We start from the raw sequence: 115343 nt of genomic DNA, 5'->3' as shown, positions 1-115343 counted from the left end.
CGCGACCTGCTCCACCAGCTTCGGCAGCTGAAGTTTGCTGACCTCAGCGGCCCAGGCGTCGCGCTCGATGGACTCTTCCGCGAGCTTCGCGGACAGCTCCGGCGTTTTTTCATGCTCAAGCGCCTTTTTCAGCGCTTTTGGCGTGGCGACCACTTCCTTGACCGTTTCAACAACGGTAGTCGCCTTCCAGCGGTATGCCTCTTCTTTCGCCGGGGCTTTTTGCTCGAGCGCGGACGGTGCCGGACGCGACTGCACGCGCTCCGTTACCGAGGCCAGTCGTTCAAGCGCGGCGTTGTTCACCGGCCGCGCTCTTGCAGGCGCTGCCGGTTCACTCTTTTTTGGTTTGGTTGCTCCCTGCGCACGTTGCAACTGGCTTCGCGCGGCAAGCACCGAACTGGTGGCATCCGACAGCGGCACGTTCTGCGGCGGCGGCGATGCCGGTTGCGGTGGCACCTGCTGCGGTGACATTACCGCGGTCGGCGCAACCGGCGCAAAGGACTGCCGGGGGGTTTCCGGCTCCGGCAATGGCTTGCGCGGATGGAAGGCCAGCGCGCGCAGCAGCGTCATTTCAACGCCCATCCGGCGATCCGGTGCAAACGGCAGCTCTTTGCGGCCAATCAGCAGGGTTTGATAATAAAGCTGAACATCAGCCGGCGGCACGGTGCGCGCAAGTTCACGCATCCGCTGTTCAATGGTCGCCATGTCCGCGCCAATGGCCGACGGAGACAATTGCAGCATCGCCACGCGATGCAGCAGGCTGAGCATCTCGACCAGCAGCGCTTCCCATTCAATGCCACGGGCGGCGGCATCGTTGACGAGGGTCATTACCCGCTCACCGTTGGCGGCGATCATCGCTTCGATAAGCGACAGCGCCTGATCGTCATCCAGCGTGCCGAGCATGGTGCTGACCGCGTCAGTGGAAAGCTTACCGTCACCGCTGGCAATTGCCTGGTCAGTCAGGCTCAGCGCATCACGCAGGCTGCCGTCCGCCGCGCGGGCCAGCAGCTGCAGGGCGCGCGGCTCGTGAACGATCTTTTCTTCATCAAGAATGTGTTCAAGCTGAGCGCGGATCTGCTCAACGTCCAGCGCCTTCAGATGGAATTGCAGGCAGCGCGACAGGATCGTGACCGGCAGCTTTTGCGGATCGGTGGTCGCCAGCAGGAATTTTACATGCGCAGGCGGCTCTTCCAGCGTTTTCAGCAGGGCGTTGAAGCTGTGGCGCGACAGCATGTGCACTTCATCGATCAGATAGACCTTGAAGCGGCCGCGCGCCGGGGCGTACTGCACGTTGTCGAGCAGATCGCGGGTGTCTTCCACCTTGGTGCGCGAGGCGGCGTCGATCTCGATCAGATCGACAAAACGCCCCTGCTCGATCTCGCGGCAGTTGTCACATACGCCGCACGGGGTGGCGGTGATCCCGGTTTCGCAGTTCAGACCTTTTGCCAGCAGGCGGGCAATAGAGGTTTTACCGACGCCGCGGGTGCCGGAGAAAAGATAGGCGTGATGGATGCGACCTAGCGACAAGCCGTTCGCCAGGGCCGTCAGCACATGTTCCTGACCGACAACGTCAGCAAAGGTTTGTGGTCGCCATTTACGGGCTAACACCTGATAACTCATGGGCAGGCTCTGCAACGCTGGAAGGTGAATTAATGGAGGGGAATGCTATCACAACCTCACCCATTGAGCGAGGTTGTGAGATACGGGATTAATGTCCCGGGAAAGGCACCAGGCTGTAGCTGGTAATACCCTGTTTTTCCAGGCGCTGCTCGCCGCCGAGATCGAACAGGTTGATGATGAATGCCGCGTCGGTCACTTCCCCGCCCAGACGACGGATCAACTTCACGGTCGCTTCGATGGTGCCGCCGGTTGCCAGCAGATCGTCCACCACCAGCACTTTGTCGCCTGGCTTGATGGCATCAACGTGAATTTCCAGCTGATCGGTGCCGTATTCCAGCTCATAGCTCTCAGCAATGGTTTCACGCGGCAGTTTGCGCGGCTTACGCACCGGCACAAAACCCACGCCCATCGCCAGCGCAACCGGTGCGCCGAACAGGAAGCCACGGGCTTCGGTACCTACTACTTTGGTGATCCCGGCGTTTTTATAACGCTCAACCAGCAGTTCAATGCTGAGGGCGTACGCTTTCGGGTCTTCCAGCAAGCTGGTGACATCACGGAAAAGAATGCCAGGCTTTGGATAATCCTGGATACTTTTGATGCTATTTTTCAGATATTCAAGCTGCTGTGCAGTTGCGGTCATCGGTTTGTGCCTAAATGAAACAGTGTTACTCACGGCGCGCGACGAGTCGGTCAAAGTAACAGTTGTTTAACCTTTGACCAGGCGCACCTGTGCTCGAAAACGGTCGAATTTACTGGCTGTGCGCCATAATTGCAACCGCCATGATGAGGCTTCAGTGCTTTTGTTGCTTTTCATCAACCACGGGGATCCGCCACATGAAGATCAGCAGGCAGACCAGGATCGCCAGCAGCAGAATGCGCACCCACATCATTTTCACCAGCCATAACGAGACGGCGAAGGTGATCAGGATGAAGGCAATGGCGCGCGGCTTGGCCCCGGGCGGCATGGCCCGGTGTTTTTGCCAGTGCCGCAGGTAGCCGCCAAACCACGAACGGTACAGGAGCCAGTGGTGAAAACGCGGCGACGAGCGGGCGAAGCACCAGGCGGCCAACAGGATGAACGGGGTGGTCGGCAGCAAGGGCAATACGATGCCCAGCGTACCCAGCACTACCGCGAGCCAGCCAATGATGATTAAAATAGTACGCTGCATAATGCGAATCGTTATCAAACTGAACGGCTACTTTACCACTGGAGAGCGCATTGAAAACAGCACTGCTTCTTGAGAGGCTGCAAAATCAGCTGATCGCGCTGCGGGCGCAGGCCACACCGCTGATGGGACATGCTACGCTGAAACCGCGCTTTGATCGGCAGCTCTTCCGCACCCGCAGTACCGTCATTCAGGATTACCTTGCTGAAATGCAGACCAACCTCGACGAGCTTCGCCACGCGGTTGAGAGTGAACAGCAGGAACAGGTGGTGTGGCTTGCGGAGCATCTTACTGAGCAGATCACCGCCCTGCACCGCGAAATCGCCGCCTGGCCGCTACGGGCGTGGGACAGCGCCTCGCCTGGGCTCGGAAAATGGCAGCGCAAGCGGCTGGAGAACCAGGAGTTTGAGCGGCGTCTGTTTGAGATGAAGTGTGAGCGCGAAGCCCGCCTGACCACCAGCGAAACGCTGCAAGAGCAGCAGTTATTAATGCGTGAAATCAGCGCGCTGGAAGGCCGCATCGTCCGCTGCCGTCAGGCGCTGGATGAGATTGAACGCGTCATTGAACGCCTGACCCGTTAACAGGAGCCACTAATGTCACTGGAAAATGCCCCCGACGAGGTCAAGCTGGCCGTCGATTTAATTATGCTGCTGGAGAATCACGAGATCCCGGCGGAGACGGTGCTGAAAGCGCTGGAGATTGTGCGGCGGGATTTTGAGGGAAAGGTGAAGGCCGGTTGCCCTCACCCTAGCCCTCTCCCTGGAGGGAGAGGGGACCGTTAGGTGCGGTTTGAAAGATCTGCACTGATTCGCTTTTATCCTCTCCCCTCTGGGGAGAGAGCAGGGAGAGGGGCGGAGTTTTCGTCACCCTTAATCTCGCGCTTCACTTCCGTATGTTCGTCACCTTTCTCATTGCGCAGGTGAACCTCAAGCTGGTTGAAGGCGATATTAATGTTGTTTTCACGGCACAGACGGTCAATGGTGCGGTTCAGCTCATCGACGGTGTAGCTGCGATCGCGTAGTTCGCGTACGTACAGGCGCAGCTCATGATCCAGCGTGCTTGGCCCGAAGGTGGTGAAGAACACGTCAGGCGCAGGATCGTGCATCACTTTAGGATGTGATTTCGCGGCTTCCAGCAGGACCTCTTTCACTTTATCCAGATCTGAACCATAGGCCACCCCGAGTCGGACCACCACGCGCGTCGTAGTATCCGAAAGCGACCAGTTGATCAGTCGCTCGGTCACGAAGGCTTTGTTCGGGATGATCACCTCTTTACGATCGAAGTCAGTGATGGTGGTCGCACGAATACGGATTTTGCTGACGGTCCCGGAGAAGGTGCCGATGGTGACGGTATCGCCGATACGCACCGGACGTTCGAACAGGATTATCAGGCCAGAAACAAAGTTACCGAAGATCTCCTGCAAGCCGAAGCCCAGACCTACCGACAGCGCCGCCGCCAGCCACTGGAGTTTATCCCACGAGACGCCCAGCGAGCCGAATACCGTCATCGCCCCGACAATAATAATAACGTAGTTCAGGATGGTGGTAATGGCATACGACGCCCCCTGACGCAGGTTCAGCCTTGAGAGCACCAGCACTTCCAGCAGACCAGGCAGGTTGCGGATCAACGCCCAGGCCACCACCGACGACACCAGCGCAAAGAGCAGGCTGCCCATGGTGACGCTTTTCATTACCGCAGCGCCCGCTTCGGTACCGTTGTATTGCCAGAGGGTGATACTGTCGAGGTAGGCGAAGACGGTAATTAAATCAGACCAGATGGCCCAGAACATCACCGCAAACAGCGCAATCATCACCAGCATGGTAATACGCATCGTTTGCTGGTTGACCTGCTCCAGGGCAATGGTCGGCTCTTCCTGCGGCTCAGCCCCTTCAGCCCCCTCTTTAACCTGATGCTGTCGACGGGCAACAGCACGACGATACGCAATGCGGCGCGCCGCCACGCTCAAACCGCGCAGCACGGTCTGGAACAGCAGGTTCCACAGGATCACCAGATACACGGTTTCAATCCAGCGGCCTGACAGACGAAGCGTGGTATAGAAGTAACCCGTTGCCGTCAGCACCATCAGCGCCAGCGGAATGATCGCCAGCACCGTTACGGTAACCAGACGAAGATTGTGGGACTCTTTATCACGCCAGCTGTCGCGGCACATCGGCCACATCAGGACGGCTATCAGCAGCAGGTTCAGCATAATTACCAGCTGTCCCAGCACGTCATCCATCAGATGCAGCGGCGAAAGCTCGGCCACAACGGACCAGAAGTGCAGCGGCAACAGCGCGAGGCTGATACGTACAATCTGGCGACGCCAGTGGCTGGTGAGTTTCTCCGGCATGTTGAAGTGTCGGACCGCGACGCCATCTTTTTCCAGCACTTTCCAGCACAGACCAAACACCAGCCAGAACAGCGCCAGCTTTTTGCTGAACGCCCACAGCAGGTCGCTGATATTGAGCTGCATGGTCAACAGGATCAGGCCGACGGCGAGGATCAGCAGGCAGACCGGCAGAGCACGGATCAGATCGATCAGGATCGCTTTCGGGGTGTGCAGCTGGCTGTCGTTACGCAGTTGCCCCACTTCCGAGGCCAGCTTCGCCTGGTACTGCTTCAGCCATTTCAAACGCCAGCGTATTACTCCGGCGATGAGCAGCAAAGGCAGACCCGCAAGGAAGGCAATCATTACCGCAGGCCAGGCTTTCTCCCAGTTCACGGTAATTTTCATGCTTTTGATCTGGGATTTCAGCGTTTCAGGGAAAGATTTAAACCAGTCCCAGTCCATGGGTTTGTTGCTGTTCACCCAGAAAATCTGCTGGGTCAGGATCTCCTGGAGGCTTTTAGACACGCTCACCAGCTGCTGCTGGTTGATTTGCAGGTTAATCGCCATCATCAGCTGGTTGCCCAGCTGCTTATTAAGCTGATCGAGCAGTTCGCGGCGCATATCCACAACCTGCAACAGCGCGTCGTGAACTTCACCGTTTACTTCACTTGAATGGCCTTCTTCCACTTTGGCAACAAACGTATCGCTCTGGAACAGGGCATCGCGCTGCTGGTTAACGTCAAACTGTTCAAGACGCAAATCCGCAATGCGGTTGGTCATGTCTTCCAGCTCGTCGGCGGACGGCAGCGTCTGCTGCTGCTGGTAAAGAATGCGCGACAGCAGCAGGCTTCCCTTCAGGACGGCAATCTGCTCTTTGACATTGCGCTCAGCCTGCAAAGCGCGATCCAGCCAGTTTTTGACTTTAATATTCTGCTGCACCAGCGCGCTGCCGCTTTCAGTCGCCTGAATCAGGCGCTCGCTCAGCTGATGGTTAATCTCCAGCTCCTGCTTCACCAGCGGATTGGCCTGGATACGCGCCGTTTCGTCTGGCGAGACCGCTTCCTGCGCCGTTTTTTCGGTCAGCGTCAGGCGCTTGCTGTTCACCGCCTCCTGCAACAGCTGAAGCTGATGCTCGAGCCGGTTGATATTCGCGTTCACGTAGTCACGCTGTTTTTGCAGCGCATCCTGCAACACCGTGTTGCCTTCCAGACTCTTACGCTGCTGTTCAATCTCCGCGTTCAGCAGCGTCTGCTGGATGTTCAGCAGCGTTTGCTGGGTCGGACGAAGCGCCCCTTCCCCCACGGTAATGCCATTCAGACGGTTACGTATCTGCTGTAGCTGTTGCGATGCAGAATACATGGCGTTCTGCACGCGCTCAGGCTGGGTTTGCAGCGAAACCAGCTGGCTGTTATAGGTCGAGAGATCGGACTGCGCCGTTTGCAGATCGTCCAGCAGCTGCGCCACGCGCGACTCGAGCTGGCGCAACGAAAGCGTGGCAAGCGTTTTTCGGGTTTCATCGTCGTTATCAACGTCGCTAAGCGCGTTCAGGGCCTCCGTTGCTTTACGCATGTTCTCCGGCGCCTGAGCGACCTTCTGCCGCAGCTGGGCCGTTTCGGCTTTGATGCGATCGATCTTATCCAGCGTATCCAGGGTTTCCGTCAGGTCCTGCTGAACGAGCTTTTCCTGGGCGGAGAGATCTTTTTGTTTATTCAGGGTGTCGAGTTGCGACTGAACCTCGGCACGCGTCGGGACGTCACTGCCGTTGTCTGCACGGGCCCAGGAATGCGGTGCGGCTGCAAAGAAAAACAGCAGGATCAAAAAAACGGCCAGAACAGAATGTGTCGAGCGATAGGTGTGCAGCATAGTCGTGAATGTGATCTGAGAAATGACCGAAAATAGTCGGGCGTGAAGAATATCACGCCCGGCTAAAGCAGAATAGCGGGAAGGTAATCCTCTAAGACATTTCCTGGAAAGATTCAGGCAGTAAGCGGCGCTCCCTCGCTGCGGAGGGTCGGGCAAAGCTGGCACATCTCCAGGAAAATCGCGACGTAGCTGCGCGCCTCTGATTTCAGATCGAACGACTGCGGGGCGAAAAGCCAGTTTTCCATCAGGCCAGAAATATAGCTGCGCATCAGGATCGCCGCCCGGCGCGTTAACAGCGTAGCGGGAAGCATGTCGGCCTGCATACATTCCTTAAGAACTTGCTCGATGCGATCGTAGCTTTCCAGACACAGGTCGCGCTGCGCCTGCTGAACCACCGCCATTTCGCCAACAAACTCACATTTATGGAAGATGATTTCCATCATCAGACGTCGGCGTTCTTCCACAACAGTCGCTTCAAGGATATATACTAATATTTCTCTTAATACTGAGAGTGGATCGTGAGGGAATTTTGCCCGATACTCACTCTCAAGATCGCTGATGCTGGACTCTGAAAGCTCCCAGATTTCACCAAACAGATCTGACTTGTCTTTAAAATGCCAGTAAATCGCTCCCCGCGTGACGCCCGCGGCCTGAGCAATCTGCGCCAGCGAGGTTGCCGAAACACCCTGCTGTGAGAACAAACGCATTGCCACATCCAGAATGTGTTGTCGGGTTTCCAGCGCTTGTTGTTTGGTTTTTCGTGCCATACGTTGATGAATTTACAGGAGTCAGATTTACATACATTTATGAATGTATGTACCATAGCATGACGATAATATAAACGCAGCAATGGGTTTTTAGACTCAGGACCCTTGATCAATTTGAAATCGGACACTCGAGGTTTACATATGAACAAAAACAGAGGGTTAACGCCTCTGGCGGTCGTTCTGATGCTCTCAGGCAGCTTAGCGCTTACAGGATGTGACGACAAAGAGGCTCAACAAGGAGCTCAGCAGGTGCCAGAAGTTGGCGTCGTGACGCTCAAATCCGAACCTCTCCAGATGACAACAGAACTACCGGGCCGCACCAGCGCCTATCGCATTGCAGAAGTACGTCCGCAGGTGAGCGGTATCATCCTGAAACGTAACTTCACCGAAGGCGGTGATGTGAAAGCAGGTGAGTCTCTTTATCAGATTGATCCAGCAACCTATCAGGCGTCTTATGAGAGCGCTAAAGGCGATCTGGCGAAAGCAGAAGCGGCAGCCAAAATTTCGCAACTGACGTTGAATCGTTACAAGAAACTGCTCGGCACGCAGTACATCAGTCAACAGGATTACGATTCTGCCCTGGCCGATGCACAGCAAGCCAATGCAGCCGTTGTGGCGGCGAAAGCGGCGGTAGAAACCGCGCGTATTAACCTCGCCTACACCAAAGTGACCTCCCCTATCAGCGGTCGTATTGGTAAATCAGCCGTCACCGAAGGTGCGCTGGTGCAGAACGGTCAAACCAACGCGCTGGCCACCGTGCAGCAGCTTGACCCGATCTACGTTGACGTTACACAGTCCAGCAACGATTTCCTGCGTCTCAAACAGGAGCTTGCCAGCGGACAACTGAAACAGGAAAACGGTAAAGCCAAAGTTGAACTGGTTACCAACGACGGTATCAAGTTCTCACAGACAGGCACACTGGAATTTTCTGATGTGACCGTCGATCAGACCACCGGCTCTATCACCATCCGGGCTATTTTCCCGAATCCGGATAAAACCCTGCTGCCGGGTATGTTCGTACGCGCCCGTCTTGAAGAAGGGACTAACCCAAGCGCCATTCTGGTTCCGCAGCAAGGCGTGACCCGTACGCCACGCGGCGATGCGAGCGCGCTGGTTGTGGGTGCCGATAACAAAGTCGAAACACGCAATATCACTGCAACGCAGGCGATTGGCGACAAGTGGCTGGTAACGGAAGGTCTGAAAGATGGCGATCGCGTGATTATTACTGGTTTGCAAAAAGTTCGTCCTGGCGCGCAGGTCAAAGCTCAGGAAGTGAAATCTGACGACAAACAACAAGCGTCGGCCGCTGGCCAGTCAGAACAAACCAAGTCTTAACTTAAACAGGAGCCGTTAAGACATGCCTAATTTCTTTATCGATCGCCCCATATTTGCGTGGGTGATCGCCATTATCATCATGCTGGCCGGGGGACTTGCGATCCTGAAGCTGCCTGTTGCGCAATATCCAACGATTGCGCCGCCGGCAGTGACGATCTCCGCAACCTACCCGGGCGCTGATGCCAAAACGGTGCAGGACACCGTTACGCAGGTTATCGAACAGAACATGAACGGTATCGATAACCTGATGTACATGTCCTCAAACAGTGACTCAACCGGTACAGTTCAGATTACCCTGACCTTTGAATCAGGTACGGATGCGGACATTGCGCAGGTTCAGGTGCAGAACAAACTGCAGCTGGCGATGCCCCTGCTGCCGCAGGAAGTGCAACAACAGGGTGTGAGCGTCGAGAAATCGTCCAGTAGCTTCCTGATGGTTGTCGGCGTGATTAACACCGATGGCACCATGACGCAGGAAGATATTTCCGACTACGTGGGCGCCAACATGAAGGACGCCATCAGCCGTACGTCTGGTGTGGGTGACGTTCAGCTGTTCGGTTCACAGTACGCGATGCGTATCTGGATGGATCCGAATAAGCTGAACAACTTCCAGCTAACCCCGGTTGACGTGATCAGCGCAATTAAAGCGCAAAACGCCCAGGTTGCAGCCGGTCAGTTAGGCGGCACGCCGCCGGTGAAAGGCCAGCAGCTTAACGCGTCTATCATCGCGCAAACGCGTCTGACCTCGGCGGATGAGTTCAGTAAAATTCTGCTGAAGGTGAATCAGGACGGTTCGCAGGTTCGCCTGCGTGACGTGGCGAAAGTGGAGCTGGGTGGCGAGAACTACGACGTTATTGCGAAGTTCAACGGTAAACCGGCTTCCGGTTTAGGTATCAAACTGGCGACTGGTGCGAACGCCCTGGACACCGCGACGGCTATCCGTGCAGAACTGAAGAAGATGGAACCTTTCTTCCCGTCAGGTCTGAAAATTGTTTACCCGTATGACACCACGCCGTTCGTTAAAATTTCGATTCACGAAGTGGTTAAAACCCTGGTTGAGGCGATCATCCTCGTCTTCCTGGTAATGTACCTGTTCCTGCAAAATTTCCGCGCAACGCTGATCCCAACCATCGCCGTGCCGGTTGTACTGCTCGGCACCTTCGCGGTTCTGGCGATATTTGGCTATTCGATAAACACCCTGACGATGTTCGGGATGGTGCTCGCCATCGGCCTGCTGGTGGATGACGCCATCGTAGTGGTCGAAAACGTTGAGCGTGTGATGGCGGAAGAAGGCCTGCCGCCGAAGGAAGCAACCCGTAAATCAATGGGCCAGATCCAGGGCGCGCTGGTCGGTATCGCGATGGTTCTGTCTGCGGTATTTATCCCGATGGCCTTCTTCGGGGGTTCAACCGGTGCGATTTACCGTCAGTTCTCTATTACCATCGTTTCCGCGATGGCGCTGTCGGTGCTGGTAGCCCTGATCCTGACGCCAGCCCTGTGTGCGACCATGCTGAAGCCGATTAAGAAAGGTGGCCACGGCGAGCACAAAGGGTTCTTCGGCTGGTTTAACCGCATGTTTGATAAGAGTACGCATCACTACACCGACAGCGTGGGGAACATCCTGCGCAGCACCGGTCGTTATCTGCTGCTTTATATCATCATCGTGGTGGGCATGGCTTTCCTGTTTGTTCGTCTGCCAAGCTCGTTCCTGCCAGATGAAGACCAGGGCGTGTTCCTGAGCATGGCTCAGCTTCCGGCGGGTGCGACGCAAGAACGTACGCAAAAAGTGCTGGATGAGATGACCGACTACTTCCTGACCAAAGAGAAAGACAACGTCGAATCCGTGTTTGCGGTTAACGGCTTTGGCTTCGCGGGTCGTGGTCAGAACACCGGTATTGCCTTCGTTTCTCTGAAAGACTGGTCCGAACGCCCGGGTGATGAGAACAAAGTTGAAGCCATTACCAACCGGGCCATGGGTACCTTCTCACAGATTAAAGATGCGATGGTCTTCGCCTTTAACCTGCCAGCGATTGTTGAACTGGGTACGGCGACCGGCTTCGACTTCCAGCTGATTGACCAGGGCGGTCTGGGCCACGAAAAACTGACTCAGGCGCGTAACCAGCTATTTGGCGAGGTGGCTAAACACCCTGACCTGCTGGTGGGCGTGCGTCCTAACGGTCTGGAAGATACGCCGCAGTACAAGATCGATATCGACCAGGAAAAAGCACAGGCGCTGGGTGTGTCCATCAGTGACATCAATACCACGCTGGGTGCAGCCTGGGGTGGCAGCTACGTCAACGACTTCATCGACCGTGGTCGCGTGAAGAAAGTGTACGTCATGTCCGAAGCGCAATACCGTATGCTGCCGAACGATATCAACAACTGGTACGTTCGCGGCAGCGATGGCCAGATGGTGCCGTTCTCCGCCTTCTCAACTTCGCGCTGGGAATACGGTTCGCCGCGTCTGGAGCGTTATAACGGCTTGCCATCGATGGAGATCCTCGGTCAGGCGGCGCCGGGCCGAAGCACCGGTGAAGCCATGAACCTGATGGAAGAGTTGGCCAGCAAACTGCCTGCGGGTATTGGCTACGACTGGACCGGTATGTCCTATCAGGAACGTCTGTCCGGTAACCAGGCCCCTGCCCTGTACGCCATTTCACTGATTGTGGTGTTCCTGTGTCTGGCGGCATTGTATGAGAGCTGGTCGATTCCGTTCTCCGTTATGCTCGTGGTTCCGCTGGGGGTTATCGGTGCGCTGCTTGCCGCAACCTTCCGAGGGCTGACTAACGACGTTTACTTCCAGGTGGGCCTGCTGACAACCATTGGCTTGTCGGCGAAGAACGCGATACTTATCGTCGAATTTGCCAAAGATCTGATGGAGAAAGAAGGTAAAGGCCTGATTGAAGCAACGCTTGAAGCCGTTCGTATGCGTCTGCGTCCAATCCTGATGACGTCCCTGGCGTTTATCCTCGGCGTTATGCCGCTGGTTATCAGCTCAGGCGCAGGCTCCGGCGCACAGAACGCGGTAGGTACCGGTGTAATGGGTGGTATGGTCACTGCGACCGTTCTCGCCATCTTCTTTGTACCGGTGTTCTTCGTGGTGGTACGTCGCCGCTTTAGCCGCAAAAATGAAGATGTGGAGCACAATCATTCGGTAGAACATCACTGATACCGGTTTCACATGATAAAAAGGCCGCATTTGCGGCCTTTTTCATTTTCAGAAAAATTCATAAAATAGTCTTATTGTCGTTTTATTTATTTTCACCCGTCCTGATAAGACTTATCATAATAATCCGATAAGCTAATCGTAGAATTCAGCATTCTTTTAATATCAATTCATCGCCTAAAATATTCGGACAAATCCTAAATCATCGTAAATGCCGAAGACATCTGAATCCGGACTTCAAATGAAACATTGCGCTAACTCAATGAATCTTAAGGAACGGATTAAAAAAAGGGTTTCTCACGATAAAAGTGTTCGCGTCTGAGGTCACATTTGCGTAAGCGCTCGCAAGGAAACGTTTTAATTGTAATTTTTCGTAATAGCGCGGTGAAATCCTGATCAGAGTGGCTTATAGTTAGTGTTATCAGGAACACAGCTCCCGTGTGGCTAAGCAAGTTGTATCCATCCCGACATGATGTTCGGTGAGTAAAAAATCACTCAGAAGGGGATGCGCTATGGACGAGTACTCGCCAAAAAGGCATGATATCGCGCAGTTGAAATTTCTCTGCGAATCCTTGTACCATGACTGCCTTGCCAATCTTGAAGAAAGTAACCATGGCTGGGTGAACGATCCAACGTCTGCTATCAATTTACAGCTTAATGAGCTGATCGAGCATATCGCAACCTTCGCACTTAATTATAAAATTAAGTACAATGAAGATAATAAGTTGATAGAGCAAATTGATGAATACCTGGACGACACCTTTATGTTGTTCAGCAGCTACGGCATTAACGCACAGGATTTGCAGAAATGGCGTAAATCAGGAAACCGTCTATTTCGCTGCTTCACGAATGTCAGCAGAGCTAATCCGGTTAGTCTTTCCTGTTAAAATTATTACAAATACTAAGGTGAATTTTATGTCTGATAAACCATTAACTAAAGTCGATTATTTGATGCGCCTGCGACGCTGTCAGTCAATTGACACGCTCGAACGTGTTATTGAGAAAAATAAATACGAGCTGTCTGATAATGAACTGGCGGTATTTTATTCAGCTGCCGACCATCGTCTTGCTGAACTGACCATGAATAAACTCTATGACAAGATCCCCTCTTCGGTATGGAAATTTGTTCGTTAGTCGTTGAAGAGAGACTTTAAGGCACTACGCCCGTTGTTAAGCTGAATTTACCTTTCGTATTACGCTTCAAGTGCAAACGCCAGGTCCCCGTATAAAACGTATTTATACGCAAGAATGTTGTGACTCCCGTCACAGCCACTTTTAGGGAACGTTCCCTTTCTGGCTAATCCTCTTTACGCTACGTAAAACGATTCCAGAGAGGTTCCCATGAGTGAAGAAAAACAGAAGATGATTGCCGGTGAATATTATCGCCCCGGCGATGACACGCTGAGGGCTGACCGTTTACGCGCTCGTCATATTGTTCACCGCTATAACCATACCGCACCCGATGAGAAGGCCGAACGTCGCGCCTTATTAGCTGACCTGCTGGGTCAAAGCGAAGGCGCTTATATTGAGCCGAGCTTCCGCTGCGACTACGGCTATAACATCTATCTGGGCAACAATTTTTACGCCAACTTCGACTGCGTCATGCTGGACGTCTGCCCTATCCGCATTGGCGATAACTGTATGCTCGCACCGGGGGTGCACATTTATACGGCCACGCATCCTCTGGACGCGACCGAACGTAACAGCGGGCTGGAGTACGGTAAATCGGTCACCATAGGCCATAACGTCTGGATCGGCGGACGTGCGGTGATTAATCCGGGCGTGACCATTGGCGATAATGCGGTTATCGCTTCCGGCGCGGTAGTGACCAAAGACGTGCCGGCCAATGCGGTAGTGGGCGGGAATCCGGCGAAAATCATTAAAATGATCTAAGCGCATCCTGAGTAACTGTTATGCTTTTTCCTGGCATAACTGTTACTTTCATCGCATAAACCCCTCTCATAAAATAGGCAGATCACCTGTATTTTTAACAATCATAAAGGCAAAAAATGACAGAGATACAGCGCCTGCTTACCGCCACCATCGACGAGCTCAATACCCGCGAAAAGCGCGACAATCGTCCGCGCTTTAGCATCAGCTTTATTCGCAAACATCCCGGATTGTTCGTCGCCATGTACGCCGCCTGGCTGGCAACGCTTATCGTCATGCTGAAGTCTGAAACGCTGGTCGATTCCGTCTGGCTGCTGGTTGTGCTGTTCGTGGTGTTTAACGCGTTTTTCTTTTTCGACGTCAATCCGCGTTACCGGTATGAAGATATCGACGTACTCGATTTCCGCGTCTGCTACAACGGGGAGTGGTACAACACGCGTTACGTGCCGAAGGAGCTGATCGACAGCATCCTGCACTCGCCGGCTGTCGAAGCCGGGCAAAAAGAGAAGTTGCAGAAAATGGTCATCACCAAGGGCCAGCTCTCTTTTTATGATGTCTTTACCCTTTCCCGCCCCGCTGCTGTGTAATGAGCGCCTGAAGACGTCGAATACCCGGCGCAAACTGCGAAGCAGAGGTATTGCCGTAACCTAAAACCAGACCGGTTTGCCCCTGCGTCGTCTCAAGGTAGTACCCGCTCAGTGCAGCGGGTGCCAGCTGAAACGCTCTTGCCTGCTCCACCAGCCGCTGGTCGTCGATACCGTCAATTGCCAGCGCCAGGTGCATCCCTCCTTCTCCGGCAAGAACACGGTGCGGCGTATGAAGCTCTGCGCTTAGCACCTCCCGCAGCTGGCGGTATCGCTTACGATAAAGTCGGCGCATGGCGGCAAGATGTCGCGCATAGTGGCCTTCCTCAATAAATAGCGCCAGGGTGCGCTGTTCAGCGCGATGCCCGCCGCGCAGCAGCGAGCCGATGGCCGGACGCGCCGCCTTCGCCAGCGCTGGCGGTAATACCATGAACCCCATTCTGAGCGACGGAAACAGCGTTTTGCTGAACGTCCCCAGATACACAACGGGCGCATTGTTGACCATTCCCAGCATCGCCGGTACGGGCTCACCGGCATAACGGAATTCGCTGTCGTAATCGTCCTCAATGATCCACGCGCTGTGCTGCCGGGCCAGTTCCAGCAGCGCCAGACGCCGCCGCGCGCTGAGCACGCTTCCGTAAGGGAACTGATGCGATGGCGAGGTAAAAATCAGCGTGGGTGAAGGCGCACACAGCCCTTCCCAGCACATCCCCTCGTCATCAACCGGTATGCCGCTCATCGCCAGGCCGGTTTTGACGAAAGCGCTTTTAGCGCCGCTATAGCCGGGATTTTCAACCCAGGCGACATCCCCCGGCTCGCTTAACAGCATCGTGCACAGATTGACGCCCTCCAGTGCCCCTTCGGTTATCACAATCTGGCTGGCATCGCAGTCAATGCCGCGGGAGAGCGCAAGATGGCGGGCAATGGCGGCCCGTAGCGTCGGCTCGCCGGCCGGGTCGCCATACCCTAACAGGGCGCTCCCCTCCTCGCGCAGGACGCGATCGTATAACCGCCGCCACAGCGGCAAGGGGAAATAGTTGATGGCAGGCGTTCCTGGCGTAAATGCCATCACCGGAGTGTCGCGCGGCACAGGCGCGGGCAGCAGGGCAACACGTTTTGTCAGCCTGACGTCCGGGTCCGGTAATGTCCGGGCAATCGTACGATGAGCGAATTGCCCCACCCGCGTACCCTGGCGGCTACGCAGCAAATAACCTTCGAGCGTGAGCTGGTCCAGCGCCGCATTAACGGTGTTTCGGGACACCGAGATCTGCTGCGCCAGCGTTCGCGAGCCGGGCAAATGACAGCCGGACCGAAGCCTTCCGCACAGTATGGCCTCCCGCAAAGCAAGGTAGAGCGCGCGCTGGAGCGTTTCTTCCCCACGTTTTTTCAGCGCAGCATGGAGCAGGGTGTATAGCTCATCACCCGGTATATTCATCTTTACCTCCTCGTGGTACCAGCAAAACATAGCCTGGTGGTTCTTTTTAAGGAACCAGTAATTCACTAATCTGGAGATCTTTTCAACATCGTGGAAATAAAGATGAGTATATTCAATGAGTTTGGACAACCTGTAGGGGAAAGCCTTACCGACTGGCAGCCTCGCCCGCACCCGTCCCGGGTGGTACTTCAGGGTCGCTATTGTCGGCTTGAGCCGCTGCGCGTGGAGCATGCCCACGCGTTGTTCTCTGCGTATTCCCTGGCCGGAGATACCCGAAGCTGGACGTGGCTGCTGCGTGAACCCGATGCCACCGCAGAGGAGTTTGCCGAATGGGTGGCGAGCGTGAGCAAATTATCCGATCCCATCCACTTTAGCGTTATCGATAACCAGACCCAATCTCCTGTCGGGACGCTGTCCCTTATGCGGATCGATCCTAAAAACGGCGTTGTAGAAGTGGGACATGTTCACTTCTCGTCACTGTTAAGCCGCACGCCCATGTCGACAGAAGCGCAGTATCTGCTGATGCGGTACGTGTTCGATACCCTGGGCTACCGACGTTATGAATGGAAGTGCAACAGCCTGAACGAACCCTCCCGCAAAGCGGCCCTGCGTCTTGGGTTTCAGTTTGAAGGGCGTTTTCGCCAGGCGCTGGTCATTAAAGGCCGAAACCGGGACACCGACTGGTTTTCAGTTCTCGACAAAGAGTGGTCAGCGCTGGCGAGCGCGTTTGAAAGCTGGCTTGCCACCGACAATTTTACCGTCGATGGCAAACAGAAAAGATCCCTGGAAAGCTGGCGAGAAACGCGCCTCTAGCGTCTTTTTTTACGCCCCTGCACCGCCTTAAAGCGCGGGTTAGATTTGCAAATCACGTATAAGCGTCCCTTGCGTTTGACTATCTGGCAATCCGGGTGACGCTGTTTTGCACTGCGCAATGAGTTAAGCACCTGCATGATTAGCCTCGCTTCGCATCAAGAAAGCCACCAAAACGCTTGCGGAAGCGTGCCGCGCTGCCATCCGTCGAGAAGGTCTTCTGCTTCCCGGTATAAAACGGATGTGATTTAGAGGAGACATCAAGAGTAACGTAGGGATACGTTTTCCCCTCAAGCTCAATTTCACGGTCTGTCTTAATCGTTGAGCCAACTTTAAAATATTCATTAGCCGTGGTGTCGTGAAACACAACGGTGCGATAGGTTGGATGGATATTCGGTTTCATCTCTGGCCTTCATGTATTGTTATAACATAACAAAATACTATCTGAGCTTTGCTGCAAAAACAACCCCTGTGATGCACAGCCTGTTTTTGAAAGGTTTTCAAATACTGCCAGAGACTGTTACATGCTATAACTATATCATTTAGCGATAAAAAATTTTTCATCTGGCGCGCAAACTCCATGCCCTGGTCGGGCATATGGAAAGGATACAGCAGCATGCGAACCCGACATCTGGTCAGCCTGGTGACAGGCGTACTGATCTTCTCTGTGCTGGTCCCTGTGTGCCTCAGTATCTGGCTGGCGCATCGTCAGGCAGAGGCGAAATTTGTGGATGCACTGGACAGATATGCCTCGCGCGTCCTGATCCGTACCGACAGAGTCGTTGCGCAGGCAAAACAGGCGCTCACGCACCTACAGTTGTTCAACGCCCCGCCCTGCACTCCTCCGCACTTACGCGAAATGCGTCGTGTCGCGTTCTCATGGCGCTATATTCAGGAAGTGATGTATATCGATAACCTGAAGCCGCTCTGCTCCTCTCTGGAACAATCCAGTAATACGGCGATCTTACCGCCCCCGATGCGGATCACCGCAGACGGATATAGCGCGTGGCTCACCTCGCAAAACGACCTCGGCATTCACCGTTATATGGCCGTTCTGGGGAAAGGACATTATCTGGTAATGGTCGATCCGGCGTCGCTTGTGGATGTTGTCCCGTTCGGTGACATTTCGATGGATGCCGCCCTGGTGGGCAGCGAAACCCATCGGATATTTGCCAGAAGCAATATTCTCGACCCGTATATTCTTTCTGTCGTTAAGGAGCAGCAGGACGTTAAGCGCGTGCAATACAACGGCTCGATGTACGTGTTGAAACCGGTGCCAGAACTGGGGCTTACGGTTATTGCCTGGGCATCGTTAAAACCGCTCGCGGCATCCTGGCATCAGCAGCTGATCATCTGGCTACCGGCAGGCATACTGATAAGCCTGGTTGCAGCCCTTATTGTGCTTCGCATCCTCCGCCGTTTGCTGTCCCCGCGTAACCGGCTGATCGACGCGATCAACAACCGGGAGATCGAGGTTTACTATCAGCCCATTGTGGCGCTATGCAGTGGAAAACTGGTGGGTGCAGAAGCGCTGATGCGCTGGCCGCAGCCAGATGGCAGTGACCTGTCGCCTAATCTCTTTGTTCCCCTGGCGGAGCAGACGGGGCTTATTTCAACGCTGACGCAGCTGGTAGTGAATAAGGTGTTTGAGGATTTAGGTGCCTGGCTGCATCATCACCCGGAACTGCACATTTCTGTCAACCTTGCACCATCCGATTTAACGTCCCCCGAGCTGCCTCGCCTGCTGAGTCAATTGCTCAACAAATGGGGCGTCCACCCGCGCCAGATCGCCCTTGAATTGACCGAGCGCGGCTTTGCCGATCCTGCCGTCAGCGCCCCTGCCATCGCTGCGTTTCGGCGCTCCGGGCATGCCATCTACATTGATGATTTTGGTACGGGTTACTCCAGCCTGAGCTATTTGCAGGATCTTGATGTCGATACCCTGAAGATTGATAAATCCTTTGTGGACGCGCTGGAGTATAAGAACGTGACTCCCCACATCATCGAAATGGCCAAATCGCTTAAGCTGGCGATGGTCGCAGAAGGCATTGAAACTGAAGGGCAGCTCGAATGGTTGCATCGCCACGGCGTGCAGTACGGACAGGGCTGGTATTTCAGCAAGGCGCTGCCTAAAGAAGATTTCATTCGCTGGGCCGAGCACAACCTCAGGAAATAAACCCATTACGCGGTGTTACGTGCGGCCACGACAGTGGCCGCACGTTTCAGCTCAGCCGTTCTGCTGCCAGCTAAACGTGTAGCGCAGCCGACGGTTTTGCAGAATGAAGGCGGGGGCTACGCTCGGGCTCCATGAGTCGTCCCCCCCCACGCCCATGTGGAACGCATCAAGATTCAACCAGCAGCCATCCTCTTCCCGTAGCAAATGGTGATGCGTTGTCGTATGCAGTTGCTGCTGGCTGTAACGGCTCAGGGAGAAATGGAACTGTCCCTGGAAGTGATGTGAGCCAAACGTCAGCTCACGGGTGTCGCAGCGTAAACCGTTCTCCGTCGGGAAGATATACGGCGTCTGCATGGCGTCCAGCGGTAACGCCCAGCGCCCCTGCTGCGCCGCCAGTTTTCTGTCCGGATAGTTCTCCAGCGGGCCCAGCCCCAGCCAGCGCACCGTTTGCGGGATATCCGCCAGCATAACGCTCAGGCCCACGCGAGCGGGTTCAGGAATGTCAGACGCCACCGTCACCTGCACATCACCGTGCAGTAACCCGTGGTCATCAATCCGCCAGACCTTGTAGCTGATAAACAGCGCTTTACCCTGATGCTCCCAGACGTGCTGCGTGGTCACCACCACCTCACGGGCATGCTGTTCCGCTTCACACTGGATAAGGCGCGAGGATATCTCATACATCCCTGCCGCTTTCCAGCGTTCCACCCACGCGTTCGGATCGATGCGAGTCGCCTCGCTGATGCCAATGTCATTATCCAGCGGCGCGCGGGTAAAGTTATCCGTTAGCGGGGAACGGAGCGTTTCAGCGCCCGCGTTCCACCACTGGGTCAGGTTGCCGGTGAGACGGCTAAACTGCCAGCGCTGCTGCTGATGAGTGATGTCCAGCACCTCGTCCCGCACCGTTAACTGCGGAGGGGTTCCGCCTGCTTTCGGTGGCGTAAGGTACAGCGGAGCCGGGAGCGGCCACTGATCCCAGGCACAACGGTGGCCGGACGGCGACCACGGCGTGGCCTGCGGCTGAACGATCTCCACGTTGAGCCAGACCTCGCCCGGCTCAGAGACAAGTTCAGGCTGCGGGATCTCCACGCGCTGTGTCCCCTGGGGCGCAACAGAAAGGGTTATTTCGCCGGAAGCCAACACCACACCGTCACGCGCCACCGACCATCGCAGACTCTCGTTGTCAGTATGACGGAACAGATAATCGCTCTGGATATCGACGACCAGCGGAGCGGTGCTCACCAGCGTAAAGGTAAAGAACTGCTGGGCACGCTGTGCCTCGTAAAGGGCGGGATGCGGAGTGCGATCGGGAAACACCAGCCCGTTGAGGCAGAACTGACGATCGTTGGGCTTATCGCCAAAATCGCCGCCGTAGGCCCAGAATGCCGTGCCGTCTTCCGCTTTTTTCGTCAGTGCCTGATCGACCCAGTCCCAGACAAAGCCGCCCTGCAACCGGGGATGGCTGCGGAATGCCTGCCAGTAGCTGGCAAAGCCGCCAAAGCTGTTACCCATCGCGTGGGCATACTCGCACAGGATCAGCGGACGGGTTTCGTCCGGCATACCAATCCACTTTTTAATCGACCACTTTGGCACCGCCGGGAACGGCTGATCCTGATCGACGCGGGCATACATCGGGCAAATAATATCGGTTGCCGCCGTACTGGCCCCCCCGCCTTCGTACTGCACCGGCCGCGTGGGATCGGTGGTTTTCAGCCAGCGGTACAGCGCATCGTGATTCGCCCCATGCCCGGACTCATTCCCCAGGGACCAGATGATGATGGACGGATGATTCCGGTCCCGCTGCACCATACGCGTGACGCGTTCGCTCATGGCAGGCAGCCAGCGCGGATCGTCCGCCAGGCGGCTCATCGGCACCATGCCATGGGTTTCAATATTCGCCTCATCGACCACGTACAGGCCGTAGCGATCGCAAAGCGTGTACCACAGAGGGTGATTCGGATAATGCGAGCAGCGCACGGCATTGAAGTTATGCTGCTTCATCAGTTCGATGTCGCGGCGCATGGTCGCCTCATCCATCACCTGCCCCTTCTCAGGATGATGTTCATGACGGTTCACGCCGCGGATCAGCAGCGGTTTGCCGTTAAGCTTCAGCAGACCGTTGCTGATTTCGACGCGTCTGAAACCGACATCGCAGGCTTCAGTCTCCAGCATGTTGCCCTGCACATCCCGAAGCGACATGGTCAAACGATAGCGTTCCGGTGTTTCAGCGCTCCACAGCGCGGGATTGTTCACGGGTATCGCCACCGTGAGCCGCTCCGCCCAACTGCCGCGTTCGTCCACGATGGCCGATCCGGGCTGTTGCGTGATTTGCGCGCAGGCTTCGCCGTTACGCCACAGGGTAAACGCCACCTCGCATTCGGCATAGCGTAAGCCTTCCAGCGCAACGTCAACCCGGAGCAGCGCCCGATCGCATTCGGCATTCAGATCGGTCACGATCTGATAATCGGCAATCTGCGTTTCCGGCTTGTGCAGCAGCGAGACGTCACGGAAAATGCCGCTCATCCGCCACATGTCCTGATCTTCCAGGTAGCTTCCGTCGCACCAGCGTAACACCATCACCGCCAGGCGGTTCTGCCCCGGTCGCAGCACCGCGCTGAGGTCGAACTCCGCAGGCAGACGGCTGTCCTGGGAATAGCCTATCCACTGGCCGTTACACCACAGATGAAAAGCTGAATTCACCCCATCAAAGATAATGCGGGTTTGCCCGCTGAGCAGCCAGGCATCATCCATCTCAAATGTGAGCGAGTAACAACCGGTTGGGTTTTCAGCCGGTACATAGGGCGGGTTCACATTTATCGGATAGGTGACGTTGGTGTAGATGGGGGTATCGAATCCCTCCATCTGCCAGTTCGACGGCACGGGCATCTCAACGGCATCAGACAGATCGTCCGTTACCCATGCCTCGGGCACCTGCTCTGGTGCCGGGAAAAAGCTGAATCGCCAGATGCCGTTAAGCAGACGCTTGCTCAGCGAAGGCTTATCCTCCCGGGCGAGGGTTTCATCGCGCCAGCTATGAAAAGGCGCGTGTGCGGCCAGACGATTCCACTGCGTCACGCCCGGGTTTTCCCAGTCACGACGAGCCAGAATTGCGCTGAGGGTCAGCGGCAATGTGGAAGACATATCATCCTCTTTGCGAAGCGCTCACAATTTTAGTCAACATGCCATGGTAAACGGTGGCGGTAAAGACTTTGATCGTCACCAGGCGAGCACGATCACAAAAGCGCTAGCTGCGCGCCAGTTTCTCCGCCAGCAGCGCCAGCGTTCTTAGCTGTTGCGCCAGCTCTTCACGATCGGCCTGTTGTACGGCGCGCGGCGCGGTGGAATGACGAACGATCAACGTAACGGGAAGTTGTTGTTGCCAGGGTTCGGCGTGACGGGCAGTTGCCAGGAGCCACTCCACGCTGCGTTCACCGGCCTCGCGGAACGCCTGCCGAACGGTGGTCAGCGGAGGGGAAAACCACGCGCTGTCAGCCGTATCATCAAACCCGACAACCGAGATCTGCCCCGGTACCGCAACGCCTTTTTCCGCACAGGCGCGTAAAACGCCAAGCGCCATCTGATCGTTCGCCACAAGGATCGCTTCCGGCAGCTGTGCGCCCGCCAGAAGCTGATGCCCTTTCTCGTAGCCCGAGGCCGCGCTCCAGTCGCCCTGCGCTACCGCAAACGCCTCCACGCCAGCCTGAGCCAGCGTAGTTTTCCATCCCGCCAGGCGAGCCCGGGCAGAGACAGAACTTTCCGGCCCGGCGAGCAGCGCAATTCGCCGGTGCCCCAGCGAAAGCAGATGCTCCGCCCCCAGGCCAGCGCCCTGTTCAGCATTGAAAACGAGGCTGTTAACCCGAGCTGTGGGGGAAACATCAAGAAAAAGAACCGGGGTCGGCGAGGCCATTTCCTGAAGCATTTCTGCCTGAGCATCTTCCAGCGGAACGTTCACCAGCAGCGCCTCCACGCGCTGCGCCAGTAACTCCTGCAAAGCAGCCTGACACTGCGCGGGCTGCTCCACCATAGAGATGAGCACGCCAGCCCCCTGCTCCACTGCCCGGGATTTTACAGCTGAGGCGATTTGCGACGGCGCATGCAGCGCCAGATCGCTGGTCATCAGCCCCAGCGTGCGAGTGCGTTTCCCGGCCAGCTGCTGCGCGCCACGGTTAGGTACATAATGTAGCGCCGCCATGGCCTGTCGGACCTTTTCCCGCGTACGGGCAGAAACGTGTTCCGCGTCGTTAATCACCCGGGAAACGGTCTGATAAGAAACGCCCGCTACGCGGGCAACGTCATAAAGAGTGATCGCTTTCATAGATTCTGGCGTCGTAAAAGGTAGTCACTATTCTGACACAGTTACGCCATTATAGCCTGTGAGCGCTTCGCAAAATTAAGCAATCCGCTCCGGCTGCGCGGCTTTCTGCATGCGCGGTCTCTGGCGAAACCACGGCAAACAAAGCTGGATCAGCGGGCCGATGGTTAACGCATACAGCACGGTTCCGACGCCAAACGCTCCCCCGAGGAGATAGCCGACGATCAACACGGTCACCTCGATTGCGGTACGCACGCTGCGGATCGACCAGCCCAGCCGGGCGTGTATGCCGGTCATCAGACCGTCGCGCGGGCCTGCGCCAAAACCCGCGCCGATATACATTCCGGTGGCAAGGGCGTTAACCACAATGCCGGAAACCAGCAGGGTGATGCGCACGGGCAGCGAGGTGAGTTCCGGGATCAATGCCATTGACGCATCTGCCGCCAGGCCAATACAAATCACGTTACTGACCGTACCCAGCCCCGGAAGCTGACGCAGCGGGATCCATAGCAGCAGCACCGCAGCCCCGGTTAAAATCATCACCGTGCCGATGCTCATTCCGGCCTGGATGGCGACGCCAAGGTGAAAAACATTCCAGGGATCAACACCCAGATCCGAACGAATAAACATCGCGGTTGAAAGTCCGTAAAGGGCTAAACCGACATAAAGTTGTACCAGACGACGCACCATTTTCTCTTCTCCGAAGAACCAGCTTCCATCTTCGCTGAAAATGGCACTATGATTAATGTCCAGTTTTCAAATAGTGGACTGCACATGTCATCACGTCGTTTTGGAAGCCAGTCTCTGGTTCGCCTGTTAGGGCACTGGCAACAAACCTCTTCCCGCACCCCGCGGTGGCGCCAGCTGGCTGACGCGTTACGCCTGTTAATTCTGGATGGCAGGCTGGCGCTAAACACGCGCCTGCCCGGAGAGCGGGAACTGGCCGCCGCACTGGACGTCAGCCGCACCACCATCAGCAGCGCGCTGGCGCATCTGCGTGAAGAGGGTTTTCTGGAGAGCCGTCACGGCAGCGGTTCCCGGGCGATCCTGCCAGACAGCCGGGCCGTGCCCACGCTTTCCACTGCCAGCGCGGCGCTGGATCTCTCAACCGCCGCGCTCAACGCAGGGCCAGAGATCCATCAGGCCTACACCCACGCGCTGACGACCATTACGCCGAATCTGGCGCTGACCGGGTACGATCAGCTTGGGCTTCCAGCGCTGCGTGAAGCTATCGCCGCCCGCTACACCGCACGCGGTCTGCCCACCCGGGCAGACGAAGTGATGGTGGTGAACGGTGCCGTCAGCGGCTTCGCCCTGATCTTAAGAATGATGACCGGGCCCGGGGATCGCGTGGTGGTGGATCATCCCACCTACCCGCTGGCGATAGCCGCGATTCAGGGGGCGCAATGCCGGCCCGTGGGCGTCTCGCTGCCAGAAACGGGCTGGGATACCGATGGTTTTGCCGCAACGCTTGCCCAGACAGCCCCGCGTCTGGCCTATCTAATGCCGGATTTTCATAATCCGACCGGGCGCTGCATGGATGCCGCGACGCGTCAGACCATAACCGACATCGCCGCGCAAACCCGCACCACGCTGGTGGTGGATGAAACCATGGTCGATCTCTGGTTCGATGCTCCCCCGCCGCCGCCGCTGGCCGCCTTTAACCCGGAGGCCGCAGTGATTACGCTGGGTTCCGCAGGCAAAAGCTTCTGGGGTGGGCTTCGTCTCGGCTGGATCCGCGCCTCGTCCCGCACTATCGCCACGCTCGCACAGACGCGCGATACGCTGGATCTGGGCTCTCCGGTGCTGGAACAGCTGGCCACGCTGTGGCTTATCGAAAACAGTGAAACCTTCCTGCCTGCCCGGCGGGAAATGCTGGCAGAACGGCGTGACCGCTGCGGCCAGATGTTACGGGAGCATTTCCCCGAATGGCGGTTTCAGGAAGCGGAGGGAGGACTTTCATACTGGATTGAACTACCCGGCATGCTGGCGACTCAACTGGCGGCACGTGCGGAAACGACAGGCATCATTATGGGCACCGGCACGCGCTTTGGGCTTTCAGGCGCGTTTGACCGCTACCTGCGTATGCCCTTCTCACTCAATTCGCCAGAACTTGAAGAGGCATTACTGCGTATCAAACCGCTGTGGCTTGCCTTAAATAAAAGTACACCGCCAGTAAAACGGAGCCTGGTGTAAATTATTCGCCAGAAACAATAAAAACAGCTGACTGTAACGCATGCAGTCAGCTGTTTTCATGAAGAACAACTTAATGTTGAGGAGGAATCGGGAAGCCTTTCAGCGAAATAATGAAATTTTCACCTTCTTTCTTTATTTTTGCACCGGTATCACACCAGTCAGACGCAATTCGAAAGAACTCATCACTTCCTACATTCCAGCCAAGACGAACATGTTTCACATAGCCCGAACGTAACAGATTGCAGGCCTCGTTGTAATCGCTGGCAGTCGATAGTTGTTGTTTCATTTTCTCTTCTTCAGAAGTTTACGTAGTGCTTTGATTTCTTTAGGAGTAAATGGATTTACGCTCTCTTCTTCCGTATGCTGATTATCAACATCCTCTTCCGATACTCCCGCCTCTTCTACTGCTTCAAATGCCAGCAGCAGCAGTTTCTCTGTGGTCACGCTTAAATTCTCATTATTGTCTTCCGCATAGTGGCGGAGTCTTTCTTTTAGCGCTTCATCAATTTTAACGTTTAAAACCGCAGTTACCATGATTGTCACATCCTTTCGGAACACGTGTTTAATTTAATACACGAAGATAAGTTTGTTATCCAGATATATATTTTTTTACTTATGACAACAAAAAGACGCCCGATAATAAAATGACAGTCTATTATTACAGGTTTATGACATTATTATTTCAGTTCAATGAAGGATATATTGCACGAACAAAATAGACACATAATTGAGAAGGTTTATATAGGGGGAAACTTCAGAGAAGAACACAAATGGGTGGGGGCCCTGCCAGCTACATCCCGGCACCCACGTCGTCTGCCCTGGCTGCTTCCTTCCGGACCTGACCTGGTGAACAGAGTAGCGTTGCGGGAGAACCAACAGAGCCCCCATTGAGAGCGTTGATAACCAACGCGCTGGCGCATTATCCCTGTGGAGCACCTCAATTGCAAGCCGCTGGCAACTGGATGCTGGATTATTGCGCAAACTGACCCGACAATCTTCTTTATCTTCGTATAACATTACCTTTCGCTGAATTCCCGCTGGAGAAACAATGGACGAACACGACTCTTTCCCACAGCGAGTGTGGCAAATCGTGGCCTCGATTCCGGAAGGCTGTGTCACGACCTATGGGGAAGTCGCCCGACTGGCGGGCTCTCCGCGCGCAGCGCGTCAGGTTGGCGGCGTGCTAAGAAGGCTTCCGGAGGGAAGTACGTTACCATGGCACCGGGTCGTTAATCGCCATGGTGCCATTTCCCTCACCGGGCCAGACTTGCAGCGCCAGCGTCAGGCATTACTCTCAGAAGGGGTGCAGGTGTCCGGGACGGGACAGATAGATATGCAGAAGTATCGCTGGGAATACTGACGCCCTCTCCCGTCAAGATGAAGAGGGCGAAAGAAAGTTACAACTGTGTTGGCGGTGTAGGCAAGGTCGGCTGATTGGTCTGCGTTGCCACAGGCACTTCAGTCTGCTGCACCGGGACCAGGGTCAGGTCGATTTTGGTGCCCCCTTTGTTGACCGCTTCCTGCACGGTATCGGTGATAAAGACCAGCTTATCGTTGATCGTTACCGCCGCGCTCAGGAGGATACGCGCGTTAGGCTGAACGTCAGACGGGTTGTACGGCAGCACGAAGCTGAACGGCGCCTGTTTACCCTCTGTACGAACTGCACGCTGTGCAAGGACTTTAGACGGTGCATCCGCCAGAGACGCATCGGATAACGTGACCGTTAAAACCGCGTCCGGCGGCAGAGCGACTTTCTGTTTGAACCAGATGGTACCGGACACGTTAGGCTGTCGAATAGCTTGCTGTGAAAGAGTGTTAATCCCGTTTGGGGTCGCCGTTGGTACCGCTACATCGGCACTCTTATCCGCACAGGCGGACAACGCCACCGCCATTGCAACACCGCTTAACATAGGCACGAGTTTCATTGAAGTCTCCTTATCATCAATGCACCGGCGGGATCGATCCCATCCGATGTCGTTTTATTCACATAACGTAAACAAGTGTGGCACAAATCACGGATTTATGCCTAATTTTGCCCAGGTATTAAGATAATTCTACCCATCGGACCACTATCGTTTCTGCGTTATACTCAGCGTATCTTTCGCCACGGCGTTTATTGAGGACCACTATGAGTCAGGCACTGAACAATCTGCTGACATTGCTGAACCTGGAAAAAATAGAAGAAGGGCTTTTTCGCGGACAGAGCGAAGATTTAGGCTTACGCCAGGTTTTTGGGGGCCAGGTCGTGGGGCAAGCGCTATATGCCGCTAAGGAGACCGTTCCGGCAGACCGTCTGGTGCACTCATTCCACAGCTACTTTTTACGCCCCGGTGACAGCGCTAAACCGATTGTGTACGACGTGGAAGTTCTGCGTGACGGCCAAAGCTTCAGCGCTCGCCGTGTGGCGGCCATCCAGCATGGGAAACCCATCTTCTACATGACCGCCTCCTTCCAGGCGCCAGAGCCGGGCTATGAGCATCAAAAACAGATGCCGTCCGCCCCATCGCCGGACGATCTGAAATCGGAAACCGAAATTGCCCGCGCACTCGCACATCTGCTGCCGCCGCAGGTAAAAGAGAAGTTTCTGTGCGATAAACCGCTGGAGATCCGCCCGGTCGAATTTCATAACCCAATGAAGGGGCATACTGCTGAGCCCACCCGCCAGGTGTGGATCCGCGCCAACGGCAGCGTACCGGCAGACTTGCGCGTGCATCAGTATCTGCTGGGTTATGCGTCGGATTTCAACTTCCTGCCGGTTGCGCTACAACCGCACGGCGTGGGATTCCTGGAAAAAGGGATGCAGGTCGCCACGATTGACCATTCCATGTGGTTCCATCGTCCTTTCGATATGAACGAGTGGCTGCTTTACAGCGTAGAAAGTACCTCTGCGTCCAGCGCACGCGGTTTTGTTCGCGGGGAGTTTTACACCCAGGATGGTGTGCTGGTGGCTTCTACCGTGCAGGAAGGTGTGATGCGTAATCGCGGGTGAGGTAAAAAGCCCGGTCGCTACGCTTACCGGGCCTGCAAATTTCACTTTTTCAGGCCGGGTAAGGCGAAGCCACCACCCGGCAAGGCACTCAAATTATGCGTTGTACGCATTCTCGCCGTGGCTGTTGACGTCCAGACCTTCGCGCTCCTGCTCTTCCGGTACGCGCAGCCCCACGGTCATATCGGCCAGCTTGTAGCCGATAAAGGCCACAACGCCCGACCAGACAACCGTAATCGCGATACTTTCAAGCTGGACCAGCACCTGATGCATCATGGTCACGCCTTCAGCATAACCCACGCCGCCCAAAGATTGTGCAGCAAAGATACCGGTCATGATACAGCCGATAATGCCGCACACACCGTGTACGCCGAATACATCACACGGATCGTCAACGCGCAGAATACGTTTCAGTGCGGTAACGCCCCACAGCCCCGCCAGACCCGCGACGATACCGATCAGCAATGCGCCGCCCACGCCCACGTAACCGCATGCTGGCGTAATACCTACCAGACCGGCAATCGCCCCAGAACAGGCACCCAGCAGGGATGGCTTGCCGCGAACGGCCCACTCGCCAAATACCCATGAGAGGATGGCCCCGGCAGTTGCCACCACGGTATTCACGAAGGCCAGCGCGGCGATTTCGTTAGCGGCGCTGGCTGAACCTGCGTTGAAGCCGAACCAGCCAAAGTAGAGGATGGCGGTGCCGGTAAAGACCATCGGCAGGTTGTGCGGCTTAAATGCTTCTTTCCCGAAGCCCACGCGCTTGCCAATCAGGTATGCGCCTACCAGGCCGGCTACGGCGGCGTTGATGTGAACAACGGTGCCGCCCGCAAAGTCCAGAGCGCCATGGGAAGCCAACAGACCACCGCCCCAGACCATATGCGCAATCGGGACATAGGAGAGCGTCAGCCAGACCACCACGAAAATCAGTACCGCAGAGAAGCGGATACGCTCAGCCAGCGCGCCCACAATCAGCCCCACGGTGATGCACGCGAATGAGCCCTGGAACGCGACATGAATATACTGATAGAAGCTGCCCATTACCGCGGTCAGTTCGATATTTTTCAGCATCGCCCAGTTAACGTTGCCGAAGAAGGCGTTGCCCTCCCCGAAGGCCAGCGAGTAACCGTAAACCACCCACAGCACGCACACCAGCGCGAACGTGACGGCAACCTGCGTCAGCATGGAGAGTACGTTCTTGCCGCGGATCAGGCCGCCGTAAAACAGCGCGATCCCCGGAATCGTCATGAACAGCACCAGCGCGGTGCAAATCATCATAAAGGCATTATCGGCTTTGTCTGCCACAGCAGGTGCAGCCATTGCCAGGCCCGGCAGCAGTGCCAGCGAACCCAGACCTGTTTTCATTGTTGCTTTCATCATTTTCTCGATCCCTATCACTGTGTGCCAGGAGTTACTTACAACGCCGCTTCGTCAGATTCGCCGGTACGGATGCGAATGACGCGCTGTAGTTCGGCAACGAAAATTTTGCCGTCGCCAATTTTTCCGGTGTAGGCCGCTTTGCTGACGACATCAATCACCTCATCAAGCTGATCGTCGGCAATCGCCACATCAATCTTCACTTTTGGCAGGAAGTTAACGCTGTATTCCGCCCCGCGATAAAGCTCGGCATGACCTTTCTGACGCCCAAAGCCTTTCACTTCGGTGACAGTCAGTCCCTGAATACCCATGGAAGACAGCGCTTCACGCACGTCTTCGAGTTTGAATGGTTTGATTACCACCGTAACCAGCTTCATATATCCCCTCCAGTCAGAATTCGGTAATGGCCGCAGCTAACACGAGAGGTATATTGCAAAGGGTGTGCCAGAAGTGAAATGTGAGGAGGAAAGCGCCGCGGCGCGCATGCGCCGCGAAGGGGTGAAAAAAAACGCACCATGGCAGTGCAGGGTGCGTTTCAGTTTTGCACCAACGGTTAAGACTGTTAGCGCATTGCCTTGTTATGGTGCATCAGGCGCTGAGCGACTCCTCCTCGCGCACGCTGGCGGCCAGCTCGTCGCCTGCCAGCTGCAACTGATACATCTGCCAGTAGCGTCCTTTCGCCTCAAGCAGCGCTCTGTGCGTACCCCGTTCAACGGCCTGGCCACGGTGCAGCACCAGAATGGTATCGGCATCGACGATCGTTGAGAGGCGGTGAGCGATCACCACCAGCGTAGTGCGATCCCGCACGGCAGCCAGCGCCAGCTGGATCGCCTGTTCGGTACCGGAGTCGATGCTTGCGGTCGCTTCATCCAGAATCAACACCTGCGGCGTCTCAATCAGCACGCGCGCCAGCGCCAGGAGCTGCTTTTGCCCGACAGAGAGGTTATTGCCTTGCTCGCCCAGCCGGGTATTGATCCCCTCGCTTAACCCGCGCGCCAGATCTGCCAGCTGCACCGTTTCCAGCACCTCCCATACCTGCTCAGGCGTGAAAGATCGTCCCAGCGTCACGTTGGCATAAAAGGTATCCGCCAGCACTACCGGATCCTGCTGCACCATCGCGACGCCTTTACGCAACGCGTTGTGGCTAAGCGCGGAAAGAGGCCGTCCATCCAGACGGATCTCCCCCTGCGTCAACGGATAGTAGCCCATCAGCAAACTGGCGAGCGTGCTTTTGCCGCTGCCGGTATGCCCAACCAGGGCGACAAAACCGCGCGACGGTACCTCGAGGTTGATATCCTGCAAGACAAGCTGATCGTCGCGGTAGGCAAACGAGACATGATCAAACGCTATGGATCCACTTTCCAGCGGACGTTCATCATCGCCATAGGTCTGACGCGGCCTGTCCATCAGCTCAAACACACGCTCACCCGCGACTACCGCCTGTTGCAGCATCGATTGCTGCGTAGTGAGTTCAATCAGCGGTTCGTTAAGACGGCCAAGGTAACTGATAAACGCGTACAGCACTCCCACCTCAATGGTTCCGCGCGTCGTCAGGCCAAACAGCATCAACAGCCCGCACAGCACCAGCGCAGAGAAGAGGCTCAGCAGCGGGCGTAACAGGAAGCCGTCCAGACGTAACGTCTGCATCCGCGCCATATAGTGCGAACGGCTGGCTTCTCCCATCCGCTCGCCAAAACGCGCCTGCTGGCGAAACTGCTGGATAACGCTCATGCCGTTGATCACTTCGTTGAAGCCATCATTGATGTCTGCAAGGTAAGCGCGCACGCGACGAACAATCGGCGTGCTGTAGCGCTGGTAAATTACCATCACAATCAGCACCGCCGGGAAAATAGAGATCGCCACCAGCGCCATCCGCCAGTCCAGACTGAACATCGCCACCAGCATCGCGCCAATCAATGCGGCACTGCGCAGAACCGTTGCGACAACAGTCACATAAAGGTCGCGGATCACCTCGGTGTCATTGGTGACGCGCGAAATAACCTGCCCGACCGGCTGGGTATCAAACTCGCTCAGCGGCTGGCGCAGCGCGGCATCCATCACATCCGTGCGTAGCTGCTGGACCACGCCCACGGCGGCCCGGTTAAACAGCAGCGACTGCGCATAGTGCAGCCCCGCCGCCGTCAGCTGTAGCCCGACATACGCCACACCCAGCCCCGCCACCAGCCCCAGCGGCAGATAGCTTTTCGCCACCATGTTATCGATAAAATAGCTGATAAGCAGCGGACCGGTCACCTCCGCAATCGCGGCGATCCACAGTAACAGCACGGCGATGGAAAGCGGTTTGCGCCACGGTGAGCCATAGGCGAGCAGCCGTTTTAACGTCGGCCACATCTGTCCAAACTTACGCATCGGTGACCTCCTCATCCAGCGCAGCTTCAAGCTGTTGATAGCGGTACATATCCCGATACCAGCCGGCCTGCCCGGCGAGCTGTTCATGCTGACCACGTTGGGCAATATGCCCGTGCTGAAGCACCAGAATTTCACTGGCTTCGGTAAGGGCCGACAGACGGTGCGCGCTGATGATGACCGTGCGCCCCTCCCCCCACTGGCGAAGGTTATGCAGAATTTGATGCTCGGTACGTCCGTCAACCGCGGACAGCGCATCATCCAGAATCAGGATCTCAGCGTCCAGCAGCAGCGCGCGGGCAATAGAGATACGCTGTTTTTGTCCACCGGAGAGCATAACGCCCCGCTCACCCACTTCTGTGTCGTAGCCCTGCGGCAGGCGCAGAATATCCTCATGGACGCTGGCTAAGCGCGCCACATGCTCGATCTGGTCCTGTGTCGCCGTCGGGCACCCGAGCGCGATATTGTTGGCTATGGTGTCTGAAAACAAAAACGGCGTCTGGCTGACGACCGCCAGGCGGCTGCGCCAGTCATCCAGCAGCAGACGTGGCAGGGAGACGTCATGGAAACGGATATCGCCTTCGCTCACGTCAAAATGGCGCTGAATCAGTGACAGAATGGTGCTTTTACCGGAGCCCGTCGGGCCGCAGATGCCCAGCATCTGACCAGGACGCAGCGTGAAACTGACGTTTTCAAGCACCGGATGTTCCGTTTGCGGGTAGATAAAGACGCGGATATCAGCCTTCAGAACACCCGGACCTTCCGGTACCGGCTCGCTGCCATCGTTCACTACCGGCACTTCCGCCAGCATGGCGCGGATACGGCTGTAGGCGGCGCTCCCACGTTCAACGATGTTAAACATCCAGGCCAGCGCCAGCATCGGCCAAATCATCAGCCCGAGGTACATCGCAAAGCTGGTTAACTGCCCGAGGGTCATGGTGCCTCGCACCACCATCCAGCTGCCGCCGCCCACCGCCAGCAGGTTCGCCATGCCAATCGCAATATAGATTGTCGGATCAAAGCGGGCGTCTATACGCGCCACGCGCATGTTTTTCGCGCCGGTATCGGCGGCGTCGGCCGCAAACAGCGCGGACTGCCTGTCTTCCAGACCAAACGCTTTGATCATGCGGATGCTGGTCATGCTCTCCTGGGTGCGATCGTTTAACGACGAGAACGCCGCCTGCGCCAGCTTAAAGCGTTCATGGAGCTGCTCGCCGTAGCGGTTAATCGCCAGCGCCATCAGCGGCATCGGCAGCAGCGCCAGCAGCGTGAGCTCCCAGCTAATTTGCGTAGACATCACAATCAGTACCGCACAGCCCATCACCAGGGAATCCACCAGCGTTAACACCCCTTCACCGGCGGCAAACACCACACGGTCCACATCGTTAGTGGCGCGGGCGATGAGATCCCCGGTACGGTGACGCAGATAAAACTCAGGGTGCTGGCGGCTCAGCTGGCGGTAAAAGTCCTCGCGCAGCTCAACGGCAAGCTGATAGGACGCGCCGAACAGCAGCACGCGCCAGACATAACGCAGCAGGTAAACCACCACGGCCGTCAACACCAGCGTACCGACCCACATCATCACCCGTGCGGCGGTGTAATGTTGTTCCGTAACACCATCCACGACGTATCCCACCACTTTGGGCGGGATCAGTTGCAAAATGGCAATGATAATAAGCAGAGCCACCGCGCCGAGGTAGCGTTGCCACTCCCGACGAAAGTACCAGCTTAATTGGGCAAATAATCGCACGCGGTCTTTTCCTGAAGATATTTTATGAAGTTATTCAATGGGTAACGCTGTGGTGTATTTTATCTGTTCCATGGCGAAACTGGAGGTGACATCGGACAAGCCCGGTACGCTATTGACCAGCCGCTTGTAAAAATCATCGTAGCGCTTCATGTCTGCCACCTGAACGCGCATAAGATAGTCGTATTCCCCCGCCATGCGCCAGAAGCCGAGCACCTCGGGCATGTCGGAAACCTGGGTGACGAAGCGGCTGTACCATTCGCTGCTGTGATGCTGCGTTTTTATCAGGACGAAGGCGGTCAGTCCAAGCCCCAGTTTTTCGGGGTCCAGCAGCGCCACACGTCCCAGCAGAATGCCATCGTCTTCCAGCTTCTTGAGGCGCTTCCAGCACGGTGTGGTGGTCAGATTAACGGCATCTGCCAGCGCCTGCAAAGAGAGGGTGCAGTCGCTTTGCAGCAAAGAAAGCAGCTTGCGGTCAATTTTATCTAGCATATCCACCTCCCAGAGAAAATTATTCTCCTTACATTCTATTTTAAAGGCCAGATAGCAACAATTTTTTCTGTGCTTTTCGCTATGCTGGGCACAAAATGACAAACGGATAACTACGATGAATAGCACCTGGGTTAAACATGCCATCAGCGAAATAAATGCCGACTATCAGCGCTCGGCAGATACCCATTTGATCCGCCTGCCTTTGCCTGGATTTCCCGGCATTCAGCTTTACCTGAAGGATGAAAGTACCCATCCTACCGGCAGCCTGAAGCATCGCCTGGCGCGTTCACTCTTTTTATACGGTTTATGTAACGGCTGGATTAAAGAAGGCACCACGATTATTGAATCGTCGTCCGGATCAACTGCCGTCTCAGAGGCCTACTTTGCCCGCCTGCTGGGCCTGCCGTTTATCGCTGTGATGCCCTCCTGCACGGCGAAACGTAAAATTGAACAGATCGAATTTTACGGCGGACGCTGCCACTTTGTGGAAAGCGCCTGCGAAATCTATGCGGCCTCCGAAATGCTGGCCCGCGAACTAAATGGTCACTATATGGACCAGTTCACCTTCGCCGAGCGCGCCACCGACTGGCGCGGCAATAATAACATTGCGGACAGCATTTTCCGCCAGATGACCCACGAGCCGCATCCTGTCCCCTCTTACATTGTCATGAGCGCGGGCACGGGCGGAACCTCCGCCACCATCGGACGTTATATCCGCTGTCAGGGTTATGATACGCAGCTGATGGTGGTTGACCCGCAAAACTCGGTGTTCCTCGATTACTGGCAATCCCGCGATGCGAGCCTGCGCAGCCCCGTGGGGAGCAAGATCGAAGGGATTGGTCGCCCGCGCGTCGAACCCTCGTTCATTCCGGACGTTGTGGATGAAATGCTCCGCGTGCCGGATGCCGCCAGCGTCGCGACGGCGCACTGGCTGGAGACACAGCTTGGCCGTAAAGTCGGGGCTTCTACCGGCACCAATATGTGGGGCGCGCTACAGCTGGCCGCGAGGATGCGTGAAGAAGGCCGTACCGGCTCTGTCGTCACGCTGCTGTGCGACAGCGGGGAGCGCTACCTGGACACCTATTACAACGCAGAATGGGTGCAGGCCAATATTGGCGATGTTGAGCCGTGGAAAGCGCAGATTTCGCAGCTGGTGAAATAAAAAAAGCCAGGCTTTAGCCTGGCTTGCTGGAAGGGTCTCACTATTCGGGGGAATATGGGAGGTTATTTTTGTCCAGCCAATGCGTCAAAAAATGGGACACCGCTTCGTTACGACAGTGTCCGATAACCGGTAAATGCGGGAGCGCGGCGATAAGCTGCGGCATCGCGTTCCCCATAATCAGCCCACGACCTACGTTGCTCAGCATCTCGTGGTCGTTCATGGCGTCACCAAAGGCCATACAGTCCTGCATCGTCAGCCCAAGATGATCGCTCAGCACCGCCAGCGCGGATCCTTTGTTACAGCCCACCGGCAGCACTTCAAGACAGTCCACCGCCGAGAAGGTCAGGTGCGCCCGTTCGCCCAGCGCCTCGTTAAGCTGAATACGCAGACGGCAGAGATCGTCGTGATCGCCACAGAAGCAGATCTTGGTCACCTTGTGTGCCGGAATGCGGCGCAAATCGATAAGCTGATATTTAAAGCCGCTGTAAACGTGTGCGTGCAGCAAGGCCGGGATCTCACGCCCGGTAAACCAGCCTTCATCATTAAAAACATGCACGCTGGCCTGCGTATCCCAGGTGCTGTGCAGGACAATGTCCGCCACCTCCGGATTCAGATCCTGACGGTGCAGCACATCGCCGTCGACGGAGTGAATGCGCGTTCCGTTGCCGGTGATCAAGAACGCATCGAGGGCAAATGTCCCCAGCAGATGGCGCATCTCCAGCACATGACGACCAGTAGCAAACGTCAGGGTAACTTCACGCTCGCGCAGGCGCTTAAGAGTGTTCAGGGTTTTCTCCCCTAAACGGTGATCCGGCATTAACAGCGTGCCGTCCATATCAAATGCAGCGAGCCGAGCCATGATTACTCCCGAAATGTGATGCGGTTAACTTGTGCATCAGTTTTACGTGGGATATACGGAAGTAATAGTGAATAGATGATAATTATTGTTCCGGGTTTTCATGCGCCAGCTTAACCGTCTTAACCAGTATCAGCGTCTGTGGCACCCGTCTGCCGGCGCACCGCAGCAGGTGACCATCAGTGAACTTGCCAGCCGCTGCTTTTGCAGCGAGCGACATGTTCGCACCCTGCTGCGCCAGGCGCAGGAGGCGGGCTGGCTAAGCTGGCACGCCCGCTCCGGACGAGGTAAGCGTGGGGAATTACGCTTTCACGTCACCCCGGATTCGTTGCGTAATACGATGATGGAAGAGGCCCTGAAAAGTGGACAGCAGCACAACGCGCTGGAGCTGGCCCAGCTCGCGCCTGAAGATTTGCGATCGCTGCTGCATCCGTTTATGGGCGGGCAGTGGCAGAACGATACGCCGACGCTGCGTATTCCCTACTATCGCTCGCTGGAGCCGCTTCAGCCGGGGTTTCTCCCTGGCCGGGCGGAGCAGCATCTGGCGGGACAGGTATTCTCTGGTTTGACGCGTTTTAATGGTAACAGCAGTGAACCCACGGGCGATCTGGCGCATCACTGGGAAGTCTCCGCTGACGGCCTGTGCTGGCATTTCTACATTCGCTCCACTCTGCACTGGCATAACGGCGATAAAATAGAGACGGCACAGCTCCGGCAAAGCCTGACGGCGCTGTTATCGCAGCCCGGCATGGGCACGCTGTTCCGCAGCGTCTTACGTATCGAAACCACGCACCCGCAGTGCCTGACGTTTATTCTCCATCAACCTGACTACTGGCTGGCGCACAGGCTGGCAACCTACTGTAGCCGTCTGGCGCATCCCGATTACCCTGTGGTGGGCAGCGGTCCCTTTCGGCTGAGCGTTTTTGAGCCTGAACTGGTGCGTCTGGAAAGCCACGAGCAGTATCATCTTGGCCATCCGTTGCTTAAGGCTATCGAGTACTGGATCACGCCCCAGCTTTTTGACTACAGTCTGGGCACCAGCTGTCGCCACCCGGTGCAAATCGCCATTGGCGAGGCCGACGAGCTGGCCAGCCTGCGGCTGGTGAGTAACAGCACCAGTCTGGGCTTCTGCTACCTCACGCTGAAACAGAGTCCACGTCTGAGCGAACTTCAGGCAAAGCGGCTGATTAATATCATTCATCTCTCAACGCTGCTGCACACGCTTCCCCTGAACGAAGGGCTCATCACTCCTTCCGAGGAACTGCTTCCCGGCTGGGCGATCCCCCAATGGCCTGATTTAACCGACGTTGCGCTGCCAGAGGCATTGACGCTGGTCTACCACCTGCCGGTTGAGCTTCACACCATGGCCAGCCAGTTAAAAGCATACCTTGCGCGGCAGGGTTGTGAACTGACCGTCATCTTTCATGACGCCAAAACGTGGGACGGGTGCCAGCAGCTTGCCGATGCAGACATCATGATGGGAGACAGACTGATTGGCGAAGCGCCGGCGTACACGCTTGAGCAGTGGCTCCGCTGCGATGCGCTCTGGCCGCATCTGCTGAGCGCACCGGCATTCGCCCATTTGCAGGCCACGCTGGATGCGGTGCAGTCGCAGGCCGACGAGCGTGACCGACACGCAGGACTTCAGGCTATATTCAGCCGGTTAATGGAGACAGCCGTCCTGACGCCGCTCTTTAACTACCAGTATCAAATCAGCGCGCCTCCGGGCGTCAACGGCATACGCCTTAACACTCGCGGCTGGTTTGACTTCACCGAAGCCTGGCTTCCTCCACCAAACGCGTGAAGAAGCTGGTCGCCGCTTTAGCCAGGCGTTAACATGACGCTTTTACTGTAACTGTCGAGATGATCTATGAAACGTGCCGTCGTCGTGTTCAGCGGAGGACAAGATTCCACCACCTGCCTGATTCAGGCGCTTCACCAGTATGATGAAGTGCACTGCGTCACTTTTGATTATGGTCAGCGTCATCGCGCTGAAATCGATGTCGCTCGTGAACTGGCTCTCAAACTGGGCGCCCGCGCTCATAAAGTGCTGGACGTGACGCTGTTAAATGAACTGGCCGTCAGCAGCCTCACCCGCGACAGCATTCCGGTGCCTGATTACGAACCGGATGCCAGCGGCATTCCGAACACCTTCGTACCGGGCCGCAACATTCTCTTCCTGACCCTGACGGCGATCTATGCCTACCAGGTGAAAGCCGAAGCGGTGATCACGGGCGTGTGTGAGACCGACTTCTCTGGCTACCCGGACTGCCGGGATGAATTCGTGAAAGCACTCAATCACGCCGTCGATCTGGGAATGGCAAAAGAGACCCGCTTCGAAACGCCGCTGATGTGGCTGGATAAAGCCGAAACCTGGGCGCTGGCCGACTACTGGGGCAAGGTGGATGTCGTTCGCAACGAGACCCTGACCTGCTACAACGGCATTAAAGGGGACGGCTGCGGGCAGTGTGCCGCCTGTAACCTGCGCGCGAACGGTCTGAATCATTATCTTGCGGATAAAGCGGGCGTGATGGCCGCGATGCAGAAAAAGACCGGTCTGAAATAAGGGCTAACTGTCCGCGCTGTCGTACAACAGGAGTCGACAGCGCGGGCATTCCTGAATATTACTTATGCGATCATCAGCTCCAGCTTTTCGCGCAACTCCCCTTCCAGCGGCAACGCTTTCTGGGTTTTGAGATCGATACAGACAAAGGTGATCAGCGCATCGGCCACCACCTGCCCTTCTGGCTCAAGCGTGACGACCTGGCTCAATACACCACTTTTGCCATTCAGTTGTTGGACCTCACTGGTCACGGTGAGCACATCCCCCAGCACAGCCGGGCGGCGGTAGTTAATGTTGATGTTGACGACCACAAACGCGATGTTGTGTGCGGTCAGCCACTGGAAGCTTTCGCTGTTCTCCAGGCCATCCCAGCGCGCCTCTTCAAGAAATTCAAGGTAGCGGGCGTTATTGACGTGCTGGTAAACATCGAGGTGATAACCACGGACTTTGATTTGTGTCTGCATAGCGCAATAGCCTTTCGTTGTTATAGGTTCAGAGGTCATAACTGGTATGACCTCTTTATCCTGGCAAATTTTTGCCGCAGTGCAAGTGATTACGCGATTACAGCGTCAGGTGTGCGAGATTGCGCTCAACCAGCGCGCTGCCCATACCCGGCACCTGCTTGAGATCGTCAAGGGTTTTGAAAGGACCGTACTCCTCGCGGTAGCTAACAATGGCCTGGGCTTTTTTAAGTCCCACACCGTTCATCACGCGCGCGAGCTCTTCTGCCGATGCCGAATTGATGCTGACTCGCGTACCGTCATCCTCTGCACTTTTACCGGCATCAGTCGCTTTTGATTGCGTATAAGCCTGCGCAGCTGAGTCTGTTTTGGTCTGTGCAGCCTGCGCTTTAGCCGAGGGCGACGCCGCCAGCGCGCCCGCACTCATCCCGGAAGTGGCAATAGCCAGTGTAATTAACAGTGCTTTGATTCCACATTTCATGCTGTTTTCTCCTTGTTTGTTGACAGCCACGCCACGATAGCCGTACGAGAAAACAGGGACAAACAGCAGATTGCAGAAATGGAAAAGGCCGCGAAAGCGGCCTTTAGTTTTTGCAGAGCGTTACGAAAATCTGCGAGCAGGTACGTAATTATTGCTCCTGGGTCACCACATCACCCAGCTTGATTTTGGCTTCTTTACGCAGGTTGCTCATCATCGCTTCGAAAGCAATCTGGGCATTATTCTGGGTAATTCCCTGAACCATGGCCTTCTTCTGCGCGTCTGGCAGCGTGCCGGCTTTGACTTCATCCAGAGCCAGAATCACCACGTTACCCTGCATATCGGTCGTGGTGCCAAAGACAGGTTTGTCTTTCGCCGGCAGGCTCAGACCAAACGCAGCCTGGCTGACAGGATCCTGACCGGTACGGCTCAGCGTTTTGGCTTCGCCAAAGTTCAGGCCAGCCGCTTTCAGTGCATCGTTCTTACCGTCTTTCAGATCGGCCAGAATTTTCTCTGCATCCAGTTTTGCCTGCTGTGCCGCTTTGTTGTGTTTGACCAGCGCCACCACCTGATCTTTCACTTCCGCCAGGGGCTTCACTGCCTCGGCTTTGTGCTCGCTGACGCGCAGTACGAACGCACGGTCACCGTCAACGGTAATGATGTCTGAGTTGCTGCCCGGCGTACCGTTCTCACCTACCAGACCACCATTGAAAATGGCATCTGAAACCGGTTTGAAGTTCAGTTCTTCCGGCAGATTTTCATGGCTGAACCAGCCCGTCTCAACCGCTTTCACGCCAGCAGCCTGCTCAGCGCCCGCCAGTGATTCGTTGTCGTTGCTTGCGGCATCGCTCACTTTCTGTTGCAGAGCATAGAAGGCGTCCAGCGCTTTCTCCTGCTTCACTTTCGCAGCGATATCATCACGAACGTCAGCCAGCGGCTTGGTTTTCGCCGCCACGACATCGTCCAGACGCGCCACCAGGAAGCCAACGGAGGATTTGATTACACCAGACAGTTGGCCTTTCTCTTTAAGACCCGCATTTTTCAGCTCGTCCGGGGTAGTGGAATCTTCCAGCCAGCCCATATCACCACCGTTTTTGGCAGAAATAATGTCGGTGGATTTTGCTTTCGCCACGGTCGCGAAATCAGCGCCTTTGTTCAGCTCGTCCAGCACGGCTTTTGCTTCTGCTTCCGTTTTGGTCTGGATCACGCTGTAACGGTTACGCTGCGGCTGAGTGAACTGATCCTGATGCTGGTCGTAATAAGACTGGATCTCGGCGTCAGTCGCGTTTTTCTGCATCGCGGCAGCATCCAGCTTGATATAGCTTACGCGGAACTGTTCAGGAGAGATGAAGTTGTTCTTGTTTTGCTCGTAGTAAGCATTAACTTCAGCGTCGCTAACCTGCTGTTTCGCCGCCAGTGCATTGACATCAATCGTCGCTTCACGCACCACGCGTTGCTGCGCTACCAGTGCCGCCAGCGCTTCAGTTTCGCCTTTCAGCATGAAATCGGTGCCCACCACCGCGTTGATCAGCTGTTGCGTGGTCAACTGGTTACGCAGCGCCTGTGCGTACTGGTCAGCCGTCATCCCCATCTGGTTAACAATGCTGTTGTAACGCGCGTTGTCGAACTTCCCATTAGACTGGAAAGCCTGCGTTGAGAAGATGGCTTTTTTAACCTGCTCATCGCTGATGCCCAGACCGAGGCTTTTCGCGTACTGGTCCAGCAGCGCTTCGTCGATAAGGCGGTTCAGCGTCTGCTGACGCAGGTTTTTCATATAGCCTTCGTTGGCTGCAAGTTCAGAGTATTGGTCGCCCAGCTGTTGCTGCATGCGGTTACGTTCACCAGCAAAAGCGTTCTCGAACTGCCCACGGCTAATTTCCTGGCCATTCACTTTTGCGGCGTAGTTCGCGCCACCGCCGATGAGGTAACTACTCACACCGGTCAATATGAACGACACGATAATGATACCGAAAATAATCTTGAGCACGAGACTGTTAGCAGCCGTGCGTAAGCTGTCCATCATGGTGTAACAACACTCCGCTGTAGGTGACTGGTTACCTGACGCTGACGGAAAATCCTGACCGTCGCGCGTAAAGGCGTATTGTGACAAGAAAACAGGGCAATTGTCAGCCCACAACTCGCATAAACTCGCACAAATCAGGTCTGGACAAACAAAAAAGGCACATCAAACGATGCGCCCTTGTACTTTTCAGCTTCCCTGGAGCGGGAAAGCAATCAATTTACTGCGTCTTTCAGCGCCTTACCTGCACGGAAACCCGGCACTTTAGCGGCAGCAATGGTGATCTCTTTACCGGTCTGCGGGTTGCGGCCAGTACGGGCAGCACGCTCTTTAACCGCAAAAGTACCGAAGCCTACCAGTGCAACGTCGTCCCCAGCTTGCAGAGATTCAGTAACAGAAGCAATTAAAGCATCTAAAGCACGTCCAGCTGCAGCTTTAGAAATATCAGCACCCGCAGCAATTTTGTCAATCAGTTGAGATTTATTCACTGTTCTCTTCCTCTCTTTATAATTTATATCGCACCTGAATCCTTCACAGCGCGACCGCGCAGCAGTTATATCAGTCCTGCTATGACCTTACAACACCCGTTGTTGATGGCTAACCCAATCAGCAATCTAAATTAGCTATACAAAAAAAGGCTGGCAAGTACGAAATGACTTACCAGCCTTGTTTTTATTAGCGCTCTTTGCGCGAGGTCACTATTTTGCGGTTACAACCTGCATTCCGGACGGTTCATTTTGCAGTGCGAGAGTCAGAACTTCCTCAATGCGTTTCACCGGATGGATCTGCAAATCGGCAATAACGTTGTCCGGAATCTCTTCCAGATCGCGTTTATTCTCGTAAGGAATCAATACGGTTTTGATCCCACCACGGTGTGCCGCCAGCAGTTTTTCTTTTAACCCGCCGATGGGCAGTACCTGACCACGCAGCGTAATTTCACCAGTCATGGCCACATCAGCACGGACCGGGTTACCCGTCAGGCAGGAAACCAGCGCCGTACACATAGCAATACCCGCGCTTGGGCCATCTTTCGGCGTCGCCCCTTCCGGAACGTGAACGTGAATGTCGCGTTTTTCGTAGAAATCCGGGTTAATACCCAGTTTTTCCGCGCGCGCACGCACCACGGTCAACGCTGCCTGGATGGACTCCTGCATCACTTCACCGAGCGAGCCAGTGTAGGTCAGCTTGCCTTTACCCGGTACACAGGCGGTTTCAATGGTCAGCAGATCGCCACCCACTTCCGTCCACGCCAGTCCAGTCACCTGACCAACGCGGTTTTCGTTGTCCGCACGGCCATAGTCGAAGCGTTGAACGCCGAGGTAAGCATGCAGATTGTCGCCGTTAATCACGATGTGCTTCAGGCTCTTATCCAGCAGCAGCTGCTTAACCGCCTTGCGGCACAGTTTAGAGATCTCACGCTCAAGGCTACGCACGCCCGCTTCACGGGTGTAGTAACGAATAATGCCGACAATAGCGCTGTCCTCAACGGTCAGCTCGTTAGCTTTCAGCGCGTTACGCTCAATCTGCTTCGGCAGCAGGTGCTGCTTAGCAATGTTCAGCTTCTCGTCTTCGGTATAACCGGACAGACGGATCACTTCCATACGGTCCAGCAGCGGTGCCGGAATGTTCATGGAATTCGACGTCGCCACGAACATCACATCGCTCAGGTCGTAGTCGACTTCCAGGTAGTGATCGCTGAACGCCACGTTCTGCTCTGGATCAAGCACTTCCAGCAGCGCCGACGCCGGATCGCCACGCATGTCCGAAGACATTTTGTCGATCTCGTCGAGGAGGAACAGCGGGTTTTTGACGCCCACTTTCGCCATCTTCTGGATCAGCTTGCCCGGCATAGAACCGATATAGGTACGACGGTGGCCGCGGATTTCCGCTTCATCACGCACGCCGCCCAGCGCCATACGGATGTACTTACGTCCGGTCGCTTTGGCGATGGACTGGCCCAGAGAGGTTTTACCCACCCCTGGAGGCCCTACCAGGCACAAGATTGGACCTTTGATTTTGTTCACACGGCTCTGTACCGCGAGGTACTCAAGAATGCGGTCTTTCACACGTTCCAGGCCATAGTGGTCGGTATCGAGGATTTCCTGTGCCTGACGCAGGTCTTTTTTGACCTTGCTGCGGGCATTCCATGGAACCTGAACCATCCACTCAATGTAGCCGCGTACAACGGTCGCTTCCGCCGACATCGGAGACATCATTTTCAGCTTCTGCAACTCAGCTTCGGCTTTCTCTTTCGCCTCTTTCGGCATCTTCGCCGCGTCGATCTTACGCTTCAGCGCTTCGTTTTCATCCGGCGCATCGTCCATCTCGCCGAGCTCTTTCTGAATGGCTTTCATTTGCTCGTTCAAATAGTACTCACGCTGCGATTTTTCCATCTGCTTTTTGACGCGGTTGCGAATGCGCTTCTCAACCTGGAGCAGATCGATCTCAGACTCCATCATCGCCATCAGGTATTCCAGACGTTCGTTAACGTCGGACATTTCCAGCACGGACTGTTTGTCAGCCAGCTTCAGCGGCATGTGCGCAGCGATGGTATCCGCCAGACGTGCAGGATCGTCGATGCTGTTCAGCGACGTCAGCACTTCAGGTGGGATTTTCTTGTTCAGCTTGATGTAGCCTTCAAACTGGCTGATCGCGGTGCGTACCAGCACTTCCTGCTCGCGCTCATCAAGTTCCGGTGAATCAAGGTACTCTGCCTTCGCAGAGAAGTGCTCGCCATCGTCTGACAGAGTGGTAATACGCGCGCGCTGTAAGCCTTCCACCAGCACCTTCACGGTGCCGTCTGGCAGCTTCAGCATCTGCAAAATAGAGGCCACGGTCCCGACGGTGAAAAGATCGTTTACACCCGGCTCATCCGTTGATGCTTCCTTCTGCGCAACCAACATGATTTTTTTATCATGATCCATGGCGGCTTCGAGGCAACGGATAGATTTTTCCCGCCCTACAAATAAGGGTATGACCATGTGCGGATAAACCACCACATCGCGCAACGGCAATACGGGGATTTCAATGCGTTCAGAACGCTCAGGATTCATAGAGCTCTCTCTTAGTTTAGTGTCCGCCAGGTAAACTGGTCATGTAACTGTGCTTCACACAACCATTAACATGTAATCCAGTATATGGGGATGTTTCCCATACATTCAACGCCATGAATACGGAAAAAGTAAAGGGGAGATAAAATCCCCCCTTTTTGATTAACTGATTGTATGAAATGGTGAATTATTCTCCAGATGCCTGCTGCGCTTCCGGTTTACCGTAAATCAATAACGGCTTGGTCTGGCCACCAATGACGGACTCGTCGATCACGACTTTTTCGACATCTTCCATAGAAGGAAGATCGTACATCGTGTCGAGCAATGCTGCTTCCACGATAGAACGCAGGCCACGGGCACCGGTTTTACGCGCCATCGCTTTCTTGGCAATCGCGTCCAGTGCTTCGTCACGGAATTCCAGCTCAACGCCTTCCAGATTAAACAGCGCCTGATACTGCTTGGTCAGCGCGTTTTTCGGCTCTTTCAGGATCTGAATCAGCGCGTCTTCGCTCAGTTCGTTCAGGGTCGCCACAACCGGCAGACGGCCGATAAATTCCGGAATCAAACCAAATTTGATCAGATCTTCCGGTTCAACCTGCGCCAGCAGCTGGCCTTCGTTTGGTTTTTCAGACGTAGCTTTCACCGTTGCGCCAAAACCAATGCCGGAGCCGGTTTCCACACGGTGAGAGATCACTTTATCCAGGCCTGCAAACGCACCACCACAGATAAACAGGATCTTGGAGGTATCAACCTGCAAGAATTCCTGCTGCGGATGTTTACGCCCACCCTGCGGTGGAACAGCCGCAACCGTACCTTCAATCAGCTTCAGGAGCGCCTGCTGCACGCCTTCGCCCGAGACGTCACGGGTGATGGATGGGTTGTCTGATTTACGGGAGATTTTGTCAATCTCATCGATATAGACGATCCCGCGCTGGGCTTTCTGTACGTCGTAATCGCACTTCTGGAGCAGCTTCTGGATAATATTTTCAACGTCTTCGCCCACATAACCGGCTTCGGTCAGGGTGGTGGCATCCGCCATGGTGAACGGAACATCCAGCAGGCGCGCCAGCGTTTCCGCCAGCAACGTTTTACCGGAACCCGTAGGCCCGATCAGCAGAATGTTACTTTTGCCCAGTTCCACGCCATTGCTGGTATCGCCGTTACGCAGACGCTTGTAGTGGTTGTATACCGCCACCGCCAGCACTTTTTTCGCCTGCTCCTGACCAATGACATAGTCGTCCAGGTGGTGGCGAATCTCGTGTGGCGTTGGTAACGCGCTGCGCTCACGGTGCGGCGCGACTTCTTTAATCTCTTCGCGAATGATGTCGTTACATAAATCGACGCATTCGTCGCAGATATACACGGACGGCCCGGCAATCAGTTTACGCACTTCATGCTGGCTTTTGCCGCAAAAAGAGCAGTACAGCAGTTTGCCCGAACCATCTTTGCGTTTATCTGTCATGAGTCCAAACCTCTTTTTAAGTTCTATGTGCCGCACATGACGACGCAAATGCCATACTCAGACGCAAGCTGCTTACAGGCAACGTGCCGCCCTAAATTAGTATAGCGGCACACTCGCGTCGCGGGCATCAATTACGATGGGTCAAAATGGAGTCGACTAAGCCGTACTCAACTGCCTCAGGTGCAGACAGGAAGCGATCGCGCTCGGTATCGCGCTCGATCTGCTCGAGTGGTTGACCCGTATGCTGCGCCATAAGTTCATTCATGCGCGCTTTTACTTTCAGAATTTCTCGGGCGTGGATTTCAATATCCGTCGCCTGGCCCTGGTAACCACCCAGCGGCTGGTGAATCATCACGCGGGAGTTAGGCAGGCAGAAACGCTTACCTTTCGCCCCTGCGGTTAACAGGAAAGCCCCCATGGACGCCGCCTGTCCCATACAGATGGTGCTGACATCCGGCTTGATGAATTGCATGGTGTCATAAATAGACATGCCCGCCGTAATCACACCGCCCGGCGAGTTGATGTACAGGTAAATGTCTTTTTCCGGGTTTTCCGCTTCCAGGAACAGCATCTGCGCCACGATCAGGTTAGCCATATGGTCTTCCACCTGGCCGGTCAGAAAGATAACGCGTTCCTTGAGCAGACGGGAATAGATATCGAAAGATCGCTCACCGCGTGAGGTCTGTTCAATAACCATTGGCACCAGCGCCATATGGGGTGTAAAGTTATCTCGTTCGCCACTGTATGACATTTCCGTCTCCTGGTTCAAAATTGAAAACACCTGCTGTACTGATTGTAACCTTATGGACGGATTATCAGCCAGTCTCAATCATCGTGATTACATACTAATGGGGGTCGCCATGCCCTATTTCAAGCATAACAACGTTTTGTTGTAACGCTAACACTGAAAGGGCGTTTTAGCACCCTTCCAGGACTAAAGCTGTGATAAAAAAAACCCGTCGCCGGAGGGCAACGGGTTTTTTGTTCAAACTTTAAACCGTTGGGGCGAAATTACGCCTGCTGGTTCATCAGTTCGGTGAAAGAGGTCTCTTTTTCGGTTACTTTCGCTTTCGCCAGTACCGCTTCAACAGCCTGCTCTTCCAGTGCAACGTTGCGCATGTTGTCCATCAGCTCTTTGTTCTTACCGTAGAACTCGATCACTTCTGATGGATCTTCATATGCAGAAGCCATCTCTTCGATCAGGCCTTTCACACGCTCTTCGTCAGCTTTCAGCTCGTGGGTACGAATCACTTCGCCCAGCAGCAGGCCAACAACAACGCGACGTTTCGCTTGCTCTTCGAACAGCTCGCGTGGCAGTTCCATCGCTTGCTGCTGGTTGCCACCGAAGCGCTGTGCAGCCTGACGGCGCAGAACGTCGATTTCGCTGTCGATCAGGGCAGCAGGAACGTCGATGTCGTTCGCTTTCACCAGACCTTCAATCGCCTGAGACTTCACGCGGTTACGTACAGCGCCGTTCAGCTCGCGCTCCATGTTTTTACGCACTTCAGCACGCAGACCCGCAACAGAACCATCTTCCACGCCGAAACGCTTGATGAATTCTTCAGTCAGTTCTGGCAGTTCGCGCTCTTCAACTTTCTTCAGGTTGATGACGAACTTCGCTGCTTTACCTTTCAGGTTTTCAGCGTGGTATTCTTCAGGGAAGGTCACGTCGATGGTGAACTCTTCGCCTGCTTTGTGGCCTTTGATACCGTCTTCGAAGCCTGGGATCATACGACCCTGGCCCATCGCCAGTACGAAATCAGACGCTTTACCGCCTTCGAACTCTTCGCCGTCTACTGAACCGGTGAAGTCGATGGTTACGCGGTCTTCCGCGTCAACAGCGCCTTCTTTCTCTTTCCAGTTCGCCTGCTGCTTACGCAGGGTATCCAGCATGCCGTCAACGTCTTCGTCAGTCACGGAAACGATCGGTTTTTCAACTTCGATTGATTCCAGACCTTTCAGCTCAACTTCCGGGTACACTTCGAACTCTACGGAATAGGTGAAGTCTTCGCCCTGCTTGTATTCACCTGGAACGTAGTTTGGCGCGCCGGCTGGATTGATTTTTTCTTTGATGATCGCGTCGATAAAGTTGCGGCTCATCAGTTCACCCAGCACATCCTGACGCACGGAAGCGCCATAACGCTGAGCAACAACATTCATTGGTACTTTGCCCTTGCGGAAGCCGTCAATACGTACTTTTTTTGCTACGTTGACCAGCTCGCTTTTCACAGCAGTTTCGATGCTGTCAGCAGCGATAGTAATCGTTACACGGCGGCCAAGGCCTTGAGTGGTTTCAACTGAAACTTGCATCTTGTTACCTCAAAAAAATCACAGTGCTCGGTCAACTCTGAATCTGTCTGTTATACCGGGATGCTCTCTTATGTGCAGATTCACATTCCCTGTCGCCAGAATCATCCCGAAGACATTCAATAAGACGCGGCATTATAGCGGCATCACTTAGGTGAGTCGAGAACGGTTGGAGCATGTTGCTGCGGCTTTTTTCACACTTTAAGGCTATTTTTAGCCTTAAAAACGCGCCATCCGCTCAAAACTCAGACAAAACAAAACGGCCCGAAGGCCGTTTTGACGAAATCTGTAAGCAACATACTGGAAAAACTCCGGCGGTTGCAAATCCGATTTATCAGGCGATGGTGCCTGCACCCCGACAAGGCGGTGATGCGAATACCGTATCCTGCAGCCCTTCCCATTCCTTAATGGTGTAGGTATGCAGCGCCAGCGCATGTACGGTTGTGGAGAGTTCTTCCGTCAAGGTGCTGTAGATCAAGCGGTGTCGGTTCAGGAAACGTTCTCCCGTGAAGCGATCGCTGACCAGAACCACTTTGAAGTGGCTTTCAGAACCTGCCGGCACGTTATGACGATAGCTTTCGTCGACAACTTCGAGAAACACAGGGTTGAACGCTGCCCTTAATTTTTCTTCTATCTGTTCACGTATCATCATGAAATCACTCCTCCGACAACGCTAAGATGTCACCCATCCCTTTAAATATTAGCCGCTTTTACCGATTCCATTACACCGTGACAACAAATATTTAGCTTTCGTCTGATTTTCTCATCCAAACGGATGAAGTTCACTATGAGGTTCATACGTTTTGTCACTTACAGGCAGAGAAAAGCGGAAAGGTGGTCAGTTTTCGGACAAGGCGATGAATTTACATGCGTTGACCACTTCCCCTGGCCGTTGGCGATGTTATGATGGCGGCAATTTTTCTCTCTTTGCTTACGATTCGTTGAGAACCCGAAAATGTTAAAAAAAATCTTCTTTCCGTTGGTAGCACTCTTTATGCTCGCCGGTTGCGCAACCCCGCCGACGACCATTGACGTTTCACCAAAAATTACCCTGCCTCAGCAGGATCCAAGCCTGATGGGCGTGACGGTCAGCATTAATGGCGCCGATCAGCGTCAGGACCAGGCGCTGGCGAAAGTGACTCGCGACAACCAGCAGGTTACGCTGACCGCTTCCCGCGACCTGCGCTTCCTGTTGCAGGAAGTACTGGAAAAACAGATGACCTCCCGTGGCTACATGATTGGCCCAAGCGGCGCGGTTGATCTGCAAATCATCGTGAACAACCTGTACGCTGACGTCTCCCAGGGTAACGTTCGCTACAACATTGCGACCAAAGCCGATATCTCCATCATCGCTACCGCGAAGAACGGCAACAAGATGAACAAAAACTACCGTGCAAGCTATTCCGTTGAAGGCGCATTCCAGGCCTCCAACAAAAATATCGCTAACGCGGTTAACAGCGTGCTGACTGACACCATTGCCGACATGGCACAGGACACCAGCATTCACGACTTCATCAAGCAGAACGCACGTTAATCCTGCTGACTGACCCGGTGCTTCACCGGGTCAGTTCATAAGAACATGTCCAGTCACTACTTACGCATTTTCCAGCAACCGAAATCAGCTATTCTGCTGATCCTGGGTTTCGCCTCCGGTTTACCCCTTGCGCTCACCTCCGGCACGTTACAGGCGTGGATGACGGTTGAGAACATCGATCTTAAAACCATTGGTTTCTTCTCGCTCGTCGGCCAGGCTTACGTCTTTAAGTTCCTGTGGTCGCCAGTGATGGATCGCTATACCCCACCGTTCCTCGGGCGCCGTCGCGGCTGGTTAGTGATGACGCAGGTGCTGCTGTTGCTGGCCATTGCCGCAATGGGTTTCCTTGAACCGTCAACGCAGCTGCGCTGGATGGCCGCGCTTGCGGTGGTCATCGCCTTCTGCTCCGCCTCGCAGGACATCGTTTTTGACGCGTGGAAAACGGACGTCCTGCCAGCGGAAGAGCGTGGCGCCGGTGCGGCAATCAGCGTGCTCGGCTACCGCCTGGGTATGCTGGTTTCCGGCGGACTCGCACTGTGGCTTGCTGACCGCTATCTCGGCTGGCAGGGCATGTACTGGCTGATGGCCGCACTGCTGATCCCCTGCATTATTGCCACCCTGTTCGCGCCTGAACCGAGCGATGTGATCCCGGTTCCACGCTCGCTGGAGCAGGCCGTCGCCGCACCGCTGCGCGACTTCTTTGGTCGCAATAATGCCTGGCTGATCCTGCTGCTTATTGTCCTTTATAAGCTTGGCGACGCTTTCGCCATGAGTCTGACCACTACCTTCCTGATCCGCGGCGTCGGGTTTGATGCGGGCGAGGTCGGCGTGGTGAACAAAACCCTGGGTCTGTTTGCCACGATTGTCGGCGCGCTGTACGGCGGCGTATTGATGCAGCGCCTGACGCTGTTCCGCGCTCTGCTGATATTTGGCATCCTTCAGGGCGCATCGAATGCCGGTTACTGGCTGCTGTCGATCACCGACAAGAATATGATCAGTATGGGGACGGCGGTATTCTTTGAGAACCTGTGCGGCGGTATGGGCACTGCGGCATTTGTCGCCCTGCTGATGACGCTGTGCAATAAGTCATTTTCCGCTACCCAGTTTGCGCTGCTCTCTGCCCTTTCCGCCGTCGGGCGCGTATACGTTGGCCCCGTCGCGGGCTGGTTTGTTGAAGCCTACGGTTGGCCGACCTTTTATCTCTTCTCGGTGGTGGCGGCCGTGCCGGGGATTTTATTGCTGCTGGTCTGTCGCCAGACGCTGGAATATACCCAGCGGACGGAACACTTCATGCCGCGCACGGAATATCACGCTGCCTATCGGTTTGCCCTGCGTCTGCTAATGGCAGGTTGTCTTGCCCTGGTAGGGTGGCTCACGGTGCTCATCATGAATGCGACTACCGACTTGTCACTTCCTTTTGAAACCCTTCTGCTTGATGCAGGTGTGTTTCTCGCCCTGGCGGGGATCCTGACGGGTGGGATGCTGGATTTCATGTCATTACGAAAGACGCAGATGACATGAAGTAAAAAGCGAAAGGTTATTTCCCGTTGTAATAACAGCCCGAAATTATAACGGTGAAATAACCGCCATCGACAAAAAAAATATTTGTTGTTTTGTGCGGGATAGCATTCGGAAATTATTGGAGCTTATTTCGCTACGCTATTTTTCATTAAACGATTCAGCATTCGAAACATTGAATTTTCGTTTTTTAGTTGTCTTTTTATTGATAATTAATTGTTAACTAATTGTGTGTTTTTCGCAATGGTTATACCAATTGTCCCTTTTGCGGTATGCTGGGGCACCCTTTCGTTATAACGCCCACTCCGTGCGGCTTCCGTCTGGAAACGCGACATAATTTGCAACACTTGTGACATGTGCGGCAGAACCCAGTAACACCTTCCTGACACAGGGCTAATGATGTTTACAGTAATGTAACCTTCCCGTAAAATGCCCCCACACTTTAAACGCCACCAGACTCCCGTGGAATTGAGGTCGTTAAATGAGACTCAGGAAATACAATAAAAGTTTGGGATGGTTGTCATTATTCGCAGGCACTGTATTACTCAGTGGCTGCGATTCTGCACTACTAGACCCCAAAGGACAGATTGGACTGGAACAACGTTCATTGATACTGACGGCTTTTGGCCTGATGTTGATTGTGGTTATTCCTGCCATCTTGATGGCTGTTGGTTTCGCCTGGAAGTATCGTGCGAGCAATAAAGATGCGAAGTATAGCCCTAACTGGTCACACTCCAATAAAGTGGAAGCTGTGGTCTGGACGGTACCTATTCTGATCATCCTGTTCCTTGCTGTACTGACCTGGAAAACCACTCACGCACTTGAGCCGAGCAAACCGCTGGTTCACGATGAAAAACCCATTACCATTGAAGTGGTCTCCATGGACTGGAAATGGTTCTTCATCTATCCAGAACAGGGCATTGCTACCGTGAATGAAATCGCCTTCCCGGCGAACACTCCGGTTCAGTTCAAAGTGACCTCCAACTCCGTAATGAACTCCTTCTTCATCCCACGTCTGGGCAGCCAGATTTACGCGATGGCCGGTATGCAGACTAACCTGCATCTGATTGCGAATGAAGCAGGCACCTACGACGGTATCTCCGCCAGCTATAGTGGCCCGGGCTTCTCGGGTATGAAGTTCAAAGCTATCGCTACGCCAGACCGCGCGACTTTCGACCAGTGGGTTGCAAAAGCGAAGCAGTCTCCAAACACCATGTCTGACATGGCGGCGTTCGAAAAAGTGGCTGCACCTAGCGAATACAACAAGGTGGAGTACTTCTCTAACGTGAAACCGAATCTGTTCAAAGATGTTATTGGCAAATTTATGGATCACGGCATGAGCATGGACATGACCCAGCCTGAAGGCGAGCACAACACGCACCAGGGTATGGAAGGCATGGACATGAGCCACGCGGAAACCGCTCACTAAGGGGCCGAGGAAGAAAATGTTCGGAAAATTGACATTGGATGCGGTGCCGTACCATGAACCCATTATCATGGTTACGATTGCTGCAATTATCATTGGTGGCGCGGCCTTAGTTGGCCTGATCACTTACTTCGGTAAGTGGAGCTACCTGTGGAACGAGTGGCTGACTTCGGTTGACCACAAAAAACTCGGCATCATGTACTGCATCGTCGGTATCGTCATGTTAATTCGTGGCTTTGCGGATGCAATCATGATGCGTAGCCAGCAGGCGCTTGCGTCTGCGGGCGAAGCCGGATTCCTGCCACCGCACCACTACGATCAGATCTTTACCGCTCACGGCGTTATCATGATCTTCTTCGTGGCGATGCCGCTGGTAATCGGTCTGATGAACGTTGTCGTTCCGCTGCAAATCGGCGCGCGCGACGTTGCGTTCCCGTTCCTGAACAACCTGAGCTTCTGGTTCACCGTTGTCGGCGTTATCCTGGTTAACCTGTCACTGGGTGTGGGCGAATTTGCTCAGACCGGCTGGCTGGCCTACCCGCCACTTTCGGGAATTGAGTACAGTCCGGGCGTGGGCGTTGACTACTGGATTTGGGCGCTTCAGCTCTCCGGTGTCGGTACCACCCTGACCGGTATTAACTTCTTCGTGACCATCCTGAAGATGCGTGCACCAGGTATGACGATGTTCAAGATGCCAGTATTTACCTGGGCATCTCTGTGCGCCAACGTCCTGATTATCGCGTCGTTCCCAATTCTGACCGTCACCATCGCGCTGCTGACCCTGGATCGCTATCTGGGTACCCATTTCTTCACGAATGATATGGGTGGCAACATGATGATGTACATCAACCTGATTTGGGCCTGGGGTCACCCGGAAGTGTACATCCTGGTTCTGCCGGTGTTCGGTGTGTTCTCCGAAATCGCGGCAACCTTCTCGCGTAAACGTCTGTTTGGTTACACCTCTCTGGTGTGGGCAACCGTGTGTATTACCGTCCTGTCGTTCATCGTCTGGCTGCACCACTTCTTCACCATGGGTGCGGGCGCCAACGTAAACGCCTTCTTCGGTATTACCACTATGATTATCGCGATCCCGACCGGGGTTAAGATCTTCAACTGGCTGTTCACCATGTACCAGGGCCGTATCCAGTTCCACTCAGCGATGCTGTGGACCATCGGCTTCATCGTGACCTTCTCCGTAGGTGGGATGACCGGCGTGCTGCTGGCGGTTCCGGGCGCTGACTTTGTCCTGCACAACAGTCTGTTCCTGATTGCGCACTTCCATAACGTTATCATCGGCGGCGTCGTCTTCGGCTGCTTCGCAGGTGTGACCTACTGGTGGCCAAAAGCGTTCGGTTTCACCCTGAACGAAAAATGGGGCAAACGCGCGTTCTGGTTCTGGATCATCGGCTTCTTCGTGGCGTTTATGCCGCTGTACGTGCTGGGCTTCATGGGGATGACCCGTCGTCTGAGCCAGCAGATCGATCCGCAGTTCCATCCGATGCTGATGATTGCAGCGGGCGGCGCCGCGCTGATTGCCTGCGGTATCCTGTGCCAGCTGATTCAGTACTACGTGTCTATCCGTGACCGTAACCTGAACCGCGACCTGACCGGTGACCCGTGGGGTGGCCGTACGCTGGAGTGGTCTACCTCTTCTCCACCTCCGTTCTATAACTTTGCCGTAGTGCCGCACATTCATGAGCGTGACGCATTCTGGGAAATGAAAGAAAAAGGTGAAGCGTACAAGCAACCTGAACATTACGAAGAGATCCATATGCCGAAAAACAGCGGTGCGGGCATCGTGATTGCCGCCTTCGCAACGGTATTTGGTTTCGCAATGATCTGGCACATCTGGTGGATGGCGATTGTTGGCTTCGCTGGCATCGTAATCAGCTGGATTGTGAAGAGCTTTGACGAGGACGTGGACTACTACGTACCAGTCCGTGAAGTTGAAAAGCTGGAAAACCAGCATTTTGACGAGATTTCTAAAGCGGGGCTGAAAAATGGCAACTGATACTCTGGCGCACTCGACTGCCCACGCGCATGAACATGCGCACCATGATACAGGACCGACGAAAGTCTTCGGTTTCTGGATCTACCTGATGAGCGACTGCATCCTGTTCTGCTGTCTGTTCGCAACCTATGCCGTTCTGGTGAACGGCACAGCGGGCGGCCCGACCGGTAAGGACATCTTTGAGCTGCCGTTCGTTCTGGTTGAAACCGCACTGCTGTTATTCAGCTCCATCACCTACGGCATGGCGGCTATCGCCATGTACAAAAACAACAAAAGCCAGGTTGTTTCCTGGCTGGCGTTGACCTGGTTGTTTGGTGCTGGCTTTATCGGGATGGAAATCTATGAATTCCATCACCTGATTGCGGAAGGCTTTGGTCCGGATCGCAGTGGCTTCCTGTCAGCGTTCTTCGCGCTGGTCGGCACCCACGGTCTGCACGTGACCTCGGGTCTGATCTGGATGGCAGTGCTGATGTTCCAGATCTCCCGTCGCGGCCTGACCAGTACTAACCGTACCCGTATCATGTGCCTGAGCCTGTTCTGGCACTTCCTGGACGTGGTATGGATCTGTGTGTTCTCTGTTGTCTATCTGATGGGGGCGATGTAATGAGTCATTCTAACGATCATGGCGCTTCCCACGGCAGCGTAAAAACCTACATGACAGGTTTCATCCTGTCGATCATCCTGACGGTGATCCCGTTCTGGATGGTGATGAACGGTTCTGCATCTAAGCCGGTTATCCTGGGCGCAATCCTGGTGACCGCGGTGATTCAGATTCTGGTGCATCTGGTTTGCTTCCTGCACATGAACACCAAGTCCGATGAAGGCTGGAACATGACGGCCTTTATCTTTACCGTGATTATCATCGCTATCCTGGTAGTCGGTTCCATCTGGATTATGTGGAACCTTAACTACAACATGATGGTTCACTAAGAGCGGCGAGTATGTTTAAGCAATACCTGCAAGTCACGAAACCAGGCATCATCTTTGGCAACCTGATCTCCGTAATCGGAGGGTTCCTGCTGGCCTCTAAAGGCAGCATTGATTACACCCTCTTTATTTACACGCTGGTCGGTGTGTCACTGGTGGTTGCGTCCGGTTGTGTATTTAACAACTACATCGACATGGATATCGACAAGAAGATGGAAAGGACCAAAAATCGGGTGCTGGTTAAAGGCCTGATTGCTCCTTCCGTCTCGCTGGTGTACGCCACCTTGCTGGGTATTGCTGGCTTTATGCTGCTGTGGTTTGGTGCTAACCCGCTGGCCTGCTGGCTGGGGGTGATGGGGTTCGTGGTGTATGTAGGCGTCTACAGCCTGTATATGAAACGCCACTCCGTCTACGGCACGCTGATTGGTTCTCTCTCCGGCGCTGCGCCGCCGGTGATTGGCTACTGCGCCGTCACGAACGAGTTCGACAGCGGTGCGCTGATCCTGCTGGCTATCTTTAGCCTGTGGCAGATGCCGCACTCCTACGCCATCGCGATTTTCCGCTTTAAGGATTATCAGGCAGCGAACATTCCGGTTCTGCCGGTCGTGAAAGGCATCTCAGTTGCCAAAAACCACATCACGCTGTACATCATCGCTTTTGCCGTGGCAACGCTGATGCTCTCTCTGGGCGGTTACGCCGGATATAAATATCTGGTGGTGGCCGCTGCGGTGAGCGTCTGGTGGCTCGGCATGGCTCTGCGCGGTTACAAAGTGGAAGATGACAAGGTCTGGGCACGCAAGCTGTTTGTGTTCTCGATTGTCGCCATCACCTCCCTGTCCGTGATGATGTCCGTAGACTTCATGGTGCCAGATTCACAAAGCCTGCTGACGTACGTCTGGTAAGAAGACTGAAGTAAAAACGCCGGGTTTAACCCGGCGTTTTTTATTGGTACGGCGTAACCCCTTTCTTTAACAGTATATTGCCGTATTTCGCTGTCTCGCCTGTCACCACAATGGCGTACGCTTTCTGTGCCCGCGCATAAAACGCATAACGGTCAATACGCGTAATCCCCTCCCCTTCCGCCTCACCAAAGAGTGCGTTGCGATAGCGTGCTTCTACCTGTATATCGAGCGTATCCCCGTCGACAGGGGCCATCATCACCAGCGGTGGCGCATAGCTGTCGAGTTCAAACAGCGGTATCACCGCGGCCAGCAAATCGCTGATGAGCAGGCCATCTGCGCGGATCGTCTTTGGCCCCAGGCTGTGCGCGGGAAAGTGAGCGTCTGCAAAAATAATCTCGTCACCATGGCCCATCTCTGCCAGCGTTTTCAGCAGCTCGGGTGAAATCAGTGGGGATATAGTTTTAAGCACGGCTTTGCTCCTCAGGATAGAAATAACGGTAACGATAGTGGACCCGATCGCGAGCAGCCTCAGCGCTGGCCGTTTCTCCGACGCCCCACCATCCGTACAAAGACGCCCCCAGCACGGTCGTATCTGCATCTTCAAGAACCTTCACCGGGATCCCAAGCGCATTGGACTTGAGCTGATTCCACAGCATATTGCGGCTACCTCCCCCCACCAGCAGGAGTTCACGCGCCTTAAATTGCGCGATCGCCTCCAGCGCCTGGAGTTTTTCTTGCAGATGCACCGTGAGTCCTTCCAGGGCTGCGCGGTAAAAATGGGCTGGCGTGGTGGTGAGCGTAACGCCCTGCCAGCCGGCGAGCGGAGAATCGAGCAACTGGGTATTCATCGTGACGCCATCCGCCCCGTACGGAATTGCCGCCGCCTGAGCCAGAATAGTGTCCCAGTTGACATCAGGCGACCAGAACAGCGCGCGGATCCACTCCAGTACGCCAGACGCCAGATATTGCATTCCCGGATTATAGAGCCCCGTCCGGCTATCCAGTTCGCAGGTCGCGCCCGGGTATTGCCCCAGTAAAGCGGTATCAACCTGCGAGGTGCGCGCCATTAAAATCTCCCAGGTTCCCGAAGAGAGAACCGGCTCATTAATTCCCGCACCGGCGCCAAAAAGGGCAAACTGCGTATCGTGCCCGGCGGAGATCACCGGCACACCGCAAGGCAATCCGAGTCTGGATGCAGCGTCGGGCTGCAGTTCACCCATCATCTCTCCGGGGGAAACCAGCGGCGGGAAAAGGGAATGAGGCACGCCGATCTTGCTTAAGATCGTTTCGCTGAAGCACCGCTGATGTAGATCGAACATCTGACTGGTACCGGCCATCGTGAGATCGGTCGTCATTTTTCCGGTCAGGCGATGGTTGATTAGCGAGGAGATAAAAAGCCAGGCGTGAGCACGCTGTAACAGATTGGGATGGTTGTCCTGAAGCCAGCCTAGCTTATACAACGTGTTGAAACTAAACTGCCCAACGCCGGTGATCTGCTGTAGTTCAGCCGGGGAGCACAAACGGGCAACCGCTTCCATCACCGGCACGGTTCGTGGACATTTCCAGCTGATGATCGGGTAAAGCAGTTCTCCGCGCTCATCTACCAGCGCGCCATCCACGCCAAAGGTCGTCACACTCATTCCGCACAGTTGATGCTTGCTCAGCACTGCGCTGATTTTCTGACAACAGACGGCAAAACGTTGCATGATGGCGTCGAGCGACCACTGGTGCCAGGCCGGATTTTCAGCGGCACTTTCGCTTTCGTTCGCCACCGAGGCTCGCGCCACAATATTCCCTTCAGGATCCAGCGCAATGGCGCGCACGTTCGTCGCGCCACAATCGAGAACCAGAAAACATTTTTTCATTGCGGTCCCCACAGGCTGCCAGTCCGCCGGAGCAGGCTGGCAAACCGGCTTATTGTTTGTATAACGGTCCGTAATTTTCACAGGCGCGGTAATCCTGCCCTTCCGGATCCATACCGTGAGCGCCCCAGGCCGTCGGCCGATAAATCAGCGCCTCCGGTACGTTATGCATGCACACGGGAATGCGCAGCATGGACGCCATAGTGATGAAATCAGCACCGACGTGCCCGACGGTTAATACTCCGTGGTTAGCCCCCCAGTTCGCCATCACTGAATAGACGTCGCTGAACGGGCCTTTACCGGTCAGACGTGGGGCAAACCAGGTGGTGGGCCAGGTTGAATCGGTGCGCTTATTCAGAATGTCATGTACTTGTTCCGGCAGCTCAACACTCCAGCCTTCCGCTATCTGTAATACCGGGCCCACCCCCTTGATGAAGTTTACGCGGGTCATGGTAAATGGCACGCCACCTCGGGTGAGGAAGTTTGATGAGAAACCGCCCCCGCGAAAGTATTCATGCACCGCCGGACACCAGTGGGTTGCGGCCAGGCACGCGTTGGCTTCCTGCTCAGTAATGTCCCAGTGTGGTTTCAGGGTCGGTTTCCCCTCGGCGTCTTTCTGCTCCGCTGTACCGTCCAGTGCCGCCGAGCCGGAGTTGATCAGATGAATAATGCCCTGCTCAGCCCGTCCAGTGAGTTTCTGGCCGGTAACACGCTCAACCGACTCTGGCGACCAGTAGGTGCGCACGTCGGCAAAGATTTGCGCTGTACCGGTCATCAGATGTCCAAACAGCATTGCTACCCCGTTCAGGCTGTCATTTTCCGTCGCCACCACCAACGGCTGGCGAATACCGTTCCAGTCAAAGGAGCTGTTCAGCAGCGCCTCTGCGGTATCGCCATTTGGATACTGATCCGTCCAGTGGCGCTGTCCCTGGAACCCGGACGCGATGGCGTTATAGCCCAGAGATTCCTCCACGCGGCCCATCGCAGCGAGTTTTGGGTTACCCTGCATCATGTCGCGGATGCACATCGCCATCAGCAGACTCTCCCGCAGGATCGCGGCATTCTCCTGTTCATTGCGACGATACTGCTCAGCGTTTTTATCCTCGCCGAAACGGAAATGTGCTTGCGCCCAGTCCAGGGCCAGCTCAAGTTCTTGCTCGTCGTAAATCTTATGATCGATGCGGCGACGCAGTTCGGTCATATCCACCGCCTGCACCTTCATCCCCAGCCAGGATTCAAAGAAGTTGTGATCGACAATCGAGCCCGCAATCCCCATCGAGACGCCGCCCACCGACAAATAACTTTTCCCCTTCATGCTGGCGACCGCCAGGCCCGCGCGGGCGAAGCGCAACAATTTTTCTTCGACGTCTGCCGGGATGGTCTCGTCGCCCGCATCCTGTACATCGTGGCCATATATGGAAAACGCCGGGATCCCTTTCTGGTTATGCGCCGCCAGTGCCGCCGCGAGATATACTGCCCCCGGACGCTCGGTGCCGTTAAAGCCCCAGATCGCTTTCGGACGCAGCGGATCCATATCAATGGTTTCACTCCCGTAACACCAGCAGGGGGTGACGGTGATCGTCAGACCAACGTGGCACGTGCTGAACTTCTCTTCGCAAGCAGCGGCCTCCGCCATTCCGGCAATGCAGCTATCGGCAATCACGCACTCAACGGGCGTACCGCAGGGGTGGCGTAATTTTTCACTGAGTAGCGCCGCTGTTGCTTTCGCCATGTTCATGGTCTGCTCTTCCAGAGACTCGCGTACGCCCATTCGGCGGCCATCAATAACAGGTCGAATGCCAATACGGGGTAACGCTTTTATCGTTTTCATAGCCCTTCCTCACGTTGGTTAACCTATCCGTCTCAGGGGCATAGCCGTGAAAAAGCGCCCAGGCAGCGCCGTGAACGGAAAGTGGTGAAATTTGCTAACTCGAATTAGCTTAGGGTTCACACTAAAAATGAGACAAGATAAATGTGCAGAATCTGTGAGCAGTTTCACGATGAGAGGTCAAAATTCGATCAGCGTCAGGTATTACGATTCAGCAAAAATTAAACATATCGTTTAAATTCAATTAAATAACAAAATACCTTTGCACGACGTCACAATTTGAATACAAATGATTTGGCTAAATTATAACCCTAAAATAGCTTTTAAGGACGAAAGCTAAGTCGAGTTAGCTTATTAACTAAATCACTGTGGCTTGTGATTCATTGCCTTTCCAACACAGGAATTTTGCAATGTCAGAGACTCTTATTCAGATGACGTGCATTACCAAACGCTTTCCCGGCGTGCTGGCGCTGAATCAGGTTGATTTCGATTTACGCTGCGGCGAAGTTCATGCCCTCTTAGGTGAAAACGGTGCCGGCAAATCGACGCTGATGAAAATTTTATCCGGTGTTTACCAACCTGATGCCGGTGAAATTCGCTTTGAAGGGCAATCCGTATCATTCAGCGATCCGCTAAGTGCTCAGCATGCAGGTATTACGATTATCCATCAGGAATTTAATCTCTTCCCCGATTTAACCGTGGAAGAGAATATCTTTATTGGCCGTGAATTCTGCAAAAATAGTCGCTGGCAGTTAGATAAACGCGCCCAGCGACAGGCGGTTGAGAAAATACTGCACACGCTGAATTTAAAAATCGCCCCGGACGCCCGCGTCAGTGAATTAACCGTAGCCCAGCAGCAGATGGTGGAAATTGCCAAAGCGATTTCGGTCAATGCCAAAGTGCTAATCATGGATGAACCCACCGCCGCGCTGACCGAAAGTGAAATCGAGAGTTTGTTTGACGTCACGCGGATGCTCAAGGCTCAGGGCACGGGGATTGTCTACATCTCGCACCGTCTGGAAGAGCTGGCGCTGATCGCCGATCGCGCGACCGTCATGCGCGACGGACAATACATCGCCACCGTAGATTATGAAACGGTTCAGATCGGCGAGCTTATCGCCATGATGGTTGGCCGCAATCTCGATAACATCTACCCAAAACGCCCGCCGCATCAGCGCAGAGAAAAAGTGCTGGAGGTGAACGACCTGACGCGTAATGGTGTACTGCATGACATCAACTTTACCCTCTGGCGCGGTGAGATCCTCGGTCTCGCTGGCTTAATGGGCGCAGGCCGAACGGAACTGGGCCGGGCCCTGTTTGGCGCCGATGCGATCGACGCTGGCACCCTGACGCTGAACGGCACCCCCACACGTATTAAAGACGTGGCTGACGCTATTGAGAAAGGCATCAGCTATTTAACAGAAGACCGCAAAAAAGAGGGACTCGCCCTGGGCCTTTCTGTTGAGATGAACATTATGCTCGGCAATTACCCGGACTACGCTGGCGCCGCGGGTAATGTCGATGAAAAACGCTGCCGGGAGTCCAGCCAGAAACTGGTGGATACGCTGCGAATAAAAACGCCACATATGGAACAGGCGGCACTGAATTTAAGCGGCGGTAATCAACAGAAGATCATTATTGCCCGCTGGGTCTGCAAAGACACCGATATTTTAATTTTTGATGAGCCAACCCGGGGAATTGACGTTGGCGCCAAGCTGGAAATCTACGAATTAATGAATCGCCTTGTCGCTAAAGGTAAATCGATCATCATGATTTCATCCGAACTGCCGGAAGTATTAGGAATGTGCGACCGCATACTCGTGATGCGCAGCGGCCGCATTGCCGGCGAAATAGCGGCTGAGCACGCCACCCAGGAAAAAATCATGCAATACGCCACGCTGGAGGATTAATCATGTCCGTTACCGTTCCATCGCCGCAAAGCGGAAGTCATACGATGAAAATAAATAAAGCGCTCCTGATGCGTCTGGCGCCTCTTTTTAGCCTGGTATTGCTGGTTCTGTTTTTCAGCTTCAGCTCACCGTTCTTCTTTAATACTGAAAATATCATGACTATCGCCCTGCAAACGGCGGTGATTGGCATCATGGCCATTGGCGTGACCTTTGTGATTATTACCGCCGGGATCGACCTGTCGCTTGGATCGGTGGTGGCGTTCTCAGGGGTTGCGGTGGGCATCGCCGCCGGGTTTGGTATGCCGTTGCCGGTCTGTATTCTGGCAGGCGTGCTCGCAGGCGGACTTTGCGGCTATGTGAACGCGTTTCTGGTCACCAAAATGACCATACCACCGTTTATTGCCACCCTCGGCTTAATGATGTCGGTACGCGGCATCAATATGGTGATGACCGATGGCCGCGCGATTTATTTTTCTGACTACCCGCAGTTCAAGCTGCTAGCACAGGGTCGCCTGTTCGACGTTCTGCCTTATCCGGTGTTCTACCTGGTCATCGTGGCACTGATCGCCATGTGGATCCTGAAGAAAACGGTGATGGGCCGCTATATCTACGATGTCGGCAGCAATGAAACGGCGGCACACCTTTCCGGGATCAAAGTCCAGCGAGTGAAAATTTTCGTTTACGCCTTCTGCGGCCTGTTAACCGGCGTGGCCGGGGTGATCCTCGCCTCTCGTCTCAACTCAGGCCAGCCAACCGTGGGCGTGGGTTATGAGCTGGAAGCCATTGCGGCGGTAGTGATCGGCGGTACCAGTCTGATGGGCGGCGTGGGCACGATTGGCGGCACCATCATAGGCGCGTTCATTATGAGCGTGCTGAAAAACGGCCTCAATCTCATGGGCGTGTCCCAGTTCTGGCAGATGGTGGCGATGGGCGTGGTCGTCGTTGCCGCCGTCTACCTGGACACGTTACGTAAAAGAATGCGTTAGGTTCTCGATACAACAAGCCCTGCCAACCTTACAACGGAGCAAAATAATGAAAACCAGCCATATCCTGAGCGCCCTGTCGCTCGTTGCCATCCTGTCCAGCAGCGCGCTGGCAAAAGATTTAAACCTGCCGGTGGTCAGTAAAGGTTACCAGCACGAATTCTGGCAGACGGTCAAAATGGGAACGGAAGCTGCCGCAAAAGAGTTGGGTGACAAAACCAGCTACGTTGGCCCTGCCGATGAAACGCAAATCGCCGAACAGATCCAGTTAGTCGAAAACACCATGGCACAAAAACCAAACGGCCTGTTGCTGGCCGCACTTGATGCAAACGCCCTTGCCCCGCTGGTCGAAACCGCCAACAGCCGGGGGATCAAAGTGGTGACCTTCGACTCGGGCGTGAACTCGGATATCCCGGCCAGCTTTGTCGCCACCAATAACCGTAAGGCGGGCGCACAGGCTGCGGATGCGCTGGCAGAGCAGGTAGGCCAGAAGGGGAAAGTGGGTATTATCGCCCACGTAGCCGGGACGACGTCCGCCATTGAGCGCTCTGAAGGGTTCAGCGAGCGGATGAAAGAGAAGTACCCGAATATTCAGGTACTGCCGGTGCAATACAGCGATGGCGACCCGCAAAAAGCGATGGATAAAACCATTGATATGGTTCAGGCCAACCCGGATATCGCCGGTATTTATGCCACCAACGAAGGCTCAACCCTGGGCGTTGCGAACGCTATCGACAGCCAGAATCTGAAGGGCAAAGTAAAAGTCATCGGTTTTGACAGCACCGAAGCCATCATTAACTTCCTTAAAAACGGTGTGATTCAGGGCTTCGTGGTGCAGGACGCCTATCAGATTGGTTATCAGGGCATAAAAGCGCTGAACGCGGTGATTTCCGGACAGACGGTGGCCAAAGAAATTGATATTCCAGTGAAATATGTCAATGCGCAGAATATCAACACGCCTGAAATTGATAAACTGCTGCATCCGTTTGGTAAAAAATAAGGAAGTTCATGATGAGTGACGGCTATTTCCTCGGGGTAGATGTAGGTTCAGCCAGCGTTCGTGCAGGGCTTTACTCTGCGCAAGGCGAGCGTTTGAGCTTCGCGACCCGTCCGATTTCGCAGTTTCACGCCAGCAACGCGCGCGTGGAACAATCCTCTGTGGAAATCTGGCAGCAGGTTTGTGCGGTGGTGCGGGAAGCCGTCGACTCCTCTGGGATTTCACCTGACGCCATTCGTTCGATTGGCTTCGACGCCACGTGCTCGCTGGTCGCGCTGGATGCTGACGGTAACGGCCTGAGCGTCTCCCCGGACAGTCCGGCATCGCAGGACATCATTATGTGGATGGATCATCGTGCTCACGAAGAAACCGTTCACATCAATGCCACACGCGATTCGGCCCTGTGCTACGTGGGCGGCGAGGTCAGCATCGAGATGGAGTTGCCAAAACTGCTGTGGTTGCAGCGGCATCATCCTGAAACCTGGAATCAGGCCTGGCGCTTTTACGACCTTGCCGATTTTCTGGTCTGGAAAGCGACGGGCCAGGACGTCGCCAGCCTGTGCACCCTCACCTGCAAATGGAACTACCTTGCGCATGAGGCGCAGTTCAGCGAATCGCTGCTCAGGGCGGTGGGGCTGGAAAACTTACTGACAAAAATTCCCGGCACTATTCTGGACGTCGCTGAATGCGTCGGGAAACTTAGCCCGCAGGCAGCGCAAGCTCTGGGTTTGTCCGAAGAAGTGGTTGTGGCAAGCGGCATGATCGATGCCCACGCGGGTGGCGTGGCGCTGACGGCCTCACACCCGGAAGGCACGCTGGCGCTCATCAGCGGAACCTCGAACTGCCATATGCTTGCCAGTCAGACGGAGATCCATACGCCCGGCGTCTGGGGACCTTACTGGAGCGCCATGCTGCCGGGCTACTGGCTGACGGAAGGCGGGCAAAGTGCTGCCGGGGCGCTGGTCGACTGGACGTTGCGCGAGCACGGAGCCAGCGCAGACCTGTTTGCAAAAGCAGAAGCGGCGCAACGCCATCCGGTGGCGCTGCTCAACGACTGGGTAGCCGCGCTTGAACAGGAAGAAAAATATCCCACCCGCAACCTGCACATTCTGGCCGATCACCACGGCAACCGCTCGCCGCGTTCGCGTCCTGATGCCCGGGGCAGCGTGGTCGGTCTGACATTAGAAACCGGTGAACGTGCGCTGGCGAGGCTCTACCTGGCCACGCTACAGGCCATTGCCTACGGCACACGACACATTATGGATACTCTGAAACATCATGGGCACACCTTGTCGCGCATTGTCATTTGTGGTGGAGCTACTCATAACCGGCTCTGGCTGCGGGAGTATGCCGATGCCACAGGCTGCAATATTCACCTTTTAGCCGAAGAAGATGCGGTCACTCTCGGCGCGGCCATTTGCGGCGCTGTGGCGAGCGGTGCATGGGCAACGCTTACCGACGCCACCCGGGAAATGGTCAAAGCCGGCGATATCATCACCTGTCGGCCGGAAACCGCGGCCTTCCACCGGCAAAAATATGAGGCGTACCTGATGCTGTGGACCCAGCAACAGGCGCTTAATCTCCTGATGCAGCAGGAAATGTAATGGCAGGATGCGTATGCTTTATCAGCAGTTTTTACGTACGTTAAGGATTGAGGCGTAGCGATGGCCAAAACAGTTGAACAGATAGCGAAGGATCTGAATTTATCCGTCACCACCGTGCGGCTGGTACTGAGCGGGAAAGCCGAACAGTATCGGATCAGTGTGAAAACACAGTCCCGAATTAATGAACACGTCGAGCGCTTCGGCTATACCCTCAACCATTCGGCGCGCAGTCTGAAGTTAAACAAAACCGAGACGCTGGGGCTCATCGTGCCCAACATCTCAAACGTGTTCTTTGCAACGCTCGCCGAGAAACTCGAACTGCGCTGCCGCCGTTCGGGTTACCAGCTGATGATCAGCTGTACTTACAACGATGTGGATTACGAAAACAAGCTGGTAAAAGCTCTGATGGCGCGCAACGTGGACGGCTTATTTATCGTTCCCTCGACGCTGGAAAATCAGCAGCATCATTTGCGGCAGATCCAAAAGCCACTGGTGCTCCTTGACCGGGATTTTGGCTTTACTGACAACGCGCTGGTAGAGAGTCATAACGAGGCTGGGGGGGATGAACTGGCCCGCAATATGCTGGAAGAGTGCAAAACGCCGCTCTGGTTCCTTGTGGGCGATACCGCACTGCCCAGCATTACGGACCGTCTGAACGGCTATTTGCAGGCCCTGAAAACAGCCGGTATACACCATCGCGAGTGGGTCATCGAAGGGCCGGACAATACGCCGGAGGGGGGATATGCCCTGATGGATTCGCTTATCGACAGCCAGGGTGTTCCGCAGGCGTTTATCGCCTCATCGTTACCCGTCCTGGAAGGGGCAATCGAAGCCCTGCGGACGCGTACCGGTACCGTGCCTCAACACATCAATATTGGCACCTTCGATGAGCACCCCATGCTGGGGTTCCTGCCTAACAGCGTCTGGTCCATGCAGCAGGATGAAGATACCTGGGCGGAAAAAGCGTTTGAACTGATGCAGCGAGCCATCGACGGCGAAGCGGTCAACGAGACGGCGAAAGTCGATATGAAGCTGGTCAAACGTTCCCGCCAGTAAAAATAAAACTGTACCCGGAGAATAAAAAATGGAACGAGCCCGATTAGCCAGAGACATTATCGACACCTGCCTTGAGATGACCCGCATGGGATTAAATCAGGGCACCGCCGGGAATATCAGCGTTCGCTATGGCGACGGTATGCTGATTACGCCGACCAGAATTCCCTACGAGCATCTGACCGAAGAGAGTATCGTCTATGTCGATGCACAGGGGCGACACGAAGAGGATAAACTGCCCTCCAGCGAATGGCGTTTTCATCAGGTTGTGTATCAGACCCGCCCGGATGCTAACGCCGTCGTCCATAACCATGCGGTTAACTGTACCGCCGTCTCGATACTCAACCGCCCCATTCCTGCTATTCACTATATGATTGCCGCCGCCGGGGGAAACTCCATTCCCTGCGCGCCTTACGCGACCTTCGGGACGCGCGCGCTGTCAGAGCATGTCGCGGTCGCGTTACGCGATCGCAAAGCGACGCTATTACAGCACCACGGTCTGATCACCTGCGAAGAAAATCTTGAGAAGGCACTGTGGCTGGCGCAGGAGGTAGAGGTGCTGGCAAAACTCTACCTGGCCACGCTGGCGATCGTGGATCCCGTTCCGGTACTCAGTGACGATGAAATTGCCATTGTTCTTGAGAAATTTAAAAGCTACGGGTTGCGCGTCGAGGCGTAATTTTTTATCCGGGGGTGCTTTTATCACACCCTCGTAATATCTCTTAAACAAACACCTATTTACCGCACTTATCACCCCGCCTAAACTATGGCCTGCTTTTTGGTAGAGGTGGTAATGAACGATTATAAAATGACGCCAGGCGAACTGCGTGCGACCTGGGGTTTAGGGACTGTTTTCTCGCTGCGGATGCTTGGCATGTTTATGGTCCTGCCCGTTCTGACCACATATGGCATGGCGTTACAGGGTGCCAGCGAAGCGCTGATTGGTCTGGCGATCGGTATCTACGGCCTGGCGCAGGCGATATTCCAGATCCCCTTTGGCCTGCTCTCCGACCGCGTGGGTCGCAAACCGCTGATTGTCGGCGGGCTGCTGGTGTTTGTACTTGGCAGCATCATCGCCGCCCTCTCCCACTCCATCTGGGGAATTATTCTTGGCCGCGCCCTGCAAGGTTCCGGGGCGATTGCCGCCGCCGTGATGGCGCTGCTGTCAGACTTAACCCGCGAGCAAAACCGCACCAAAGCCATGGCGTTTATTGGCGTCAGCTTCGGCGTTACGTTTGCCATTGCCATGGTGCTGGGGCCGATTATTACCCATTCACTCGGCCTGCACGCCCTGTTCTGGATGATAGCCGTGCTGGCAACCATCGGGATCGCACTCACGCTGTGGGTTGTGCCGGACAGTAAAAACCATGTCCTGAACCGTGAATCCGGGATGGTCAAAGGCTGCTTCAGCAAAGTCATCGCCGAGCCGCGCCTGCTTAAGCTGAACTTCGGCATTATGTGCCTGCACATTCTGCTGATGTCCACCTTTGTCGCCCTGCCCGGTCAACTTGCCGCAGCAGGTTTCCCGGCGGCAGAGCACTGGAAAATTTATCTGGTCACAATGCTGATCTCGTTTGTCTCCGTTGTGCCCTTCATTATTTACGCCGAAGTGAAGCGCAAAATGAAACGCGTCTTCGTGGGCTGCGTGGCGTTACTGTTGATTGCCGAGATTGTGCTGTGGGGCGCCGGCCCACATTTCTGGGAGCTGATCGCAGGCGTACAGCTGTTCTTCCTGGCGTTTAATCTGATGGAAGCCCTGCTGCCGTCGCTTATCAGCAAAGAGTCTCCGGCAGGATACAAAGGCACCGCGATGGGCATTTACTCCACCAGCCAGTTTCTCGGCGTGGCGATCGGCGGGTCCCTCGGCGGCTGGGTGGACGGCCTTTTTGATTCTCAGACCGTGTTCCTCGCCGGTGCGCTACTGGCGATGCTCTGGCTGTTTGTTGCCAGCACCATGAAAGAGCCGCGCTATGTGAGTAGCCTGCGGGTAGAAATTCCCGATGACGTGGCAATCGGTGACGCGTTACAAAAGCGTCTGGAAGCGACAGAGGGCGTGAGCGAAGTGCTGATTGTCCCGGAAGAGCGCAGTGCGTATATCAAAATTGACAGCAAAGTGACTAACCGCTTTGAGGTAGAGCAGGCGCTGAAGGCCTGAAAAAATGCCCGGTTTAGCCGGGCATAATTGTCTTAATCGCGGAAGTTTTTAAACTGGAATGGCTGACCGAGATCGCCGCCACGCACCAGCGCCATCACGGATTGCAGGTCATCACGGGATTTTCCGGTCACGCGGATCTCTTCCCCCTGGATCTGCGCCTGCACTTTCAGCTTGCTGTCTTTGATAAGCTTAACGATTTTTTTCTGTACCGCGCTTTCAATCCCCTGCTTCAGCTTCGCTTCCACAAACCAGGTTTTGCCGCTGTGAACAAAATCTTCCGGTACATCAAGTGAGGTCCCTTCAATGCCGCGCTTGAGCAGCTTGGCGCGCAGGATATCCAGCAGTTGGTTGACCTGGAAATCAGACTCACTCAGGACTTTGATTGTCTTGTTCGCGTCGTTCAGTTCAATGGTCGCCTCAACGCCACGAAAATCGAAACGTGACTCCACTTCACGAATAGCATTATCTACGCCGTTACGCGCTTCCTGCAGATCAACTTCAGAAACAATATCGAAAGATGGCATCTTTTCTTCTCCCTTCATTTTTGTTGCGTTGCATAATACCTGCAACGAGGCATAACGAGAAGCTTAGCTGATGGCGCTATACTTAGCGTCTTAGCACCTGGCGCAGTTGCAGGTGAGGAGGAACAATGAAAGTAACAGTGCTTGGATGCGGCGCCCTTGGTCAACTCTGGCTTAGCGCGCTATGCAAACAGGGACACGACGTTCAGGGCTGGCTGCGAATTCCCCAACCCTATTGCAGTGTGAATGTGATAGGTACAGACGGTTCAATTTTTAACGAGTCTTTGACGGCAAACGATCCGGAATTTCTCGCGAGCAGCGATCTGCTGCTGGTCACGCTGAAGGCCTGGCAGGTCTCCGATGCGGTGAAAAGCCTGGCCGCCCAATTACCTGAAAGCACGCCAGTCCTGCTGATTCACAACGGTATGGGTACCATTGAAGAGCTAAAGTCTGTCCGGCAACCGCTGCTAATGGGAACAACCACCCACGCGGCACGCCGCGACGGTAACGTCATTATTCATGTTGCCAGTGGCATCACCCATATCGGCCCGGCGCGTGAACAGCCCGGCGATTACAGCTATCTTGCGGATACCCTGCAAAGCACGCTGCCAGACGTCGCCTGGCACAATAACATTCGCGCAGAACTGTGGCGCAAACTGGCGGTCAACTGCGCGATCAATCCGCTGACTGCCCTGCTGGATTGCCCTAACGGTGATCTGCGCCAGCATCCCGCTCGGTTAGCGCTGATTTGCCGGGAAGTTGCAGCCGTCATTGAACGCGAAGGCTACCACACCTCAGAGTCTGATTTACGTTATTATGTCGACCAGGTCATTGAGAGTACGGCAGAAAATATCTCCTCAATGCTGCAGGATATCCGGGCTATGCGGCATACCGAAATTGATTACATTACCGGTTATCTGTTAAAACGCGCCCGGGCACACGGCATTACCGTTGCGGAAAACAGCCGTCTGTTTGAGTTAGTAAAACGAAAGGAGAGTGAGTATGAGCGCATCGGCACTGGTATGCCTCGCCCCTGGTAGCGAAGAGACAGAAGCGGTCACCACCATTGATTTGATGGTACGTGGTGGTATTAAGGTTACCACCGCCAGCGTCGCCAGCGACGGAAGTCTGGCGATTACCTGCTCGCGTGGAGTCAAGATCCTGGCAGATGCACCGCTTGTACAGGTGGCGGACGGTGATTACGACATTATCGTGCTGCCGGGCGGTCTGAAGGGCGCGGAGTGTTTCCGCGACAGCCCGCTGCTGGTTGAAACCGTTCGTCAGTTTCATCTTTCCGGGCGTATCGTCGCGGCAATCTGTGCGGCCGCAGGTACGGTACTGGTTCCGCACGACATTTTCCCCATCGGCAATATGACCGGCTTCCCAGGCCTGAAGGATACGATTCCGGATGACCAGTGGGTGGATAAACGCGTGGTCTGGGATCCGCGCGTTAACCTGCTCACCAGCCAGGGGCCGGGTACCGCCATTGATTTTGGCCTGAAGATTATTGACCTGCTGGTCGGGCGCGAAAAAGCGTACGAAGTGGCGTCATCGCTGGTGATGGCGGCAGGGATTTATAACTACTACGAGTAAAAAAAGCCGGGTGGCGGCTACGCCTTACCCGGCCTACAAGTGTACGGTACCGTAGGCCCGGTAAGCGAAGCGCCACCGGGCAATAGGCTACGGGCGATACACCTTCACGTTCGCGAAGCCCTGCTCACGCAGGTACAGCGCCTGTAAACGGCTCATGACCCCACGTTCGCACCACAGCAGATACGTTTTGCTCTGGTCGAGATCGCCAAACTGGGTGCTCAGCTTGTAGAACGGCAGCGAAACCACCTCCACGCCTTCCACCTGCAACGGCTTGTCATCCTGCTCATCAACAGAACGTATATCCAGAATCGTATCGTTAGCACCGAAGCCGCTGACCGTCTCCACCTCAACCACGTCCTGCTCGGTCTGCTGGGCGATCTCACGGATATCGATGTTGGACGCTTCCGCCACCACTTTTTCCAGGATGCTGAAATCGAAGTTCTCTTCTTCCGCTTCGATCTTCGCCTTCACCGCTTTAATGGTTGGACTTTTTGAGATCACGCCGCAATATTCCGGCATGGTGCGGGCAAAATCTTCAGTACCGATTTTACGCGCCAGATCGATGATGTGCTCTTTATCGTGAGAGATCAGCGGACGCAGGATCAGCGTATCAGACACGTTGTCGATAAGGCGCAGGTTGGTCAGCGTCTGGCTGGAGACCTGCCCCAGTGCTTCACCGGTGACCAGCGCTTGCACGCCGTAGCGCTCAGCCACTTTGGACGCCGCACGCACCATCATACGTTTCAGGACCACGCCCATCTGGCCGTCATCCACTTTCTCAAGAATTTCGCCAACCACTGGCTCAAAGTTGATCGCCACGAAACGCACGCGGTGAGAGCTGCCGAAACGGTTCCACAGGTAATGCGCCACCTGACGTACGCCGATTTCGTGCGCCGCGCCGCCCAGATTAAAGAAGCAGTAGTGCACGCGGCAGCCGCGACGCATCAGCATATAGCTGGAAACGCCGGAGTCGAACCCGCCGGAGATCAGCGACAGCACATCTTCTTGCGTGCCGATCGGGAAGCCGCCAATACCTTCATAACGGCCCTTAACCAGCAGCAGGCGATCGTTTTCGATCTCAAGATTAACGGTAACGTCCGGATTAGTCAGGCGCACGCGCGCCGTCTCAACGTGCTGGTTCAGACCGCCGCCGACATAGCGCTCAACGTCAATGGAGCTAAACTCATGCTTACCACGGCGCTTCACGCGTACGCAGAACGTTTTCCCTTCGATCTGATCGCGGTACTGTACCAGCGCCTTTTCGAAGATATCGTGCATATCGGTGAAGGGAACGTCTTCCACTTCCAGAATATGGTGAATACCCGGGATACGGGTCAGCGCGTCACGAATATCAAGACGTTTGTTTTCGTCTTTCGCGCGGACTTCAACGTGGTCCCAGTGACGCACCACGGCGAGCGTTTCGTCGTAGTGTTTTAATACGTTACGAATGTTCCCGGTGAGAATTTTAATAAAGCGCAAACGCACGGATTGGCTTTTGATGGTGATTTCAGGGAACAATTTAATGATAAACTTCATGGCGGCAATGTTTCTTAGGCAAGCTTATAAAGGCTTGTAGTGGAAAATGATACAGCAGCCCACACCCGTGGCTGCATCCAGGCGCGCAAGTATACCACCATCGCGCCACTCGCGTTATTTGATAATTGCCCCGAGTCCGTTACCATGTCAGGGCGAAAAATTTAAGAGTCAATTCACTATGCCGAAGAAAAACGACGCACCGGCCAGTTTCGAAACTGCGCTGAGTGAACTGGAGCAGATCGTTACCCGTCTTGAGAGCGGCGATCTCCCGCTGGAAGACGCGCTCAACGAATTTGAACGCGGCGTGCAGCTCGCGCGCCAGGGGCAGGTAAAACTCCAGCAGGCCGAGCAGCGTGTGCAGATCCTGCTTTCCGACAGCGAAGACGCTAAAACCACGCCATTCACACCGGACGCCGAGTAAATGGATTTCTCCAACGCGCTTCAGGCGCGCGTCATCCGCGCCAACGACGCGCTGCGCCGTTTCATTGAGCCGCAGCCTTTTCAGAACACTCCTCTGGTTGAAGCCATGCACTATGGCGCACTCTTGGGGGGTAAACGCCTGCGTCCGTTCCTGGTGTATGCCACGGGCAATATGTTCGGTATCAGCGATAACACGCTGGACGCCCCGGCAGCCGCTGTGGAGTGTATCCACGCCTATTCGCTGATCCACGATGATTTGCCGGCCATGGACGATGACGATCTGCGTCGCGGTCAGCCGACCTGCCACATTAAGTTCGGCGAAGCGAATGCCATTCTGGCGGGTGATGCGCTGCAAACCCTGGCGTTCTCTATTCTGAGCGATGCGCCGATGGTTGAAGTGAGCGATCGCGATCGTCTGGCAATGGTGTCCGAACTGGCAATGGCCAGCGGCGTCGCCGGGATGTGCGGCGGCCAGGCGCTGGATTTAGAGGCTGAAGGTCGTCAGGTAACTCTGGAACAGCTGGAGCGCATCCACCGTCACAAAACGGGCGCCCTGATTCGGGCAGCCGTTCGTCTGGGCGCGTTGAGCGCGGGTGAACGCGGGCGTAAAGCCCTGCCGGTTCTGGACAGATACGCAGAAAGTATCGGTCTGGCATTCCAGGTTCAGGATGACATTCTGGATGTGGTGGGCGATACTGCAACATTGGGAAAACGCCAGGGTGCGGATCAGCAGCTTGGCAAAAGTACCTACCCCGCCCTGTTGGGCCTTGAGCATGCCCAACGTAAAGCCCGGGATCTGATAGACGATGCCCGCCGGTCACTGAATGAGCTGGCCGCGCAATCGCTGGATACCTCGGCACTGGAAGCGCTAGCGGACTACATAATCCAGCGTAATAAATAAACTATATATCTCGATGAGCCTTTGATGAGTTTTGATATTGCCAAATACCCGACACTGGCGTTAGTTGACTCCACTCAGGAGTTACGTCTGTTGCCGAAAGAGAGTCTGCCGAAGCTGTGTGACGAGCTGCGTCGCTACCTGCTCGACAGCGTTAGCCGCTCCAGCGGCCACTTCGCCTCCGGACTTGGCACGGTTGAGCTGACCGTGGCGTTGCATTACGTCTATAACACGCCGTTCGATCAGCTGATCTGGGATGTTGGCCACCAGGCCTATCCGCACAAAATTCTGACCGGACGTCGCGATAAGATTGGCACCATTCGCCAGAAAGGCGGCCTGCATCCGTTCCCGTGGCGCGGCGAGAGCGAGTTTGACGTGTTAAGCGTCGGCCACTCTTCCACCTCCATTTCTGCGGGCATTGGTATTGCCGTTGCCGCTGAAAAAGAGAATAAACAACGCCGTACCGTCTGCGTGATTGGTGACGGGGCGATCACCGCCGGGATGGCTTTTGAGGCCATGAACCACGCGGGCGATATCAAACCGGACATGCTGGTGATCCTCAACGATAACGAAATGTCGATCTCCGAGAACGTCGGCGCGCTGAATAACCATCTGGCGCAGCTGCTGTCCGGTAAGCTTTACTCGTCACTGCGCGAAGGCGGGAAAAAAGTCTTCTCCGGCGTACCGCCGATCAAAGAGCTGCTTAAGCGTACCGAAGAACATATCAAAGGCATGGTCGTGCCGGGTACGCTGTTTGAAGAGCTGGGCTTTAACTATATTGGCCCGGTGGACGGCCACGATGTGTTAGGTCTGGTGACGACGCTTAAAAACATGCGCGACCTGAAAGGCCCGCAGTTCCTGCATATCATGACCAAAAAAGGGCGTGGTTACGAACCGGCGGAAAAAGATCCGATCACCTTCCACGCGGTGCCCAAGTTCGACCATACCAGCGGTTGTCTGCCGAAAAGCAGCGGCGGAATGCCGAGCTACTCAAAAATCTTTGGCGACTGGCTGTGCGAAACGGCGGCGAAAGACAACACGCTGATGGCGGTGACGCCTGCCATGCGTGAAGGCTCCGGCATGGTCGAGTTTTCCAAAAAATACCCGGACCAGTATTTCGACGTCGCCATTGCCGAGCAGCACGCGGTGACCTTCGCAGCGGGCCTGGCGATTGGCGGCTACAAGCCGGTGGTAGCGATTTACTCTACCTTCCTGCAACGCGCCTACGATCAGGTGATCCATGACGTTGCCATCCAGAAGCTGCCGGTGCTGTTTGCTATCGACCGTGCGGGCATCGTGGGGGCTGACGGCCAGACGCACCAGGGCGCATTTGACCTCTCCTTCCTGCGCTGCATCCCGGACATGGTGATCATGACGCCAAGCGACGAAAACGAGTGTCGTCAGATGCTGTATACCGGTTACCACTATCAGGACGGTCCCTGTGCGGTACGTTATCCACGCGGCAATGCCCTTGGCGTTGAATTACGGCCGCTGGAAAAACTGGATATCGGTAAAGGTCTGGTGAAACGTCGCGGTGAAAAAGTGGCGATCCTGAACTTTGGTACGCTGATGCCGGAAGCGGCAAAAGTCGCTGAAACCCTGAATGCGACGCTCGTCGATATGCGATTTGTGAAGCCGCTCGATGAATCTCTGATTCTGAGCATGGCGGAAAGCCATGAGGTGCTGGTCACGCTGGAAGAGAACGCCATCATGGGTGGCGCGGGTAGCGGCGTGAACGAAGTGCTGATGGCGAACCGTAAAGTCGTTCCGGTGCTTAATCTCGGCCTGCCGGACCACTTCATCCCGCAAGGCACTCAGGACGAGGCGCGAGCCGACATTGGCCTGGACGCCGTCGGTATCGAAGCTAAAATCCGCACCTGGCTGGCCTGATCCCTCCCCTTTTCTGCTCCTGCTATGCTTAAACGTATTGTTTAAACAGCAGGAGCGGAACCATGCAATACACGACATTAGGAAAAACAGACCTCAAGGTGTCCCGGCTTTGCCTGGGCTGCATGACGTTTGGCGAGCCTGACCGGGGAAATCACGCCTGGACGCTGCCTGAAGAGAGCAGCCGCCCTATCATTAAGCGCGCCATTGACGGCGGCATCAACTTCTTCGATACCGCCAACAGCTACTCCGACGGCAGCAGCGAAGAGATTGTGGGCCGCGCCCTGCGAGATTTTGCCCGTCGGGATGAGATTGTGGTCGCCACCAAAGTGTATTACCCGTCAGGCGATCTGGCGGAAGGCCTTTCTCGCACGCAGATCCTGCGCTCCATTGATGACAGCCTCAGACGCCTGAACATGGATTACGTCGACCTGCTGCAAATTCACCGCTGGGATTACAACACGCCGATCGAAGAGACGCTTGAAGCGTTGAACGACGTCGTGAAAGCCGGTAAAGCGCGCTACATCGGCGCATCGTCCATGCATGCCTCACAGTTTGCTCAGACGCTCGATCTCCAGGCGCAGAACGGCTGGGCGCGCTTTGTCACTATGCAGGATCACTACAACCTGATCTACCGGGAAGAAGAACGCGAGATGCTGCCGCTCTGCTACCAGGAAGGCGTGGCGGTGATCCCGTGGAGCCCGCTGGCGCGCGGAAGGTTAACCCGTCCGTGGGGTGAAACTACCGCCCGGCTGGTATCGGATGAAGTAGGTAAAAATCTGTATGACGATACAGAAGCCAGCGATGCGTTAATTGCCGAACGATTAGCCGGGATCGCCGACGATATCGGTGCAACGCGCGCACAGGTAGCGCTGGCGTGGCTGCTGAGCAAGCGCGGTGTCGCCGCGCCGATTGTGGGCACATCGCGGGAAGAACAGCTGGACGAGTTGTTGAGTGCGGTGGACTTATCGTTGACGCCGGAGCAGATTGCCGAGCTGGAGACGCCGTATCAGCAACATCCGGTGGTAGGGTTTAAATAAACAATTCAGGGAACAAAATCCGTAGGCCGGGTAAGCGCAGCGCCACCCGGCAATACAGAGCGCACAAAATTACGCGAAGTGATCGTACCCTTTCCAGTCAAGCGTAACCGGGGCGCCGCCGCGGACAAACAGCAGCCCTTCACTTTCCGGCATCACCTGCCCGATGCAGGTAAATTTCGCCCCCAGATGCGCTAACGCCACATCCAGCGTCCCGCGATTCAGCTCGGGAACGGTAAAGCACAGCTCATAATCTTCCCCACCGGATAGTGCCCAGCGCAGCGCCTGTTCAGGATCGGCATGGCGACGCAACGGCTCTGACAGTGGGAACAGATCCAGATCGATCCGTGCGCCCACGCCACTGGCCTTCAGGATATGGCCGAGATCGGAGATCAGCCCGTCAGAGAGATCGATAGCAGAACTGGCCCGCTCGCGCAGCGCCTGACCGTGCAAAATACGCGGTGTGGGCCGCAGGTGGCGCTTCACCAGGTACGCAGCATCGTCAGCATCTTCAACTGCTAAACGGTTCTGAAGGATCGCCAGCCCGGCCGCGCTATCCCCCGGCGTACCGGTCACGTAGATCCAGTCGCCCGGTTTTGCGCCCGAACGCTTCAGCGCGCGCCCCGCTGGCACATAGCCGTGGATCGCCAGGGTCATCGACAGCGGCCCGGCGGTGGTATCACCGCCAATCAGCTGCATATCGTAATAATTCAGCTGTTCAAACAGGGCATCGCTGAAGGCTTCAAGCCAGGCTTCATCCACCTCCGGCAGGGTCAGAGCCAGCGTCAGCCAGGCCGGGTCGGCGCCCATTGCCGCCAGATCGCTAACGTTTACCGCCAGCGCCTTATACGCCAGGTCGGCAGGATCGATATCGGGCAGGAAGTGACGCCCACATACTAAGGTGTCGGTGCTGATTGCCAGCGTCTGTTTTTCGGGAATATTGAGAAGTGCACAGTCATCGCCAATGCCGGTTTCAACATCAAGACGAGAGGTTCTGACACGGTCGAAATAACGGGCAATCAGGGAGAATTCGCCGCATGCCATACGTTATGCCTCAGCAAATAAAAGAAAAAACCGGAGCCGCACTGCCAAAAAGGCAATGCAAGACTCCGGTTTGCGGATCACTTTTTGTGGGGACGGATCGCAGGTGCGGCTTTATCCAGCACGCCGTTTACAAACTTGTGGCTGTCTTCAGCGCCGAAGGTTTTTGCCAGTTCGATCGCTTCGTTGATGGCTACTTTGTACGGCACATCATCACGTTTAGACAGCTCAAACAGCGCGATACGCAACACTGCTTTTTCGACCTGGCCCAGCTCTTCGAGCAGACGGGACAGGTATGGCTTCATCAGACCATCGAGATACGCGCTATTAGTCGCCACTCCCGACAGCAGTTCACGGAAGTACAGAACGTCAACGTCTTTCACGTCCTGTTCTGACAGGAACTGGTATTCAACATCAGCGATGTCGTTCTGGGACAACTGCCAGGAGTAAAGTGCCTGGACGGCACATTCACGGGCGCGGCGACGAGCAGCAGGTTTCACGGAATTCCCCTTACAAAAAAATCAGGCCTTGATGGCTTTCAATACATTGATCATTTCAAGCGCGGTCAGTGCAGCTTCTGCACCTTTGTTACCGGCTTTGGTGCCAGCACGTTCGATGGCTTGTTCAATACTTTCGGTAGTCAGTACGCCGAACGCGACAGGAATTTCAGCATCCTGTGCAACGTGCGCCAGACCATTGCTTGCACCGCCCGCAACGTATTCGAAGTGCGCAGTGCCGCCACGAATAACAGTACCCAGTGCAATCACCGCGTCGTATTTACCGGTTTTCGCCAGCGCGCCCGCTGCCAGTGGCAGTTCGTAAGCACCTGGTACCCAAACGACGGTAATGTTGTCATCTTTAACCTGGCCGATACGTTTCAGGGCGTCAACCGCACCTTCCAGCAGGCTGTCGTTGATGAAGTTGTTGAAACGCGCAATGGTGATGGCGACGCGAGCGTCCGGGGTAGCTACAGCAGCTTCAATAATGTTCATACTCTTCCTTTACGGGTTCATTTGGCCCCGCAGGGGGGCGGATTTTATCATAATACTTTGCGCACTGCTTCCCTATTTCAGGAGCAATTACGCTGTCGTTAAATGGAGGCAGACATCCGGGCCTACCGGACGAATCTCGCTGAATGAGAGTTGCGGCGCATCGGCCAGTTTTTCAAGGCCGGGCAGCACAAACAGGCCGCGCGCGTCGTTACCTAACAGTTTAGGCGCAACGTAGACCAGAAGCTCATCCACCAGCCCTGCCTGGAGCAGCGCGCCGGCGAGCGTCGGACCGGCTTCGACCCAGATGCTGTTGACCTGCTGTTTGCCGAGCAGCATCATCAGCACCACCAGATCGAGATGCCCGTTGTGCTCCGGTACCATAATGCTGCGCACGCCTTGCGGCCATTCGCGCGTATCTTCTTTGGTGCGGGCAATCCAGGTTTCCCCCGGCTGCTGCACGATGCGGTGTTCCGGCGTCACGCGGTTCTGGCTATCAATAATAATGCGCAGCGGCTGACGCAGGTTCTCCTGCGGATAGAGTGCCTGGGTATCGGCATTCAGCTCATCCCAGCGCACGGTCAGGACCGGATCGTCAGCCAGCACCGTTTCACTGCTGGTGAGAATAGCATGGCTTTGTGCGCGCAGACGTTGCACATCGCGCCTTGCCTGTGGCGAGGTGATCCACTGGCTCTCGCCGTTCGCCATCGCCGTGCGGCCATCCAGTGACGCGCCAAGCTTAAGCTGGATAAACGGGAAACCGGTGCGCATACGCTTCAGGAAGCCTTTGTTGATGGCTTCGGCATCCTGCATCATCAGGCCGTGACTGACGTCGATCCCTTCCTGTTGCAGACGATACAGCCCGCGGCCCGCCACCTGCGGGTTAGGATCCTGCATGGCGGCGACAACGCGCGAGACTCCCGCCGCAATCAGTGCTTCGCAGCACGGAGGCGTGCGCCCGTGATGACTGCATGGCTCCAGCGTCATGTAGGCCGTCGCGCCACGCGCCCTCTCCCCCGCCATGCGCAGGGCATGCACTTCAGCGTGCGGCTCGCCTGCGCGGTAGTGAAAACCTTCCCCCACGATCTCGCCATCTTTAACAATGACGCACCCGACATTAGGGTTAGGGTGAGTGGTAAACCGACCGCGCTGCGCCAGCTTCATGGCTCTCGCCATGTACATCTCGTCCTGCATAGGCTTAATCCTGTAAGCGGGCGATCTCTTCGCCAAACTCTTTAATGTCTTCGAAGCTGCGGTAAACGGAGGCGAAGCGAATATAGGCGACTTTATCGAGCTTTTTCAGCTGTTCCATCACCAGGTTACCGATCATTTTGCTCGGCACTTCGCGCTCACCTAGCCCCCGCAGATAAGATTTAATATGATTTAACGCCATTTCGACGTCATCGGAGCTGACGGGCCGTTTTTCCAGCGCCTTGAGCATCCCGCTACGCAGTTTTTCTTCATTGAACGGTTCGCGCACATCGTTACTTTTTACCACGCGCGGCATTACCAGCTCTGCCACCTCGAAGGTGGTAAAACGCTCGTTGCACACCAGACACTGCCGACGACGACGCACGGAAGACCCTTCGCCTACAAGACGTGAGTCGATGACTTTGGTATCCACAGCGGAGCAAAATGGGCAATGCATACGATGTCCCTGTTATCTGGTTAACTGATTTCTATTTTACCCTGAACTGGCCCGACAACAAAGGAAGAGCTTTTTGAGACAAAGGATCTATGCCTGACGCCACTATCCTGTCTACCATTGCAGCAATGTGTGATTTCAAGGAATTAAACGCAATGACAAGACGTTACCTGAAAATAGTGCTGGTTGGGAGCCTGTTCACGCTCAGCGCCTGCGCACAGCAAAGTGAAGTTCGCGAGATGAAACAAAGCGTGAATACGCTCAATGTGGCGATGGACAAACTTAATAAAGAAACCGTGAAGATCACCCAGCAGAACGCGCTGAATGCCAAATCCAGCAATGGCGTTTATTTATTGCCGGGCGCAAACACGCCCGCGCGTCTGAACAGCCAAATTGGCACGCTAAAGATGTCTCTGGTGAATGTTGCAGCGAATGCCGATGGTACGCGCGCAACATTACGCATTCAGGGTGAATCCAACGATCCGCTTCCCGCCTTCAGCGGCACCGTAGAGTGGGGCCAGATTCAGGGCACCACGGAGAGCTATCAGGAAGTGAACGTGAAGAATCAGCTCTTCACCGCCCCCGCCAGCACGCTGGCACCGAGCGATGTTGATATCCCGCTCCAGCTGAGCGGACTGACGCCAGAACAGTTGGGTTTTATCCGCATTCACGACATTCAACCTGCCGCGCAATAACCCGCCCTTCTAGCGGAGTGAAATGTCACTCCGCTAACATTTACATTTCGTATGGATTGGCAACATAAATGATTGCCGCTACAATCCCGGCCGTTTAAAGTACGCAAACGTGAACGCAATCGATTACGTATGTGAGAGATATGTGAAACAACACATATTTTTGTGAGCAAGGATTCCTATAATAGGCTCCGCAGAAACACGAAATATTTAGAAACGCAATTCGCGCATTTTTCACTCCCGGAAGGGAATTTCAATCAGTGGCATGATTATGAAAAAAACATTACTCGCAGCTGGCGCCGTGCTGGCACTGTCCTCCTCTTTCACTGTTAACGCAGCGGAAAACGACAAACCACAATATCTCTCCGACTGGTGGCACCAGAGCGTTAACGTGGTAGGCAGCTACCACACCCGTTTCGGGCCGCAGATCCGCAACGATACCTACCTGGAATACGAAGCGTTTGCCAAGAAAGACTGGTTTGATTTCTACGGCTACGTCGATCTGCCGGTATTCTTCGGCGGTAACTCCGATGCGAAAGGTATCTGGAACAATGGCTCCCCGCTGTTCATGGAAATCGAACCGCGTTTCTCTATCGACAAACTGACCGGCACCAGCCTGGCGTTTGGTCCGTTCAAAGAGTGGTACTTCGCGAACAACTACATCTATGACATGGGTCGCAACGATTCTCAGGAACAGAGCACCTGGTATATGGGTCTGGGTACTGACATCGAAACCGGCCTGCCAATGAGCCTGTCACTGAACGTGTATGCGAAATACCAGTGGCAGAACTATGGCGCATCAAATGAGAACGAGTGGGATGGCTACCGTTTCAAAGTGAAATACTTTGTGCCAATCACTCAGCTGTGGGGCGGTAACCTGAGCTATATCGGCTTCACCAACTTTGACTGGGGTTCAGACCTGGGCGACGATAACTTCTATGACAACAACGGGAAGCATGCTCGTACCAGTAACTCCATCGCCTCCAGCCACATCCTGGCGCTGAACTACGATCACTGGCACTACTCTGTTGTTGCGCGTTACTGGCACAACGGTGGCCAGTGGAACGACGACGCCAGCCTGAACTTCGGCAACGGCGACTTCAGCGTTCGCTCTACCGGTTGGGGTGGTTACCTGGTCGTGGGTTACAACTTCTAACCTGTGCGGACTTCGCCCGGTGGCGCTGCGCTTGCCGGGCCTACGATCCGAATGTAGGCCGGGTAAGGCGTAGCCGCCACCCGGCTTTTTACTGCTTCACCTTCCGCAAAAAATCTGCCAGAGCTCTGTCCGCACTTTCGCTAAAGCGTCTCTCCGTCTGCACAATATTGAGGCACCTGTCGAGCCGGAAGCAGCGGTATGCATACTGTCAGGAGTAGACAAAAAAAAATCCCGGCCAGCAGGCCGGGATTTCGATACCGCATAAGACTCTTACGGCAGAATGGACGGCTGATCCGCCCCTTCTTTCTCGACTTTCTGCTGGATCAGATGTTCGCGCTTCATGCCCAGCTTCAGCGCCAGCGCGGACGCGACGTAGATAGACGAGGCCGTACCGATAGACACACCGATCAGCATGGTCAGCGAGAAGCCTTCCAGCACCGGGCCACCGAACAGGAACAGCATCAGGATCACCATCAGGGTGGTGCCGGAGGTGATCAACGTACGGTGCAGCGTCTGGGTCAACGACACGTTAAAGATTTCGTACGGCGTGCCGCGACGGATCTTACGGAAGTTTTCACGAATACGGTCAGATACCACGATACTGTCGTTCAGTGAGTAACCGATAACGGACATCAGGGATGCCACAATCGTCAGGTCAATCTCAATGTGGAAGAGAGACAGTATGCCCATGGTGATCACCACGTCGTGCGCCAGAGCGATAACCACGCCTGCCGCCAGTCGCCACTCAAAGCGGAAACCGACGTAAATCAGAATCGAGATCAGCGCCACCAGCAGCGCCATCGCACCGGTCTGTGCCAGGTCAGCACCAACGCTCGGGCCGACAAACTCAATACGCTTAACCGTTGCATCCTGGCTGGTCGTTTCGTTAATAACCTGAACGACCTTGCTGCCCAGCTCCTGGCTGCCGTTGGCATCGTGTACCGGCGGCATACGCACCATGATGTCGCGGCTGCTGCCGAAGTTCTGTAGCAACGGCTCTTCAAAGCCCGCTTTTTGCAGAGACTCACGCATCTGGTCCATATCGACCGGTTTTTCCAGGGTAATTTCGATCACCGTACCACCGGTGAAATCCAGACCCCAGTTAAAGCCTTTCACGCCCATAATGACGATGGACAAGATCAGCAGAAAACCTGAAATGCCGAAGGCCCAGTAGTCCCAGCGCATAAAGTCCCAGACTTTACGGCCGTGGTTCAATTGTTCAACAGTATATTCCTGTGCCACAACGCACTCCTCAGATAGACAGCTTTTTGACGCGCTTGCCGCCGTACAGCAGGTTCACGATGGCACGGGTGCCGACAATAGCGGTAAACATCGACGTTGCGACACCGATACCGGTAGTAATCGCAAAGCCTTTGATCGCGCCAGTACCCACTGCATACAGGATAAGAACCTTAATCAGTGTTGTTACGTTCGCATCGAAGATGGAGCTGAACGCCCCTTTGTAGCCTTCTTCAATCGCCTGCTGTACAGAACGACCGTTGCTCAGCTCTTCTTTGATACGTTCGTTTATCAGTACGTTGGCGTCGACCGCCACCGCAAGGGTTAGAACGATACCCGCGATACCCGGCATGGTTAGCGTCGCCCCCGGCAGCAGGGACATGATACCGATGATCAGCACCAGGTTGGCAATCAGCGCGGAGGTCGCAATCAGGCCGAACTTCTTATAGAAGAAGATCATGAAGATGATGGACACCGCCAGACCGGCCAGACACGCTTCCAGACCCTGCTTGATGTTCTGCATACCCAGGGTTGGACCGATGGTACGCTCTTCAACAATCTGAATTGGCGCAATCAGCGCACCGGCACGCAGCAGCAGAGAGAGCTGACGCGCTTCGTTCGGGTTGCTGATACCGGTAATACGGAAGCTGTTACCCAGACGAGACTGGATGTTGGCGATGTTAATCACCTCTTCCTCTTTCACCAGCACGGCACGGCCATTGGCATCTTTCTTACCGCTGTCTTTGTACTCCACGAACAGGGTCGCCATCGGCTTGCCGATGTTGTCCTTGGTGAAGTTAGACATGATGTTGCCACCTGCGCTGTCCAGCGAGATGTTAACCTGCGGCTGGTTGTACTCATCCTGGCTTGAAGTGGAGTCGGTGATATGGTCACCGGTCAGGATCACGCGTTTGTACAGCACAACCGGCTGGCCTTCGCGGGTCTGTTTCACTTCGGAATCGCCCGGCACACGGCCTGAAGCCGCAGCAGCCTGGTCAACGTTGGCGTTAACCAGACGGAACTCCAGAGTCGCCGTCGCGCCCAGAATCTCTTTCGCACGGGCGGTATCCTGGATACCTGGCAGTTCGACCACGATACGGTCAGCACCCTGACGCTGTACCAGTGGCTCAGCCACGCCCAGCTGGTTTACACGGTTACGCAGAATGTTAATGTTCTGCTGAACGGCGTACTCACGTGCTTCACTCAGACGCGCGTCGGTCATTACCGCACGCAGCTGGTTGCTGCCCTGAGAGGTGATCACCAGATCGCGGTGACGCTGAGACAGATAGGTCACAGCCTGATCGCGTGCCGCGCTGTCGCGGAACGTGATGCTCATGCCGTAGTTATCTTCTTTACGTACGGTGGTGTACGGAATGCCTTTATCGCGCAGATCGCTGCGCAGGCTGTCGATATTCTGTTCCTGTAGCTTGCCGAGCGCGGTATCCATATCCACTTCCATCAGGAAGTGAACGCCGCCACGCAGGTCAAGACCCAGTTTCATTGGCTCTGCGTTCAGCGCAGCCAGCCAGCGTGGGGTTGCAGGAGCAAGGTTAAGCGCCACGACATATTTATCACCCAGCACGCCCATCAGCGCTTCACGTGCGCGGAGCTGCGTGTCGGTGGTGTCGAAGCGAGCAAGAATTGCGCCCTCTTCCAGTGCCACAGACTTAGCGGTAATTTTTTCTTCTTGTAACGTTTTCTGGACCTGGATCAGCGTTTGCTCACTGGCGGCGACACCGCGCGCGCCAGTGATTTGAACGGCCGGATCCTCACCATACAGGTTGGGAAGCGCGTACAGCAGGCCGACGATAATCACGACGACCAGCATGATGTACTTCCACAAAGGATAACGGTTTAACACGGCAGTTCCCTTTGGGAAAAGTTGGGATTACAGCGCCTTCATGGTGCCTTTCGGCAGAACGGCAGCTACGAAGTCACGTTTGATAACCACTTCAGTGGTGTCGTTCAGGGCGATAGCAATGTAGCCGTTTTCCGCTACTTTGGTTACGCGACCCACCAGGCCACCATTGGTCAGGACTTCATCGCCCTTCGCGATGGAGTTCATCAGGTTTTTGTGCTCTTTAGTACGCTTCTGCTGTGGACGCAGGATCATGAAGTAGAAGATCAGACCGAACACAACCAGCATCAAAATCAGAGACATCGGGCTGCCCTGCGCTGGTGCACCCGTTGCTGCTACCGCATCAGAAATAAAAAAGCTCATTCAAATTCCCTCATTATTAAAATTAATCAACGTTCAACGGTGGAACATCCCGCCCCTGACGTTGGTAGAAATCGGTCACGAAGCTCTCTAATTTACCCTCTTCGATAGCCTTACGTAAACCAGCCATTAAGCGCTGATAATAACGAAGATTATGAATGGTATTGAGACGCGCCCCCAAAATCTCGTTGCAACGATCGAGATGATGCAGATACGCGCGAGAATAATTGCGACAGGTATAGCAATCGCACTCGGAATCGAGCGGGCTGGTGTCACTCTTATGCTTCGCGTTACGGATTTTCACCACGCCATCGGTAACGAACAGATGACCGTTACGTGCGTTTCGGGTTGGCATAACGCAGTCGAACATATCAATGCCGCGACGTACGCCTTCCACCAGATCTTCTGGTTTACCCACACCCATCAGGTATCGTGGTTTATCCGCCGGGATTTGCGGGCAGACATGCTCCAGAATACGGTGCATATCTTCCTTCGGCTCACCCACAGCCAAACCGCCGACAGCGTAGCCATCAAAGCCTATCTCTACCAGACCTTTAACCGAGATATCGCGTAAATCTTCGTAAACGCTGCCCTGGATAATGCCGAACAGCGCATTTTTGTTTTGCAGGGAGTCAAAACGGTCGCGGCTACGCTTCGCCCAACGCAGGGACATCTCCATGGAACGTTTGGCATAGTCCCAGTCCGCCGGGTATGGCGTACATTCGTCGAAGATCATCACGATATCGGAGCCGAGATCGTACTGAATCTCCATAGACTTTTCCGGATCGAGGAAGATTGGATCGCCGTTGATCGGGTTACGGAAGTGTACGCCCTGCTCGGTGATCTTACGGATATCGCCCAGGCTGAAGACCTGGAAACCGCCGGAGTCGGTGAGGATGGGGCCTTTCCACTGCATGAAGTCGTGCAGATCGCCGTGGAGCTTCATGATCTCCTGGCCTGGACGCAGCCACAGGTGGAAGGTGTTGCCGAGAATAATCTGTGCGCCAGTGGCTTCAACTTCTTCCGGCGTCATTCCTTTTACGGTGCCGTACGTGCCCACAGGCATAAACGCGGGGGTTTCTACCACGCCGCGATCAAACACCAGGCGACCGCGACGCGCGCGGCCATCGGTGGTATCGAGTTCAAATTTCATTTTTTCTCCGACGTCAGAAAAACAGTCCAACGTTGTAACACGGTGCCGCGGACTTATTCCCCGACACGCTCATTCAAAGCCTGCGGATTGTACGTGATAAACATCGCGTCACCGTAGCTAAAAAAGCGATATTTTTGTTCTACCGCAGACTTGTAGGCGTTCATCGTATGCTGATACCCCGCAAACGCGGAGACCAGCATAATCAGCGTCGATTCAGGCAGATGGAAGTTGGTCACCAGCGCATCAATGACTTTGTACTGATAGCCCGGGTAGATAAAGATCTGCGTATCGCCAAAGAAGGGCTCAATCAGCTCTTTTTTCGCGGCCTGCGCAGCGCTCTCAAGGGAACGTACCGACGTTGTACCGACGGCCACGACGCGGCTACCGCGCGCTTTCGCCGCCAGCACCGCATCCACAACCTCCTGCGGCACTTCGGCATACTCAGAGTGCATGATGTGGTCTTCGATGCTGTCCACGCGCACCGGCTGGAACGTCCCCGCGCCGACGTGCAGCGTCACGAAGGCCATCTCAATACCCTTGGCGCGCAACTTTTCCAGCAGCGGTTCATCAAAGTGCAGGCCCGCCGTTGGCGCCGCCACTGCGCCAGGCTTCTGGCTGTAGACGGTCTGATACAGCTCGCGGTCGGCTTCTTCATCCGGGCGTTCAATGTACGGCGGCAGCGGCATGTGGCCGATGGCGTTGAGGATATCAAGCACTGTGCGCTCGTCGTTGAACTCCACCTCGAACAGCGCGTCGTGACGCGCGGTCATGGTCGCTTTGATGCTCTCGTCATCACCCAGCAGCAGTTCAGCGCCCGGCTTCGGCGCTTTGGATGCGCGAATATGTGCCAGAATACGTTTATCATCGAGCATACGTTCGACCAGCACCTCAATCTTGCCGCCGCTGGCTTTACGGCCAAACAGACGCGCTGGGATCACGCGGGTATTGTTAAAGACCAGCAGATCGCCAGGGTTGAGCTTGTCGAGTAGATCGGTGAAAGTACCGTGCGTCAGCGCGCCCGTTGGCCCGTCCAGTGACAGCAAGCGACAGCTGCTACGCTCAGGCATGGGGTAGTGAGCAATCAGGGATTCAGGTAGTTCAAAGGAGAAATCGGCGACGCGCATGACGTATACTCGTGACTTAAAAACAGGCGGCATAGTCTAGTGCTCACACCCATTTGCTGCAACAACTAGCCGCCACCGGACAAATAAAACGCATGAATTTTCTCGCTCACCTGCATCTCGCTCACCTCGCGGACAGCTCCCTCTCCGGCAATTTGCTGGCCGATTTCGTACGCGGCAACCCCGCGGAAGATTATTCCCCTGAGGTTATCGACGGGATTTTTATGCACCGCCGCATCGACGTGCTGACCGATAACCTGCCGGAAGTGACGGAAGCCAAAGCCTGGTTCCGCCCCGAAACGCGACGCGTGGCGCCGATCACGCTCGACGTCATGTGGGATCATTTCCTGTCGCGCCACTGGTCCCTGCTGTCGCCTGATATGTCGCTGCCTGAGTTTGTGCGCTACGCCCACGCGCAGGTGTCGATCATTTTGCCGGACTCCCCACCGCGCTTTGTGAATCTGAATAACTATCTGTGGTCTGAACGCTGGCTGGAGCGTTACCGCGAGATGGATTTCATTCAGAACGTGCTCAACGGCATGGCCAGCCGTCGACCGCGTCTGGACGCGCTGCGCGACTCCTGGCACGACCTGGACGAACATTATGACGCGCTGGAAACGCGCTTCTGGCAGTTCTACCCGCGCATGATGGCGCAGGCGAAAAATAAAGAACTGTGATGCCGGTTCGATTGATAGGTAAAAGCTGGTGGAACGATTGTTACCACCTCTTTGTCTTATTCCCGCGCTGCCTCTATACTGGCCCGCGTTGCGTTCCAAATAACCTTAGTATCTACAGGAGAATCATATGGTTCTGGTAACTCGTCCGGCTCCGGATTTTACAGCTGCCGCCGTTCTGGGCAACGGTGAAATCGTTGAAAACTTCAACTTCAAACAGCACACCAACGGTAAAGCGACCGTTCTGTTCTTCTGGCCAATGGACTTCACTTTCGTTTGCCCGTCTGAGCTGATCGCGTTCGACAAACGTTACGAAGAATTCCAGAAGCGTGGCGTGGAAGTGGTTGGCGTCTCCTTCGACTCTGAATTTGTACACAACGCATGGCGTAACACCCCTGTCGAAAACGGCGGCATCGGTGCGGTGAAATACGCGATGGTTGCGGACATCAAACGCGAAATCCAGCAGGCCTACGGTATCGAACATCCGGACGCTGGCGTTGCGCTGCGTGGTTCTTTCCTGATCGACGCGAACGGCATCGTTCGTCACCAGGTTGTGAACGATCTGCCGCTGGGTCGTAACATTGACGAAATGCTGCGCATGGTTGACGCGCTCCAGTTCCACGAAGAGCACGGTGAAGTGTGCCCGGCTCAGTGGGAAAAAGGTAAAGAAGGTATGGCGGCTTCCCCAGACGGCGTAGCTAAATACCTGTCTGAGAACGTATCCAGCCTGTAATCGGCACGGTTTACGAAAAAAACCCGCGACTACGCGGGTTTTTTTATGGCTTATGCTGCGCCGTCTTTTTTTACCTCGCGCCAGATGCGCCATGCCATACCCGCAAGCACCATCACCCCGACGATCAGTACGCCCCAGACCATCAGCGTTTTCATTCTGCTTTCCTGCTCAGCCGCAGACGTCGCGGTTAAACGCGCCTCGCCGCCCAGCGGGACAGGTTCCAGCGTATCCGCCATCGGCAGGGCTGCCAGAGCGTAGGTTTTACGCAGTTCGGTCGGGATCAGCATATCCGTCTCCACGCTTGCCGGTTTCGCAGCCCTGTTCCCCCATGCAAGCAGATACGGCCCCTTCCCCTGCGCGTTGAACACCAGATCATAGCGCACGCGTTGCCCGATCACGCCCGGCAGGTTCTCTGGCAAACGCGCATTGTAGGTCTTGATTTTTACCGCCTCGACCAGCCCGCCCGGGAGCGGAACAGGTTCAGACGTTTTGCCGCCGAGCTGGTAGATCACCTCTTTTTTCAGCGTATGCCACCGATCCTTGTCCGCTCCCCGCCAGGCTATTTCTGCCGGGAGAACGCCGTCGCCATTCAGCATGAAGGCGATCGCACTCAGAGGCTGCGGATGCGTCCAGCGCCACACGGCTTCGCTATCGGATAGCCGCTCCCCCTCTCCCGCCAGGCTAATGTGCTCTGATTCCGGCTGCGCAGGAGCGTTAATCGCGTTGACGCCGGTTAACGTCAGGGCTGAACGCCCCGTGTTCAGCACCAGCAGCAGATAGCGATTCGCCTCAGGAGATAACACCAGATCGGTATCGATGCGGTCGAGCTTCAGGCGATCCTGTCCACTCATCACGTCCAGCAGGGGCATCTCTTCGCGCAGGGTATACCAGTTTTTTAGATCCTCGCTGTAATAGACCGATGCCGTCCCCTGCCACGAGCCCTGCGGCGTGTCCCAGAAAAGCTGGAGCTGAGAGAGCGGAACCTGCGTCGCGTTTTCCGGCAGGGTCAGCAGATAGTGCTGTCCGGCAGCCGCCGCGTGTTGCCCTTCCAGCACAATCTCCACGCCGTTTCTGGCACGTAACATAATTTTATCACCGCTACCCTCTTCCCCACCCGGCGAGGCGTTAAGCGCAAAGAGGCGCAGCGCCGTGGTGGTCGGTGCCGGCTGCGGACGCGTCGTGGTAACCAGGCTGAACGGTACCGGCTCGCCCGACTGATTAAACACGCGCACGTCGCGCAGATCGGGCGATGTGCTCTGCTGATAAACCGCCAGCGGCAGCATGACCCGATACCACGGCGAAGAGGCAGAGGTATCAAGGGACAGGCCATAGGCATAATCCCGCGGGGATTCCACCGGCGCGCCCTCGCTGAATGCCGGACCGGCCACGGCTAGCAGTGCCGCACAAACAACCGCATTCATCCATTTCATTTTTCTTCTCCTGCTTTAGGCGGTAGCGGCGAGAAATAGCCCACAATCAGGACCAGGATCGCCACGCCAATAAACGCGACAGCACGCGCCAGGCCGCCACCGCCCGCGCTGTCCACCAGCATCAGTTTGAGCATGACCACCCCCAGCAGCACCGCACCGGCAAGCCACTGCTGACGGGAGGCCTGACGGGTGGCGCGGATCATGACCACCAGCGCGCAGAACATCCAGAACAGGGCAAAGGTGGTCTGGATAAGCCGCGAATGCCACAGCGACTCCATATTCCAGGCCACCTCGCCGTACCACGCCAGCGCGCGCAGCAGCGCGCCGTTTAGCCACCAGAAGCCAAGCGCCATCAGCACAACGGCGGGCCACGGTCGGGACTGAGCAAGCGATGCCGGATAGTGGCGATCCACTGCCCGATAAAACACCACCAGCCCCAGCAGCGCGAACGCCGCCCCTTCCTCAAGCGGGTTCACCAGCGGCAGCCAGGTCTGTCGATAGACTACCCCGTCCTGGAAATTAGTCACGACCAGCAATACCACCAGCGCCACAACCACAGGGATCACGGCAAGGCAGGCGTAGAGCGCAGGCCATACCCGGAACGGCCACCCGCGACGCCGTACGGCCGCGGAGAGTGCCATAATCACCCCACCGCCGACAGCCATCGCAATGCCGCTTCCCCAGGCCGCCATGCCCCATGGCAGGGAGCGGGCAAACCAGTAAAGCTCGGCGGCCATGGCGAGTAAAATCATCCACAACAGCGACAGATGCAGCCCCATTGCGATGCGCGGAAGAAGTTTATCTTCGTCGCGCCGCAGCATCATCAGGGCGGCAGGCAGCGCAATAGCCCAGGCCAGATTTGCCCAGCCGGCTGCCAGGATCTGCTGTTGCCAGACCTGATAAAGCACCATCAGCAGCATCACCGGCCACAGCAGCCATTTGCTGGCATCCAGCTCCCGCCATGCCATACGAGCGGCAGCCTGCCGCCATCCCCAGGCCGACACCGCCGTCAGCGCCAGCACGCCCGCAAGAACCGATAATTCTGTCTTGAGGATCAGTTGCGACGCACCCAGTTGCGCCACTAACCAGAACAGCAGCCCACCGACCAGCAGCGCCCAACTGCCCGACAGCACGATTTTCTGCCACAGCCAGGCCGCAGCCAGCCAGCAAAGACTGAGCACTGCGAAAATAAGCAGCAGGCTCAGGGAGGTGACGCCGTCCATCTGCGCCCATATCGCGCTGCCGAGCGCCAGCACCAGCAGCGCCGTCCCGCTATAGCTCATGCGCCGCTGCTGCTGTTGCACGCCCAGCCAGAGAATACCCAGCCCTTCCAGCGCCCAGGCCATCGCCGTCCAGCGCGCTGAAAGCGCCAGCGGAATGGCAAGCGTGGCAAACCCGCCGCCGATCGCCAGCGCCGCCATAATCAGTGGCCGCCCGACAGACGGATAGCGTCGCAGTGCGAGAAACGCCAGGGAGAGATAAAACGCACCATAGCCCAGCGCGCTGAGCGCCGGGCCGTACGTCCAGTGCGACGTCATGCCGTACTGCATCCCAAAACCAATCAGCGGCGGGGCAAACAGCAGTACGCCGTCAATAATCTGTTTGCCTTTTTCCTGCGCCCGCAGCGACAGCGCTACGCTAAACACGCCAAAAATAAGCGTATTGGCAATCAGGAACAGCTGACAGATAACATAGTTTTCAGGCTGGTAGTCGCTCAGCCCCCACACTCCGCCAACGCCAAACGTGAAGAGCAGCCCGAGCAGGTTGAGCTCGCGCCAGTGCTGCCAGATGCTGATGACGAGAATGCCGATGGAGAGCAGAAGATAGAAGGAGAACAGCGCCACAAAGCTACCGCCCCCGGTAGACAGGAGCAGCGGCGCAAGATATCCGCCCAGGCTCGCCAGCATGGCAAGGCTCAGCGCCTTTTGCAGCACGGCCAGCCCGACGCTCGCCGCGCAAATCACCACCAGCAGCGCAAACGCCAGCGTCATCGGCAGCATCTGCCACAGCCGGAATGCGCCAAAGACGGTCAGGTAAAGCACGCCGGTCGCCCCGCCCTGGAGGATCAGCGCGTAGATCCGCTGCCTGTGCCGCAGCCGCCATCCAACGGCCAGCAGAACCATGGCAAACAGCGCCGTGGCGGCAAGACGCAGCTCAAGCGGAAACAGTGAATGTTCAACGGTATAGCGCAGCAGGAAAGAGAGGCCGAGGAAGAGCAGTACAATCCCCAGTTTTGCCAGCGGATTGCCCTGCATAAACCAGCGCGTCAGCGAGGACAGGATGCCGCCAAAGGCGGAAGGCCGTTTTGCCGCCGGGACAGGCGCAGGTTCTGCTTCAGTGACGGGCGGTTCGGGACGCCAGGGATCGACAGGTGCGTTAACGGCCTCTGGCACCGGCGCTGGTGTCTCCACTGGCGCGGCGGTCTGCACCGGCTCCGGCGCTTTCTCAGCTACACCGTGCTGCTCAAGCGCCTCAATGCGCTGGCGAAGCCGGGCGATCTCCTGCCGCGCCGCCGTGCTTCGATTAAAGCCTATCACCGCAAGCACGGGGGCCACGACCAGCGCAAAAACCAGGAACAAACAGCCAAGGATGTAAAGCTCGTCCATGTTTCCACCTTCACCGTAAAAGATCCGTTAAGATTGACACAAATAGTTGCATTTGCGCCATCTAAAAGGTGAAAACCATGCTGCCTGCGCTTAGCTGCCGAACCAGACCGTAGCGGAGATCGCCGGCAGCGTGAGCACGCTCTCCTGTAACGTCGCTTTCCCCTCTTTGCTCTTCCACGTTTTACCGGCCAGCAGCGGTGAATCTTCCAGCACCACTTCACACGCCTCGCCCCGGTTGATCGCCACCAGCACGCGCTGCTGGTTGTAGACGCGGACAAACACCACCACGTTATCGTGGGCGTACATCACCTGACAGCCCCCGTAGCGCAGGGCCTGGCTCTGCTTGCGTAGTGTCGCCATACGCTGGTACAGGCTGAACAGATCCTGATCCTGCTTTTCAGGCTCCCATGGGAAGGTTTTGCGGCAGAACGGATCGTTGTTACCGTCCAGCCCCACTTCATCTCCGTAATAGATGCACGGCACGCCCGGCCAGGTGAAAAGCCAGGTCACCGCCAGCGGCAGACGCGCCACATCTTTACCCAGCAGCGATTTAAAGCGCGCGGTATCGTGGCTGTCGAGCTGGTTAAACATCCGAAGCTGCTGCTGATGAGACAGGCCAGCGCGATAGTTCTCCATCCACGCCATGCAGGTTTCGGCGTCAATATGCTGCGGATCGTAAGAGATATCGGTGTTAGCGAGGAAGCCCCACAGCGGGAAGGTGAAGCCGCGATAATTCATCGACGCGTCTTCTGCATCTGCCTGCAACCACTGACGCGCGTCGCCAAAGTGCTCCCCGAAGACGAATGCTTCCGACCGGGCCGCTTTTGCCGACCGGGTAATGGCGGCGACATGCTGAAGGTTATTCCGCGCCCCGCCTGCTTCACCCAGCATATGCACCACGTCCAGCCGCCAGCCGTCCATATTCCACGGCGCTTTCAGCCAGTGACGCACGATGCTGTCTTCGCCGCCGTAGATTTCATTCACAAGCGTTGACGACTGGAAATCGAGCTTCGGCAGGCTCGGGTAGCCCAGCCAGTCCAGGGCGCGGCCATTCTCGTCAAAACTGTACCAGTCACGCTGGGGGGAATCCGGATTATGGCATGCGCCGCCCATCGACTGATTGTGACGGTCGAACCACGCATGAGAATCACCGCTGTGATTGAACACGCCATCAAGGATCAGGCGCATACCTTCTTTTTGCGTGTTGTGGCGCAGTCGCAGCAGCGCCTCGTCACCGCCAAACTGCTCGTCAACGTGGCGGTAGTCCTGAGTATCGTATTTGTGAACGCTTGGCGCTTTAAACACCGGGTTCAGGTACAGCGCCGTCACGCCGAGCTTTTTCAGGTATGGCAGTTTTTCGCTGATACCGTCGAGATCGCCGCCGTAAAAGGTCGATCCCCCCGCCTGGGCGGTCAGCGGCTCGTCCCATTTTTTCAGAATGATGTCGTGACCGACCGCATGATGGTAATAAACCTTGTCCTGGTCGGCGGTGCGCTTTTCACTGCGCGCAAAGCGGTCCGGGAAAATCTGGTAAAATACCTGATCGTTAACCCACTGCGGGCCGTTATCCGGGTGATCCACGGCAAACTGCTCCAGCCTGGCCGGAGGGAAACGGCTGAAGCCCTGCGGGGTAAACCACAGCTGGCGGTTGTTCCACAGCAGCTTGAAGCCGTAGCGGCGACGCGGCTGTCCGCTGCGCAAATCGATATTCGCCCGCCACGCCGTAATACCCGGCTGAGGCTGGCTGCGCACCTTGTGCATTTTCAGCGATGTCTCTTCGTTATCCACTTCGGCGCGCAGGGTCACACGTTCAGGCTGATTTTCCCCTGCCAGCCAGAGCGTAATCACAAGGTTGTCTTTGTTTTGCTTAACAAATGGGGCAACCGGAAGGTGCCAGGCGTTTAACATCACGAATCCCCTTTGATGAAATTGACGTCACCTTGCCACAGGGTTGGTAAGGATAGCTCACCATGATGGGATTTATTGGGGGAGGAGGACGGGGGAGGAGGCATCAGTGCGGCCTGATGCCCTCACCCTAACCCTCTCCCTGTGGGCTGAGGGATCCCCAGTAATTTTTTTATGCAGAAGCAATAAAGTTGCTTTCTAAATGACTGAGGGCTGTCAGCGATGCCCTGGTCCGGCTGTAAATCGCTGAGGCGTTTGCCTTCCGGCCGGGGCGAGGCGCAGGGATGCGCCGAGAGGGCGGCTTTACAGGGACGTTGCCTCCGCCCGTACCCGATAAGCCGGAAGGAATAAGCCGAGGGCACCGCGAAGCGGCGATTTACCGCCGGGAGCACGGGTCGCCAGGGTGGTGGCGACTGAGCCACCCTGGCACGTTCACCGGTCATGTCGTTACAGAGTAGCAAGGAACATAAAGTGAACGGAATGACCACCACCGCCGTATGTTCCCCTCACCCTAACCCTCTCCCCGGAGGGGCGAGGGGATTGCTCAGTGCTCGCATTAATTTGTGGGGAACCCTCAGCCCACGGGGAGAGGGGAAAAGAATGTTACTGTGCTTCCGCCAGCTGACGATCGCGGCGACATTTAAACATCCAGCCCACCAGCAGCAGGACGATCCACGCGAAGCCCACGTACAGGGAAATACGGGTATCCGGGTGATAACCAATCAGGCCGATGATAAACACCAGGAAGATGAGGCCAACGACGGTCGTCGCAACACCGCCCGGCACTTTAAACTTCAGCGCTTTGGCCTCTTCTGGCGACAGGCGGCGACGGAACGCAATCTGCGACAGCAGGATCATGATCCACACCCACACCGTCGCAAAGGTCGCCAGCGACGCAATCACCAGGAAGACGTTCTCCGGCATAATGTAGTTCAGGTAGACCGAGAACAGCAGCGCCACGGTCATGACCAGCACCGTTACCCACGGGGTACCGCGACGCGACGTTTTGGCAAACACCTTCGGCGCACTGCCCTGCTCCGCCATGCCGTGCAGCATACGGCCCACGCCGAACACGTCACTGTTGATGGCCGACAGCGAGGCGGTCAGCACCACAAAGTTGAGAATGCTGGCGGCAAACGCAATGCCCATATGCTGGAAAGTCAGGACAAACGGGCTGCCGTTGGTGCCCACCTGGTTCCACGGGTAGATGGACATAATCACAAACAGCGTGCCCACGTAGAACACCAGGATGCGCATCGGCACCGAGTTGATGGCGCGCGGAATAGACTTCTCCGGATCTTTCGCTTCCCCGGCGGTGATGCCGATAATCTCGATTCCGCCATAGGCGAACATGACCATCTGCAGCGACATGACCATCCCGAGCCAGCCGTTGCTAAAGAAGCCGCCGTTGCTCCACAGGTTGTGAATGCCGGTTGGCTGTCCACCGTTGCCGATACCCCAGATGATAATGCCGAAACCGGCGAGGATCATGATGATAATGGTCGCGACCTTGAAGAAGGAGAACCAGAACTCCAGCTCGCCAAACACCTTCACGCTCATCAGGTTAACGGCGCAGATAATCAGCACCACGCTCAGCACCCAGATCCAGTGCGGCACGGCGGGGAACCAGACCCCCATATAGATACCAAACGCCGTCACATCGGCAATGGCAACAATCAGGATTTCGAAGCAGTAGGTCCAGCCGGTGATAAACCCGGCCAGCGGGCCTAAATTTTCCTGCGCGTAGCGGGAGAAGGAACTGGCAGAGGGGTTGTGAACCGACATTTCGCCAAGGGCGCGCATGATGATATACGCCGCCACGCCGCCGATGATGTAGGCCAGCAGAACGCTTGGACCGGCCATTTTGATGGCATCTGCCGAGCCATAAAAAAGACCGGTACCGATAGCCGAGCCCAGCGCCATAAAGCGGATGTGGCGGGTGCTCAATCCACGTTTAAGTTTGTTAGTGCTTTCCATTAAAATCTTGCCATTCAACACGAAAAAAACAAAAAACCACGGGGCCTTAAGCCCCGTGGTTAAACAATTTGTTGCCGTTGATTAATGGGCGTTGGATGTCACCTGACGCCCTGCCGCACGGTCCCAGATAATCGCCAGAACCAGCGCTACAACGGAAGGCATCAGCCAGGCCAGGCCCTGCTCGGACAGCGGCAGACGCTGTGTCCAGGCTGGCAGGATTTCTGCAAATGCTGATGCTTTGATCCCGTCAAGGATACCAAAAATCAGGCTGATAAACATGGCTGGCGCAATAATTCGCGTGGAGTTATGCCACCACGAACGGGTGAAGCTCAGCACTACCAGCACGATACATGGCGGATAGATCGCCGTCAGCACCGGAATTGAGACCTGAATCAGGTGGCTCAGACCGAGGTTTGACACCGCCATGGAGAAGATGCCGAGGATAAACACCAGCGTGCGGTAAGAAAGCGGCAGATACTGAGCGAAGAACTCCGCGCAGGCGCAGGTCAGACCCACCGCCGTCACCAGACAGGCCAGGAAAATCAGCGCCGCCAGCAGCATGCTGCCTGCACCACCAAAGGTGTGCTGCACGTAAGCATGCAGGATCGCCGCGCCGTTTGCGCTCTGATCGACCAGCGTTGCGCTATCTGAACCCAGGCGGAACAGCGCCAGATACAGCAGCGTCAGGCCGACACCGGCCATCAGGCCAGCCCAGATGGTGTAGCGAGTCAGCAGACGCGCTTCGGTTACCCCGCGGGAACGCGCGGCGTTAACGATAACGATACCAAACACCATCGCGCCAAGCGTATCCATCGTCAGATAGCCGTTCACGAAACCGTTTGAGAACGCCGCGTTCTGGTAGGCGTCCATCGCGGAGCTGATGGGCCCCGCAGGCCAGACGATGGCCGCAACCGCCAGCACAATCAGCGCCACAATTTTCAGCGGTGCCAGGAAGTTACCCACAGTATCCAGCAGTTTGCCCGGATAGAGAGAAACCAGAATCACGATGGCGAAGTAAATGAGGCTGTAAATAAACAGCGGCATCGCGCCGTCACCGGTCAGCGGGGCAATACCCACTTCAAAGGAGACGGTCGCCGTACGCGGGGTTGCGAACAGCGGGCCAACGGCCAGATAGCAGACGGTTGCCAGCAGAACGCCAGCCACTTTGCCAATCGGGGTGCTGAGGCTGTCCACACCGCCACCGACTTTCGCCAGCGCGATAACGGTCAGTACCGGCAGGCCCACGGCAGTAAGCAGGAAGCCAAACGCAGCCGTCCAGACGTGTTCACCCGCCTGTAAGCCAACCATTGGAGGAAAAATGATGTTACCTGCGCCAACGAACAGCGCAAATGTCATAAAGCCCAGCGCGATAATGTCACGCGATTTCAAGTGATGGGTCATAAAACCTTACTGCCTGTGGATGTGGTGTTGAATACGTTGAGATTTTCGCCATCCCTGACGGGACGATACAGCGGAAAATTTGCTCAATTTCAGCGGGATATGCTCCCGTCCAGGCGTGGCGAAGAATAGTTTTTCGATTTACCACGCAAATACAGTCGGTCTGACAGTATATGGGGGGCAATTTAAACGCTTATAACGTTTAAAGGCAAGAAGGGATCGTAAAACCAGAACAATATGCCAGCATGAAAATTCAGACCAAAATAATATGCCATGTATAAGAAAAACTCATGGCTAATCATGCGAACAAAAAAGCACCAGCCGTATAATATTCACTCGCGTTTCGCTTGACTGCAAAGCAAACGGGCCAGCAATCGCTGGCCCGTGGAAAGGTAGCCTGACACACACGCTGTCAGGCACTTTTTTTGGCAATTAATCGTTCCGGAATCACGAAGCTAAAGCGCGTGCCCTTACCCAGGGTGCTTTCGATATTGAGCCGGCTTTCGTGGTGGCTGACGGCATGCTTCACAATTGCCAGCCCCAGTCCGCTCCCGCCGGTCTGCCGCGAGCGCGCCTTATCCACCCGGTAGAACCGTTCGGTGAGACGCGGGAGGTGTTCAGGCCCAATCCCCGGCCCGTTGTCCTCGACGCTAAACTCAGCCCCTGCCGGAGTATGCTGCCACCGCACCGCGATATGCGTCCCTGTCGGGGTATGATTCACGGCGTTATAGACCAGGTTTGAGATAGCGCTTCGCAGCTCATCTTCACTGCCGAGCACTTTCAGCGTGTTATCAACATCAAAACTCAGGGTGTGTTGATTATGGCTCAGCGTTTGGGCTTCGCGCTCCACCACTCGCAGCATCATCGGCACATCAATGATGTCGTTTAGCGCCAGCGACGGGGCAGCCTCAATTTTTGAAAGCGTTAGTAGCTGTTTGACCAGCCCTTCCATGCGGAACGTCTGTTCCCGCATGGTATGCAGCGCTTTCTCACGCGGCGCCCCCTCAAGCGTTTGCTCCTGCATCATCTCCAGATAGCCCTGAAGCACCGTCAACGGCGTACGCAGCTCGTGGCTGACGTTGGCAAAGAAGTTACGTCTCGCGCCCTCAAGCTGATGCATCTGGGTGACATCCCGCGCCACCATCAGCCACTGCCGATCGCTGTAGGGCATCACGCGAATTTCAAGATGGCGACCGTTATTGAGCTTCAAATTGTGCGGACGACTAAAATCACGCGTTTTCAGATACAGCGTGAACTCGGGATAGCGCAGAAGGTTGAGGATGTTCTGACCGTTATCATCCGGCCAGCGCAGGCCCAACAGCTGCTGTGCGAGGCCATTGCACCAGAAGATGGTCCCTTCTTCCGTCGTCAGGATCACTGCGTCCGGCAGCGACTCCGCGCCGCTGCGAAAGCGTTTTATCAGGCTTCCCAGCTCACGACGGCGCTTTTTATTACGCATCTGCATCTGGTGCAGGCCGTAGAGTAGCGGTTCCCAGCTCCCGCTTCCCGGCGGGGGTGTCATACTTCTGTCGACCCACAGCCACCAGGAAAGACGCAGTAAATTCCAGAAATGCCAGACGAGCAACCCCGTCACGGCCACCAGTAAAAACCACGGCAGATAGCCAAAAATAGCCCCCAGAATGAGGGCCGGAATACAGCATAAGATCAGTTCAAAGACGAGCCTTTTCCATGACAGACGTTCCAGCACGCGTCACACTCCTGTCATTGTTCAGAAACGGGTCGAGAAGCGATAACCCGTGCCGCGGACCGTCTGTACCATGCGATCGTGGCCGCTCAGTTCCAGTGCTTTACGCAGGCGGCGAATATGGACGTCAACCGTTCGGTCTTCGACATAGACGTTAGTTCCCCAGACGTTATTCAGCAACTGTTCGCGGCTGTAAACGCGCTCCGGGTGTGTCATAAAGAAGTGCAGGAGTTTAAATTCGGTGGGGCCCATATCGAGGGGATTTTCACCGGTCATGACCCGGTGTGAGGTAGGATCCAGGCTCAGGCCCTGCATCTCAATCACCTCTTCCACCGCCATCGGTGAAATACGGCGCATCACGGCTTTGATACGCGCCACCAGCTCTTTTGGAGAGAACGGTTTGGTGATGTAATCGTCCGCGCCGGTTTCCAGACCGCGCACGCGATCCTCTTCCTCACCGCGCGCCGTCAGCATCACCACCGGGATATCGCGGGTCATCGCCTCGCGTTTGATATGCTTGATAAACTGCAATCCGGAACCGCCAGGCAGCATCCAGTCCAGCAGGATCAGATCGGGCCAGGGTTCATTCAGCTGGTTCACCGCGCTGTCATAATCTTCCGCTTCAACCGGCTGGAAGCCATTTTGTTCAAGCACGAAGCACACCATTTCACGGATCGGAGCTTCATCTTCTACGACCAGAATACGTCTCGCCATACTTTGCCCTGTCTTATCGTATTTAAGTTACAAGTCTGTAATGCGGCGTCATTATGCGTCAGATTTATGACAGATTTATGAAAAACATTACCACGATAAATAGCAAACTGTTGTTTTATTACAGCGGTTATTTTCCGTTCCCCGAACGTTTATAATCCTGCTTTCTTATTATTGCCACGGATCTCTTATGCGCATACTTCACACCTCAGACTGGCACCTGGGTCAAAATTTTTACAGCAAAAGCCGCGCCGCGGAACATGAAGCGTTCCTGAACTGGCTGCTGGAGACGGCTCAGGCTCACGAGGTGGACGCAATTATTGTGGCGGGCGACATTTTTGATACCGGATCGCCGCCGAGCTATGCGCGTGAGCTGTACAACCGTTTTGTGGTCAACCTCCAGCAAACCGGTTGTCACCTGGTGATTGTCGCCGGAAACCATGACTCGGTGGCGACGCTGAATGAATCCCGCGATATTCTGGCGTTCCTCAATACCACCGTGGTGGCCAGCGCCGGACACGCGCCGCAGATCCTGAAAAAACGCGACGGCACGCCGGGTGCGGTGCTATGCCCAATTCCGTTTTTACGCCCGCGCGATATCGTGCAAAGCCAGGCAGGCCTGTCCGGGAGCGAAAAACAGCAGCATCTGTTGCAGGCCATCACCCGCTATTATCACCAGCAGCATACGGAAGCCTGCGCCCTGCGCGGCGAACAGGCCATTCCGATCGTTGCCACCGGGCACCTCACCACCGTCGGGGCCAGTAAGAGTGATGCGGTGCGCGAGATTTATATCGGTACGCTGGACGCGTTTCCAGCGCAAAACTTTCCTCCCGCCGACTACATTGCCCTCGGGCATATTCACCGGGCCCAGATCGTCGGCGGCTGCGAGCATATTCGCTACTGCGGCTCGCCCATTTCCCTCAGTTTTGACGAAACGGGCAAAGCCAAATCCGTGCATCTGGTGAGCTTCACCGAAGGCAAACTTAGCGCCGTTGAGACGCTTGAGGTGCCGGTCACCCAGCCGCTGGCAGTGCTGAAAGGCGATCTGGCCGCCATTACCGCTCAGCTTGAGCAGTGGCGCGGCGCAGTGCTTAATCCCCCCGTCTGGCTCGATATCGAAATCACCACCGATGACTACCTGTACGATATGCAGCGTAAAATTCAGACGCTGACGGAAGACCTTCCCGTGGAGGTGCTGCTGGTACGTCGCAGCCGCGAGCAGCGCGAGAAAATTCTGCTGAACGCCCAGCGTGAAACGCTTAGCGAACTTCGGGTTGAAGAGGTGTTCGCGCGGCGGCTTGCGCATGAAGAAGTGGACGAGGCCAGGCGCACCAGGCTTAACGAGCTGTTTGCCCATACCTTGCATTCCCTCAATGACGAGGACGAAAACGCATGAAAATTCTGAGCCTGCGTCTGAAAAATCTGAATTCGCTAAAGGGTGAGTGGAAAATCGATTTCACCGCGGAGCCTTTCGCCAGCAATGGGCTGTTTGCCATCACCGGCGCAACCGGCGCGGGTAAAACCACGCTGCTGGATGCCATCTGCCTGGCGCTTTACCACGAAACACCGCGTCTTAATAAGGTCTCTCAGGCACAAAACGACCTGATGACGCGCGATACCGCCGAATGCCTGGCTGAAGTGGAATTTGAGGTCAAAGGCGTTGCTTATCGCGCTTTCTGGAGCCAGAACCGCGCCCGCAACCAGCCAGACGGGAACTTACAGGCACCGCGCGTTGAGCTGGCCCGCTGCGAAGACGGCAAAATTCTGGCCGATAAAGTCACGGATAAGCTGGAACAAACCGCCGCACTCACCGGGCTAGACTATGGTCGCTTTACCCGCTCGATGTTGCTCTCTCAGGGGCAGTTTGCCGCCTTCCTGAACGCTAAACCGAGCGATCGGGCAGAGCTGCTGGAGGAACTGACCGGCACGGAAATTTACGGCCACATTTCCGCCATGGTTTTTGAAAAACACAAAGCGGCACGCAACGCGCTGGAGATGTGCGAAGCGCAGGCCGCAGGCGTTGTGCTGCTGAGCGAGGAACAGCAGCAGCACTTGCAGCAAAGTTTGCAGGCACTTACTGACGTAGAAAAAATCCTGCTGGCACAGCAGCAGAGCCAACAGAAAGATTTTCAGTGGCTTACGCGTAACGACGAGCTGATACGTGAGCAGCAACGCGCAGCCGCTTCGCAGCAGCAGGCGCAACAGGCTCTGACGGACGCCGCGCCGCAACTGGCGAAGCTCCAGCTGGCACAGCCCGCCGCCCAGCTACGTCCGCTGTGGGAGTATCAGCAGGAGCAGACCACCCGCCTGGCGCAGACAACAGCGCGAATTGTTGAAGTAAATACTCGCTTACTCGACAGAGCGGCGCAGCGCTCGCGTATTCGCAACGGTGCGCTGCACAACCGTGAACAGTTGCGGACAGAACACACGGTACTGACGCAGTGGCTAACCGAACACGATCGTTTCCGTCAGTGGGGGCAGGAAATTGCCGGCTGGCGGGCGCATTTTACGCAACTGAGTCGCGATAAAAATCAGCTTGTGGCCCAGTCAGCGCGTATGGCTGAGCTTCGTCAGAAACTGGCTGAGATGCCGGAGAGTACGCTGACGCTGACGGCTGAGGATCTCGCGACGGCAATGGAGCAACAGGCACAATCGCGGGCGCTCCGCCAGCGCCTGACTGCGCTTCACGCTCGCTATCAGCCGCTGCAAAAACGGCTGCGCCATAATGCGGAAAGCGTGCAAAAAGCGCAGGCTGAGCAGGCTAAGCTCAATGAAACGCTGATCCTGCGGCGTCAGCAGTTCAAAGAGAAAAATCAGCACTATGCCGACCTGAAAGCGCTCTGTGAGCGTGAGGCAACAATCAAGGATCTTGAGAACTATCGTGCACTGCTCGAAGCGGGTAAACCTTGCCCGCTCTGCGGTTCAAGCGAACACCCGGCAGTTGTGCAGTATCAGGCGCTTGAACTGACCGACAATCAGCGCCGCCGCGACGCGCTGGAGAAAGAGGTTGCCGCGCTAAAAGAGGAAGGATTGCTGGTGCTCGGGCAGGTGAATGCGCTCACCCAACAGATCCAGCGCGAGACAGAGGAAGTACAGGCCCTCTCTCAGGAAGAGCAAGCACTCACTAAAGAGTGGCTGGAGGTCTGCACCTCCCTGAACATAGCGCTGAATATTCAGGATGATATTGCCCCCTGGATGAGCGAACAGGAGCAGTATGAACGCCAGCTGTATCAGCTTAGCCAGCGTCTGACGCTGCAAAACCAGCTCAATGAACAGGAAGATCAGGCGCGCCAGTACCAGCAGCAGCTGACGGCGACGCGTCAGGCGCTGGCAGCCTCGCTAGAGTCGCTGTCGCTTAGCGTGCCCGATGAAGGGGCCGAAAGCGCCTGGCTGAGCGCACGCGAAGCTGAATATACCCGCTGGCAGGAAAAACAGGCCCAGCACGGTACGATTCAGGAACGTATTAACGCCCTGATGCCCATCCTGGAGACGCTGCCGGATTCTGATGACGCAGAAGCCGACGCGGTTATCCCTGAGAACTGGCGCGGCATCCACGACGAATGCGTGTCGCTGCAAAGCCAGCTCGCCACCCTACAGCAGCAGGAGACGCTTGAGCGTGAACGGCTTCAGCAGTCGCAGGCTCAGTTCAGCGCCGCGCTGACCGCGAGCTGCTTTGCCAGTCAGGAGGCATTTCTCTCCGCCCTGCTGGATGAAGCGTCGATCCGCCAGCTTGAACAACAAAAGCAGACGCTGGAGAACCAGCTCCAGCAGGCCACGGCGCTCTCCGTACAGGCAAACCAGCAGCTTCAGGCGCACCAGGCACAACGCCCGGAGGGGCTGGAAACCGACGCCGCAACCCTTCAGGCGCAGTTACACCAGCTGGCGCAACAGCTTCGTGAAAACACCACGCGTCAGGGGGAGATCCGCCAGCAGCTCAAACAGGACGCCGATAACCGTCTGCACCAGCAGGCGCTTATGCAGCAGATTGAGGAGGCGGCGCGTCAGGCTGACGACTGGGGCTATCTCAATGCGCTGATAGGCTCCAGCACCGGCGATAAATTCCGTAAATTCGCCCAGGGGCTGACGCTGGATAATCTGGTGTGGCTTGCCAACCAGCAGCTCAACCGTCTGCATGGCCGCTATCTGCTTCAGCGTAAAGCCAGCGACGCGCTGGAGCTGGAGGTGGTTGATACCTGGCAGGCCGATGCGGTACGCGATACCCGTACCCTGTCCGGCGGGGAAAGTTTCCTCGTCAGTCTGGCGCTGGCTTTAGCGCTTTCCGATCTGGTCAGTCACAAAACGCGCATTGACTCGCTTTTCCTGGATGAAGGGTTCGGCACACTCGACAGCGAAACGCTGGACACCGCGCTGGATGCGCTCGACGCGCTGAACGCCACCGGGAAAACCATCGGCGTGATCAGCCACGTAGAGGCAATGAAAGAACGTATTCCGGTGCAGATCAAGGTGAAGAAGATCAACGGGCTGGGGTATAGCAGGCTGGACAGGGAGTTTGCGGTGCAGTAAATGGGGGATGTTGCCCTCACCCTGGCCCTCTCTCTGTGGGAGAGGGTACAAACATCAAAAACGGCAACGCAAGTTGCCGTTTTGCGTTTATTCCGGCCAGAGCCACGCCGCGCCGCGCACACCGCTGGAATCTCCATGGACGGCTTTGCGGATCGGCGTTTCGCATTCGCCCCCAAATACCCACTGTTTCACCAGCGTTGGCACCGTCGCGTACAGCCGGTCAACGTTGCTCATGCCGCCGCCCAGCACAATCACGTCCGGATCGAGGATATTGATCACATGCGCCAGTGATTTAGCCAACCGCATTTCGTAGCGGCTGAGCGCCAGTTCAGCCACCGGATCCTGCTCCTCAACCAGACGCATAATCTCGTTGCCTTTCAGCGGCTGGCCGCTCAGACGATGATAATCGGTGGCAAACCCCGTGCCGGAAATAAAGGTCTCAATACAGCCCTGCTTGCCACAGTAGCACGGCACCTCGGCACGGTATTTGAGTTCATCTTCGTCCATCCACGGTAACGGGTTGTGCCCCCACTCACCTGCGGTGCCGTTGCCGCCAATATGCGAGCGCCCACCGAAGGCCACGCCCGCCCCGCAGCCGGTACCGATAATGACCGCAAATACGGTCTGCGCGCCAGCCGCTGCGCCATCTACGGCCTCAGAGACCGCCAGGCAGTTAGCGTCATTTGCCAGACGCACTTCCCGGTTCAGACGCTGGCTTAAGTCTTTATCAAACGGCTGACCGTTGAGCCAGGTGGAGTTGGCATTTTTCACCACGCCGGTATACGGCGAAATGGAGCCGGGGATCCCCATCCCGACCGTGCCCGTCTCGCCCGTTGCCTGCTCTGCCATATCGACCAGACGGGCAATCGTCTCTATGGTCTGGTGATAATCATCGCGCGGCGTAGGCAGACGGTGGCGAAACAGTTGCTCCCCCTGCTCGCTCAACGCAATAACTTCTGTTTTGGTGCCGCCCAAATCAATCCCAATACGCACAAGACACTCCTCATTATTTTGATTATCAACAGAGTAGAAGCCCACTTCCCGATTAGCAATGCAAGCGATGCGACAATTCGTTATCATGCCCGCTGATTTAACGACAAGGCCGTGGAAATTATCATGCTGTGGTTCAAAAATTTGATGGTTTACCGTCTCAGCCGCGACGTTTCGCTGCGTGCAGAAGAGATGGAAAAACAGTTAGCCGCTTACTCCTTTACCCCTTGCGGTAGCCAGGATATGGCAAAAACCGGCTGGGTTCCGCCAATGGGTTCTCAAAGCGATGCGCTGACCCACGCCAGCAGCACGGGGCAAATCATCGTTTGCGCCCGCAAAGAAGAGAAGATCCTGCCGACGCCTGTGGTGAAGCAGGCGCTCGAAGCGAAGATCTTCAAGCTGGAAGCTGAACAGGGCCGTAAGCTTAAAAAAACCGAAAAAGATTCACTGAAGGATGAAGTGCTGCACTCGCTGCTGCCGCGCGCCTTTAGCCGCTTTAGCCAGACCATGATGTGGATCGACACCGTGAACGGGCTGATCATGGTCGACTGCGCCAGCGCCAAAAAAGCGGAAGATACGCTGGCGCTGCTGCGTAAGAGCCTTGGCTCATTACCGGTGGTACCGCTGGCACTGGAGACGCCGATTGAGCTGACCCTGACTGAGTGGGTGCGCAGCGGGACTGCCGCGCAGGGCTTCCAGATCCTTGATGAAGCAGAGCTGAAAGCGCTGCTGGAAGATGGCGGCGTGATCCGCGCGAAGAAACAGGATCTGGTGAGCGACGAGATCGCCGTGCACATTGAAGCGGGCAAAGTGGTGACTAAACTGGCACTCGACTGGCAGCAGCGCATTCAGTTTGTGATGTGTGATGACGGCTCCGTGAAGCGCCTTAAATTCTGCGATGAACTGCGCGATCAGAACGAAGATATCGACCGCGAAGATTATGCTCAGCGCTTTGACGCAGACTTTATCCTGATGACCGGCGAGCTGGCGGCGCTGATCCAGAACCTGGTGGAAGGTCTCGGCGGCGAAGCGCAGCGTTGACAGGCAAAACGTAGGCCGGGTAAGCGAATGCGCCACCCGGCATGCTTTTATTTCAGATAGCGGCACAGATAAGAGGTTGGCTCTGCAACCTGCAAATGGAACTCGCTGTGGCCCGGCACGTTGAACACCTGCCCGGCACTATAGACTTTCCACTCCGTTTCACCCGGCAGCAGGACGTTCAGCGCACCACTGACCACCGTCATCTCTTCCGCTTCTGCGGTGCCAAAGGTGTATTCCCCTTCCGCCATTACGCCGACACTGGCGCGGCCAGTGCTGCTGCTGGTAAAACCAATGGATTTCACTTTACCGGAAAAGTATTCGTTACTTTGAAGCATGAACTGGCCCTTATATTTATTGAGAAAAATCCACTATAGGGGCCATGCTCATGACCTGTCACGCAAAATCATTACACCAGTAATTCTGACGCCAGGCGCGCCATCAGGACGTTAGAGAGCAGCACCGGAACATCCAGCGCCTTTTGCAGTAAATCACGATGCCGCTGATGGAAGCCCAGGCAGTCGAGCATCAGGACATCCGCCCCTCTGTCGATCAACTCCTGCCCGGCCGCAATCAGCTTCGCTTCGCTGTCCCAGAACGGGTTTGCCAGCGCGTACAACGGGGTGTGCTCCAGCGCGGCCCACTTCACCGTCTGGTTATCCAGCAGTTCTTCTACGGGAACGATCACGCCCACCTGATGACCATCAACAATTGACGCCACCAGCGGGGGGATAATCCGCATCGGTTCGAGCAGAATGGCATTACGCGCGCTGAGTCCTTTAACGGGTGCTGTGCTCATCAGCAAAATGACGTCATAGTCCTGATTGTCGAGCACTTCGATCACACCCTGTAGCGCGCGCTCGATTTTCTGGCGCGACACATGCGCCAGTTTACCGTCACTGAGTAACGTTGCCAGGGGATCTTCCCCCTCTCCGACCGCGTAGTCTTCCATGACCTCTTCCCGACTGAGCTTCCCTAACAGACTGAGATGCGTAATTTGTTGTTCAGAGACATGCTCGGTTAAGAGCGGTAATACTTCGCTTACAGGCACCACACCAATCGTGAGGATCGCCAACGTCGCCTTCATTTTGATCGCCTTCCGTTACTACCACAACTGCCACACAAGTACAGGCTCACTACGCTGCACTGTTCATTTTTTCAACAAAACAGCACCAAGGGTAGCAGGGGATCTCTACACCGTAATGTAAAGATCGACTGGCCTTTCCGAATCCACCTGTAATAACTAAATATTAACTGCTGCTTAACATCAGCGATATGTTAAAAGTGTGATTCAGGCACGGTTGTAACGAATTCGGATTCCTGTCAGGACTTCTCAGGATCCTCATAGCGCCGTTTCGCATCCAGCGCTTCCTGTTCGGTTTCATGTTCGCTGATCAGCGAATCAGGTTTAGGGTGATCGGCACGCAGCTGGTACCAGGTTACGGTCTGATCGCCGTTACCTTTTTCAACGGTAACGATGCGGGCTTCACGTGGATAGGGAGGTCTGGTTGGCATAGCTCATCCTTTTTTTATGTCTGAGCTATGAGTATAGACGGCTGTTAGCTGGCGCAAGCCAAACGCAGGGCGGTAATAATCTGAATCGCAACTTTCTCGGGTGACGCTGACGCATCCACAACGTGGTGTGCCGCCTCGCGGTACAGTGCATCGCGTTCGGCGAGGACGTCGCTGACCTCTTCACTCAGCGGTTTCGCGGTCAGCGCCGGGCGCTGTCCCTCTTCCGGAAACGCCTCCAGCCGCCCCACCAGCGTAGAAACCGGGGCACAAAGGTAGATTACGACACCCTTTTCGCGCATAAACTGGCGGTTATACGGCGCCAGAATAATGCCTCCACCGGTCGCAATCACGGTCGACGGTGCGGTCACCGCTTCCAGCGTGGCCGTTTCGCGCGCACGAAAGCTCTCCCACCCCTCATTCTCCACGATATCGGCGATGGTCTTACCGGCATTCTCCTGGAGCCAGTGGTCAGTATCGACAAACTGACTCTGGCACAGACGCGCCAGCTCCAGACCAACGGTGGTTTTCCCACAGCCGCGAGGGCCAACTAAAAAGATGGGTGGGTTCATAACCAGGTGTTCCCCTTGCTGCCGGATAACTGAAGGCTGTAAAGAAATGATTGCAGAAGATGTTGCGCTAACTTTACTGCAAAGCGGTACGGAATGACAAGCCTGTGGAAGTCACACTGTACCACAAAACAGCCCGGAGGTGGGCTACGCCGGGCGGCGCTTCACTTCCAGCAGCCATTTATCCAGCTCGGCGGCAAACTGCTGGCGATCGCGCTGCGACAGGCTGTCCGGCCCACCGGTTTGCACGCCGCTGGAACGCAGGGTATCCATAAAATCACGCATGGTGAGCTTCTCCCGGATCGTTGCCGGAGAGTAGCGCTCGCCGCGCGGGTTAAGCGCCGCGGCCCCCTTCGCCAGCACGTCGGCAGCCAGCGGGATATCCGCGGTGATCACCAGATCTCCTGCGTCACACAGGCGTACTATCTCATTATCTGCCACGTCGAACCCGGCCGGCACGCGCAGAGAACGAATGAACCTGGAGGGCGGCACGCGGATATTCTGGTTCGCCACCAGCGTCATCGGCATCTGCACCCGCTCGGCGGCGCGGAATAAAATCTCTTTAATCACATTCGGACACGCGTCCGCATCAACCCAAATCGCCATAGTGTCTCCCCATTATGATTCTGGCGACTATTGTCGCCTGCATTTCGTTGTTAAGCTATCAATGAGAGATAACAACGCATAATAACGGAGAGACGTGATGGATAAGAAAATCGGGTTTATCGGCTGCGGAAACATGGGTAAAGCTATCCTCGGTGGACTGATAGCCAGCGGCCAGGTGCTGCCGGGGCAGATTTGGGTCTATACCCCATCCCCGGATAAAGTCGCGGCGCTGCGTGATGAGTATGGTATCAACGCCGCCGAAAGCGCGCAGGAAGTGGCTCAGGTGGCGGACATTGTCTTTGGCGCCGTTAAGCCGAATATCATGATTAAAGTCCTGAGCGAGATCACCTCCAGCCTGAACAAAGAGAGCCTGGTGGTGTCGATTGCCGCAGGCGTGACCCTCGACCAGCTCGCCCGCGCGCTGGGGCACGACCGTAAGATTGTTCGCGCCATGCCAAACACCCCGTCGCTGGTAAATGCCGGTATGACCTCCGTTACCCCGAACGCGCTGGTTACTTCTGAAGAGGTGGCGGATGTATTGAACATTTTCCGCTGCTTTGGCGAAGCGGAAGTGATTGCCGAACCGATGATCCACCCGGTTGTCGGCGTGAGCGGTTCTGCCCCGGCGTATGTCTTTATGTTTATCGAAGCCATGGCCGATGCCGCCGTACTTGGCGGTATGCCGCGCGCGCAGGCCTACAAATTTGCGGCGCAGGCGGTGATGGGCTCGGCCAAAATGGTGCTGGAAACGGGTAAACATCCGGGCGAACTGAAAGATATGGTGTGCTCGCCGGGGGGCACAACCATTGAAGCCGTGCGCGTGCTGGAAGAGCGCGGGTTCCGCTCCGCCGTGATCGAGGCGATGGAAAAATGCATGGAAAAATCAGAGAAGCTGAGTAAGTCCTGATGCGTTACGCCGGGCGTCAGGCGGCCACTTCGGTGCGACCCCGTCCGGCATTTTTGGCTTTATAGAGGGCCACGTCCGCGGCCTTTAGCCATTCACGATAGTGCGTGAACTGCGCCCCCCAGGGGGCAACCCCAACGCTGATACACAACCTCGCCATAGGTGCTCCGTGCAGCGGCATGTTGACCAGCCTTTCATGGACGCGCGCCATCGCCGCAATCGCATTGTCGGCAGGCGTGCCGGACATGATCACCGCGAACTCATCTCCCCCGAAGCGGCCAATATAATCGCCTGCGCGCAGGGTCAGCTGAAGCTGGCGCGTGATGGCGACAATCGCTTCATCCCCCACGTCATGCCCCCAGGTGTCGTTGATCGTCTTGAAGTGATCGATATCGATGAGCAGTATCGTCGCCTGTCGATGGCTGCGACGGCAGGCCTCAAATTCGTTACGCAGCAACGTTTCCCAGTGACGGCGATTGAACACGCCGGTCATTCCGTCGCGGGTACTCATCAGCTCAAGCCGACGCTTATGCTCTGCCAGCCGGATCGCCGTGCGGTGACTGAGCCAGGCAAACAGCATGGGGTAGACCACCAGCACGGGGAGCGTCAGCCACAACGCCAGCGGTTCAGAGGTCAATAGCACAGGAGTACCCGTGGATTGCACGGTGAGCAGGGCAGACAGAGCAAGCAGCGCAAGTCCTGTCAGAAATAAGCGGCATCCCCCCGATCCCATCATGTTCATGCCGATCATCACGATCAGCGCCGCCGTTGGCAACGCATTGAACCCTATTAAGCCCATCCAGACGCCAGCAATGATGGCATCGATTTTCAGATTAACGATTTCACCACTGTGGGGGCAGGTCGAACGAAAAGCCAGCTGCCAGGCCAGATGGGGCCAGACAAAGACCCAGCCCACCAATAACAACCACCAGACGCCAGAAAGAAGCAGACTCACCAGAACGCTGGCAAGCGGAACAAACAGCGCCGCCAGACCAACGATGCGTGCCAGCCGTATTCGCCGGGCAAATCGCAGACCGGAACGGTATGAGTCATCCTGAGAAAGCTGCTGATACCACGCTTCCCGAATGTTCTCGTGATTGTCATAAAACTCATCATTCATCATTTTTGGGATTATTCTGAAACATTTTCCCAAATTATAGAGAGGGGGATAGCGAGGAAAGTATGAAATTTTGGGTGAGCCACAGCCGTGACTCACCCGTTAGCACTACGCCTGTTTTTTCAGGCACGCGCTCATAAACTTGCTGCGATCGTCGCCTTTAAGCATCTGCTGTGTCGCCTGGGCATTGCACTCGCGCATTTTTTGCTGCTGCGGGGTCAGGCTTTTTTCACCCGGTTTGGTCGTACCATTTTTAAGGCAGTCGCTCATATACGTTTTACGGGCATCCCCTTTCAGACTTTGCGAGGTCGCCTGTTGGTTACAGGTCGTCATGCGCTGCTGCTGGGGCGTTAACGTTTTCTCTTCCGCATGTGCTGAGGCGATCAGACACAGGCCAGAGAGCAGGGTAACCAGAATTGTTGTTTTCATTGCACCATCCTTTATGTGAAGTTCCACGTTAAGTCTGGTTCGTTACGGGAAAAAAACCACCCTGCGGCCATGATTTTCACCGTGATCCAGGGTTATTTCAGTCCCGTCGCAGCGCGTTTATTATTAACCGGTTTCGCAGGAACGGAGGAGGTAATTACGAGCGAGTTTAATGCGGTGAAAAGTGTGCTCTGCTTCATTTTAATTTCCCCATGGTAACAGGGTAAAAATAAAAACAGAGCGACGCCAGGCATCCTGCATGACAATTCTGTGACACGTCATTTCACCTCTGGCCGGTTAACTGCGAGGATGCCTTAAAAGCTTCTTTACGTATTGCTGAAGCAGCTCCGCGTCCTCTGCGGGCACCTGTGAATCAGGGCGAGCTTTTTCCAGCGCGCCTTCAACGTTGTCGATCAACGCCTCCTGCTCTGGTTTTGCCATCTGTCGCAGCAGCGCCGTCACAACGATCTCCAGCGCCTCGACCTGGGCAACCAGCTCTTTCGACTCTTCTTCCTTTTGGGCAAGCTTAACCAACAACTCAGCAATGAGATTTTTCATGGTGCTATGTCCTTATGTGATTTCCCCTGAAATTAACACCCTCACTGAATAATGAAAAGCATGGATTGGTTTTATCTTATGCAAAAGTGACATTGCTGCCAAAAAAGATATTTCGGAGCGCAAGCGAAACGTTTTTCTAAAAGACAGAAGCCGCATTTCGTTATATAAAAATGCGGCCATCATAAGAATTAATAATATATTATCGTGTTTGCCGGGCTGACTTTGCCTCAGCGATTCGCCGGCGACGGCGCAAGGCAAAGGCCAGTTGAATAATATTGAGAAGCACCACCACCGCCGTCGCGGCAAATACCCAGCGGAAACCCGCCATCGCCGAGACCGAGGCGCCAATAAGCGGGCCCGCTACGTTGCCTAAATACATGAACGACTGGTTGTAGCCAAAAATGCGGCCGGTTACCTGGTCACTGGAATATTTCACCAGCAGCGTCTGTACAGCGGGCAGCATAGCACCATCCGCGAAGCCAAGCAGGAAGCGCAACACCCCGAGCTGAAGCGGTGTCGTGACGAACGACATGGCAAAGAAAAGGATCACCGCAATGATGAGCGTTGCCATCAGAATGCGTGCCGTACCGATCCTGTCGCCCAGTTTCCCCAGACGCGGAGCGGACATCAGCGCCGACACGCCCGGCACGGCGGCAATCATCCCGCTCAGAAAAGCAATGTTGCTGCTGTCCGGTGCCATCGACTTGATAAACAGCGCCAGAATCGGTCCCACCGAGCCGTTACAGAGCTGGATCACCATCGTTGTCACAAAAAGGCTAATCATCAGGCCAGGATAAGGTAGCGAGGCGAAAACCGCCTTTCCGCTCAGGCGTTCTGATTTGCTGACGACAGGCCGACCGCCCTCTTTAATCAGAAAAAGGGTGACCAGAAAGCTGACCGTTAGCAGGATGGCGGTAATGATAAAGACCGCACGCAGCCCAACATGGTCAGCCAGGAAGCCGCCGAGCAGGGGGCCGCCAATTACACCGCTAATCTGGGCCGTGGAAAGCGTGCTGAGTGCCCAGCCGCTCCGCTCGCGCGGTACCTGTGAGGCCACCAGCGCCATGGCATTCGGAATGTACCCGGAGGTCAGCCCCATTATCGCCCGCAGAATAAACAGCTGCCAG

The 115343-nt window shown here is 55.6% G+C and carries 105 protein-coding genes, 1 other RNA gene, 1 pseudogene and 1 other annotated feature (2 of these 108 only partly in view); of the genes and pseudogenes, 44 read left to right on the top strand and 63 right to left on the bottom strand.

The window, feature by feature from the left end; genetic code table 11:
• The 3 genes from dnaX to L3069_RS05170 all read right to left on the bottom strand — a co-directional run.
• A protein-coding gene (dnaX, locus tag L3069_RS05180; protein WP_023299467.1) for a DNA polymerase III subunit gamma/tau crosses the window boundary here: on the bottom strand, positions 1-1617 show its 5' portion. 312 nt of this gene lie to the left of the window's left edge; only the first 1617 of its 1929 coding nucleotides appear in the window; it begins with the start codon at positions 1615-1617; the stop codon falls past the left edge of the window.
• Positions 295-359: a sequence feature (DnaX frameshifting element), on the bottom strand. (Overlaps the previous gene by 65 nt.)
• 88 nt (positions 1618-1705) lie before the next feature.
• Positions 1706-2257: an adenine phosphoribosyltransferase gene (gene apt / locus L3069_RS05175; RefSeq protein WP_000127359.1), complete on the bottom strand. Its 552-nt coding sequence runs from the start codon at positions 2255-2257 to the stop codon at positions 1706-1708.
• Positions 2258-2408: 151 nt separating this feature from the next.
• Positions 2409-2786: a DUF454 family protein gene (locus L3069_RS05170; protein ID WP_023299466.1), complete on the bottom strand. Its 378-nt coding sequence runs from the start codon at positions 2784-2786 to the stop codon at positions 2409-2411.
• Positions 2787-2836: 50 nt separating this feature from the next.
• Here L3069_RS05170 and priC point away from each other — a divergent pair, with 50 nt between their 5' ends.
• Both priC and rsmS read left to right on the top strand, forming a co-directional pair.
• Positions 2837-3364, top strand: a complete 528-nt coding sequence (gene priC / locus L3069_RS05165) for a primosomal replication protein N'' (protein ID WP_022647276.1) — start codon at positions 2837-2839, stop codon at positions 3362-3364.
• A gap of 12 nt (positions 3365-3376) precedes the next feature.
• Complete coding sequence (rsmS, locus tag L3069_RS05160) at positions 3377-3565, top strand: pleiotropic regulatory protein RsmS (RefSeq protein ID WP_038415536.1); 189 nt, start codon at positions 3377-3379, stop codon at positions 3563-3565.
• Positions 3566-3597: 32 nt separating this feature from the next.
• Here rsmS and mscK read toward each other — a convergent pair whose 3' ends face one another.
• A complete protein-coding gene (mscK, locus tag L3069_RS05155; RefSeq protein ID WP_038415534.1) occupies positions 3598-6975 on the bottom strand; it encodes a mechanosensitive channel MscK in 3378 nt (1125 codons plus the stop codon).
• A 113-nt stretch (positions 6976-7088) separates the two neighbouring features.
• Complete coding sequence (acrR, locus tag L3069_RS05150; protein ID WP_032624732.1) at positions 7089-7742, bottom strand: multidrug efflux transporter transcriptional repressor AcrR; 654 nt, start codon at positions 7740-7742, stop codon at positions 7089-7091.
• A 141-nt stretch (positions 7743-7883) separates the two neighbouring features.
• Here acrR and acrA point away from each other — a divergent pair, with 141 nt between their 5' ends.
• The 6 genes from acrA (at position 7884) to L3069_RS05120 (ending at position 14720) form a co-directional block, all read left to right on the top strand.
• Positions 7884-9077 (top strand): multidrug efflux RND transporter periplasmic adaptor subunit AcrA, encoded by a 1194-nt coding sequence (acrA, locus tag L3069_RS05145; RefSeq protein ID WP_022647272.1) that lies wholly within the window; start codon positions 7884-7886, stop codon positions 9075-9077.
• Positions 9078-9099: 22 nt separating this feature from the next.
• Complete coding sequence (gene acrB, locus L3069_RS05140; RefSeq protein ID WP_023299464.1) at positions 9100-12246, top strand: multidrug efflux RND transporter permease subunit AcrB; 3147 nt, start codon at positions 9100-9102, stop codon at positions 12244-12246.
• A gap of 509 nt (positions 12247-12755) precedes the next feature.
• Positions 12756-13130, top strand: a complete 375-nt coding sequence (gene tomB, locus L3069_RS05135) for an Hha toxicity modulator TomB (RefSeq protein ID WP_006809850.1) — start codon at positions 12756-12758, stop codon at positions 13128-13130.
• Positions 13131-13158: 28 nt separating this feature from the next.
• On the top strand, positions 13159-13377 hold the full coding sequence (locus L3069_RS05130; RefSeq protein WP_015571250.1) for an HHA domain-containing protein: 219 nt from the start codon (positions 13159-13161) through the stop codon (positions 13375-13377).
• Between the two features lie 207 nt (positions 13378-13584).
• Entirely contained in the window at positions 13585-14136 is a 552-nt protein-coding gene (maa, locus tag L3069_RS05125; RefSeq protein ID WP_022647270.1) for a maltose O-acetyltransferase, read from the top strand.
• A gap of 116 nt (positions 14137-14252) precedes the next feature.
• Complete coding sequence (locus tag L3069_RS05120; protein WP_022647269.1) at positions 14253-14720, top strand: YlaC family protein; 468 nt, start codon at positions 14253-14255, stop codon at positions 14718-14720.
• Here L3069_RS05120 and L3069_RS05115 read toward each other — a convergent pair.
• Complete coding sequence (locus L3069_RS05115) at positions 14692-16152, bottom strand: PLP-dependent aminotransferase family protein (RefSeq protein ID WP_038415532.1); 1461 nt, start codon at positions 16150-16152, stop codon at positions 14692-14694. The genes L3069_RS05120 and L3069_RS05115 overlap by 29 nt on opposite strands.
• 102 nt (positions 16153-16254) lie before the next feature.
• Between L3069_RS05115 and L3069_RS05110 the strand changes: the two genes are divergently transcribed.
• Positions 16255-16965 carry a GNAT family N-acetyltransferase gene (locus tag L3069_RS05110; protein ID WP_038415530.1) on the top strand — a complete coding sequence of 237 codons (711 nt, stop codon included), beginning with the start codon at positions 16255-16257 and terminating at the stop codon, positions 16963-16965.
• Here the strand turns inward: L3069_RS05110 and ykgO are convergent.
• Together ykgO and L3069_RS05100 are read right to left on the bottom strand one after the other, a co-directional pair.
• Entirely contained in the window at positions 16962-17102 is a 141-nt protein-coding gene (gene ykgO, locus L3069_RS05105; protein WP_003859006.1) for a type B 50S ribosomal protein L36, read from the bottom strand. The two genes, L3069_RS05110 and ykgO, sit on opposite strands and share 4 nt — an antisense overlap.
• Before the next feature lie 2 nt (positions 17103-17104).
• A complete protein-coding gene (locus tag L3069_RS05100; RefSeq protein ID WP_015571255.1) occupies positions 17105-17365 on the bottom strand; it encodes a type B 50S ribosomal protein L31 in 261 nt (86 codons plus the stop codon).
• 213 nt (positions 17366-17578) lie between these two features.
• Here L3069_RS05100 and L3069_RS05095 point away from each other — a divergent pair, with 213 nt between their 5' ends.
• Entirely contained in the window at positions 17579-19138 is a 1560-nt protein-coding gene (locus tag L3069_RS05095) for an EAL domain-containing protein (RefSeq protein ID WP_038415524.1), read from the top strand.
• A gap of 51 nt (positions 19139-19189) precedes the next feature.
• Here L3069_RS05095 and L3069_RS05090 read toward each other — a convergent pair whose 3' ends face one another.
• The 3 genes from L3069_RS05090 to L3069_RS05080 form a co-directional block, all read right to left on the bottom strand.
• Positions 19190-22279, bottom strand: a complete 3090-nt coding sequence (locus tag L3069_RS05090; RefSeq protein ID WP_038415522.1) for a beta-galactosidase — start codon at positions 22277-22279, stop codon at positions 19190-19192.
• Between the two features lie 103 nt (positions 22280-22382).
• Positions 22383-23453, bottom strand: a complete 1071-nt coding sequence (locus tag L3069_RS05085) for a LacI family DNA-binding transcriptional regulator (RefSeq protein ID WP_022647264.1) — start codon at positions 23451-23453, stop codon at positions 22383-22385.
• Between the two features lie 75 nt (positions 23454-23528).
• Positions 23529-24140, bottom strand: coding sequence for a YitT family protein (locus L3069_RS05080; protein ID WP_022647263.1), 612 nt, complete (start codon positions 24138-24140; stop codon positions 23529-23531).
• Positions 24141-24224: 84 nt separating this feature from the next.
• Here L3069_RS05080 and L3069_RS05075 point away from each other — a divergent pair, with 84 nt between their 5' ends.
• Complete coding sequence (locus tag L3069_RS05075) at positions 24225-25646, top strand: PLP-dependent aminotransferase family protein (RefSeq protein WP_022647262.1); 1422 nt, start codon at positions 24225-24227, stop codon at positions 25644-25646.
• Between the two features lie 70 nt (positions 25647-25716).
• Here L3069_RS05075 and L3069_RS05070 read toward each other — a convergent pair whose 3' ends face one another.
• The 3 genes from L3069_RS05070 to ffs form a co-directional block, all read right to left on the bottom strand.
• The gene (locus L3069_RS05070) at positions 25717-25932 is read right to left on the bottom strand and encodes a hypothetical protein (protein ID WP_006809861.1); all 216 of its coding nucleotides are present in this window, start codon (positions 25930-25932) and stop codon (positions 25717-25719) included.
• A complete protein-coding gene (locus tag L3069_RS05065; RefSeq protein ID WP_022647261.1) occupies positions 25929-26180 on the bottom strand; it encodes a hypothetical protein in 252 nt (83 codons plus the stop codon). Before L3069_RS05065 ends, L3069_RS05070 begins: the two co-directional genes overlap by 4 nt.
• Positions 26181-26427: 247 nt before the next feature.
• Positions 26428-26524: signal recognition particle sRNA small type (gene ffs / locus L3069_RS05060), an RNA gene on the bottom strand.
• A gap of 170 nt (positions 26525-26694) precedes the next feature.
• Between ffs and L3069_RS05055 the strand changes: the two genes are divergently transcribed.
• On the top strand, positions 26695-27006 hold the full coding sequence (locus tag L3069_RS05055; RefSeq protein ID WP_022647260.1) for an MGMT family protein: 312 nt from the start codon (positions 26695-26697) through the stop codon (positions 27004-27006).
• A 37-nt stretch (positions 27007-27043) separates the two neighbouring features.
• On the opposite strand, the gene L3069_RS05050 is transcribed toward L3069_RS05055, so the two are convergent.
• Positions 27044-27571, bottom strand: a complete 528-nt coding sequence (locus tag L3069_RS05050) for a YbaY family lipoprotein (RefSeq protein ID WP_038415520.1) — start codon at positions 27569-27571, stop codon at positions 27044-27046.
• A gap of 203 nt (positions 27572-27774) precedes the next feature.
• Between L3069_RS05050 and tesB the strand changes: the two genes are divergently transcribed.
• Entirely contained in the window at positions 27775-28635 is an 861-nt protein-coding gene (gene tesB / locus L3069_RS05045; RefSeq protein WP_022647258.1) for an acyl-CoA thioesterase II, read from the top strand.
• 93 nt (positions 28636-28728) lie between these two features.
• On the opposite strand, the gene amtB is transcribed toward tesB, so the two are convergent.
• The 5 genes from amtB to L3069_RS05020 all read right to left on the bottom strand — a co-directional run bounded on the left by amtB (position 28729) and on the right by L3069_RS05020 (position 34618).
• Positions 28729-30015: an ammonium transporter AmtB gene (amtB, locus tag L3069_RS05040; RefSeq protein ID WP_022647257.1), complete on the bottom strand. Its 1287-nt coding sequence runs from the start codon at positions 30013-30015 to the stop codon at positions 28729-28731.
• A 35-nt stretch (positions 30016-30050) separates the two neighbouring features.
• Positions 30051-30389: a P-II family nitrogen regulator gene (glnK, locus tag L3069_RS05035; protein ID WP_006809867.1), complete on the bottom strand. Its 339-nt coding sequence runs from the start codon at positions 30387-30389 to the stop codon at positions 30051-30053.
• Positions 30390-30600: 211 nt separating this feature from the next.
• Positions 30601-32382, bottom strand: coding sequence for a SmdB family multidrug efflux ABC transporter permease/ATP-binding protein (locus L3069_RS05030; RefSeq protein ID WP_038415518.1), 1782 nt, complete (start codon positions 32380-32382; stop codon positions 30601-30603).
• Positions 32375-34129, bottom strand: coding sequence for a SmdA family multidrug ABC transporter permease/ATP-binding protein (locus L3069_RS05025; protein ID WP_023305589.1), 1755 nt, complete (start codon positions 34127-34129; stop codon positions 32375-32377). Before L3069_RS05025 ends, L3069_RS05030 begins: the two co-directional genes overlap by 8 nt.
• 30 nt (positions 34130-34159) lie before the next feature.
• Positions 34160-34618, bottom strand: a complete 459-nt coding sequence (locus L3069_RS05020) for an Lrp/AsnC family transcriptional regulator (protein WP_022647254.1) — start codon at positions 34616-34618, stop codon at positions 34160-34162.
• A gap of 115 nt (positions 34619-34733) precedes the next feature.
• On the opposite strand from L3069_RS05020, the gene L3069_RS05015 reads away from it, so the two are divergent.
• Positions 34734-35780, top strand: a complete 1047-nt coding sequence (locus L3069_RS05015) for a PLP-dependent cysteine synthase family protein (RefSeq protein WP_038415516.1) — start codon at positions 34734-34736, stop codon at positions 35778-35780.
• A 40-nt stretch (positions 35781-35820) separates the two neighbouring features.
• On the opposite strand, the gene cof is transcribed toward L3069_RS05015, so the two are convergent.
• Positions 35821-36639 (bottom strand): HMP-PP phosphatase, encoded by an 819-nt coding sequence (cof, locus tag L3069_RS05010; RefSeq protein WP_003859037.1) that lies wholly within the window; start codon positions 36637-36639, stop codon positions 35821-35823.
• A gap of 100 nt (positions 36640-36739) precedes the next feature.
• Between cof and L3069_RS05005 the strand changes: the two genes are divergently transcribed.
• Positions 36740-38440, top strand: coding sequence for an SgrR family transcriptional regulator (locus L3069_RS05005; protein ID WP_038415514.1), 1701 nt, complete (start codon positions 36740-36742; stop codon positions 38438-38440).
• Positions 38441-38506: 66 nt separating this feature from the next.
• Complete coding sequence (gene queC, locus L3069_RS05000; RefSeq protein WP_038415512.1) at positions 38507-39202, top strand: 7-cyano-7-deazaguanine synthase QueC; 696 nt, start codon at positions 38507-38509, stop codon at positions 39200-39202.
• 62 nt (positions 39203-39264) lie between these two features.
• Here queC and L3069_RS04995 read toward each other — a convergent pair whose 3' ends face one another.
• The 9 genes from L3069_RS04995 to bolA form a co-directional block, all read right to left on the bottom strand.
• Complete coding sequence (locus tag L3069_RS04995; protein ID WP_017694410.1) at positions 39265-39663, bottom strand: YbgC/FadM family acyl-CoA thioesterase; 399 nt, start codon at positions 39661-39663, stop codon at positions 39265-39267.
• Positions 39664-39760: 97 nt separating this feature from the next.
• Positions 39761-40141, bottom strand: coding sequence for a helix-hairpin-helix domain-containing protein (locus L3069_RS04990; protein ID WP_038415510.1), 381 nt, complete (start codon positions 40139-40141; stop codon positions 39761-39763).
• A gap of 148 nt (positions 40142-40289) precedes the next feature.
• Positions 40290-42161: a peptidylprolyl isomerase gene (gene ppiD / locus L3069_RS04985; RefSeq protein WP_038415509.1), complete on the bottom strand. Its 1872-nt coding sequence runs from the start codon at positions 42159-42161 to the stop codon at positions 40290-40292.
• Positions 42162-42373: 212 nt separating this feature from the next.
• Positions 42374-42646, bottom strand: coding sequence for a nucleoid-associated protein HU-beta (gene hupB / locus L3069_RS04980; protein WP_002444653.1), 273 nt, complete (start codon positions 42644-42646; stop codon positions 42374-42376).
• Between the two features lie 210 nt (positions 42647-42856).
• Entirely contained in the window at positions 42857-45211 is a 2355-nt protein-coding gene (lon, locus tag L3069_RS04975; protein ID WP_006809878.1) for an endopeptidase La, read from the bottom strand.
• Between the two features lie 184 nt (positions 45212-45395).
• Positions 45396-46670 carry an ATP-dependent protease ATP-binding subunit ClpX gene (gene clpX / locus L3069_RS04970; protein WP_006809879.1) on the bottom strand — a complete coding sequence of 425 codons (1275 nt, stop codon included), beginning with the start codon at positions 46668-46670 and terminating at the stop codon, positions 45396-45398.
• A gap of 127 nt (positions 46671-46797) precedes the next feature.
• Complete coding sequence (clpP, locus tag L3069_RS04965) at positions 46798-47421, bottom strand: ATP-dependent Clp endopeptidase proteolytic subunit ClpP (protein WP_038415505.1); 624 nt, start codon at positions 47419-47421, stop codon at positions 46798-46800.
• Between the two features lie 260 nt (positions 47422-47681).
• Positions 47682-48980 carry a trigger factor gene (gene tig / locus L3069_RS04960; protein ID WP_006809881.1) on the bottom strand — a complete coding sequence of 433 codons (1299 nt, stop codon included), beginning with the start codon at positions 48978-48980 and terminating at the stop codon, positions 47682-47684.
• 331 nt (positions 48981-49311) lie between these two features.
• Positions 49312-49629, bottom strand: coding sequence for a transcriptional regulator BolA (bolA, locus tag L3069_RS04955; RefSeq protein WP_003859051.1), 318 nt, complete (start codon positions 49627-49629; stop codon positions 49312-49314).
• Positions 49630-49932: 303 nt separating this feature from the next.
• Here bolA and L3069_RS04950 point away from each other — a divergent pair, with 303 nt between their 5' ends.
• The 7 genes from L3069_RS04950 to cyoE all read left to right on the top strand — a co-directional run bounded on the left by L3069_RS04950 (position 49933) and on the right by cyoE (position 57295).
• Positions 49933-50511 (top strand): lipoprotein, encoded by a 579-nt coding sequence (locus L3069_RS04950; RefSeq protein ID WP_022647246.1) that lies wholly within the window; start codon positions 49933-49935, stop codon positions 50509-50511.
• A 45-nt stretch (positions 50512-50556) separates the two neighbouring features.
• Positions 50557-52032 (top strand): muropeptide MFS transporter AmpG, encoded by a 1476-nt coding sequence (gene ampG / locus L3069_RS04945; protein ID WP_022647245.1) that lies wholly within the window; start codon positions 50557-50559, stop codon positions 52030-52032.
• A gap of 478 nt (positions 52033-52510) precedes the next feature.
• A complete protein-coding gene (gene cyoA, locus L3069_RS04940) occupies positions 52511-53458 on the top strand; it encodes a cytochrome o ubiquinol oxidase subunit II (RefSeq protein ID WP_006809886.1) in 948 nt (315 codons plus the stop codon).
• A 16-nt stretch (positions 53459-53474) separates the two neighbouring features.
• Positions 53475-55466, top strand: a complete 1992-nt coding sequence (gene cyoB, locus L3069_RS04935) for a cytochrome o ubiquinol oxidase subunit I (RefSeq protein ID WP_006809887.1) — start codon at positions 53475-53477, stop codon at positions 55464-55466.
• Positions 55456-56070, top strand: coding sequence for a cytochrome o ubiquinol oxidase subunit III (locus tag L3069_RS04930; protein WP_022647243.1), 615 nt, complete (start codon positions 55456-55458; stop codon positions 56068-56070). The genes cyoB and L3069_RS04930 overlap by 11 nt, the downstream gene beginning before the upstream one ends.
• On the top strand, positions 56070-56396 hold the full coding sequence (locus L3069_RS04925; protein WP_006809888.1) for a cytochrome o ubiquinol oxidase subunit IV: 327 nt from the start codon (positions 56070-56072) through the stop codon (positions 56394-56396). Before L3069_RS04930 ends, L3069_RS04925 begins: the two co-directional genes overlap by 1 nt.
• An 11-nt stretch (positions 56397-56407) precedes the next feature.
• Positions 56408-57295 (top strand): heme o synthase, encoded by an 888-nt coding sequence (gene cyoE / locus L3069_RS04920; RefSeq protein WP_022647242.1) that lies wholly within the window; start codon positions 56408-56410, stop codon positions 57293-57295.
• Between the two features lie 40 nt (positions 57296-57335).
• Here cyoE and fucU read toward each other — a convergent pair whose 3' ends face one another.
• The 3 genes from fucU to fucI are packed head-to-tail and all read right to left on the bottom strand — an operon-like array spanning position 57336 to position 60988.
• Positions 57336-57764: an L-fucose mutarotase gene (gene fucU / locus L3069_RS04915; protein ID WP_022647241.1), complete on the bottom strand. Its 429-nt coding sequence runs from the start codon at positions 57762-57764 to the stop codon at positions 57336-57338.
• Positions 57757-59160 carry an L-fuculokinase gene (gene fucK / locus L3069_RS04910; protein ID WP_038415503.1) on the bottom strand — a complete coding sequence of 468 codons (1404 nt, stop codon included), beginning with the start codon at positions 59158-59160 and terminating at the stop codon, positions 57757-57759. Before fucK ends, fucU begins: the two co-directional genes overlap by 8 nt.
• Before the next feature lie 49 nt (positions 59161-59209).
• Positions 59210-60988 carry an L-fucose isomerase gene (gene fucI / locus L3069_RS04905; RefSeq protein WP_100167686.1) on the bottom strand — a complete coding sequence of 593 codons (1779 nt, stop codon included), beginning with the start codon at positions 60986-60988 and terminating at the stop codon, positions 59210-59212.
• A 407-nt stretch (positions 60989-61395) separates the two neighbouring features.
• Here fucI and L3069_RS04900 point away from each other — a divergent pair, with 407 nt between their 5' ends.
• The 7 genes from L3069_RS04900 (at position 61396) to L3069_RS04870 (ending at position 69687) form a co-directional block, all read left to right on the top strand.
• On the top strand, positions 61396-62895 hold the full coding sequence (locus L3069_RS04900) for a sugar ABC transporter ATP-binding protein (protein WP_038415499.1): 1500 nt from the start codon (positions 61396-61398) through the stop codon (positions 62893-62895).
• Positions 62896-62897: 2 nt separating this feature from the next.
• Positions 62898-63881: an ABC transporter permease gene (locus L3069_RS04895; protein WP_236901905.1), complete on the top strand. Its 984-nt coding sequence runs from the start codon at positions 62898-62900 to the stop codon at positions 63879-63881.
• Positions 63882-63927: 46 nt separating this feature from the next.
• Positions 63928-64878, top strand: coding sequence for an ABC transporter substrate-binding protein (locus L3069_RS04890; protein ID WP_000858088.1), 951 nt, complete (start codon positions 63928-63930; stop codon positions 64876-64878).
• A gap of 11 nt (positions 64879-64889) precedes the next feature.
• A complete protein-coding gene (locus tag L3069_RS04885; RefSeq protein ID WP_038415496.1) occupies positions 64890-66479 on the top strand; it encodes an FGGY-family carbohydrate kinase in 1590 nt (529 codons plus the stop codon).
• A 60-nt stretch (positions 66480-66539) separates the two neighbouring features.
• Positions 66540-67535, top strand: coding sequence for a LacI family DNA-binding transcriptional regulator (locus L3069_RS04880; RefSeq protein WP_023299444.1), 996 nt, complete (start codon positions 66540-66542; stop codon positions 67533-67535).
• Between the two features lie 28 nt (positions 67536-67563).
• Positions 67564-68211 (top strand): L-fuculose-phosphate aldolase, encoded by a 648-nt coding sequence (fucA, locus tag L3069_RS04875; RefSeq protein ID WP_038415493.1) that lies wholly within the window; start codon positions 67564-67566, stop codon positions 68209-68211.
• A 114-nt stretch (positions 68212-68325) separates the two neighbouring features.
• The gene (locus L3069_RS04870) at positions 68326-69687 is read left to right on the top strand and encodes an MFS transporter (RefSeq protein ID WP_038415491.1); all 1362 of its coding nucleotides are present in this window, start codon (positions 68326-68328) and stop codon (positions 69685-69687) included.
• A gap of 32 nt (positions 69688-69719) precedes the next feature.
• Here the strand turns inward: L3069_RS04870 and L3069_RS04865 are convergent, their stop codons facing one another.
• Complete coding sequence (locus L3069_RS04865; RefSeq protein ID WP_022647233.1) at positions 69720-70211, bottom strand: YajQ family cyclic di-GMP-binding protein; 492 nt, start codon at positions 70209-70211, stop codon at positions 69720-69722.
• Positions 70212-70336: 125 nt separating this feature from the next.
• Here L3069_RS04865 and panE point away from each other — a divergent pair, with 125 nt between their 5' ends.
• Positions 70337-71248 carry a 2-dehydropantoate 2-reductase gene (panE, locus tag L3069_RS04860; RefSeq protein WP_038415489.1) on the top strand — a complete coding sequence of 304 codons (912 nt, stop codon included), beginning with the start codon at positions 70337-70339 and terminating at the stop codon, positions 71246-71248.
• Positions 71211-71801 carry a protein deglycase YajL gene (gene yajL, locus L3069_RS04855; protein WP_038415487.1) on the top strand — a complete coding sequence of 197 codons (591 nt, stop codon included), beginning with the start codon at positions 71211-71213 and terminating at the stop codon, positions 71799-71801. The genes panE and yajL overlap by 38 nt, the downstream gene beginning before the upstream one ends.
• Positions 71802-71888: 87 nt before the next feature.
• On the opposite strand, the gene thiI is transcribed toward yajL, so the two are convergent.
• Positions 71889-73337: a tRNA uracil 4-sulfurtransferase ThiI gene (gene thiI, locus L3069_RS04850; protein ID WP_022647230.1), complete on the bottom strand. Its 1449-nt coding sequence runs from the start codon at positions 73335-73337 to the stop codon at positions 71889-71891.
• 178 nt (positions 73338-73515) lie between these two features.
• Here thiI and xseB point away from each other — a divergent pair, with 178 nt between their 5' ends.
• The 4 genes from xseB to L3069_RS04830 all read left to right on the top strand — a co-directional run bounded on the left by xseB (position 73516) and on the right by L3069_RS04830 (position 77582).
• Positions 73516-73758, top strand: coding sequence for an exodeoxyribonuclease VII small subunit (gene xseB, locus L3069_RS04845; protein WP_003859094.1), 243 nt, complete (start codon positions 73516-73518; stop codon positions 73756-73758).
• Positions 73759-74658 (top strand): (2E,6E)-farnesyl diphosphate synthase, encoded by a 900-nt coding sequence (ispA, locus tag L3069_RS04840; RefSeq protein ID WP_038415485.1) that lies wholly within the window; start codon positions 73759-73761, stop codon positions 74656-74658.
• A gap of 24 nt (positions 74659-74682) precedes the next feature.
• On the top strand, positions 74683-76545 hold the full coding sequence (gene dxs / locus L3069_RS04835) for a 1-deoxy-D-xylulose-5-phosphate synthase (protein WP_022647228.1): 1863 nt from the start codon (positions 74683-74685) through the stop codon (positions 76543-76545).
• Between the two features lie 62 nt (positions 76546-76607).
• The gene (locus L3069_RS04830) at positions 76608-77582 is read left to right on the top strand and encodes an aldo/keto reductase (protein ID WP_038415483.1); all 975 of its coding nucleotides are present in this window, start codon (positions 76608-76610) and stop codon (positions 77580-77582) included.
• A 69-nt stretch (positions 77583-77651) separates the two neighbouring features.
• Here L3069_RS04830 and thiL read toward each other — a convergent pair whose 3' ends face one another.
• The 5 genes from thiL to nrdR form a co-directional block, all read right to left on the bottom strand.
• Entirely contained in the window at positions 77652-78623 is a 972-nt protein-coding gene (gene thiL, locus L3069_RS04825) for a thiamine-phosphate kinase (protein WP_038415481.1), read from the bottom strand.
• 77 nt (positions 78624-78700) lie between these two features.
• Complete coding sequence (nusB, locus tag L3069_RS04820; RefSeq protein ID WP_006809908.1) at positions 78701-79120, bottom strand: transcription antitermination factor NusB; 420 nt, start codon at positions 79118-79120, stop codon at positions 78701-78703.
• Positions 79121-79141: 21 nt separating this feature from the next.
• On the bottom strand, positions 79142-79612 hold the full coding sequence (ribE, locus tag L3069_RS04815; protein ID WP_003859098.1) for a 6,7-dimethyl-8-ribityllumazine synthase: 471 nt from the start codon (positions 79610-79612) through the stop codon (positions 79142-79144).
• Positions 79613-79699: 87 nt separating this feature from the next.
• A complete protein-coding gene (gene ribD / locus L3069_RS04810) occupies positions 79700-80803 on the bottom strand; it encodes a bifunctional diaminohydroxyphosphoribosylaminopyrimidine deaminase/5-amino-6-(5-phosphoribosylamino)uracil reductase RibD (protein ID WP_038415478.1) in 1104 nt (367 codons plus the stop codon).
• Between the two features lie 4 nt (positions 80804-80807).
• Positions 80808-81257: a transcriptional regulator NrdR gene (nrdR, locus tag L3069_RS04805; protein WP_003859099.1), complete on the bottom strand. Its 450-nt coding sequence runs from the start codon at positions 81255-81257 to the stop codon at positions 80808-80810.
• A gap of 152 nt (positions 81258-81409) precedes the next feature.
• Here nrdR and L3069_RS04800 point away from each other — a divergent pair, with 152 nt between their 5' ends.
• Together L3069_RS04800 and L3069_RS04795 are read left to right on the top strand one after the other, a co-directional pair.
• Complete coding sequence (locus L3069_RS04800; RefSeq protein ID WP_003859100.1) at positions 81410-81949, top strand: DUF3251 domain-containing protein; 540 nt, start codon at positions 81410-81412, stop codon at positions 81947-81949.
• A 268-nt stretch (positions 81950-82217) separates the two neighbouring features.
• The gene (locus tag L3069_RS04795) at positions 82218-83102 is read left to right on the top strand and encodes a nucleoside-specific channel-forming protein Tsx (protein ID WP_032621817.1); all 885 of its coding nucleotides are present in this window, start codon (positions 82218-82220) and stop codon (positions 83100-83102) included.
• Positions 83103-83190: 88 nt separating this feature from the next.
• On the opposite strand, the pseudogene L3069_RS04790 reads toward L3069_RS04795, so the two are convergent.
• From L3069_RS04790 to queA, 6 genes and pseudogenes are all read right to left on the bottom strand, one after another.
• Positions 83191-83301 (bottom strand): annotated as a pseudogene (locus tag L3069_RS04790) (DNA-binding transcriptional regulator); the annotation flags it as partial.
• A gap of 71 nt (positions 83302-83372) precedes the next feature.
• Positions 83373-84344, bottom strand: coding sequence for a protein translocase subunit SecF (gene secF / locus L3069_RS04785; RefSeq protein WP_003859105.1), 972 nt, complete (start codon positions 84342-84344; stop codon positions 83373-83375).
• Positions 84345-84354: 10 nt separating this feature from the next.
• Positions 84355-86202 (bottom strand): protein translocase subunit SecD, encoded by a 1848-nt coding sequence (secD, locus tag L3069_RS04780; protein ID WP_032621613.1) that lies wholly within the window; start codon positions 86200-86202, stop codon positions 84355-84357.
• 27 nt (positions 86203-86229) lie between these two features.
• Complete coding sequence (gene yajC, locus L3069_RS04775; RefSeq protein WP_003859109.1) at positions 86230-86562, bottom strand: preprotein translocase subunit YajC; 333 nt, start codon at positions 86560-86562, stop codon at positions 86230-86232.
• 22 nt (positions 86563-86584) lie between these two features.
• Positions 86585-87712: a tRNA guanosine(34) transglycosylase Tgt gene (gene tgt, locus L3069_RS04770; RefSeq protein WP_003859110.1), complete on the bottom strand. Its 1128-nt coding sequence runs from the start codon at positions 87710-87712 to the stop codon at positions 86585-86587.
• Positions 87713-87765: 53 nt separating this feature from the next.
• Positions 87766-88836, bottom strand: coding sequence for a tRNA preQ1(34) S-adenosylmethionine ribosyltransferase-isomerase QueA (gene queA, locus L3069_RS04765; protein WP_022647221.1), 1071 nt, complete (start codon positions 88834-88836; stop codon positions 87766-87768).
• 92 nt (positions 88837-88928) lie between these two features.
• On the opposite strand from queA, the gene acpH reads away from it, so the two are divergent.
• Both acpH and L3069_RS04755 read left to right on the top strand, forming a co-directional pair.
• Positions 88929-89510, top strand: a complete 582-nt coding sequence (gene acpH / locus L3069_RS04760) for an ACP phosphodiesterase (RefSeq protein WP_038415474.1) — start codon at positions 88929-88931, stop codon at positions 89508-89510.
• Between the two features lie 127 nt (positions 89511-89637).
• A complete protein-coding gene (locus L3069_RS04755; protein ID WP_003859113.1) occupies positions 89638-90240 on the top strand; it encodes a peroxiredoxin C in 603 nt (200 codons plus the stop codon).
• Positions 90241-90290: 50 nt separating this feature from the next.
• On the opposite strand, the gene L3069_RS04750 is transcribed toward L3069_RS04755, so the two are convergent.
• The 7 genes from L3069_RS04750 to phoB form a co-directional block, all read right to left on the bottom strand.
• Positions 90291-91670 (bottom strand): DUF3999 domain-containing protein, encoded by a 1380-nt coding sequence (locus L3069_RS04750; RefSeq protein WP_038415473.1) that lies wholly within the window; start codon positions 91668-91670, stop codon positions 90291-90293.
• A complete protein-coding gene (locus L3069_RS04745; protein ID WP_038415471.1) occupies positions 91667-94276 on the bottom strand; it encodes a DUF2339 domain-containing protein in 2610 nt (869 codons plus the stop codon). The genes L3069_RS04750 and L3069_RS04745 overlap by 4 nt, the downstream gene beginning before the upstream one ends.
• A 90-nt stretch (positions 94277-94366) precedes the next feature.
• Entirely contained in the window at positions 94367-96184 is a 1818-nt protein-coding gene (gene malZ, locus L3069_RS04740; protein WP_038415470.1) for a maltodextrin glucosidase, read from the bottom strand.
• A gap of 600 nt (positions 96185-96784) precedes the next feature.
• Entirely contained in the window at positions 96785-98158 is a 1374-nt protein-coding gene (proY, locus tag L3069_RS04735; protein WP_023299434.1) for a proline-specific permease ProY, read from the bottom strand.
• A gap of 81 nt (positions 98159-98239) precedes the next feature.
• Entirely contained in the window at positions 98240-99559 is a 1320-nt protein-coding gene (gene brnQ / locus L3069_RS04730) for a branched-chain amino acid transporter carrier protein BrnQ (protein ID WP_038415468.1), read from the bottom strand.
• Between the two features lie 409 nt (positions 99560-99968).
• Positions 99969-101264, bottom strand: a complete 1296-nt coding sequence (gene phoR, locus L3069_RS04725) for a phosphate regulon sensor histidine kinase PhoR (protein WP_023299433.1) — start codon at positions 101262-101264, stop codon at positions 99969-99971.
• Positions 101265-101285: 21 nt separating this feature from the next.
• Complete coding sequence (gene phoB / locus L3069_RS04720) at positions 101286-101975, bottom strand: phosphate response regulator transcription factor PhoB (protein ID WP_003859122.1); 690 nt, start codon at positions 101973-101975, stop codon at positions 101286-101288.
• 187 nt (positions 101976-102162) lie between these two features.
• Between phoB and sbcD the strand changes: the two genes are divergently transcribed.
• Both sbcD and sbcC read left to right on the top strand, forming a co-directional pair.
• A complete protein-coding gene (gene sbcD, locus L3069_RS04715) occupies positions 102163-103368 on the top strand; it encodes an exonuclease subunit SbcD (protein ID WP_038415466.1) in 1206 nt (401 codons plus the stop codon).
• Positions 103365-106496: an exonuclease subunit SbcC gene (gene sbcC, locus L3069_RS04710; RefSeq protein WP_038415464.1), complete on the top strand. Its 3132-nt coding sequence runs from the start codon at positions 103365-103367 to the stop codon at positions 106494-106496. The genes sbcD and sbcC overlap by 4 nt, the downstream gene beginning before the upstream one ends.
• A gap of 87 nt (positions 106497-106583) precedes the next feature.
• Here sbcC and mak read toward each other — a convergent pair whose 3' ends face one another.
• Positions 106584-107489: a fructokinase gene (mak, locus tag L3069_RS04705; protein WP_003859127.1), complete on the bottom strand. Its 906-nt coding sequence runs from the start codon at positions 107487-107489 to the stop codon at positions 106584-106586.
• Positions 107490-107612: 123 nt separating this feature from the next.
• Here mak and rdgC point away from each other — a divergent pair, with 123 nt between their 5' ends.
• Entirely contained in the window at positions 107613-108527 is a 915-nt protein-coding gene (rdgC, locus tag L3069_RS04700) for a recombination-associated protein RdgC (RefSeq protein ID WP_006809928.1), read from the top strand.
• Positions 108528-108574: 47 nt separating this feature from the next.
• Here the strand turns inward: rdgC and ppnP are convergent, their stop codons facing one another.
• From ppnP to L3069_RS04675, 5 genes are all read right to left on the bottom strand, one after another.
• Positions 108575-108862, bottom strand: coding sequence for a pyrimidine/purine nucleoside phosphorylase (ppnP, locus tag L3069_RS04695; protein ID WP_003859131.1), 288 nt, complete (start codon positions 108860-108862; stop codon positions 108575-108577).
• 71 nt (positions 108863-108933) lie between these two features.
• Positions 108934-109611 (bottom strand): AroM family protein, encoded by a 678-nt coding sequence (locus L3069_RS04690; protein WP_003859133.1) that lies wholly within the window; start codon positions 109609-109611, stop codon positions 108934-108936.
• Positions 109612-109847: 236 nt separating this feature from the next.
• The gene (gene yaiA, locus L3069_RS04685) at positions 109848-110039 is read right to left on the bottom strand and encodes a protein YaiA (protein ID WP_003859135.1); all 192 of its coding nucleotides are present in this window, start codon (positions 110037-110039) and stop codon (positions 109848-109850) included.
• 44 nt (positions 110040-110083) lie between these two features.
• Complete coding sequence (gene aroL, locus L3069_RS04680; protein WP_022647212.1) at positions 110084-110608, bottom strand: shikimate kinase AroL; 525 nt, start codon at positions 110606-110608, stop codon at positions 110084-110086.
• Between the two features lie 144 nt (positions 110609-110752).
• Positions 110753-111211 carry a YaiI/YqxD family protein gene (locus L3069_RS04675; protein ID WP_022647211.1) on the bottom strand — a complete coding sequence of 153 codons (459 nt, stop codon included), beginning with the start codon at positions 111209-111211 and terminating at the stop codon, positions 110753-110755.
• 97 nt (positions 111212-111308) lie between these two features.
• Here L3069_RS04675 and proC point away from each other — a divergent pair, with 97 nt between their 5' ends.
• Positions 111309-112118: a pyrroline-5-carboxylate reductase gene (gene proC, locus L3069_RS04670; RefSeq protein WP_038415461.1), complete on the top strand. Its 810-nt coding sequence runs from the start codon at positions 111309-111311 to the stop codon at positions 112116-112118.
• A 16-nt stretch (positions 112119-112134) separates the two neighbouring features.
• Here proC and adrA read toward each other — a convergent pair whose 3' ends face one another.
• The 4 genes from adrA to L3069_RS04650 form a co-directional block, all read right to left on the bottom strand.
• On the bottom strand, positions 112135-113238 hold the full coding sequence (gene adrA, locus L3069_RS04665) for a diguanylate cyclase AdrA (RefSeq protein WP_038415459.1): 1104 nt from the start codon (positions 113236-113238) through the stop codon (positions 112135-112137).
• 102 nt (positions 113239-113340) lie between these two features.
• Positions 113341-113661, bottom strand: a complete 321-nt coding sequence (gene psiF / locus L3069_RS04660) for a phosphate starvation-inducible protein PsiF (protein WP_022647208.1) — start codon at positions 113659-113661, stop codon at positions 113341-113343.
• A 294-nt stretch (positions 113662-113955) separates the two neighbouring features.
• The gene (gene iraP / locus L3069_RS04655) at positions 113956-114216 is read right to left on the bottom strand and encodes an anti-adapter protein IraP (protein ID WP_003859148.1); all 261 of its coding nucleotides are present in this window, start codon (positions 114214-114216) and stop codon (positions 113956-113958) included.
• A gap of 199 nt (positions 114217-114415) precedes the next feature.
• On the bottom strand, positions 114416-115343 hold the 3' portion of the coding sequence (locus tag L3069_RS04650) for a multidrug efflux MFS transporter (protein ID WP_023299423.1). It continues 296 nt past the right edge of the window; the window shows 928 of its 1224 coding nt (coding positions 297-1224); its start codon lies beyond the right edge, outside the window; the stop codon is at positions 114416-114418.

Origin of the sequence: Enterobacter cloacae complex sp. ECL411, assembly GCF_021869665.1 — a bacterium.
Classification (GTDB): domain Bacteria; phylum Pseudomonadota; class Gammaproteobacteria; order Enterobacterales; family Enterobacteriaceae; genus Enterobacter; species Enterobacter intestinihominis.
The sequence above is the reverse complement of the archived record's forward strand: the minus strand, read 5'-3'. Positions and strand labels throughout refer to the sequence as shown.

Coding starts and splice junctions, on each gene's coding strand:
- thiL (WP_038415481.1), bottom strand. CDS start 78,623: ATGGCATGCGGCGAATTCTCCCTGATTGCCCGTTATTTCGACCGTGTC.
- mscK (WP_038415534.1), bottom strand. CDS start 6,975: ATGCTGCACACCTATCGCTCGACACATTCTGTTCTGGCCGTTTTTTTG.
- glnK (WP_006809867.1), bottom strand. CDS start 30,389: ATGAAGCTGGTTACGGTGGTAATCAAACCATTCAAACTCGAAGACGTG.
- nrdR (WP_003859099.1), bottom strand. CDS start 81,257: ATGCATTGCCCATTTTGCTCCGCTGTGGATACCAAAGTCATCGACTCA.
- L3069_RS05090 (WP_038415522.1), bottom strand. CDS start 22,279: ATGTCTTCCACATTGCCGCTGACCCTCAGCGCAATTCTGGCTCGTCGT.
- psiF (WP_022647208.1), bottom strand. CDS start 113,661: ATGAAAACAACAATTCTGGTTACCCTGCTCTCTGGCCTGTGTCTGATC.
- cyoB (WP_006809887.1), top strand. CDS start 53,475: ATGTTCGGAAAATTGACATTGGATGCGGTGCCGTACCATGAACCCATT.
- L3069_RS04755 (WP_003859113.1), top strand. CDS start 89,638: ATGGTTCTGGTAACTCGTCCGGCTCCGGATTTTACAGCTGCCGCCGTT.
- cyoE (WP_022647242.1), top strand. CDS start 56,408: ATGTTTAAGCAATACCTGCAAGTCACGAAACCAGGCATCATCTTTGGC.
- ppiD (WP_038415509.1), bottom strand. CDS start 42,161: ATGATGGACAGCTTACGCACGGCTGCTAACAGTCTCGTGCTCAAGATT.
- queA (WP_022647221.1), bottom strand. CDS start 88,836: ATGCGCGTCGCCGATTTCTCCTTTGAACTACCTGAATCCCTGATTGCT.
- L3069_RS05050 (WP_038415520.1), bottom strand. CDS start 27,571: ATGAAACTCGTGCCTATGTTAAGCGGTGTTGCAATGGCGGTGGCGTTG.
- lon (WP_006809878.1), bottom strand. CDS start 45,211: ATGAATCCTGAGCGTTCTGAACGCATTGAAATCCCCGTATTGCCGTTG.
- L3069_RS05080 (WP_022647263.1), bottom strand. CDS start 24,140: ATGGTGCGTCGTCTGGTACAACTTTATGTCGGTTTAGCCCTTTACGGA.
- acpH (WP_038415474.1), top strand. CDS start 88,929: ATGAATTTTCTCGCTCACCTGCATCTCGCTCACCTCGCGGACAGCTCC.
- proC (WP_038415461.1), top strand. CDS start 111,309: ATGGATAAGAAAATCGGGTTTATCGGCTGCGGAAACATGGGTAAAGCT.
- fucA (WP_038415493.1), top strand. CDS start 67,564: ATGGAACGAGCCCGATTAGCCAGAGACATTATCGACACCTGCCTTGAG.
- tig (WP_006809881.1), bottom strand. CDS start 48,980: ATGCAAGTTTCAGTTGAAACCACTCAAGGCCTTGGCCGCCGTGTAACG.
- fucI (WP_100167686.1), bottom strand. CDS start 60,988: ATGAAAACGATAAAAGCGTTACCCCGTATTGGCATTCGACCTGTTATT.
- ribE (WP_003859098.1), bottom strand. CDS start 79,612: ATGAACATTATTGAAGCTGCTGTAGCTACCCCGGACGCTCGCGTCGCC.
- L3069_RS05085 (WP_022647264.1), bottom strand. CDS start 23,453: ATGAAAGCGATCACTCTTTATGACGTTGCCCGCGTAGCGGGCGTTTCT.
- L3069_RS04800 (WP_003859100.1), top strand. CDS start 81,410: ATGACAAGACGTTACCTGAAAATAGTGCTGGTTGGGAGCCTGTTCACG.
- tesB (WP_022647258.1), top strand. CDS start 27,775: ATGAGTCAGGCACTGAACAATCTGCTGACATTGCTGAACCTGGAAAAA.
- L3069_RS04930 (WP_022647243.1), top strand. CDS start 55,456: ATGGCAACTGATACTCTGGCGCACTCGACTGCCCACGCGCATGAACAT.
- L3069_RS04900 (WP_038415499.1), top strand. CDS start 61,396: ATGTCAGAGACTCTTATTCAGATGACGTGCATTACCAAACGCTTTCCC.
- L3069_RS05020 (WP_022647254.1), bottom strand. CDS start 34,618: ATGCTAGATAAAATTGACCGCAAGCTGCTTTCTTTGCTGCAAAGCGAC.
- L3069_RS04895 (WP_236901905.1), top strand. CDS start 62,898: ATGTCCGTTACCGTTCCATCGCCGCAAAGCGGAAGTCATACGATGAAA.
- L3069_RS05170 (WP_023299466.1), bottom strand. CDS start 2,786: ATGCAGCGTACTATTTTAATCATCATTGGCTGGCTCGCGGTAGTGCTG.
- L3069_RS05015 (WP_038415516.1), top strand. CDS start 34,734: ATGAATAGCACCTGGGTTAAACATGCCATCAGCGAAATAAATGCCGAC.
- proY (WP_023299434.1), bottom strand. CDS start 98,158: ATGGAAAGCACTAACAAACTTAAACGTGGATTGAGCACCCGCCACATC.
- L3069_RS05110 (WP_038415530.1), top strand. CDS start 16,255: ATGAGTATATTCAATGAGTTTGGACAACCTGTAGGGGAAAGCCTTACC.
- malZ (WP_038415470.1), bottom strand. CDS start 96,184: ATGTTAAACGCCTGGCACCTTCCGGTTGCCCCATTTGTTAAGCAAAAC.
- L3069_RS04675 (WP_022647211.1), bottom strand. CDS start 111,211: ATGGCGATTTGGGTTGATGCGGACGCGTGTCCGAATGTGATTAAAGAG.
- rsmS (WP_038415536.1), top strand. CDS start 3,377: ATGTCACTGGAAAATGCCCCCGACGAGGTCAAGCTGGCCGTCGATTTA.
- dxs (WP_022647228.1), top strand. CDS start 74,683: ATGAGTTTTGATATTGCCAAATACCCGACACTGGCGTTAGTTGACTCC.
- queC (WP_038415512.1), top strand. CDS start 38,507: ATGAAACGTGCCGTCGTCGTGTTCAGCGGAGGACAAGATTCCACCACC.
- yaiA (WP_003859135.1), bottom strand. CDS start 110,039: ATGCCAACCAGACCTCCCTATCCACGTGAAGCCCGCATCGTTACCGTT.
- rdgC (WP_006809928.1), top strand. CDS start 107,613: ATGCTGTGGTTCAAAAATTTGATGGTTTACCGTCTCAGCCGCGACGTT.
- tgt (WP_003859110.1), bottom strand. CDS start 87,712: ATGAAATTTGAACTCGATACCACCGATGGCCGCGCGCGTCGCGGTCGC.
- yajC (WP_003859109.1), bottom strand. CDS start 86,562: ATGAGCTTTTTTATTTCTGATGCGGTAGCAGCAACGGGTGCACCAGCG.
- sbcD (WP_038415466.1), top strand. CDS start 102,163: ATGCGCATACTTCACACCTCAGACTGGCACCTGGGTCAAAATTTTTAC.
- L3069_RS05075 (WP_022647262.1), top strand. CDS start 24,225: ATGTCATCACGTCGTTTTGGAAGCCAGTCTCTGGTTCGCCTGTTAGGG.
- cyoA (WP_006809886.1), top strand. CDS start 52,511: ATGAGACTCAGGAAATACAATAAAAGTTTGGGATGGTTGTCATTATTC.
- L3069_RS04795 (WP_032621817.1), top strand. CDS start 82,218: ATGAAAAAAACATTACTCGCAGCTGGCGCCGTGCTGGCACTGTCCTCC.
- sbcC (WP_038415464.1), top strand. CDS start 103,365: ATGAAAATTCTGAGCCTGCGTCTGAAAAATCTGAATTCGCTAAAGGGT.
- L3069_RS04990 (WP_038415510.1), bottom strand. CDS start 40,141: ATGAAATGTGGAATCAAAGCACTGTTAATTACACTGGCTATTGCCACT.
- yajL (WP_038415487.1), top strand. CDS start 71,211: ATGAGCGCATCGGCACTGGTATGCCTCGCCCCTGGTAGCGAAGAGACA.
- apt (WP_000127359.1), bottom strand. CDS start 2,257: ATGACCGCAACTGCACAGCAGCTTGAATATCTGAAAAATAGCATCAAA.
- acrB (WP_023299464.1), top strand. CDS start 9,100: ATGCCTAATTTCTTTATCGATCGCCCCATATTTGCGTGGGTGATCGCC.
- clpX (WP_006809879.1), bottom strand. CDS start 46,670: ATGACAGATAAACGCAAAGATGGTTCGGGCAAACTGCTGTACTGCTCT.
- acrA (WP_022647272.1), top strand. CDS start 7,884: ATGAACAAAAACAGAGGGTTAACGCCTCTGGCGGTCGTTCTGATGCTC.
- L3069_RS05100 (WP_015571255.1), bottom strand. CDS start 17,365: ATGAAACCGAATATCCATCCAACCTATCGCACCGTTGTGTTTCACGAC.
- L3069_RS05030 (WP_038415518.1), bottom strand. CDS start 32,382: ATGCGTAAGTTTGGACAGATGTGGCCGACGTTAAAACGGCTGCTCGCC.
- L3069_RS05115 (WP_038415532.1), bottom strand. CDS start 16,152: ATGAATATACCGGGTGATGAGCTATACACCCTGCTCCATGCTGCGCTG.
- tomB (WP_006809850.1), top strand. CDS start 12,756: ATGGACGAGTACTCGCCAAAAAGGCATGATATCGCGCAGTTGAAATTT.
- L3069_RS04925 (WP_006809888.1), top strand. CDS start 56,070: ATGAGTCATTCTAACGATCATGGCGCTTCCCACGGCAGCGTAAAAACC.
- L3069_RS04830 (WP_038415483.1), top strand. CDS start 76,608: ATGCAATACACGACATTAGGAAAAACAGACCTCAAGGTGTCCCGGCTT.
- L3069_RS05055 (WP_022647260.1), top strand. CDS start 26,695: ATGGACGAACACGACTCTTTCCCACAGCGAGTGTGGCAAATCGTGGCC.
- L3069_RS05130 (WP_015571250.1), top strand. CDS start 13,159: ATGTCTGATAAACCATTAACTAAAGTCGATTATTTGATGCGCCTGCGA.
- L3069_RS04890 (WP_000858088.1), top strand. CDS start 63,928: ATGAAAACCAGCCATATCCTGAGCGCCCTGTCGCTCGTTGCCATCCTG.
- L3069_RS05120 (WP_022647269.1), top strand. CDS start 14,253: ATGACAGAGATACAGCGCCTGCTTACCGCCACCATCGACGAGCTCAAT.
- L3069_RS04690 (WP_003859133.1), bottom strand. CDS start 109,611: ATGAAGGCGACGTTGGCGATCCTCACGATTGGTGTGGTGCCTGTAAGC.
- L3069_RS04750 (WP_038415473.1), bottom strand. CDS start 91,670: ATGAAATGGATGAATGCGGTTGTTTGTGCGGCACTGCTAGCCGTGGCC.
- L3069_RS04995 (WP_017694410.1), bottom strand. CDS start 39,663: ATGCAGACACAAATCAAAGTCCGTGGTTATCACCTCGATGTTTACCAG.
- aroL (WP_022647212.1), bottom strand. CDS start 110,608: ATGAACCCACCCATCTTTTTAGTTGGCCCTCGCGGCTGTGGGAAAACC.
- ribD (WP_038415478.1), bottom strand. CDS start 80,803: ATGCAGGACGAGATGTACATGGCGAGAGCCATGAAGCTGGCGCAGCGC.
- L3069_RS04870 (WP_038415491.1), top strand. CDS start 68,326: ATGAACGATTATAAAATGACGCCAGGCGAACTGCGTGCGACCTGGGGT.
- amtB (WP_022647257.1), bottom strand. CDS start 30,015: ATGATGAAAGCAACAATGAAAACAGGTCTGGGTTCGCTGGCACTGCTG.
- acrR (WP_032624732.1), bottom strand. CDS start 7,742: ATGGCACGAAAAACCAAACAACAAGCGCTGGAAACCCGACAACACATT.
- fucK (WP_038415503.1), bottom strand. CDS start 59,160: ATGAAAAAATGTTTTCTGGTTCTCGATTGTGGCGCGACGAACGTGCGC.
- ispA (WP_038415485.1), top strand. CDS start 73,759: ATGGATTTCTCCAACGCGCTTCAGGCGCGCGTCATCCGCGCCAACGAC.
- phoB (WP_003859122.1), bottom strand. CDS start 101,975: ATGGCGAGACGTATTCTGGTCGTAGAAGATGAAGCTCCGATCCGTGAA.
- L3069_RS05005 (WP_038415514.1), top strand. CDS start 36,740: ATGCGCCAGCTTAACCGTCTTAACCAGTATCAGCGTCTGTGGCACCCG.
- L3069_RS05065 (WP_022647261.1), bottom strand. CDS start 26,180: ATGGTAACTGCGGTTTTAAACGTTAAAATTGATGAAGCGCTAAAAGAA.
- L3069_RS05070 (WP_006809861.1), bottom strand. CDS start 25,932: ATGAAACAACAACTATCGACTGCCAGCGATTACAACGAGGCCTGCAAT.
- maa (WP_022647270.1), top strand. CDS start 13,585: ATGAGTGAAGAAAAACAGAAGATGATTGCCGGTGAATATTATCGCCCC.
- panE (WP_038415489.1), top strand. CDS start 70,337: ATGAAAGTAACAGTGCTTGGATGCGGCGCCCTTGGTCAACTCTGGCTT.
- ampG (WP_022647245.1), top strand. CDS start 50,557: ATGTCCAGTCACTACTTACGCATTTTCCAGCAACCGAAATCAGCTATT.
- adrA (WP_038415459.1), bottom strand. CDS start 113,238: ATGATGAATGATGAGTTTTATGACAATCACGAGAACATTCGGGAAGCG.
- L3069_RS04745 (WP_038415471.1), bottom strand. CDS start 94,276: ATGGACGAGCTTTACATCCTTGGCTGTTTGTTCCTGGTTTTTGCGCTG.
- ppnP (WP_003859131.1), bottom strand. CDS start 108,862: ATGCTTCAAAGTAACGAATACTTTTCCGGTAAAGTGAAATCCATTGGT.
- brnQ (WP_038415468.1), bottom strand. CDS start 99,559: ATGACCCATCACTTGAAATCGCGTGACATTATCGCGCTGGGCTTTATG.
- ykgO (WP_003859006.1), bottom strand. CDS start 17,102: ATGCAGGTGCTTAACTCATTGCGCAGTGCAAAACAGCGTCACCCGGAT.
- iraP (WP_003859148.1), bottom strand. CDS start 114,216: ATGAAAAATCTCATTGCTGAGTTGTTGGTTAAGCTTGCCCAAAAGGAA.
- L3069_RS04880 (WP_023299444.1), top strand. CDS start 66,540: ATGGCCAAAACAGTTGAACAGATAGCGAAGGATCTGAATTTATCCGTC.
- thiI (WP_022647230.1), bottom strand. CDS start 73,337: ATGAAGTTTATCATTAAATTGTTCCCTGAAATCACCATCAAAAGCCAA.
- L3069_RS04865 (WP_022647233.1), bottom strand. CDS start 70,211: ATGCCATCTTTCGATATTGTTTCTGAAGTTGATCTGCAGGAAGCGCGT.
- L3069_RS05095 (WP_038415524.1), top strand. CDS start 17,579: ATGCGAACCCGACATCTGGTCAGCCTGGTGACAGGCGTACTGATCTTC.
- cof (WP_003859037.1), bottom strand. CDS start 36,639: ATGGCTCGGCTCGCTGCATTTGATATGGACGGCACGCTGTTAATGCCG.
- bolA (WP_003859051.1), bottom strand. CDS start 49,629: ATGATGATACGTGAACAGATAGAAGAAAAATTAAGGGCAGCGTTCAAC.
- clpP (WP_038415505.1), bottom strand. CDS start 47,421: ATGTCATACAGTGGCGAACGAGATAACTTTACACCCCATATGGCGCTG.
- L3069_RS04885 (WP_038415496.1), top strand. CDS start 64,890: ATGAGTGACGGCTATTTCCTCGGGGTAGATGTAGGTTCAGCCAGCGTT.
- xseB (WP_003859094.1), top strand. CDS start 73,516: ATGCCGAAGAAAAACGACGCACCGGCCAGTTTCGAAACTGCGCTGAGT.
- L3069_RS04950 (WP_022647246.1), top strand. CDS start 49,933: ATGTTAAAAAAAATCTTCTTTCCGTTGGTAGCACTCTTTATGCTCGCC.